This window comes from Arthrobacter horti, from assembly GCF_030731045.1.
In the GTDB taxonomy this organism is placed as follows: domain Bacteria; phylum Actinomycetota; class Actinomycetes; order Actinomycetales; family Micrococcaceae; genus Arthrobacter_E; species Arthrobacter_E nanjingensis.
In genome coordinates, this window is sequence record NZ_JAVALS010000007.1 from 1 (window position 1) to 115343 (window position 115343).

The 115343-nt window shown below is 66.0% G+C and carries 94 protein-coding genes, 1 tRNA gene, 1 pseudogene and 1 riboswitch (1 of these 97 running past the window's edge); of the genes and pseudogenes, 31 read left to right on the forward strand and 65 right to left on the reverse strand.

What is annotated here, in order from left to right; translation table 11 throughout:
- Positions 1–235 precede the first annotated feature (235 nt).
- From Q9R02_RS10870 to Q9R02_RS10885, 4 genes are all read right to left on the reverse strand, one after another.
- Positions 236–2458: an NADP-dependent isocitrate dehydrogenase gene (locus Q9R02_RS10870; protein WP_305996711.1), complete on the reverse strand. Its 2223-nt coding sequence runs from the start codon at positions 2456–2458 to the stop codon at positions 236–238.
- A 186-nt stretch (positions 2459–2644) separates the two neighbouring features.
- The gene (gene purH / locus Q9R02_RS10875; RefSeq protein ID WP_305996712.1) at positions 2645–4315 is read right to left on the reverse strand and encodes a bifunctional phosphoribosylaminoimidazolecarboxamide formyltransferase/IMP cyclohydrolase; all 1671 of its coding nucleotides are present in this window, start codon (positions 4313–4315) and stop codon (positions 2645–2647) included.
- A gap of 110 nt (positions 4316–4425) precedes the next feature.
- Positions 4426–5535 (reverse strand): hypothetical protein, encoded by a 1110-nt coding sequence (locus tag Q9R02_RS10880; RefSeq protein WP_305996713.1) that lies wholly within the window; start codon positions 5533–5535, stop codon positions 4426–4428.
- A 9-nt stretch (positions 5536–5544) separates the two neighbouring features.
- The gene (locus Q9R02_RS10885) at positions 5545–9018 is read right to left on the reverse strand and encodes a VWD domain-containing protein (RefSeq protein WP_305996714.1); all 3474 of its coding nucleotides are present in this window, start codon (positions 9016–9018) and stop codon (positions 5545–5547) included.
- Between the two features lie 159 nt (positions 9019–9177).
- On the opposite strand from Q9R02_RS10885, the gene Q9R02_RS10890 reads away from it, so the two are divergent.
- Genes Q9R02_RS10890 through Q9R02_RS10900 form a run of 3 tightly spaced genes read left to right on the forward strand, consistent with a single transcriptional unit; the run spans position 9178 to position 12244 of the window.
- Positions 9178–10242, forward strand: coding sequence for an N-acetylglucosamine kinase (locus tag Q9R02_RS10890; RefSeq protein WP_305996715.1), 1065 nt, complete (start codon positions 9178–9180; stop codon positions 10240–10242).
- On the forward strand, positions 10226–11176 hold the full coding sequence (murQ, locus tag Q9R02_RS10895; protein ID WP_305996716.1) for an N-acetylmuramic acid 6-phosphate etherase: 951 nt from the start codon (positions 10226–10228) through the stop codon (positions 11174–11176). Before Q9R02_RS10890 ends, murQ begins: the two co-directional genes overlap by 17 nt.
- 6 nt (positions 11177–11182) lie before the next feature.
- Positions 11183–12244: a hypothetical protein gene (locus tag Q9R02_RS10900; RefSeq protein ID WP_305996717.1), complete on the forward strand. Its 1062-nt coding sequence runs from the start codon at positions 11183–11185 to the stop codon at positions 12242–12244.
- A gap of 6 nt (positions 12245–12250) precedes the next feature.
- Here the strand turns inward: Q9R02_RS10900 and Q9R02_RS10905 are convergent, their stop codons facing one another.
- From Q9R02_RS10905 to Q9R02_RS10920, 4 genes are all read right to left on the reverse strand, one after another.
- Positions 12251–14854 carry a bifunctional lysylphosphatidylglycerol flippase/synthetase MprF gene (locus Q9R02_RS10905; protein WP_305996718.1) on the reverse strand — a complete coding sequence of 868 codons (2604 nt, stop codon included), beginning with the start codon at positions 14852–14854 and terminating at the stop codon, positions 12251–12253.
- A gap of 54 nt (positions 14855–14908) precedes the next feature.
- The gene (locus tag Q9R02_RS10910) at positions 14909–16219 is read right to left on the reverse strand and encodes an alpha/beta hydrolase (protein WP_305996719.1); all 1311 of its coding nucleotides are present in this window, start codon (positions 16217–16219) and stop codon (positions 14909–14911) included.
- Positions 16220–16306: 87 nt separating this feature from the next.
- Positions 16307–16879: a phosphoribosylglycinamide formyltransferase gene (purN, locus tag Q9R02_RS10915; protein ID WP_305996720.1), complete on the reverse strand. Its 573-nt coding sequence runs from the start codon at positions 16877–16879 to the stop codon at positions 16307–16309.
- A gap of 80 nt (positions 16880–16959) precedes the next feature.
- Positions 16960–18306 carry a cell division protein PerM gene (locus Q9R02_RS10920; protein WP_305996721.1) on the reverse strand — a complete coding sequence of 449 codons (1347 nt, stop codon included), beginning with the start codon at positions 18304–18306 and terminating at the stop codon, positions 16960–16962.
- Positions 18307–18442: 136 nt separating this feature from the next.
- On the opposite strand from Q9R02_RS10920, the gene Q9R02_RS10925 reads away from it, so the two are divergent.
- Positions 18443–19684 (forward strand): glycosyltransferase family 4 protein, encoded by a 1242-nt coding sequence (locus Q9R02_RS10925; RefSeq protein ID WP_305996722.1) that lies wholly within the window; start codon positions 18443–18445, stop codon positions 19682–19684.
- The gene (locus tag Q9R02_RS10930) at positions 19681–21036 is read left to right on the forward strand and encodes a UDP-glucose dehydrogenase family protein (RefSeq protein ID WP_305996723.1); all 1356 of its coding nucleotides are present in this window, start codon (positions 19681–19683) and stop codon (positions 21034–21036) included. Before Q9R02_RS10925 ends, Q9R02_RS10930 begins: the two co-directional genes overlap by 4 nt.
- Before the next feature lie 199 nt (positions 21037–21235).
- Here Q9R02_RS10930 and cspE read toward each other — a convergent pair whose 3' ends face one another.
- From cspE to speB, 5 genes are all read right to left on the reverse strand, one after another.
- Complete coding sequence (cspE, locus tag Q9R02_RS10935) at positions 21236–21439, reverse strand: transcription antiterminator/RNA stability regulator CspE (protein ID WP_305996724.1); 204 nt, start codon at positions 21437–21439, stop codon at positions 21236–21238.
- Positions 21440–21873: 434 nt separating this feature from the next.
- The gene (locus Q9R02_RS10940; RefSeq protein WP_305996725.1) at positions 21874–22617 is read right to left on the reverse strand and encodes a copper homeostasis protein CutC; all 744 of its coding nucleotides are present in this window, start codon (positions 22615–22617) and stop codon (positions 21874–21876) included.
- 123 nt (positions 22618–22740) lie between these two features.
- Positions 22741–24828: an ABC transporter ATP-binding protein gene (locus Q9R02_RS10945; RefSeq protein ID WP_305996726.1), complete on the reverse strand. Its 2088-nt coding sequence runs from the start codon at positions 24826–24828 to the stop codon at positions 22741–22743.
- Positions 24825–26558 (reverse strand): ABC transporter ATP-binding protein, encoded by a 1734-nt coding sequence (locus tag Q9R02_RS10950; protein ID WP_305996727.1) that lies wholly within the window; start codon positions 26556–26558, stop codon positions 24825–24827. Before Q9R02_RS10950 ends, Q9R02_RS10945 begins: the two co-directional genes overlap by 4 nt.
- 211 nt (positions 26559–26769) lie before the next feature.
- Positions 26770–27822, reverse strand: coding sequence for an agmatinase (gene speB, locus Q9R02_RS10955; RefSeq protein ID WP_305996728.1), 1053 nt, complete (start codon positions 27820–27822; stop codon positions 26770–26772).
- A gap of 239 nt (positions 27823–28061) precedes the next feature.
- On the opposite strand from speB, the gene Q9R02_RS10960 reads away from it, so the two are divergent.
- Positions 28062–30026 (forward strand): APC family permease, encoded by a 1965-nt coding sequence (locus Q9R02_RS10960; RefSeq protein WP_305996729.1) that lies wholly within the window; start codon positions 28062–28064, stop codon positions 30024–30026.
- 150 nt (positions 30027–30176) lie between these two features.
- On the opposite strand, the gene Q9R02_RS10965 is transcribed toward Q9R02_RS10960, so the two are convergent.
- Positions 30177–30752 carry a helix-turn-helix domain-containing protein gene (locus tag Q9R02_RS10965; RefSeq protein ID WP_305996730.1) on the reverse strand — a complete coding sequence of 192 codons (576 nt, stop codon included), beginning with the start codon at positions 30750–30752 and terminating at the stop codon, positions 30177–30179.
- Between the two features lie 213 nt (positions 30753–30965).
- Positions 30966–31074, forward strand: a riboswitch (SAM riboswitch).
- Between the two features lie 13 nt (positions 31075–31087).
- Between Q9R02_RS10965 and Q9R02_RS10970 the strand changes: the two genes are divergently transcribed.
- The 3 genes from Q9R02_RS10970 (at position 31088) to Q9R02_RS10980 (ending at position 33563) form a co-directional block, all read left to right on the forward strand.
- Entirely contained in the window at positions 31088–31396 is a 309-nt protein-coding gene (locus Q9R02_RS10970) for a hypothetical protein (protein WP_305996731.1), read from the forward strand.
- Between the two features lie 52 nt (positions 31397–31448).
- Positions 31449–32540: a VIT1/CCC1 transporter family protein gene (locus Q9R02_RS10975; protein ID WP_305996732.1), complete on the forward strand. Its 1092-nt coding sequence runs from the start codon at positions 31449–31451 to the stop codon at positions 32538–32540.
- A 213-nt stretch (positions 32541–32753) separates the two neighbouring features.
- Entirely contained in the window at positions 32754–33563 is an 810-nt protein-coding gene (locus Q9R02_RS10980; protein ID WP_305996733.1) for an IclR family transcriptional regulator, read from the forward strand.
- Positions 33564–33577: 14 nt separating this feature from the next.
- On the opposite strand, the gene Q9R02_RS10985 is transcribed toward Q9R02_RS10980, so the two are convergent.
- On the reverse strand, positions 33578–34510 hold the full coding sequence (locus Q9R02_RS10985; RefSeq protein WP_305996734.1) for a LysR family transcriptional regulator: 933 nt from the start codon (positions 34508–34510) through the stop codon (positions 33578–33580).
- Between the two features lie 123 nt (positions 34511–34633).
- On the opposite strand from Q9R02_RS10985, the gene Q9R02_RS10990 reads away from it, so the two are divergent.
- From Q9R02_RS10990 to Q9R02_RS11005, 4 genes are all read left to right on the forward strand, one after another.
- Complete coding sequence (locus Q9R02_RS10990; RefSeq protein WP_305996735.1) at positions 34634–35938, forward strand: aromatic ring-hydroxylating oxygenase subunit alpha; 1305 nt, start codon at positions 34634–34636, stop codon at positions 35936–35938.
- The gene (locus Q9R02_RS10995; protein ID WP_305996736.1) at positions 35935–37338 is read left to right on the forward strand and encodes a flavin reductase family protein; all 1404 of its coding nucleotides are present in this window, start codon (positions 35935–35937) and stop codon (positions 37336–37338) included. Before Q9R02_RS10990 ends, Q9R02_RS10995 begins: the two co-directional genes overlap by 4 nt.
- 101 nt (positions 37339–37439) lie before the next feature.
- The gene (purU, locus tag Q9R02_RS11000; RefSeq protein ID WP_305996737.1) at positions 37440–38363 is read left to right on the forward strand and encodes a formyltetrahydrofolate deformylase; all 924 of its coding nucleotides are present in this window, start codon (positions 37440–37442) and stop codon (positions 38361–38363) included.
- 25 nt (positions 38364–38388) lie between these two features.
- A complete protein-coding gene (locus Q9R02_RS11005) occupies positions 38389–40896 on the forward strand; it encodes a GcvT family protein (protein ID WP_305996738.1) in 2508 nt (835 codons plus the stop codon).
- A gap of 430 nt (positions 40897–41326) precedes the next feature.
- Here Q9R02_RS11005 and Q9R02_RS11010 read toward each other — a convergent pair whose 3' ends face one another.
- The 7 genes from Q9R02_RS11010 to Q9R02_RS11040 all read right to left on the reverse strand — a co-directional run bounded on the left by Q9R02_RS11010 (position 41327) and on the right by Q9R02_RS11040 (position 50680).
- Complete coding sequence (locus Q9R02_RS11010; RefSeq protein ID WP_305996739.1) at positions 41327–41947, reverse strand: MBL fold metallo-hydrolase; 621 nt, start codon at positions 41945–41947, stop codon at positions 41327–41329.
- Positions 41947–43065, reverse strand: coding sequence for an S-(hydroxymethyl)mycothiol dehydrogenase (locus Q9R02_RS11015; protein ID WP_305996740.1), 1119 nt, complete (start codon positions 43063–43065; stop codon positions 41947–41949). The genes Q9R02_RS11010 and Q9R02_RS11015 overlap by 1 nt, the downstream gene beginning before the upstream one ends.
- A gap of 18 nt (positions 43066–43083) precedes the next feature.
- Positions 43084–44763, reverse strand: a complete 1680-nt coding sequence (locus Q9R02_RS11020; protein WP_305996741.1) for an APC family permease — start codon at positions 44761–44763, stop codon at positions 43084–43086.
- A 144-nt stretch (positions 44764–44907) separates the two neighbouring features.
- Positions 44908–46434 carry an aldehyde dehydrogenase family protein gene (locus Q9R02_RS11025; RefSeq protein WP_305996742.1) on the reverse strand — a complete coding sequence of 509 codons (1527 nt, stop codon included), beginning with the start codon at positions 46432–46434 and terminating at the stop codon, positions 44908–44910.
- A gap of 4 nt (positions 46435–46438) precedes the next feature.
- Positions 46439–48145: a choline dehydrogenase gene (betA, locus tag Q9R02_RS11030; RefSeq protein WP_305996743.1), complete on the reverse strand. Its 1707-nt coding sequence runs from the start codon at positions 48143–48145 to the stop codon at positions 46439–46441.
- A 300-nt stretch (positions 48146–48445) separates the two neighbouring features.
- Positions 48446–49030 (reverse strand): TetR/AcrR family transcriptional regulator, encoded by a 585-nt coding sequence (locus Q9R02_RS11035; protein WP_305996744.1) that lies wholly within the window; start codon positions 49028–49030, stop codon positions 48446–48448.
- 129 nt (positions 49031–49159) lie between these two features.
- Positions 49160–50680 carry a sodium:solute symporter family protein gene (locus Q9R02_RS11040; protein ID WP_305996745.1) on the reverse strand — a complete coding sequence of 507 codons (1521 nt, stop codon included), beginning with the start codon at positions 50678–50680 and terminating at the stop codon, positions 49160–49162.
- A gap of 182 nt (positions 50681–50862) precedes the next feature.
- Here Q9R02_RS11040 and Q9R02_RS11045 point away from each other — a divergent pair, with 182 nt between their 5' ends.
- Positions 50863–52572, forward strand: coding sequence for a thiamine pyrophosphate-binding protein (locus Q9R02_RS11045; RefSeq protein ID WP_305996746.1), 1710 nt, complete (start codon positions 50863–50865; stop codon positions 52570–52572).
- Positions 52573–52809: 237 nt separating this feature from the next.
- Positions 52810–53661 (forward strand): putative endonuclease domain-containing protein, encoded by an 852-nt coding sequence (locus tag Q9R02_RS11050; protein WP_305996747.1) that lies wholly within the window; start codon positions 52810–52812, stop codon positions 53659–53661.
- Between the two features lie 80 nt (positions 53662–53741).
- Here the strand turns inward: Q9R02_RS11050 and Q9R02_RS11055 are convergent, their stop codons facing one another.
- From Q9R02_RS11055 to Q9R02_RS11095, 9 genes are all read right to left on the reverse strand, one after another.
- The gene (locus Q9R02_RS11055) at positions 53742–53975 is read right to left on the reverse strand and encodes a biotin/lipoyl-containing protein (protein WP_305996748.1); all 234 of its coding nucleotides are present in this window, start codon (positions 53973–53975) and stop codon (positions 53742–53744) included.
- Entirely contained in the window at positions 53972–55072 is a 1101-nt protein-coding gene (locus tag Q9R02_RS11060; protein ID WP_305996749.1) for an alpha-ketoacid dehydrogenase subunit beta, read from the reverse strand. The genes Q9R02_RS11055 and Q9R02_RS11060 overlap by 4 nt, the downstream gene beginning before the upstream one ends.
- A gap of 1 nt (position 55073) precedes the next feature.
- Positions 55074–56093: a thiamine pyrophosphate-dependent dehydrogenase E1 component subunit alpha gene (locus Q9R02_RS11065; RefSeq protein WP_305996750.1), complete on the reverse strand. Its 1020-nt coding sequence runs from the start codon at positions 56091–56093 to the stop codon at positions 55074–55076.
- A 124-nt stretch (positions 56094–56217) separates the two neighbouring features.
- Positions 56218–56964: an IclR family transcriptional regulator gene (locus Q9R02_RS11070; protein WP_305996751.1), complete on the reverse strand. Its 747-nt coding sequence runs from the start codon at positions 56962–56964 to the stop codon at positions 56218–56220.
- 390 nt (positions 56965–57354) lie between these two features.
- A complete protein-coding gene (locus Q9R02_RS11075; protein ID WP_305996752.1) occupies positions 57355–57903 on the reverse strand; it encodes a hypothetical protein in 549 nt (182 codons plus the stop codon).
- A gap of 167 nt (positions 57904–58070) precedes the next feature.
- Positions 58071–58895: an alpha-1,2-fucosyltransferase gene (locus Q9R02_RS11080; protein WP_305996753.1), complete on the reverse strand. Its 825-nt coding sequence runs from the start codon at positions 58893–58895 to the stop codon at positions 58071–58073.
- A 132-nt stretch (positions 58896–59027) separates the two neighbouring features.
- A complete protein-coding gene (gene sucD / locus Q9R02_RS11085; protein WP_305996754.1) occupies positions 59028–59945 on the reverse strand; it encodes a succinate--CoA ligase subunit alpha in 918 nt (305 codons plus the stop codon).
- A gap of 24 nt (positions 59946–59969) precedes the next feature.
- The gene (gene sucC / locus Q9R02_RS11090; protein ID WP_305996755.1) at positions 59970–61136 is read right to left on the reverse strand and encodes an ADP-forming succinate--CoA ligase subunit beta; all 1167 of its coding nucleotides are present in this window, start codon (positions 61134–61136) and stop codon (positions 59970–59972) included.
- Positions 61137–61372: 236 nt separating this feature from the next.
- Complete coding sequence (locus Q9R02_RS11095) at positions 61373–62002, reverse strand: response regulator transcription factor (protein WP_305996756.1); 630 nt, start codon at positions 62000–62002, stop codon at positions 61373–61375.
- A 132-nt stretch (positions 62003–62134) separates the two neighbouring features.
- Here Q9R02_RS11095 and Q9R02_RS11100 point away from each other — a divergent pair, with 132 nt between their 5' ends.
- The 3 genes from Q9R02_RS11100 to Q9R02_RS11110 are packed head-to-tail and all read left to right on the forward strand — an operon-like array spanning position 62135 to position 64919.
- The gene (locus Q9R02_RS11100) at positions 62135–63085 is read left to right on the forward strand and encodes a sensor histidine kinase (protein ID WP_305996757.1); all 951 of its coding nucleotides are present in this window, start codon (positions 62135–62137) and stop codon (positions 63083–63085) included.
- The gene (locus tag Q9R02_RS11105) at positions 63082–64251 is read left to right on the forward strand and encodes a hypothetical protein (protein WP_305996758.1); all 1170 of its coding nucleotides are present in this window, start codon (positions 63082–63084) and stop codon (positions 64249–64251) included. The genes Q9R02_RS11100 and Q9R02_RS11105 overlap by 4 nt, the downstream gene beginning before the upstream one ends.
- Complete coding sequence (locus tag Q9R02_RS11110) at positions 64248–64919, forward strand: LuxR C-terminal-related transcriptional regulator (RefSeq protein ID WP_305996759.1); 672 nt, start codon at positions 64248–64250, stop codon at positions 64917–64919. Before Q9R02_RS11105 ends, Q9R02_RS11110 begins: the two co-directional genes overlap by 4 nt.
- Here Q9R02_RS11110 and wsfD read toward each other — a convergent pair.
- From wsfD to Q9R02_RS11140, 6 genes are all read right to left on the reverse strand, one after another.
- Complete coding sequence (gene wsfD, locus Q9R02_RS11115) at positions 64856–66496, reverse strand: glycan biosynthesis hexose transferase WsfD (protein ID WP_305996760.1); 1641 nt, start codon at positions 66494–66496, stop codon at positions 64856–64858. The genes Q9R02_RS11110 and wsfD overlap by 64 nt on opposite strands.
- Entirely contained in the window at positions 66493–67398 is a 906-nt protein-coding gene (locus tag Q9R02_RS11120; RefSeq protein ID WP_305996761.1) for a septum formation family protein, read from the reverse strand. Before Q9R02_RS11120 ends, wsfD begins: the two co-directional genes overlap by 4 nt.
- Positions 67388–67930, reverse strand: a complete 543-nt coding sequence (xrtS, locus tag Q9R02_RS11125) for an exosortase S (protein WP_305996762.1) — start codon at positions 67928–67930, stop codon at positions 67388–67390. Before xrtS ends, Q9R02_RS11120 begins: the two co-directional genes overlap by 11 nt.
- Positions 67930–69291: an XrtP-associated glycosyltransferase gene (locus tag Q9R02_RS11130; protein WP_305996763.1), complete on the reverse strand. Its 1362-nt coding sequence runs from the start codon at positions 69289–69291 to the stop codon at positions 67930–67932. Before Q9R02_RS11130 ends, xrtS begins: the two co-directional genes overlap by 1 nt.
- A gap of 111 nt (positions 69292–69402) precedes the next feature.
- Positions 69403–69582, reverse strand: a complete 180-nt coding sequence (locus Q9R02_RS11135; protein WP_305996764.1) for a hypothetical protein — start codon at positions 69580–69582, stop codon at positions 69403–69405.
- A gap of 22 nt (positions 69583–69604) precedes the next feature.
- A complete protein-coding gene (locus Q9R02_RS11140; protein ID WP_305996765.1) occupies positions 69605–70879 on the reverse strand; it encodes a PVV-CTERM domain-containing choice-of-anchor G protein in 1275 nt (424 codons plus the stop codon).
- Between the two features lie 334 nt (positions 70880–71213).
- Between Q9R02_RS11140 and Q9R02_RS11145 the strand changes: the two genes are divergently transcribed.
- On the forward strand, positions 71214–72032 hold the full coding sequence (locus Q9R02_RS11145) for a nucleotidyltransferase family protein (protein ID WP_305996766.1): 819 nt from the start codon (positions 71214–71216) through the stop codon (positions 72030–72032).
- A gap of 31 nt (positions 72033–72063) precedes the next feature.
- On the opposite strand, the gene Q9R02_RS11150 is transcribed toward Q9R02_RS11145, so the two are convergent.
- From Q9R02_RS11150 to Q9R02_RS16520, 18 genes and pseudogenes are all read right to left on the reverse strand, one after another.
- The gene (locus Q9R02_RS11150) at positions 72064–73155 is read right to left on the reverse strand and encodes an acyltransferase family protein (RefSeq protein ID WP_305996767.1); all 1092 of its coding nucleotides are present in this window, start codon (positions 73153–73155) and stop codon (positions 72064–72066) included.
- The gene (locus Q9R02_RS11155; RefSeq protein WP_305996768.1) at positions 73142–73936 is read right to left on the reverse strand and encodes a glycosyltransferase family 2 protein; all 795 of its coding nucleotides are present in this window, start codon (positions 73934–73936) and stop codon (positions 73142–73144) included. The genes Q9R02_RS11150 and Q9R02_RS11155 overlap by 14 nt, the downstream gene beginning before the upstream one ends.
- 182 nt (positions 73937–74118) lie before the next feature.
- Complete coding sequence (locus Q9R02_RS11160; RefSeq protein WP_305996769.1) at positions 74119–75267, reverse strand: glycosyltransferase; 1149 nt, start codon at positions 75265–75267, stop codon at positions 74119–74121.
- Positions 75267–76205, reverse strand: coding sequence for a glycosyltransferase family 2 protein (locus Q9R02_RS11165; protein ID WP_305996770.1), 939 nt, complete (start codon positions 76203–76205; stop codon positions 75267–75269). Before Q9R02_RS11165 ends, Q9R02_RS11160 begins: the two co-directional genes overlap by 1 nt.
- Before the next feature lie 18 nt (positions 76206–76223).
- A complete protein-coding gene (locus Q9R02_RS11170) occupies positions 76224–77276 on the reverse strand; it encodes a glycosyltransferase family 4 protein (RefSeq protein ID WP_305996771.1) in 1053 nt (350 codons plus the stop codon).
- On the reverse strand, positions 77266–78456 hold the full coding sequence (locus Q9R02_RS11175; protein ID WP_305996772.1) for an O-antigen ligase family protein: 1191 nt from the start codon (positions 78454–78456) through the stop codon (positions 77266–77268). Before Q9R02_RS11175 ends, Q9R02_RS11170 begins: the two co-directional genes overlap by 11 nt.
- Entirely contained in the window at positions 78453–79538 is a 1086-nt protein-coding gene (locus Q9R02_RS11180; RefSeq protein ID WP_305996773.1) for a glycosyltransferase, read from the reverse strand. Before Q9R02_RS11180 ends, Q9R02_RS11175 begins: the two co-directional genes overlap by 4 nt.
- Entirely contained in the window at positions 79529–81772 is a 2244-nt protein-coding gene (locus Q9R02_RS11185) for an N-acetylneuraminate synthase family protein (protein WP_305996774.1), read from the reverse strand. The genes Q9R02_RS11180 and Q9R02_RS11185 overlap by 10 nt, the downstream gene beginning before the upstream one ends.
- Positions 81773–81863: 91 nt before the next feature.
- Entirely contained in the window at positions 81864–82946 is a 1083-nt protein-coding gene (locus Q9R02_RS11190; protein ID WP_305996775.1) for an acyltransferase family protein, read from the reverse strand.
- The gene (locus Q9R02_RS11195) at positions 82943–83668 is read right to left on the reverse strand and encodes an acylneuraminate cytidylyltransferase family protein (RefSeq protein ID WP_305996776.1); all 726 of its coding nucleotides are present in this window, start codon (positions 83666–83668) and stop codon (positions 82943–82945) included. The genes Q9R02_RS11190 and Q9R02_RS11195 overlap by 4 nt, the downstream gene beginning before the upstream one ends.
- Positions 83665–84624 carry an RNA-binding protein gene (locus Q9R02_RS11200; RefSeq protein ID WP_305996777.1) on the reverse strand — a complete coding sequence of 320 codons (960 nt, stop codon included), beginning with the start codon at positions 84622–84624 and terminating at the stop codon, positions 83665–83667. The genes Q9R02_RS11195 and Q9R02_RS11200 overlap by 4 nt, the downstream gene beginning before the upstream one ends.
- An 86-nt stretch (positions 84625–84710) precedes the next feature.
- Positions 84711–85718: a CgeB family protein gene (locus tag Q9R02_RS11205; RefSeq protein WP_305996778.1), complete on the reverse strand. Its 1008-nt coding sequence runs from the start codon at positions 85716–85718 to the stop codon at positions 84711–84713.
- Entirely contained in the window at positions 85715–86629 is a 915-nt protein-coding gene (locus Q9R02_RS11210) for a glycosyltransferase family 2 protein (protein ID WP_305996779.1), read from the reverse strand. The genes Q9R02_RS11205 and Q9R02_RS11210 overlap by 4 nt, the downstream gene beginning before the upstream one ends.
- Positions 86626–88281 carry an ABC transporter ATP-binding protein gene (locus Q9R02_RS11215; RefSeq protein WP_305996780.1) on the reverse strand — a complete coding sequence of 552 codons (1656 nt, stop codon included), beginning with the start codon at positions 88279–88281 and terminating at the stop codon, positions 86626–86628. The genes Q9R02_RS11210 and Q9R02_RS11215 overlap by 4 nt, the downstream gene beginning before the upstream one ends.
- Before the next feature lie 121 nt (positions 88282–88402).
- On the reverse strand, positions 88403–89251 hold the full coding sequence (locus Q9R02_RS11220; RefSeq protein ID WP_305996781.1) for an alpha-1,2-fucosyltransferase: 849 nt from the start codon (positions 89249–89251) through the stop codon (positions 88403–88405).
- Positions 89248–90183 carry a glycosyltransferase family 2 protein gene (locus Q9R02_RS11225; RefSeq protein ID WP_305996782.1) on the reverse strand — a complete coding sequence of 312 codons (936 nt, stop codon included), beginning with the start codon at positions 90181–90183 and terminating at the stop codon, positions 89248–89250. Before Q9R02_RS11225 ends, Q9R02_RS11220 begins: the two co-directional genes overlap by 4 nt.
- A 73-nt stretch (positions 90184–90256) precedes the next feature.
- Positions 90257–90544: a hypothetical protein gene (locus Q9R02_RS11230; RefSeq protein WP_305996783.1), complete on the reverse strand. Its 288-nt coding sequence runs from the start codon at positions 90542–90544 to the stop codon at positions 90257–90259.
- Positions 90545–90895: 351 nt separating this feature from the next.
- Positions 90896–91195: pseudogene (locus Q9R02_RS16520) on the reverse strand (PIG-L deacetylase family protein); the annotation flags it as partial.
- Between the two features lie 342 nt (positions 91196–91537).
- Here Q9R02_RS16520 and Q9R02_RS11235 point away from each other — a divergent pair.
- Positions 91538–92437, forward strand: coding sequence for a glycosyltransferase family 4 protein (locus Q9R02_RS11235; protein WP_305996784.1), 900 nt, complete (start codon positions 91538–91540; stop codon positions 92435–92437).
- A 10-nt stretch (positions 92438–92447) separates the two neighbouring features.
- On the opposite strand, the gene Q9R02_RS11240 is transcribed toward Q9R02_RS11235, so the two are convergent.
- From Q9R02_RS11240 to pcrA, 3 genes are all read right to left on the reverse strand, one after another.
- Positions 92448–93980, reverse strand: coding sequence for a tyrosine-protein kinase domain-containing protein (locus Q9R02_RS11240; protein WP_305996848.1), 1533 nt, complete (start codon positions 93978–93980; stop codon positions 92448–92450).
- A 117-nt stretch (positions 93981–94097) separates the two neighbouring features.
- On the reverse strand, positions 94098–94415 hold the full coding sequence (locus tag Q9R02_RS11245) for a PqqD family protein (protein WP_305996785.1): 318 nt from the start codon (positions 94413–94415) through the stop codon (positions 94098–94100).
- Positions 94412–96952 carry a DNA helicase PcrA gene (gene pcrA / locus Q9R02_RS11250; protein ID WP_305996786.1) on the reverse strand — a complete coding sequence of 847 codons (2541 nt, stop codon included), beginning with the start codon at positions 96950–96952 and terminating at the stop codon, positions 94412–94414. The genes Q9R02_RS11245 and pcrA overlap by 4 nt, the downstream gene beginning before the upstream one ends.
- A gap of 311 nt (positions 96953–97263) precedes the next feature.
- Here pcrA and Q9R02_RS11255 point away from each other — a divergent pair, with 311 nt between their 5' ends.
- Positions 97264–98757 carry a sugar transferase gene (locus tag Q9R02_RS11255; protein ID WP_305996787.1) on the forward strand — a complete coding sequence of 498 codons (1494 nt, stop codon included), beginning with the start codon at positions 97264–97266 and terminating at the stop codon, positions 98755–98757.
- Positions 98758–98824: 67 nt separating this feature from the next.
- Here the strand turns inward: Q9R02_RS11255 and Q9R02_RS11260 are convergent, their stop codons facing one another.
- The 5 genes from Q9R02_RS11260 to Q9R02_RS11280 form a co-directional block, all read right to left on the reverse strand.
- Positions 98825–99484, reverse strand: a complete 660-nt coding sequence (locus tag Q9R02_RS11260) for an arsenate reductase/protein-tyrosine-phosphatase family protein (RefSeq protein WP_305996788.1) — start codon at positions 99482–99484, stop codon at positions 98825–98827.
- On the reverse strand, positions 99481–101118 hold the full coding sequence (locus Q9R02_RS11265; RefSeq protein ID WP_305996789.1) for a tyrosine-protein kinase domain-containing protein: 1638 nt from the start codon (positions 101116–101118) through the stop codon (positions 99481–99483). Before Q9R02_RS11265 ends, Q9R02_RS11260 begins: the two co-directional genes overlap by 4 nt.
- Positions 101119–101202: 84 nt before the next feature.
- Positions 101203–102195 (reverse strand): TlpA family protein disulfide reductase, encoded by a 993-nt coding sequence (locus Q9R02_RS11270; RefSeq protein WP_305996790.1) that lies wholly within the window; start codon positions 102193–102195, stop codon positions 101203–101205.
- Between the two features lie 21 nt (positions 102196–102216).
- Positions 102217–103116, reverse strand: a complete 900-nt coding sequence (locus Q9R02_RS11275; protein WP_305996791.1) for a hypothetical protein — start codon at positions 103114–103116, stop codon at positions 102217–102219.
- A 198-nt stretch (positions 103117–103314) separates the two neighbouring features.
- Positions 103315–104007, reverse strand: a complete 693-nt coding sequence (locus Q9R02_RS11280) for a helix-turn-helix domain-containing protein (RefSeq protein ID WP_305996792.1) — start codon at positions 104005–104007, stop codon at positions 103315–103317.
- A gap of 280 nt (positions 104008–104287) precedes the next feature.
- On the opposite strand from Q9R02_RS11280, the gene rfbA reads away from it, so the two are divergent.
- Genes rfbA through Q9R02_RS11300 form a run of 4 tightly spaced genes read left to right on the forward strand, consistent with a single transcriptional unit; the run spans position 104288 to position 108775 of the window.
- Positions 104288–105181, forward strand: coding sequence for a glucose-1-phosphate thymidylyltransferase RfbA (rfbA, locus tag Q9R02_RS11285; RefSeq protein WP_305996793.1), 894 nt, complete (start codon positions 104288–104290; stop codon positions 105179–105181).
- Positions 105178–106233 carry a dTDP-glucose 4,6-dehydratase gene (gene rfbB / locus Q9R02_RS11290; protein ID WP_305996794.1) on the forward strand — a complete coding sequence of 352 codons (1056 nt, stop codon included), beginning with the start codon at positions 105178–105180 and terminating at the stop codon, positions 106231–106233. The genes rfbA and rfbB overlap by 4 nt, the downstream gene beginning before the upstream one ends.
- 12 nt (positions 106234–106245) lie before the next feature.
- Positions 106246–107670, forward strand: coding sequence for a sugar nucleotide-binding protein (locus Q9R02_RS11295; RefSeq protein WP_305996795.1), 1425 nt, complete (start codon positions 106246–106248; stop codon positions 107668–107670).
- A complete protein-coding gene (locus Q9R02_RS11300; RefSeq protein ID WP_305996796.1) occupies positions 107654–108775 on the forward strand; it encodes an LCP family protein in 1122 nt (373 codons plus the stop codon). Before Q9R02_RS11295 ends, Q9R02_RS11300 begins: the two co-directional genes overlap by 17 nt.
- Positions 108776–108785: 10 nt before the next feature.
- Here the strand turns inward: Q9R02_RS11300 and Q9R02_RS11305 are convergent, their stop codons facing one another.
- Positions 108786–109619 (reverse strand): inositol monophosphatase family protein, encoded by an 834-nt coding sequence (locus Q9R02_RS11305; protein WP_305996797.1) that lies wholly within the window; start codon positions 109617–109619, stop codon positions 108786–108788.
- 30 nt (positions 109620–109649) lie between these two features.
- Between Q9R02_RS11305 and Q9R02_RS11310 the strand changes: the two genes are divergently transcribed.
- From Q9R02_RS11310 to Q9R02_RS11335, 6 genes are all read left to right on the forward strand, one after another.
- A complete protein-coding gene (locus Q9R02_RS11310) occupies positions 109650–110303 on the forward strand; it encodes a hypothetical protein (RefSeq protein WP_305996798.1) in 654 nt (217 codons plus the stop codon).
- 50 nt (positions 110304–110353) lie between these two features.
- Positions 110354–110429, forward strand: a tRNA-Arg gene (locus Q9R02_RS11315).
- Between the two features lie 14 nt (positions 110430–110443).
- Entirely contained in the window at positions 110444–111574 is a 1131-nt protein-coding gene (locus Q9R02_RS11320) for a P-loop NTPase family protein (RefSeq protein WP_305996799.1), read from the forward strand.
- Positions 111571–112248, forward strand: coding sequence for a signal peptidase I (gene lepB / locus Q9R02_RS11325; RefSeq protein WP_305996800.1), 678 nt, complete (start codon positions 111571–111573; stop codon positions 112246–112248). The genes Q9R02_RS11320 and lepB overlap by 4 nt, the downstream gene beginning before the upstream one ends.
- A 38-nt stretch (positions 112249–112286) precedes the next feature.
- Complete coding sequence (locus tag Q9R02_RS11330; protein WP_305996801.1) at positions 112287–112688, forward strand: NUDIX hydrolase; 402 nt, start codon at positions 112287–112289, stop codon at positions 112686–112688.
- Between the two features lie 556 nt (positions 112689–113244).
- A complete protein-coding gene (locus tag Q9R02_RS11335; RefSeq protein ID WP_305996802.1) occupies positions 113245–113388 on the forward strand; it encodes a hypothetical protein in 144 nt (47 codons plus the stop codon).
- 171 nt (positions 113389–113559) lie between these two features.
- Here Q9R02_RS11335 and Q9R02_RS11340 read toward each other — a convergent pair whose 3' ends face one another.
- Positions 113560–115343, reverse strand: the 3' portion of a protein-coding gene (locus Q9R02_RS11340) for an ABC transporter ATP-binding protein (RefSeq protein WP_305996803.1). 124 nt of this gene lie beyond the right edge of the window; 1784 of the gene's 1908 nt are visible here — the last part of the coding sequence; the start codon falls outside the window, past its right edge — the gene reads right to left on this strand; it ends in the stop codon at positions 113560–113562.

Sequence of the window (115343 nt, forward strand, 5' to 3'; positions counted from 1 at the left end):
AACTCGCCGAGACCGAACGGCTGTTGAACATCCGGCCCCGCAAAACCCTCCACTGGGACACCCCACGTGAAAGACTGACCCAACTGATCGACAGTGTTGCGCTAACCCCTTGAAACCGCCCGAAATTTAGCGGCATCAACTGCACTCTCGCGGGAAAGCGCTGGACGCACGGACAGAACGACGACGGCCGCTCACCTTCCGCGGGGAAGGTGAGCGGCCGTCGTCGGGGCGGAAGCTAGGCGCTGAAGCCGTCAACCAGCGCGTTCAGCGTGGCCGAGGGGCGCATGGCCTCGAAGACCTTGGCCTCCACGGGGCGGTAGTAGCCACCGAGCTCCACGGCCTTGCCCTGCACGGCCAGCAGCTCGGCGACGATGGTCTCCTCCTGCTCGGCCAGCTTGGCGGCCAGCGGGGCGAAGGCGGCGGCCAGCTCGGCGTCGTCGTTCTGGCCGGCCAGCTCCTGCGCCCAGTACAGGCCCAGGTAGAAGTGCGAGCCGCGGTTGTCGATGGTGCCCAGCTTGCGGCCCGGGGACTTGTTCTCCAGCAGGAAGGTGCCGGTGGCGCGGTCCAGGGTGTCGGCCAGGACCTTGGCCCCCGGGGTGCCGGCCTGCTCGGCGTAGAGCTCAAAGGACGGGACCAGGGCGAAGAACTCACCCAGGGAGTCCCAGCGCAGGTAGTCCTCGGACACGAGCTGCTGGACGTGCTTCGGGGCGGAGCCGCCGGCACCGGTCTCGAAGAGGCCGCCACCGTTGATGAGCGGCACCACGGAGAGCATCTTGGCGCTGGTGCCCAGTTCCAGGATGGGGAACAGATCCGTCAGGTAGTCGCGCAGGACGTTGCCGGTCACGGAGATGGTGTCCTCGCCACGGCGCAGGCGCTCCACGGTGAACTTGGTGGCCTCCTCCGGGGAGAGGACGCGCAGGTCCAGGCCGTCGGTGTCGTGCTCAGCCAGGTACTCGGTGACCTTGGCGATGAGCTGGGCGTCGTGCGCGCGGTTCTCGTCCAGCCAGAACACGGCCGGGGTCTGGGAGGCGCGGGCCCGGGTGACGGCGAGCTTGACCCAGTCGCGGACCGGCACATCCTTGGTCTGGCAGGCGCGCCAGATGTCACCGGGCTCCACGGAGTGCTCCATCAGCACGGTGCCGTCCGCGGAGACCACCTGGACGGTGCCGGCCTTGGCGATCTCGAAGGTCTTGTTGTGGCTTCCGTACTCCTCGGCGGCCTGGGCCATGAGGCCCACGTTCGGGACGGTGCCCATGGTGGTGGGGTCGAAGGCGCCGTTGGCGCGGCAGTCCTCGATGACCACCTGGTACACGCCGGCGTAGCTGGAGTCGGGCAGCACGGCCAGGGTGTCGTGCTCCTTGCCGTCCGCGCCCCACATGTGGCCGGAGGTGCGGATCATGGCCGGCATGGAGGCGTCCACGATCACGTCGGAGGGGACGTGCAGATTGGTGATGCCCTTATCCGAGTCCACCATGGCCAGGGCGGGGCCCTCTTCCAGGCCCTTGGTGATCAGACCGCGGACACCCTCGCGGATGTCCTCCGGCAGCTCATCGATGCCGGCCAGGATGGCGGCCAGGCCGTTGTTCGGGCTCAGCTCGGCGGCGGCCAGCTGCTCGCCGTAGGTGGCGAAGAGCTCGTGGAAGTAGGCCTTGACCACGTGGCCGAAGATGATCGGGTCGGAGACCTTCATCATGGTGGCCTTCAGGTGCGCGGAGAAGAGGACACCCTCCTCCTTGGCGCGCTGCACGGCGCCGGCCAGGAACTCATCCAGGGCCGCGGCGCGCAGGACGGTGGAATCCACCACCTCGCCGGCCAGGACCTTCAGATCCTTCAGGAGCACCTTCACGGAACCGTCCGCGAACACCTCCTGGATGGTCAGCACATCGTCCTTGGCCAGGGTCACGGACTTCTCGTTGGAACGGAAGTCATCGACACCCATGGTGGCGACGTTGGTCTTGGAATCCGCGGACCAGGCACCCATGGAGTGCGGGTTCTTGCGGGCGTAGGTCTTCACGGACAGCGGCGCGCGGCGGTCGGAGTTGCCCTCACGCAGGACGGGGTTCACGGCGGAGCCCTTGATCTTGTCGTAACGGGAGCGGATGTCCGTCTCCTCGTCCGAGGCGGGGTTGTCCGGGTAATCCGGGAGGGCGTAGCCCTGGGACTGCAGCTCGGCGATGGCGGCCTTGAGCTGCGGGATGGAGGCCGAGATGTTCGGCAGCTTCACGATGTTCGCCTCGGGCGTCTTGGCCAGCTGGCCGAGCTCGGCCAGGGCATCGCCGATGCGCTGGCCGTCCTCGAGGAAATCGCCGAAGGTGGCGATGATGCGTCCGGCCAGGGAGATGTCCCGGGTTTCGATCTCCACACCCGCGCGGGAGGCGTAGGCCTTCACGATCGGCAGGAACGAGTGCGTCGCCAACATGGGCGCTTCGTCGGTGTGGGTGTAGATGATCTTTGCCATCAGGGCGTCTCCTACTGCTGCTGGTTACCTTCGGGATGCGGAAGGCTCTCCCAGCGTACTCGCTGGGCCGCCGGAAGAGCCGGGTGGTTCGGGGCCGGGCGGACGACGACGGCGGCGCGCGTCGCCGTCGTCCGTCCGGCTCGGTGGCGGGTCCGGAAGCCGGGCCCGCCGATCAGTGGAAACCGATCAGTGGAAGAAGTGGCGGGAACCGGTGAAGTACATGGTCACGCCGGCCGCCTTCGCGGCCTCCACGACTTCCTCATCACGCACGGAGCCGCCCGGCTGGACGACGGCGCGCACGCCGGCGTCGAGCAGGATCTGCAGGCCGTCAGCGAACGGGAAGAAGGCGTCGGAAGCGGCGACGGAACCGCGTGCGCGCTCCGGGGCACCGGAGGCGTCGACGTTGGAGGCGCCGCCTGCGGCGTCGACGTCAGACTCGACGGACACGCCCAGGGTGTTGGCGCGCTCCACGGCCAGGCGGCAGGAGTCCACGCGGTTGACCTGGCCCATGCCGATGCCCACGGTGCCGCCGTCCTTGGCCAGCAGGATGGCGTTGGACTTGGCGGAGCGGATGGCACGCCACGCGAAAGCGAGCTCGGCGAGGGTCTGCTCGTCCGCGGCGTCACCGGTGGCGAGCGTCCAGTTCTCCGGGGCGTCGCCGTCGGCGTCGATGCGGTCGGACATCTGCACGAGCATGCCGCCGGAGACCTGGCGCAGCTCGGCCGGGTAGCGGCCGTAGCCCTCCGGCAGGGCCAGCAGGCGGATGTTCTTCTTCTTGGACAGGATCTCCACGGCCTCCGGCTCGAAGTCCGGGGCGATGACCACCTCGGTGAAGATCCCGGCCACGGACTCGGCCATGCCCTTGGTGACGGTGCGGTTGGCCGCGATCACGCCGCCGAACGCGGAGACGGGGTCGCAGGCGTGCGCCTTGCGGTGCGCGTCCGCGATGGGGTCCTCGACGCCGGGGGTGGCCACCGCGACGCCGCACGGGTTGGCGTGCTTGACGACCGCGACGGCCGGCTCGGCGAAGTCGAACGCGGCGCGCAGGGCGGCATCGGCGTCCACGAAGTTGTTGTAGCTCATGGCCTTGCCGTGCAGCTGATCGGCCTGGGCGATGCCGGCCGGGGCGGCCTTGTCCACGTAGAGTGCGGCCTGCTGGTGCGGGTTCTCGCCGTAGCGGAGGACCTCGGAGCGCTCCAGGGAGACGCCGGCGTAGGCGGGCCAGTCGATGACGCCGTCGCCGTCCTCGTCCAGGAACTGGGTGGCGGTCCAGCTGGCCACGGCGTTGTCGTAGCTGGCGGTGTGGGCGAAGGCCCGGGCGGCCAGGACGCGGCGCTGCTTGAGGCTGAAACCGCCCTCGGTGGCCGCGGCGATCACCTGCGGGTAGTAGTCGGGGTCCGTGACGATGGCGACGGCGGCGTGGTTCTTCGCGGCGGAGCGCACCATGGCGGGGCCTCCGATGTCGATCTGCTCCACCACGTCGTCCAGCGCGGCGCCGGACTTCACGGTCTCCACGAACGGGTAGAGGTTCACGACCACCAGGTCGAAGGTGTCGATGCCCATGTCGGCCAGGGTCTGCATGTGGGCCGGCACGCGGCGGTCGGCGAGGATGCCGCCGTGGATGAACGGGTGCAGCGTCTTGACGCGGCCGTCCAGCATCTCCGGGGAGCCGGTGACCTGCTCCACCTCGGTGACGGGGATGCCCAGGGCGGCGATCTTCTTGGCAGTGGAACCGGTGGACACCAGGGCCACGCCGGCGGCGTGCAGGCCACGGGCCAGCTCCTCCAGGCCGGTCTTGTCGTAGACGGAGATCAGGGCTCGGCGGATGGGGACGCGGTCAAGCTGCGGGACGCTCAAAAGGGCACTCCAAGATGGCACGGATTTCGGCACGCGCGGCCGGGCCGGCCGCGTGAGGCGACATCGAGTGGGCGGGATGCTCCCATTTTACCGTGATTGCCACGCACTGTTCACTCGGCAGCCCAGGGTGATGGCGGCGGATGCCACCGTGCCACCAGCGCCCCGTTGGCTTCGCGGAGTGGGACGAGCAGATCGTGTGGAGGCTGCATATGCGGAAGGAGTGTCTGTGGCGTCAGAGTGTAGATGGCCTTTCCCTCACCGAGGTCCTCGACATCCCATCGCTCCGCCGGCTGCAGCGGTGGATGTCCCGGCCCCAGCAGCTGGATCGGGAAGATGTCCAGGGCGGTGGTCTTCAGGATTTCGTGGTCCGCTTGCAGATTGATCGGAGACAGTAGGAAGTCGCTGGAGTAGGCTCCGGCGACGCTGGCCACCTGGCCGGAACCGATTCCGCTCCGACTGACGAAAGCAGTATCGATGAGATCACTCCACCGTCGCATGCGGTCAAGCAAGACTGCGATATTGGGCTTCTCACCAGGGTTCTGCAACTGTAAGAGTTGCACCCATCCTTCGTCGGTAAATGCCATCTCATATCGGTAATCGTCCGCGTCGAACTCGATGCGACAACCGCCGCCATCTGCGCAGCAGCGAGAGATGATGCCTGGGAGGTGACTGGCAAGGCACTCGCTCATCGCCAAAGCAGGTCCCGCATAGACGTCCCCGACCGATATGCTGAAAATCCAATCTGTCACCCGTTGCGTCAGCTCGACAAACTCGGTGCTCTCCCGGTTCCAGTGCTGAGGCGCAGTGGCCCACGGAGCCGCGACGCCTTGAATCGTGAAGTCCAACGCTGCGTTCACGCAACAGAAAGCAAGATTGGCTGCTTGACGTTGACGTCGGTTCCGAAATAGATGGGCTTCCGAGTGGGCTGTGACCGTCCCGGAAAGACCGATCCATTCCAACGCGGCTGCGATGCTCCTCGCCACCTCAAGCAGTTCCTTCGGTCGGACATGTCGCAGATCGAAGAAGGAGATTCCAAAACCCGTCTCCACACCGTGTATCGGCTGATCTGGCAGGAATTCAAAGCGAATGTGACTGACGGCCATATCGATCCGGTCGACTATCGCCGGCGCTCCGTCGTCAGGCACGAACCGGAGGCCCGGAGTCGCATCGACGCGACGATAGACTCTCCGGATCTGGCCTTCGTCAACGATGACGGTCATGTCGCTTACCTATCCAAGCTTTCCAGCAAAGCTGTAGGTCCCATACGAGTTGTAAGCCAGATCCGACGTGAACTCCAGCCGGTAATCACCCTCAGCCAACGCCACCGTCTTGTTCCCATTCCGGCACGCATCACCAGCAACCTTGACACCCGTAGCCACATTGACCACCTGCCAAAGCAACCCATTAGAGGTGTAAGCCGGCACGTTGCTCAAACACGACCTGAAGTCCAAGAACAACGACTTGCCCCCAGCCGGAACCGTCAACGTATACGTATCCTTCGAGGCCTTCGTCTCCAGCTTCCCAGCACCAACACCAGGAACCCCGTCACTGACCACCACGCCATCCACCGGCAACGCAAACACCTGCGCATCCGGCACGAACACCGCCGTCAGACGATAGGAGCCCCACGAACTCAAATTTCGATCAGAGGTGAGATCCAGGGTGTAGTTTCCTCCCTCGAGTTGAGGGCTAATACTTTGACCCGAACTACACAAGCCTGAGGCCATCAAATGCCTATCGGACGTTCGATAAATTGACCAAAGTGGTCCTGCGGTCCAGCTGTACTGAAAGTTGGATGTGCACGAACCCCACTCTAGAAACAGCCGCTTCCCTTCAGAAGGAACCTCGAATTTGTATACGTCCGAGGCCACCACAGACTCGAGATTTCCAGCACCACGCCCAGGAACGCCATCCGAAATCTGCGCGCCATTCAACGGCAACGAGAAGACATCCGGCAGGGACACTGCCTGAGCATAGAAAGCATACGGCTGACGATAAGACCCAGTCTGATCTTGCTCAACTTCCCAGCGATAGGCGCCCTGTTTCAATACAGGCAACCTCGCAGAACCGTCACGGCACTTTCCCGATGCAATCAGCGACCTATCAGGCGAAACTTTCTGAAGGCGCCAAACTCCAGCGCTTGGACACTGACTCCAACTCAGAATGACAGCCAATCCCTCCTCCGGCGCGGTGAAGGCGTACGAGTCCAGCGAAGCCGGCGTCTCTAGAAACCCCGCCCCTGATACGGGAACTTCACGGGCAACCTTCCCATCTGCTGGCAACTGAAATTGCTGAGGCTGCTCGAGTGTCGCGACGAGCCGAAGATTATCAATCGCTAGTCCGCTGTTGTAAGTTCCAACTACTCCCGTCGCCTCGATAGATGCCTTTATGGCGACTGACGTGTGTGGAAAGGTGGTCGATACCCTGTACTTCGCATAACTTTCACCGGTCGAAAGATGGCCGGTCTCCACGGGACCGGAACTCCATCCATCCGGAAGGATCCTCGACCACACAGATCTCCCATCCACAGTAAGAGCAAGATGAGTATCCCGGCCATTCCAGTCCCCGAGCAAGATCAAATCGAACTCAGCCTTCAGCTCGTAGTGCCGCGGTACGTCCGAAACGGTGAACGAGTACGGTCTTTCTCCCGACAGCGGACCCGCAGCCGACCCGAGTGCTGGATCACGAATCACCTTGAAAGGATCAAGGTTTGACGCCACGGACCCTTCGAAATCTTCCAACAAGGTCCCGTCTAGCGAGAAATGCTTCTCTCCTACGGAGCTAAGATTGCTGTCCTGAATCTGAGCAGCCAGAGCGGCATATGTAGGGGCGTCACCTGTCAACAAAATGTCCAATATGCATCCCTGCAGGGCTGGCCCCTCTGGAACTCCACTTGCCGCGCAGCTGGTCTGGGCAGAGGAAATATTTTGCGCCGGAAAATCACTTATCTTAAGGATGTCATGCGGAAAGGAACGATCCGTGAACGTCGCCGAAGACTGGCCGGGGCCATAGGAGAACAAAGATTCAGAATTGTTCAGACGCCATGAATCACCAAAATCATTGTGAAGTACTTGCGCAGACGGACTCACACCAAGGTCACGCCCGTCTCGGGTCACGAAGTCGTTCCCCTTAAGTCCGTCATTATTTCCCAATAGACCACGCGTCGGCAGCCCTTCGGGAAGGTGAATTTGAACCGTCCAACCGTCGAAGCCGACCATAGGCTTGTCATCCATGCCGGGCCAGATCGCGGTAAACGAATTACCGTCCCGTATAATTGCCGAACCTTGGCCAAGATAAAGATAGCTATTCTCCGGAAAATTGGAGAAGTCAGCGCCATCGACTTTCAGGAAGTATCGGCCCATCTCGACCTTATGATCGTTCAGCCGCATAGCGATGGAATTCAAGAACGAAGCAGTGCCAGAAGGCGTTGCTTGGAAGCGAGCCTGGATGCGGAAGTCATACGGGACTTCCGGCTCCGATGACTCCGTCAGAACAAACTCACCGACCGACATGATATCAAAGGCGGTGCCGTCCAGACTCACGAGATGCGGTTCTCCAAATACGACGCTCTTCGAATGAGCCTTTATGGCTCTGGAAATGTTCGACATCGAGCCAAAATACTCACCCGTATTGAGCTCTAGAAGCCCAGCTCTCACGCAAACGCTCTTAACGCAAACCGTTCGCGGCTTGATGGATCGAAAGAAGTCCCCCCATGATTTGAATGCTTCTGTAACGCCGCCAGCTATCTTATCCCAGATATTCTCGCCGGAATGGCTCGGCTCGCCGTCCTTTGGAGTTGCATAGAACTTCGGCGAATCATCGGTACTTTCGTCCTCATATGGACCAATCTCTTCGGACTTCAGCGGGACTCGCTCGACCTTGTCGCTCACACACCGATCGCGACTGACAGGCGTAACGACAAGCGCTCCGTCCTGTTGGCCTTGACTGTCTGCCGCATATTCTTCATAAAGCGGCTTCTTTGCCACACCTTGCCCACAGTCATCGACATGAATCTTGAAGCTGTCACGATAATTGTAGGCATAAGGACTTCGCCTCGCATTGAACATGTTATTCTTCTGTGACCTATTTATGTCTCCAATATATCGATCCGCCGACTGCAAGGCCGCTGCGACACCTCCGTTCATCACAGTCTTGACTTCGAGCACATTAAGGGGGGCGTCAGATCGACTGTCGTCATATTCAACTACGTCAGCTCGCCCGCCCGTGCCAGAAGATCCAACACCCATTTCCCATTGAATCCCGGGGCTTACGCCGATTGGCGCTTTTGTACCTAGAGGCGAGTTGATGTTTTGGTGAACGACGTACCGAGCTTGGGCGATTGCCTCAACTCCTCTTCCCGACATCCCGCAGGCTCCTTTTTCATAAGTCGCACTGCTGTGCAGCATATATGCCCCAGGAGCTAGTAAGCATTCGGACTTGACGTAATTCTGTCTAGTTTTTCTAGCCGTTCCGCCGATACATTCGATCGAGTCCGTCGCAATAGCCTCTTTGGAGTTCGGCTCACAGAAGTCTCCAATCGTCAACCCAGAAATCTGAGTTGTCGTGTCGATCTGCGAAGCCGAAGCAGCTGCCGGCATCAGCGACATTGTCATTCCGGCCACTATTGCGCAAATGATGATCGTCGCACATTGTGCGCGCTTGAGCTTCAGCACCTCGGAAGCGCGAATGGACAAATTATTCATTCTTCATCCCCCCGATGAAGTAATTCCCCCGATCGAGTCGCTGCAGTGCGACCCGCCTATCGTGATGATGACACTTGTTCGAGAGTTCGTCCATAGTATTCTGAAGAATTCCTGTGCATGACAGTCCGCTCCTGGGCTGTCGCAGCTAGGCTTGGACTCATGACAGCTTCGCCAGATCCCGGACCGGACACGGGGGCCGAGCGTCTCGCCGGCCATCTGCTCTCCGACGGCCCTGCCCTCGCCGCACGGTCCATGCAACCGGACGGCGCCGTGCTGGCTGCGGACATCGGCAAGAGCCGCTGCCGCCTCGAGTTGAGATCTTCCACAAAGCCGGGAGCGGCGGTCCTCGCGTCCATCCTGCTGGATGGCTTCCCCGGCCTGGCCACCGCCAACGGCGTGGAGTCCGCTTTCCACATGATCACGGACGGCTCCCAGCACCTGCGGACATCGGGTGAAGACGGCACCCCGCTCCCTCGGCCCACCGGGGTCGGCGCCGCGATCGCCGGGGTCGCCTCGGATGAGGAGGGCTCCCGTCGTCTGGCCCATCTGCTGGCCGGCCATTTCTCCGTCCCGGCCGCCGTCATCTCGGACGCCACGGCGGCACACCTGGGCGCCTTCGGTTCCTCCCCCGGTTCGGCCGTCATCATCGGCACCGGAGCCGTGGTGTTCCGCTTCGACGACAACGGCACACTGCACCGTGCGGACGGCTGGGGCCCGCTCCTGGGCGACCGCGGCAGTGGCCGCTGGATCGGCCAGGAAGGCCTCTCCGCCGTGCTCCAGGCCTTGGATGGCGGGCCGGCCACGGAACTCTCGGACCCGGGAGGGCTGCCCGTCCCGGTCCTGGACCTGCCGGGCTGGCTGGGTGCGGCCCCCAACCCGTACCGTGCCATGGGCTCCTTCACGCCTCGGGTCCTGGAGGCCGCCGCGGCCGGGGACGCGGTCGCCCTGGACATCGTGGACCGGGCCTGTGCCCACGTCACGCTCTCGGTGTCCCGGGCGCTGGCATCGGGCCCGGCCACCCATGCCGGTGACCCCTCGCGACGCGTGGCGCTGCTGGGAGGCGTCAGCGAGTCCCCGGTGTTCCGTGCACACCTGACCGCTGCCCTCGAGGCTGCGGGCGCCGCCGTCGTCCCCGCCCTCGGTTCGGGCCTGGACGGTGCCGCCATCGCCACCCAGCCGGATCTCCTCCAGGAAAGGTACATCTACCGTGACCAGCCAGCCTGACCCCACCGATACCCTCGCCGAGCTCCGCCGGCAGCTCGCCGGCCTGTCCACGGAGGCCGCCAACCCCGAGCTGAGCGGCATCGACTCCATGAGCACCGCCGAGCTGGTCCGCGCCATGAACGGCCAGGACGTTCTGGTGGCGCCCGCAGTGGGACGCTGCCTGGACGCCGTGGCGGCCGCCGTCGACGGCGTGTACGCCAAGCTCGCCGCGGGAGGCCGCCTGATCTACACCGGCGCAGGCACCGCCGGCCGGGTGGGCGTACTGGACGCCAGCGAGTGCCCGCCCACCTACGGCACCGACCCGGACCTGGTGGTCGGGGTGATCGCCGGCGGTGCACGCGCCATCCGCGAGGCCGTGGAGAACGCCGAGGACGACGCCGTGGCGGGAGCCGCGGACCTGGCCGCGCTGAACATCGGGCCCGGGGACGCCGTGGTGGGCATCTCCGCCTCCGGGCGCACCCCGTATGTGGTGGGTGCCCTGGAGTCGGCCCGTGCGGCGGGTGCCTTCACGGTGGCGCTGGCCTGCAACACCGGCTCCGCGATCGGTGCGGCCGCGGAGGTGGCCATCGAGGTGGAGGTGGGTCCCGAGTTCGTGGCCGGCTCCACCCGGCTCAAGTCCGGCACCGCCCAGAAGCTGGTGATCAACATGATCAGCACGCTCAGCATGGTCAAGCTCGGCAAGACCTACGGGAACATGATGGTGGATCTGCAGGCCACCAACGCCAAACTCCGCGCCCGCTCCCAGCGCACCGTCCAGCAAGCCACGGGCGTCGGGGCCCCGGAGGCCGCCCAGGCCCTGGACGCGGCGGACGGCTCGGTGAAACTCGCCATCCTGATGATCCTCACGGGGCTGGACGCCGCCGCCGGCCGGGCCGCCCTGGACGCGTCCGGCGGGTATCTCCGCCAGGCGGTGCAGCAGGTCTCGGGGTCCTGAGCGCCCGTGAGCGAAGATTTCACCGCACCGGCTCCTCTTCTTGACGGGTTCTCCCAGGATGCGTCCTCCAGTGCGCGGCCTCCCCGCAGGAGGCGCCGCTGGGGCTGGGTCCTGGCGGGAATCCTGGTCCTGGTCCTGGCGGTCGCCGGAGGTCTGACCCTGCTGCCCTCCAGGTCCGGACCGGCGCCCGCGCGACTCGTGGCCATGGCGGAGATTCCCGGCTACCAGGCGGCGGTCAACGCGACCGGCGCGGCCCTGGAGCGGCAGCGGGCGGAGCTGAAGTCCGGCCGGCTGTTCCAGTTCGTGCCCGCGACCCGGACCGGCCAGGATTACATCCAGGAGTTCCTCGCCGACCTCCAGACCCTCCAAGCGTCAGGCACGGTGCTGGCCGGCAGTCTGGACCAGGACCAGGCGGTCCTCCGCCGGCGGCTGACCGCCTATACGGCTTCCGTGCAGGATCTGGAGAAGAAGTTCCGGGAGCTCGCCCCTCTCGGCCTCCAGGGCCGGGCGAAGGACTCCGTGAGCGGACGGACCATCACCTTCACCGGGAAGTCGTCCCCGAAGGGTGAGGTCACCCGCTTGGAGGCCCTCTCCCGCGGCTACGCCGCGGAACCGGACGCTGCAGGGTCCTACATCCCGTCCGCCACCGCGCTGGCCGGCACGTTCGGCCTGTCCGTCGACTGGGACATCGCCAAGCTGTCCGCCGCGTGCCCGTCGTCGAACGCCCCGGACCAGGACCTGGTGGCCGCCTTCTGCTCCGCGACGCCACGGGTCATCTACGCGAACAGGAACACATCCGCCGCCGACTACGTGTTCAACTCCCCCGTCATCGTGAGCGCCATGAAACACGAGCTCTCCCATTACCTCATCACCCTGCGCTGCGGGACACCGGACCCACGACTGGCCGGCACGCGGTTCGAAGCCGTGACGAACTCCTACGCCGTCATCTTCCTGGGCGCCGGATTCGATGATCTGCAGCCGCGTTCGGACGTCCCGCACCAGGAGTACGCGATGACCGCGGACACGGACGCGATCGCCCGGAAGATCCACGCCGGTTCCTGCTCCTGACGGACGTCAGTCCTTGCGCCCCAGCATGCGGGCCAGGGCCACCGTCTCCCTCGTGGAGACGTCCGGCAGGTACGCCCGGGCCAGGGAGACGCCGATCCCCGGCAGGGACAGGGCGTCCGGGTAGGCCATGTACAGGGTCACGTACTCGGGATGGAACTTCGCCTTGAACCGGAACAGCGAGCTGAAACCATAGGCCGGTTCCAGCGTCCGGGACAGCCAGCCGAGGAAGGCGTCGACGCCGGCGCCCGCCGGCTCGGCCTCCTCCCCCGGAGCGAGCGGCTTGGTGGCCAGAGGCGCACCGGACAGGCTCATGTACCGGAAACCCTGCTCCTGCATGTACAGAGCCGAGGATGCGATGAGGAACTCCATGACGCCGTTGGAGGACTCCGGCGAACGGCGCATGAAGTCAAGCGTCCAGCCCACCGTCTCCCCGGCGTCCTGAATGGGCATCCAGGAGGTCACCGCCTCGATCCGGCCGTCCGCATCCAGGGCCAGCATGAGGCGGACGTCCGGGTCCTTGAGCTCGTCCACCCCACCCAAGGTGAAGCCCATCTCCGGCAGCCTGTTCTCCGCCATCCAGGCTTCGGAGATCGCTACGATCTCCGTGGTGGCGGCGAAGGACAGCTCGGCCCACGAGGTCCACACCGTGGTCCGGCCTTCACGCACCGCCTTGTTCAAGGAGGTCCGGATGCTCTGCCAGTGCTTGCCCTTCAGGGAGAAGTCCGGCGTGTGGACCACGGTCTCCTCGCCCACGGACATGGTCCGCCAACCCAGGCCCTCGAAGACCTCCACATAGTCCGGGTGGAAGGAATAGAACGCCGGAGTCCAGTTGTGCTCGTCGCAGAACTCCAGGAACTGATGCACCGTCTCCCGTGCCTCGCCCGGTGCACAGACCGGATCCCCGAGCACGATCGCCGTGTCGCTGACCACGCGGTAGGCCAGCGCGGCGTCGCCATCCCGGCGCAACCAGGGCGTGTTGCCCTCCCAGGTGGTCATGTGCCCGAGCGACCCCCCGCCGAAGCGGTGCAGCAGCTCACGTGAGCGCTCGACGTCGTGCGCCTCATCCAGGCGCGGTGACCGTGTCAGCAGCCACACCATGGTGCCCAGCGTCACGGCCCAGAACACCGGGCCGGACCATTGGTAGGCCCAGCTGACCGGCGAGTGCCGGGGAAGGACCACATGGGTGGGACCCACCACGAAATGGGGCGGCAGGAAGCGGCGGGGCGTGTCTAGCAGAAGCCGGCCTGGGTTCGTCAGCGGAAGGATCGATCTCATGTCCGCCATGGCCGTGATCAGATACACGGCGGAGGTGACCACGAACGCGATGACGACGATCAGCCAGAACCGCCGGATCGCACTCTTCGGGGCGCGGATGCCGAAGTGCCTGCGGGTGATGAACAGCATGACGAGCGAGGCCAGTGGCACCAGGGCCGCGGTGACCACCCACACGATGAGTTCGGTGCCGCTGAACGGCCGGTGGAGGTGGGTGCCGGCATCGGAGATGGCCCGGACCACGCCGAAGGAGCTCGGAGCGAACAGCAGGATTGCGGCGTTGACCGAGACGGCCAGCCACCAGCCGAACCGCCGGCCGCGGTAGAGGCCCCAGGCCGCGACGATCACGAGCACCAGCGGCAGGAACGCCATGACCACCATGCCGGGTCCCTGGGATCCGATCCGGGCCAGCTGGCGTACGCACTGGTGGGTGAGCGGCACCTCGCCCTGGCAGGCGGCCAGGATCGTGGACGGGTCCACGGGATCGTTCAGGAAGAGATAGGAGCCGAAGGCGAACGGGGTGAGGTCGGTGCTGCCCAGGAAGGCCACCAGGGGGCCCAGCCCGGTGACCAGCACGACGGCGGCCACCAGGGTCCGGGTCTCACGGTGGGAGCTGCGGGGCACATGGAGGGGGTGGCTGTGCCGCGCGGCGATCAGCAGGCCGAGCGGCAGGCCCACCAGCACGGCCGTCAGGCGGTAGAGGTCCTCCGGATCCCCCGAGTACAGGAAGAAGATGAGCACGTAGGTGAAGAGGATGACCCGGATGCGGCGCCGCCACAGCAGGCCCATGGCGGCCGTCGCCGTCGAGAGGGCTCCCATGAGGCCCGTCATCGGGTCCACCGTGAGCGCCATCGACGTGCCGGTGGACCACCACTCCCAGGTGAGGGTGCCCACCCATTGCAGCAGCACGCCGAGGACTCCGCCCAGGATGCCCGTGACCAGGAACGCCAGCATGGCCTTCCCTGTGCCGAGCGTCCTTTCGGCCAGGCCCAGCAGGAGGATGGCGCCGCCGACGGCCACCACGGTGGAGAGTGGGTCCTGCGGCAGGAACAGTGCGGTCAGGGGGGTCCACCACCGCCCGGACAGGAAGGTGCTGTCCACACCCAGGCCCCACTGGCCGGTGATCGCGCGGCTGTCCTGGCCGAGAAGGCTTCCGGCGAACACGGATGCGGTGACGATCACCGCGGCCATCAGGAAGGAGAAGGGGATCGTCCGGAAGTAGCTCTGGATCCATTCCCAGGTGTTGCGGGGCCGGACCGGGACAGGGGAATGCGACGGGAGCCCGTTCACGGGGCCACCGGAGGCGGGAGGCACCGGAGCGTGCACCTCGTCAGGCACGGGCGTCCCTCCTTGTTCGTCTCATGTGATCCACCTTGTCCATTCAAACCACCGTCAGGCGGGAGGCGCCAGGCCCCAGTATGGGAACAATACGGTGAACGCCTCCTGGATGCCTCCACCATATGCGGGGCCCACATGGCCCGCGCCCGGCACCGGCAGGAAGTAGGTCTTCATGCCCACCTGACGCGCCGTCGCCGCGGATTCCTTGGCAGCGGCCGTGTACTTCGGGTCCTTGGTGCCGGCGGTGTACACGGCGATCATGTCCGCGTACTTGCCGTGCTTGCGCATGATGTTGCGGGGCATGACCGCGTTGTAGGCGGCCTGATTGCCCTTGAAGAACTGGGCCAGGACCTGCGCCGGCTTCTCCGAGCCCTGGAACTCCTCCCCGGACACCGAGATGAAACTCCCGAAATCCTGGGGGTATTTGGACGCGAAGTAGCTCGCACAGACACCACCGTTGGAGTACCCCAGGAACGACCAGTGCTTGCGGTCCTGCAGGATGGGCAGGCTCGCGCGGGCCCAGGGCAGCACATCCTTCATCACGTAGGTCTCAACGTTGCCCAGCGGCCCGTCCAGGCACAGCGGGTCGTGGGACGGGTCGCCCAGCTGATCGACCACCAGGATCACTGGTGCCAGGCCGTGATTCTTCTTCGCCATGGCATCCGCCACGTCGCCGACGCCGATGGGGCTGGGGAATCCGGGCTGGCCCATCATGAGCAGCACGAACGGCAGCAGCGGAGGGTTCTTCACGCGGGCGGCCGGGGGCAGGTAGAGGCCCGCCCAGCGTGCGTTGAACCCGGAATGGGTCGCGGGGATCGGGGCGGGGGTGCGGCCGCGGAGGCCCACATCGGGCATCCCGTCCGGTGCCTGCCAGCTCTTGTAAAGCGGTTCGTCCGCGTCGAGAGCCCGCCAGGTCCCCTTCGAGGGAACCCTGACGGTGGAGGCGGTGTTGATGTCCAGGAGGGCGCCGATGGTGGGGTTCAGGCCGTAGGCGGCGTTGATCTGGAACGTGGCCGTGGCGAGGAAGACGATGACCGAGAGTGCCGACAAGACGGTGCGCCACCAGCGGCCGCCCCGGAGGTTGACCACCGCGAGGGCGATCCCGGCGACCGCGGCCGGCGCCCAGAACCAGTCCTCGAAGAGCAGAGGCTCGCCGAAGGTGTTGTCCACGTCCTGGATGTACCAGCACACGGCCAGGCCCACCAGGGTGCCCACCACCAGGGAACCGAGGGCCACCAGGAACCAGCGCCCACGGCGCCGCTTCAGGAAGAGGTAGACCACCAGGAGCGCGCTGAGGATCGTCCACGCGAGGAGAAACCGTGGACCCGTGATCGCAATGTCAAGAATCGGTTTCCAGGAATCCATCCCCGCTCCTCATGTCTGGTGTCGACGCTCCATCAGATGTGGCGCACCGAGACCGTACCGGACATCTCCTTGCGGGGGTGCGCTTCTTTATAGCAACCGATTCTGGGCGATGTCTGACAGTGTGCTGACAAGGAGTCGACGTTCCACCTGCTTGATCCGCTCGTGGAGGGAGTCCTCGTCCTCGCCTTCCTGGATGGCCACCGCCTCCTGCGCGATGATGGGTCCGGTATCCACTCCGGCGTCGGCCCAGTGCACGGTGCATCCCGTGACCTTCACGCCGTAAGCCAGGGCATCCCTGACCCCGTGGGCGCCCGGGAAGGCGGGCAGCAGCGCCGGGTGGGTGTTGAGATAGCGCCCGCCGAAAGCATCGATGAACGCCGCGGAGACGATCCGCATGAAGCCGGAGGACACGACGACGTCGGGGGCGTAGGACGCGGTGACACGGGTCAGTTCGGCGTCCCAGGCCGCCCGCTCGGCGTAGTCGCCGAACTCGACGGTGAAGGTGTCGATCCCGGCCGCCCGGGCCCGGACCAGACCGTAGGCGTCGGCACGGTCCGCGCCCACGGCGGCGATCTCCACCCCCAGTTCGCCACCGGCCACGGCATCGATGACTGCTTGGAGATTCGATCCGCTTCCGGACACCAGGACCACAATTCGCATGGTCCAAGACTATCGAGTGCGGATTCCCGCCCGGAACTTGGCAGCTTCAGAGCGCCGAGAAGACGCCCCCGGCCCTGGCCTCAGTCCGCCGACTTGCTGGCGGAGAAGGAGGACCGTGTGGCGCCGGCCGGCTCCGGCAGTTCACTCAGCTGACGGCGCTCCAGCCACGGGGCGGAGGCGTGGCCGAGCACGGTCCCTGCGGCGAGTTCCACGGCCACGAAGACGCCCAGCCGGAGCGGGTCCGGACCGATGTCACTGAGCCGGCCCAGCCCGAGCGAGCCACGGCTCACCCAGGCCAGCAGCAGGGCGAACACGCCGCCCACCGCTCCGATGGCGGCGGCCAGCACCACGGTGGACACCGTGGCCGTGAACCACCGTGTCCGGATCCGGATGGAGAGCCATTCATCGAAGTGATTCTCGCCTTCTCGCAGGAACCACCACCCCGCCAGGACGCCACCGATCACCGGTACCAGGACGCCCACGGGCCCGAACATCGCAGGCCCGGCCGGAACGGCGGCCAGCACCGGAATGGCCGGGACGGGGCCGACCGCGGTCCCGAAGGCCCCTGCCGCGGACCCGGTGCCCAGACTGAATCCGGCCCCGCTCAGCCAGGAGAGCGTGTACACCACCAGGTGCGGGAGATAGCCGGCCTGGGCCAGGGTGAGGACCGCGGCGCCGGAGACGTCAGCGCCCAGTCCCTGGTAGACGCTGACGATTCCGGCCCAATGGACCGCCAGCGAGACCACCAGGAGCAGCGCGGACAGCGACAGTGCCGCCATGATCGCGAGGAACGCCGCACGGACCACGGTCCACATATACGAGCCCGCCCAGCGGGAATGCTGGCTGGTGCGGGAGATCCAGTCCACCGCTTCGACGCCGATCAGCCGGCTCCAGGAGCGGGACTCGCGCCGCGCACCGCAGGTCAGCCCCGCCAGGACCGGCACCAGAGGCAGCAGGGCGGCGGTCACGAGATTGATCTTCACGTCCTCCGTGCCGCACACGAACGCCGTCGCGAAGCCGAATCCTCCATAGATGAGGAGCGCGCCGAGCGCGGCCTGCCAGAGCTGGTCGCTGTAGGACGCGCGGGCCAGCCGCTTCCCTGCCCGCCACGAGAGCAGGAACGGGATGAGCGCGAGTCCCCACGGAAGCAGCGTCAGCGGGCCTCCGAGGTCCTGGGCGCTGGAGGAACCGGAATACAGGTGGACCGTGAGCGGCACCCCGTGGATCAGGAGCCAGGCCTGACCGGCCAGGCGGGCCATGAAATCCGCACCCGTGGAACCCAGTCCGCCGGACGCCCAGACCCACACGGTGAACAGCAGCACCAGCAGCGCCGACAGGATGGCCGACTGCGCGGATTCCAGGGCTCCCTGAAGCCACAGGGGCATGGGAAGGCCTCGGTTGCCGCTCTGGTCTGCACGCAGTTTCATCCCTTCCATCCTGCCACGCGGGCGGGCCGGGAACGGCCAGGAGCCGCGGGCGGCACGCCTGGCCGTTAACCCAAGCTTTCCTTCCAGGACAGCTCGGGGATGCGAGCCCGTCAGGCTCGGCCCGCACCGTTGAAGGGTGAGGATCGCAATCGTGGCAGAGTCCTTCCTGCCCCTGATGAACGGTGTGACGCACTCGATTCTGAGGGTTCTGGACCATCTCCAGGAGCGCGGCGACGAGGTCCTGGTGATCGCGCCGTCTCCCGGGCCGGGCAGCGCCCCGGTGAGCGTGGCCGGTGCCACCGTGCGGCATCTGCCGGCGGTCCCGCTGGCCGGCTATACGAACGTCCGGGTGGCCCTGGGAGGTGTGAGCCGGGTCAAGCGCATCCTTGCCGGCTTCGCACCCGACGTCGTGCACCTGGCCTCTCCGTTCATCCTGGGCTGGAGGGCCGTCCAGGCAGCCCATGAGCTGGGGATCCCCACCGTGGCGGTCTACCAGACCGAGGTGCCCGGGTATGCCGCCCGCTATGGCGTCCCGTATCTGGAGAACTGGGCCTGGCAGCGAGTGGAGAACATCCATCTGCTCGCGGACCGCACCCTGGCCCCGTCCCGCTTCGCCCGCGATCAGCTGCAGGGACGCGGCATCCCCCGGGTCCACATGTGGAGGCGAGGGGTGGACACCTCACGGTTCCATCCGTCCAAGCGCGACGACGCGTGGCGGAGTGCCGTCGCCCCGCACGGCGAGCGGCTGATCGGCTATGTGGGCCGGCTGGCGGTGGAGAAGCAGGTGGAGGATCTGCGCGCGCTGGCCGGGATCCCCGGCGCCCGCCTGGTGGTGGTGGGTGAAGGCCCCCAGCGGGAGAGCCTTCAGAGACTCCTTCCGGACGCCGTCTTCACAGGCTTCCTGGGCGGCGAGGACCTGGCCCGCACCGTCGCGTCCTTCGACCTGTTCGTCCATCCGGGCGAATTCGAAACGTTCTGCCAGACCATCCAGGAGGCCATGGCATCCGGAGTGCCGGTGGTGGCCACGGGCCGAGGGGGTCCTCTGGACCTGGTGGACAACTCGCGCACCGGCTGGCTGTACCCGCCGGGCGATCTGGAGCGGTTCCGCCGGCATGCGGAGGACTTGATCGGCGACGAGGTGAAGCGCCGGGCATTCGCCGATGCGGCCCTCGAGAGCGTCCAGGGGCGCACCTGGCAGGCGATCGGCCACGAACTCGTGGAGCACTACCGGCAGGTCATGAGCGCCGGGCCCCGGGCCCACGGAGCCACCGTGACCGCTTCGCTCCCCCGCCGGCGGGTGTTCCAGCCGGCTCTCCGGCCGGTGGGCGTCCGCTTCCGGTCCTCCTTCAACACTCGACGAAACGGAGCAGCATCATGAGGATTTCCGTCATCGGCTGTGGCTACCTGGGCGCGGTGCACGCCGCCACCCTCGCCTCGATGGGTCACGACGTGGTGGGCATCGACACGGACGAGAGCAAGGTCCGTCTCCTCTCCCGTGGTGTGGCGCCGTTCTACGAGCCCGGGCTCGAGGAACTCCTCGCCCACACCACCGCTCAGGGCACGCTCCGCTTCTCCAGGGACTTCTCCGAGACGTCCGGAGCGGACGTCCACTTCCTCTGTGTGGGGACACCGCAGTCCAAGACCGGCGACGGCGCCGACCTGGGCTATCTTCTGGCAGCCACCCAGGAACTCCGCCGGCATGCCCGGGCCGGCTCGCTCGTGGTGGGCAAGTCGACCGTACCGGTGGGCACCGTCGATGTCCTCGGCGACCTCCTGGCCGAGCGCGGCGATCTGCTCCTGGCCTGGAACCCCGAGTTCCTCCGGCAGGGCACCGCGGTGAAAGACTCCCTGGTCCCGGACCGCCTCGTCTACGGCGCCGAAGGCCCGCAGGAGAAGCGCGCAGTCGAGATGCTCGACGCCGTGTACGCGCCTCTGCTGGGCGCGGGCGTTCCGAGGATCGTCTGCAATTTCGCCACGGCCGAACTGATCAAGTCGGCCGCGAACGCCTACCTGGCCACGAAGCTCTCCTTCATCAACGCCATGGGCGAGCTGTGCGACGCGGCGGGCGCCGACGTCGTCGCGCTGTCCGAGGCCATGGGGCTCGACCCGCGCATCGGCGCCCGCTATCTGCACGCCGGGCTCGGCTTCGGCGGCGGATGCCTGCCCAAGGACATCAGGAGTCTCCGGACGCAGGCCGGCAGCCTCGGCGTGACGGCCCTGGAGGACTGGATGGGATCGGTGGACACGATCAACCGGGAGCAGCGGGCCCGCAGCGTGTCCCTGGCCGCGGATCTCCTGGGCGGATCGGTGGCGGGCCGCCAGGTGACCGTGCTGGGTGCGGCCTTCAAGCCGGACACGGACGACATCCGCGACTCACCCGCCATGGATGTGGCGATGCGACTGGTGGAGGCCGGGGCCCATGTGACGGTCACCGATCCGAAGGCCATCAACAACGCGTGGCTGCGCTTCCCGCAGATGCGTTTCGAGACCAAACCGCTCGCCGCCCTCGACGGGGCGGAACTGGTGGTCCTGGCCACTGAGTGGGACGAGTTCTGCCGCCTGGACCCCGCCGTGGCCGGGAAGCTGGTGCGCCGCCGTCTGCTGCTGGACACCCGGAACGCTCTGGATGCCGACAGCTGGGCCGCGGAAGGCTGGACGGTGGCAGGTCTGGGGGTTCCCGGGCGCAGGCCCCGTGCCCGTGCGGCCGCGGGACAGCCCACGTCCGTCTGAGCGGGGCATTCCAGGCTGTTCCAGGCTGGGCTGTGCCTCCGAAACGAGCGGCCCGGCACTGGGAAGACATCAAAAAACCGGAGAGCCGGCCTTCATGGCCGGCTCCCCGGTGAAGCCTGTGGTCCGTTCCTGCCGTTCAGTGGCACCGGGACGGGATCCTCACAGCTTGCGAGGTGGCTTCCTCATTCCGAGGAAGTCGTCACAGAGCGGTGATGTTGACCGCCTGCGGGCCCTTGGGGCCCTGCTCGATGTCGAACGATACGCGCTGGTTCTCCTCAAGGGAGCGGTATCCCTTGCCCTGGATGGCGGAGTAGTGCGCGAAAACGTCCTGAGAGCCGTCCTCGGGAGCGATGAAGCCGAAGCCCTTTTCCGCGTTGAACCACTTGACGTTGCCAGTTGCCATGTCTATTGCTGTCCTGTCTGAAGATTTCCGGACCGCCGGATTGCGCCCCGTCGTTGTAGATGCTTCAACCGTGCTTCAGAAAGACGGGCGAGTTGCCTCGGTACTGCCTGAACTGCTGTGTGCCAAACATCGACCCACTCAGTTTACAGGGAATGACCGAGTTTTCCATAGGGTTTTGTGAAAATGTCGAACACGGAGTTGTGCGGGATATTTTCCAGTCCCTCGACCCGTTTCTCCCGGATTCTCGCGGATTTCCCGGGTCCCGTGCGCACAATCGCATTCCCGGATCATCAACCCGGAGGATGATCTTCCGGCTGATCACAGCCCAAAGCCGTCCCGAAAACTTGAGAGATCAAGCATTGGGTGTCATACGGTGTGACTCTGTGACGACTGGAGAAATTATTCGTCACACCCCGTCGTGGGGGGCTTTCTGTTCAGGCGTCGAGCGCGGCGCGTGCGGCACGGACGACGCCGGCATCGGTCACCATGTACGCGGTGGGATCCGCTCCGTCGGCCGCACCGAGGGAGACGGAGCCGGCCGAGGCGGTGGACACGGTCTTCTTGGCGGACAGATGAATCGCGTCCAGGCCCGCCTCACGGACCGCAGGGATGTCCGCGAGGGCCAGTCCACCGCCCGCCATCACCTGCAGCCGGTCTCCAACGTGCCGCCGCATCGTCCGCAGCTGCGCCAGTCCGGCGGCCACGGTGGGCCGCTGGCCGGACGAAAGGATGCGGGTGAATCCCAGGGCGATGACCGTGTCCAGCGCGGCGAGCGGCTCCCGCACCTGGTCGATGGCCCGGTGGAAGGTGAGCTCGGCGTCCTCACGGGCCTCCCGTGCCGACTCCGCCAGGCGGGCCATCGCTTCCCGGTCCACCGAACCGTCAGGCCGCAAGGCGCCGAGCACCACGCCCCGGGCGCCCTGCGCCAGCAAGCCTCGGATCTCCCGTTCCATGACATCCAGTTCATCCCGGGAGTACAGGAAGTCACCCGGGCGGCACCGGATGAGGGGATGCACCTCGAGTCCGTCCCCGGCGGCCTCCATCCCCGCCTCCATGAGGCCCTGGGATGGCGTGAGGCCGCCCAGTTCCAGGCCGGTGGTCAGTTCCACACGGTGTGCTCCGCCGGCGGCCGCGATGGCGGTCCCCGTGGCAGACGTGACGGCGATCTCGAGCAGCATGACTATCCCTTGAGTTCGAACAGGCCCCGGAGGCGATCCGGCACGGGGCGGATGACGATGGTCCGCAGCCGGGTGCCCGGCTGCGGACCATGGTACCGGTGCGGCGAACGCTCCGGCATGGCGTTATTCAGCGGCGCCCACGGCTGCGGGCTCCTCCTCGTCTTCGGCGCCCCCGGCGAACTGCGACATGTAGAGGCGGTGATACGCCCCTTCACGGCCCAGGAGCTCCACATGGCTGCCCTGCTCCACGATCCGGCCGTCCTCCATCACCAGGATGGTGTCCGCGTCGCGGATGGTGGAGAGGCGGTGTGCGATCACGAAGCTGGTCCTGTCGGTGCGCAGAGCTGCCATCGCCTTTTGCAAGAGCAGCTCGGTGCGGGTGTCCACGGAGCTGGTGGCCTCATCCAGGATCAGCAAGGACGGGTTGGAGACAAAGGCCCGCGCGATCGTGATGAGCTGCTTCTCACCGGCAGAGACGTTGTTTCCATCCTCATCGATCACGGTGTCATAGCCGTCCGGAAGTGCGCGCACGAAGCGGTCCACGAACGTGGCCCGTGCCGCCGTCATGATCTCCTCCTCGGTGGCGTCGAGCTTGCCGTACCGGATGTTGTCGTAGATGGTCCCGCCGAACAGCCAGGCGTCCTGAAGCACCATGCCCACCTTGGAGCGGAGCTCTGCCCGGCTGAGCTGCGTCACGTCCACCCCGTCCAAGGTGATCCGGCCGCCGTTGAGCTCGTAGAACCGCATGACCAGGTTGACCAAGGTGGTCTTGCCGGCCCCGGTGGGGCCGACGATCGCCACAGTGTGGCCCGGCTCCGCCGTGAAGGACAGGTCCTCGATGAGTGGCTTGTCCGGCGTGTAGCTGAAGGTCACGTGCCGGAACTCGACATGGCCGTCGGTCTTGGCCGGGAGGTGTTCGGTGGCCGTCTCCGGATCCTGCTCATCCGCGTCCAAGAACTCGAAGACGCGCTCCGCGGACGCCACTCCGGACTGCAGCATATTGGCCATGCCGGCGATCTGGCCGAGCGGCTGGCTGAACTCGCGCGAGTACTGGATGAACGCGGTGGCGTCGCCCAGCGACATCTGACCGGCCGCGACGCGGAGACCACCGACGACGGCGATACCCACATAGCTGAGGTAGGAGACGAATTGCATGACCGGGAAGATCATGCCGGAGACGAACTGGGCCCCGAAGGCGGCCTTGTTCAGTGCCTCGTTCTTGGCCTCGAAACGCTCCATCATGTCGTCCTCGCGGCCGAAGATACGCATCAGATCATGGCCGGAGAACGACTCTTCGATCTGACCGTTGAGCTCACCGGTGTTCTTCCACTGAGCAGCGAAGAGCTTCTGGCTCCGGCTGCCGATCACTCCGGCCGCGACCGCGGACAGCGGCAGGGCGATGAGGGCGATCAGGGCCAGCTGCCAGGACACCACGAACATCATGACGGCGATGCCCAGCACCGTCAGCACGGAGGAGACCAGCTGCGAGAAGGCCTGCTGGAGTCCCTGCTGGACGTTGTCGACGTCGTTGGTCACGCGGGAGAGCATGTCACCGCGCTGGCGGGTGTCGAAGTAATTCAGCGGCAGCCGGTTCAGCTTGGCTTCCGTCTCGTCACGCAGGCGGCGGACCACCTTCATGACGATGCGGTTCAGCACATAGCCCTGAGCCCAGAGGAACAGGTTGGCCGCGAAGTACATCAGGAGCACCGAGGCGATCAGGAAGCTGAGCTGCTGGAAGTCGATGCCCTGCCCGGGGATCAGGTTCATCTTGGCCAGCATGTCCGCCAGATTGTCCTGGCCCTGCGACTTGAGCCCGGCCACCAGCTGGTCCTTGGTCACGTTGGCGGGCAGGTTCTTGCCGATGACGCCGGCGAAGATGACGTCCATCGCCTTGCCCAGGATCTTCGGGGCGATGACGTTCAGGACCACGGAGACCACCACGAGGGCCACCACGAACCAGACCCCGGCGGCCTCCGGCTTCAGAAGCCCGAAGAGCCTCTTGGCGCTGGGCCAGAAATTCTTGGCCTTCTTGCCCGGAGTACTCCCCCACGCGCCGCCGTCGGCTTCGGTGGGCTTGTACTCCTCGTCCTCGATCCCGTCCTCCAGGACCGCGACAGACGTCTGGTCCAGGGCGTCCTCGGCCGGGGCCTCCGGCGCGGCGCCCTGCTTGCCGCGCTTCCCGCGGCCGGCGAATCTGTTCTCGCCGCTCATGCTGCCTCCTCGGCACTCAGCTGGGACTCGACGATCTCCTGGTAAGTGGGGCTGCTGACCAGCAGCTCCTGGTGCGTGCCCCGGTCCACGATCCTGCCGTTGTCCAGAACCAGGATCTGGTCCGCATCCGTGATGGTGGAGACCCGCTGGGCCACGATGATGACCGTGGCGTCCGACGTGGTCTTCTTCAGGGCGCTCCGCAGGCGGGCATCCGTCGCCACGTCCAGGGCGGAGAAGGAGTCATCGAAGACGAAGACCTTGGGCCGGCTCACGAGGGCCCGGGCGATGCACAGCCTCTGGCGCTGGCCGCCGGAGACGTTGGTGCCGCCCTGGGCGATGCGGGACTCAAGACCGTTCGCCTTGGCGCGGACGAAGTCCTCGCCCTGAGAGACGGCCAGGGCGTCCCAGAGCTCGTGGTCCTCCGCCGCGGTCCGGCCGAACCGGAGGTTGTCCGCGATGGTCCCGGAGAACAGGTACGGCTTCTGCGGCACCATGCTGACACGTTTGGTGATCTCCGGACGCGCGAGCTCCTGCACCGGGACGCCGTCCAGGAGCACCGCACCGCCGGCCACGTCGTACAGCCGGGACAGGAGGGAGACCATCGTGGTCTTGCCGGAACCCGTGGAACCGATGATGGCCACGGTCTGACCCGGCGCCGCGGTGAAGGAGATGCCGCTCAGCACGGGCTCCTCAGCCCCGGGATAGGCGAAAGTGACGTCGCGGAACTCCACATGACCGCGCAGCTCGGTGGGCTCGGTCGGGTTGGCGGGTTCCTGCATGGACGGCTCCACGTCCAGGACCTCTCCGATGCGGTCCGCGCAGACGGTGGCGCGCGGGATCATCATGGCCATGAAGGTGCCCATCATGACGGCGATGAGGATCTGGAGCAGGTAGGAGAGGAACGCCGTCAGCGAGCCGACCTGCATCTGCCCCTCATCCACACGGTGCCCGCCGAACCAGAGGACGGCCGCGGTGGAGAGGTGCAGGATCATGCCGATGGCCGGGAACATGAGGACGAAGAGCGAACCGATCTTCAGGGACACATCCGTCAGATCCTTGTTCGCGACGCCGAACCGGTCCTTCTCGTAGGGCTCGCGAACGAAGGCCCGGACCACGCGGATGCCGATGATCTGTTCGCGCAGCACCGCGTTGATGCGGTCGATCTTGCCCTGCATGCCACGGAAGAGCGGGATCAGGCGGACCACCAGGTAGCCCACCACGGCCACCAGGATGGGAACGGCCACCCAGACCAGCCAGGACAGACTGACATCCTCCTTCAGTGCCATGATGATGCCGCCCACGCACATGATCGGCGTGGAGACCATGAAGTTCAGGCCCATCAGAATGACCATCTGGACCTGCTGGACGTCGTTGGTCCCGCGGGTGATCAGGGACGGGGCCCCGAACTTGTTGACGTCCTTGGCGGAGAAGCTGGTGACCTTGTGGAACACGGCACCGCGAAGGTCCCGGCCGATGGCCATGGCGGTCTTGGAACCGAAGTAGACGCCGAGGATGGCGCAGATCACCTGGGCGAAGGCGACGGCGAGCATGACTCCGCCGGTCCGCCAGATGTAATCGGTGTCCCCCTTGGTGACGCCCTGGTCGATGATCTGGGCGTTCAGGCTGGGGAGATAGAGGGCTGCGATGGTGGAGCCCAACTGGAAGATGAGCACAGCTGCGATGTAGCCGAGGTACGGCTTCGAGTAGCGCTTGATGAGCGTCAGGAGCATGGAATCCAGCCTAATGAACAGGGTCTGACAATTTAGCGGGAACGGTGCGAGATCATCCTTCAGGAGGACGGTTTTTCCGGCCTACCGGCCAACAATCCGCCTAGAGGATATCCCCGTGCGCACCTCGCAGGACAGGCCCTGAGGCGATGCTCCTTAAACGGCGACGGCGCCCCGGTGTCCCGGGGCGCCGTCGTCGGCGGTGCGAAGTGGGTCAGGCGCCGAAGCCGGCCGGCCGGCGGTTCTCCTGGCCAAGAGCCTGGGCGGCGTAGCCATTGGGGGCGCCGAAGCGGTCGCCGGGGACGGCGGAGTCCGCCATCAGCGTCACCAGCTCATAGGCGACGTGGCCGCCGGCGACGCCCGTGATCTCGGCGTGGTCGTAGGCCGGGGAGACCTCGACGACGTCGGCGCCCACCAGGTTCATGCCACGGAAGCCGCGGATGATCTCGAGGAGCTCACGGCTGGTGATGCCGCCGGCCTCCGGGGTGCCGGTGCCGGGGGCGTGGGCCGGGTCCAGGACATCGATGTCGATGGAGATGTAGAGCGGGCGGCTGCCGATACGCTCGCGGATCTTCTCCACGGTCTCCAGCACACCCTGGTAGTAGACATCCGCGGAGGTGACGATGCCGAAGCCGAAGCGGTGGTCGTCGTCGAGGTCCTTCTTGCCGTAGAGCGGGCCGCGGGTGCCCACGTGGCTGATGGCCTCAGTGTCGAGGATGCCCTCCTCGACGGCGCGGCGGAAGGGGGTGCCGTGGGTGTACTCGGCGCCGAAGTATGTGTCCCAGGTGTCCAGGTGTGCGTCGAAGTGCAGCATGGCGATGGGCTCGCCGGCACGCTCGGCGGCGGCACGCAGCAACGGCAGGGCGATCGTGTGGTCACCGCCGAGGGTCACGAGCTTGCTGCCGTTGGCGGTGAGGTCCAGGGCGTTCTGCTGGATGGTCTCGATGGCCTCGTTGATGTTGAACGGGTTGACGGCCATGTCGCCGGCGTCGGCCACCTGGACGTTCTCGAACGGGCTGACGTCCCAGGCCGGGTTGTACGGACGGAGCAGGCGGCTGGCCTCACGCACGTGGTTGGCGCCGAAGCGGGCACCCGGGCGGTAGGAGACGCCTGAGTCGAAGGGGACACCGACGACGGTCACGTCCGCCTTCTCCACCTGGTCCAGGCGGGGCAGGCGGGCGAAGGTCGCCGCCCCCGCGTAGCGCGGGATCCGGGAGGAATCGATGGGGCCGAGGTTGCCGTTGGCCTCGATGCGGAGCTCTTCCATGTGCGCGTCCTTCACTCGTCAGCTGAACGCCCCCGGACGGGGCAGGTCTTGTGATCACCATCATAGGACCTTTGTTTCCCGTCATGCAACGTCTGTTTACCGAATTGATTGTCCATCGTTTCTCCGCCGTTGCTGAAAGAACACATAAAGGATGCATAAAGATCCCTCGCCAGGCCGGTCCAGGCGTCCTAGCGTGAAACTGTCCACAGCGATCGTTTCCAGCATCAACAGGAGAACTCGTGACCACGCTCACCCGCGTACCGGCGGATCCATCCGAGCCGCCCAGGCGCACCACTCTGCGCGAATGGCTCCTGGCGGACACCGCCGAACGCGCCGGAAAGCAGACCGGGCCCCACGGCCTGGCCGACCAGCACCACCGGAAGCCCTGGTGGCAGGTCATGTGCCTCACCGGCGTCGACTACTTCTCCACCCTGGGCTACCAGCCGGCCATCGCCGCGCTCGCCGCAGGGCTGCTCTCCCCGCTGGCCACCATCATCCTGGTACTGGTCACTCTCTGCGGCGCACTGCCCGTGTACCGCCGCGTGGCGAAGGAGAGCCCACGTGGCGAAGGCTCCATCGCCATGCTGGAGCGCCTCCTGCCCCGCTGGGGCGGCAAGCTCGTGGTCCTGGTGCTGCTGGGCTTCGCAGCCACGGACTTCATGATCACCATGACGCTCTCCGCGGCCGACGCCTCGGCCCACTTGACGCACAACCCGTACGCTCCGGACTTCCTGCACGGTCAGGAGATGGTCATCACCCTGGCACTTCTGGCGGGGCTGGGAGTGGTGTTCCTGCGCGGATTCTCCGAGGCCATCCGCGTTGCGGTGGTCCTGGTGGCGGTCTTCCTGGCACTGAACCTGGTGGTGGTCCTGGTGGCGCTGCTCCACGTGTTCGCCTCCCCCGTCATGGTGGGCGACTGGTGGACCGCGCTGAACCAGCAGCACGGCAACCCGATCATGATGGTGGCACTCGCCGTCCTGGTGTTCCCGAAACTCGCCCTGGGCCTGTCCGGATTCGAGACCGGCGTGGCCGTCATGCCGCAGATCCGCGGCGCGCACGGTGACACCGAACAGAACCCTGCCGGCCGCATCCGAGGCGCCCACAAGCTCCTGACCACCAGCGCCATCATCATGTCCGCCTTCCTGGTCTCCAGCTCACTGGCGACCGTCATCCTCATCCCCGCCAAGGAGTTCGAGGACGGTGGCCAGGCCAACGGCCGCGCCCTGGCGTACCTGGCCCACGAGTACCTGGGCAACGGATTCGGCACGGTCTATGACGTCTCCACCATCGCCATCCTCTGGTTCGCCGGCGCCTCCGCCATGGCCGGCCTGCTGAACCTGGTGCCCCGCTACCTCCCCCGCTACGGCATGGCCCCGGCCTGGGCCCGCGCCATCCGCCCGCTCGTGCTGGTGTTCACCCTGATCGGCTTCATCATCACGGTGATCTTCGACGCCAATGTGGACGCCCAGGGCGGCGCGTACGCCACCGGCGTGCTGGTGCTCATCACCTCCGCCTCCGTGGCCGTGACCCTCGCCGCCCGGACCGCCAAACAGCGGAAGACCATGATGGCCTTCGGCCTGGTGGCGGCGGTGTTCGTCTACACGACCATCGCGAACATGGTGGAGCGCCCGGACGGCCTCAAGATCGCCATCGTCTTCATCGCCGCCATCCTGGTGGTCAGCTTCGCCTCCCGCGTCCGCCGTTCCTTCGAGCTGCGCGCCACCACCATCAAGCTCGATGAGACCGCGCTGCAGTTCCTGGCTTCGGAGGACGAGGGCCCCATCCGGCTCATCGCCCACGAGCCGAAGTCCACGGACGCACAGCGCTACATCACCAAGTTCAAGCACGCCCAGCTGGCCAGCCACCTGCCCGGCACGGACGTCATGTTCGTCGAAGTGGTCGTGGAGGACAGCTCCGACTTCGAAGAGGAACTGCTGGTCCAGGGCAAGATCCGGCACGGCTACCGCGTCCTGGAGGTGCACAGCGGCAATGTGCCCAACACCCTGGCCGCCGTGCTGCTGCACCTGCGCGATGTCACCGGCCTCATGCCGCACATCTACTTCCGCTGGACTGAGGGCAATCCGATCACCAATCTGACCAAGTACCTCTTCTTCGGCGAAGGCGAGATCGCACCGGTCACTCGCGAAGTCCTGCGCGAAGCCGAACCGGACGTGACCCGCCGCCCCTGGGTGCACGTCGGCTAGAGCCGCCCACCTCGGTCCGGCCCACTACCATCCGGCTGTCCGCCGCCGGCGTCTCCTTCCGCTGAGCTCGCTATGGACCGTCTGAGATCGCTACGGTTCGTAGCGATCTCAGGCGGCGGACAGCGAGGTCACGCGAGGACCGGGACACTCCTACGCCGCGGCCGCCGGGACCAGGACCCAGAGGACCTCCACCTCGTCGTCCGTGGGGTTGAGCCAGCTGTGCGGCTCACGGCCCGGGAAGCTGAGGGTGTCCCCCTCGGAGAGCTCATAGCGTTCGTTGGACATGATCAGGATGAGCCGGCCCTTGACGATGTGCAGCACGTCCACATCGCAGTCCACGGAGTACAGCTCCGACTCACCCTTGCCGCGCGGTTCGATGACGCCCTTCAGGAGCTGGAGCCGGCGTTCGGAGCGGCCGGTCAGGAGCGTCTCCACGATTCCTTCGCCGCCCAGGGAGATCCGTGGAGCCTCGGCGGCGCGTGTCAGGGTCACGTCGGTGGCCGCGAACAGGTCCCCGATGCCCACGGACAGCACCTGGCACAGGGTCACCAGGGAGGACACCGACGGCGAGGTCAAGTCGCGCTCCACACGAGACAGGAAGCCCTTGGTGAGGCCTGTGACCTCGGCGACCTGCTCGATCGTCATCCGCTGGGCCTTGCGTGCGGCCCTGATCCGGGACCCGATGTTGATCGGCGCATTGCTCGGCTCGATGGGGAGGGCTTTCATGGTGCTTTCCTTAGCTGACCTGCTGCGCGGGCCCTTGGCTGGAACGTGGCCTGACTCACACGCGACTGTTGCAAGCGAGTTTAGTACCAGTGATCAAGATATGCCTGCTCCGCAACTCTGAGACCCGCCCCCGCCCGGCGCAAGACGTCATATGACTTGGCGAGGGCGTCACGGGGAGCCGCCGCGCGCCGTCGTGCCCTATGGTGAAGGAAGCTTCACGAGAGGTGGCGCCAAGCTCCGACTGGCCACCCGCCAACCCCATGTTCACGGGTGGCTCGGATGCAGAAGCGGCCCCGTTCCACCGGCGGGGCAAGAGCAAGCCGAAAGGCCCGTCCATGGACGTCCTCCCCTCCGTCGAGCCGCAGAGCGGCCGCGTCACCCTCTTCCTGCCCGACGGCGAGCGCCACTTCTTCTGTCCCCAGCCGCATCAGCTGCTGGACGCCCTCGCGCGCGCCGTCCGCCGGCCTCGCTGGAGCGGCCACGGGAACGACGCCGGCACGCTGTCGGTGCGCGTCGCGGCCACCGGGCGGCGTGATGGCCGGGAGCTTCTCTTCACGCTGCAGGCCCTGCCGGAGTTGCGGTCCACCGAAACCGGATTCGCCGGTGAACCGGCCGAAAAACCGCGGAAATTCGCGCTACAGTAAGGGCTGCGCAATGGGGCGCCACCACCATTTACGACCCCAGGAGCCCACCTTCATGAACGCCACCCAGGCCACTCCGGCCGATATCAAACGCTGGCAGCAGTACCTGGCCGATGAACGCGCCGAGGCGTCCGTCTATCGCGATCTGGCGGCCCGCCGTGACGGCGAGGAGAAGTCCATCCTCCTGGCCCTCGCTGAGGCGGAAGGCCGGCACGAGGCCCACTGGCTGAACCTGCTCGGCGAGAACGCGGACAGCGGCCGCAAGGCCTCCCTGAACAGCCGCTTCCTCGGCCTTCTGGCCCGGAACTTCGGATCCGTCTTCGTCCTGGCCCTGGCACAGCGCGCCGAGGGCCGCTCCCCCTACGCCACCGACCCCCACGCCACCCCGGCGATGGCCGCCGACGAGCAGATCCACGAGGAGGTGGTCCGCGGCCTGGCCACCCGTGGCCGCAACCGGCTCTCCGGCACCTTCCGTGCCGCCGTCTTCGGCGCCAATGACGGCCTGGTCAGCAACCTCTCCCTGGTGATGGGCATGGCCGCCACGGGCGTGAACAGCCACGTGGTCCTCTTCAGCGGCGTCGCCGGCCTTCTGGCGGGTGCACTGTCCATGGGCGCCGGCGAGTTCGTCTCCGTCCGGTCCCAGCGGGAACTCCTGGAAGCCAGCCGTCCCACCCAGGTCACCCTGGCCGCGGCCCCGCGCCTGGACCTGGAACACAACGAGCTGGTTCTGGTCTACCTGGCCCGCGGCATGAGCCGGGAGGCCGCCGAGCACCGTGCCGCCGAGCGGCTGGGGCAGTTCAGCTGCGATTGCGATCCGAGCCTCTCACTCCATCCGGAGCTTCCCGAACCGGAAGATGAACACGAGACCATCGGCACCGCCTGGGGCGCCGCGACATCGAGCTTCTGCTTCTTCGCCTCCGGCGCGCTGATCCCCATCCTGCCCTTCCTGTTCGGCATGAGTGGCGTGGCCGGCCTGATCCTCGCCGTGATCCTGGTGGGCATCATGCTCCTCGGCACGGGCGCCATCGTGGGCCTGCTCTCCGGCACTTCGCCCATGACCCGGGGGCTGCGCCAGCTGCTCATCGGCCTGGGCGCCGCAGCGGCCACCTACCTCCTGGGCCTGGCCTTCGGCGCCACGCTCGGCTGATCCATTCGCGGACCAGGACCCTCCCCGCCTCCGGGCGGGGAGGGTCCTGCCGTTTCCCGGGCATCTCCCCTGGTCATCACTGGACACCGGGTCACAGCCTCTCGCACGTCCGCCCCGGCCGCCGTCGGCTAAGGTGGGAAACCGGGGGCAAGGAGCCGGCAACCCCGCGGCATCCACCGATCACCGCGGGACCAAGGGAGAGTAAGGGGACGCATGGCGGAGAGCACCGGCCGTGACCCTGACACCGACGGCGAATCCAGCCAGCACGGCGGCATCCAGTCAGTGGACCGCGCCCTCACCATCCTGGGCATCCTCTCCCGGGACGGCCAGGCCGGCGTCAGCGAGATCGCCGAGGAGATGGGGATTCACAAGTCCACGGCGTCCCGGCTGCTGGGTTCCCTGGTGGCCCGTGAAATGGTCCACCAGAACAGCGAGCGGGGGAAGTACCGGCTGGGATTCGGGATCCTGCGGCTGGCCAATTCGATCCCCGGCCGGCTCAGCCTGGTCAGGGAGGCCCGGCCGGTCCTGGAGGCCCTCGCCGACGAGTTCAAGGAGACCGTCAACCTGGCCGTGCTGCGCTCCAATTTCGCCGTGAACCTGGACCAGGCCATGGGTCCCTCCACCCTCGCCACCTACGACTGGGTGGGCAGCCTGACACCCCTGCACGCCACCTCCAGTGGCAAGGTGCTCCTTGCCGGGCTCTCCGCGGACGAGTGCGCACGCATCCTGGACGAAACGGGGCTGCCGGCCCGCACACCGCACACCATCACGGACCGGGCGGCACTCGAAACCCAGCTGCTCGACGTCGCACGCCAGGGTTACGGCATCGTCCGGCAGGAGTTCGAAATCGGGATCACCTCCATATCGGTGCCGGTCTGCAATCACGTGGGCGCCGTCATCGGGGCCATCAGCATCTCCGGGCCCGCTTTCCGTTTCGATCCGGAACAGGAGCCGGGACTCCTGGAGGGGCTGAAGGAAGCGGGTCTGAAGGTCAGCGCACGGATGGGCTACGCGCGCCGCTGAGGCGATACCGACACTCAGGCGTCCTCTTCGAGCCGTGCGGTGAGGATCTGGTGGGCCGTGGCCTGCAAGATGCCGAGCGATTCCTGGATCAGGGGTGAGGTGATGCTGCCCCGGCGCACGGCCGCGATGATGCGGCGCGATGGCCGCCCGTCGCCGGTGAGGCGCAGCCGGACGACATTCTCGGCACCATTGAGGGGCGCGAGCCGTGGCAGCAGCCCGACACCGAGCCCCGCTCCCACGAACGCGATCAAGGTCTCCCATTCAACGGCCTCGTGCGCGATCCGGGGCGTCACACCGACCGCGGTGAACGCGGCGGTGAAGAGGGCGTGATACGTCGAGCCCGCGGCCTCCGTGATCCACGGCTCCGCGGCCAGTTCGTCAAGAGTCACGGCCTCATGTGACGCGAGGGGATGGTCGGCGGGGATGATCACATCGAGGGGATCATCGAGGAGCACCCTCTGCTCGAAGCGGGGATCGTCCTCACGATGGGGGTCGGCCTGCATCGCGACGATGACCGCAAGGTCGATCCGCTCCGCAACCAGCAGGTCGAAGCAGCGGGCCGGATCGGCCTCCAGGACCTGCACCTCCAGCTGAGGTCGCGCCGAACGCAGCGTGGCCGCCAGGGGCGCCAGAAGCTGGGCGGCCGCGGTGGAGAATCCACCGATGCCGAAATGGGGCTGCACCTGGTCGCCCGCCTCCAAGGCGGCGGCACGCAGCCGCTCCCATTCGGCGATGAGGGAGTCCGATCCGGCCACCAGGAAGCGGCCCGTGGCGGTCAGCCGCACTCCCCGCCCGTCCTTCGTCAGCAGCTGCATTCCGAGCGCCTTCTGGAGCTCGCGCAGCTGCGCTGAGACGGCGGACGGGGAGTACCCGGTGAGCTCAGCGGTCGCACCGATCGTGCCGCATTGGGAGAACACGCGGAGGGTGATGAGCCTGACATCGATCATGCAGCTATTTTGCATGGTTATCTTCACAATCTTGCGCTTTTACTGCGGCGATTGTGATCCTAATCTCATCAGTACAAGTCCTTCGCGCACCGCGCACCATCCTTGCTCTCCGGGAGGAACCTCATGACCGCTCCAGCGAACGCGCCCCTCAGCTCGCGCGGAAAACTCGCCGCTTCCCTTCCGGTGGAGCAATTGGCCGAAATCAGCGCGCTGTTCGAGTTCCGGCGCACCGGTTACTCCCTCGACGCCCCGTTCTACACGGACCCCACCGTCTTCAAGCTGGACATGGAGGCCATCTTCGGCCAGCACTGGGTCTTCGCCGCGAGCACGGCCGAGCTGCCGGAACCCGGCGACTATGTGACGGTCGATTACGGCCCCTACTCCCTGATCGTGCTGCGCAATGACGAGGGCGGCGTGAACGTCCTGCACAACGTCTGTCGCCACCGCGGTGCCCGTGTCCTGACGGACGCCACGGGCTCCACCGGCAACCTGGTCTGCGGCTACCACTCCTGGACCTACTCCCCCGAGGGCAATCTGATCCACGCCTCGGCGCCGGGCGAGACCAAGTTCGACAAGAACTGCTTCGCGCTCAAGAAGGCCCACGGCCTCGAAGTCGCCGGCCTGATCTTCGTCTGCCTCGCGGCCGAAGCGCCCACCGACTTCTACGAGACCGCCAAGATCTTCGAGCCCTACCTCGCCCCTCACGAGCTGGGCAAGACCAAGATCGCCTACCAGCAGAACATCATCGAAGAGGGCAACTGGAAGCTCGTCATGGAGAACAACCGTGAGTGCTACCACTGCGATGGTCACCCGGAACTCGCCTGCTCCCTCTTCCCCACCTGGGGCCTGACCGAAGGCCTCATCCCCACCCACCTCGAAGAGGTCTGGGAACGCAACAAGCTCGCCCAGTCCGACCTCGAGGCACGCTGCGAGCGTTACGGACTGCCGCACCAGGTGGTCGAAGAACTCGACACCCGCGTCGCCGGCATCCGCATCTCCCGTGAAGCGCTCGACGGCGACGGCGAATCGTTCTCCGCCGACGGCCGCCGCCTGTCCAAGAAGCTCCTCGGCGACCTGCGCGACTTCCGCCTGGGCCGTTGCTCCATGCACCTGCAGCCCAACTGCTGGTTCCACTTCATGAGCGACCACGTGATCACCTTCGCCGTGTTCCCCATCAACGAGCACCAGAGCCTGGTCCGCACCACCTGGCTCGTGGCCGATGACGCGGTGGAAGGCGTCGACTACGACCTGGACAAGCTGACCTACACCTGGAAGCAGACGAACATCCAGGACAAGGCATTCGTGGAGCTCTGCCAGCAGGGTGCCGCCAGCCCGGCCTACGAGCCCGGCCCGTACATGAAGAGCGAGTACCAGGTCGAGGCGTTCATCAACTGGTACGTGCAGCGCGTGCAGGAGCACTTGGCATGACCGACGTTCTCACGGAGACGGTCGTCCAGGAACCGCAGCGCATCCGCGGCCTGGAAATGCCGTGGAACCGGGTCATGGGCAGCACGGAGACGCCCGCCCGGGCGGCCCGTGCCCTGGGGCCCTGGCACCCGCAGGAGTTCCTGGCCGAGTGCGTCGAGACCATTCCCGAGGCCGGCGGCCTGATGACGTTCGTGTTCCGCCGTGGCGACGGGGCGCCCCTGGCGTTCCGTGCCGGCCAGTACGTGAACATCGCGTTCCCGCTCCACGGCGAGGATCAGGAACCGGTGGACCGCAGCTACTCGCTGTCCAGCTCCCCCACCCAGCCCTGGACCTTCAGCATCTCGGTCAAGTGCGACGCCGCCGGCTTGGTGTCCCCCTGGGCGCACCAGAACGTCCGGCCCGGCACCGTCCTGGAGATGCTCGGCCCGGTCGGTGCGTTCCACCTGCCGGACGCCGACCGGCGCGCACGCTACCTCCTGCTGGCCGCCGGTGCGGGCATCACCCCGATCATGTCCATGGTCCGCACCATCCACTCCCTGCCCGGGCACGCCGACGTCGTCGTGCTCTACCACGGTTCGGACGCGGACGGCTTCGCCTTCCAGCGGGAACTGGACCACATCGCGTCGATCGACTCACGCATCACGGTCCACTACTCGCTGGGTGACCGGGGTGTCCCCGACGGCTGGGAAGGCCGCACCGGGCGCCTCTCTGCGGCCATGATCGAGGAGGTCGCTCCCGACGCCAACGGCCGCCAGGTGTACGCCTGCGGCCCCGAGGGCTACCTCAACACTGCCACCGAGCTGCTCCGCCGGGTGGGCGTGGACGACACCTCCATCTACATGGAGTTCTTCTCCGGCGACCGCCAGACGCTCCTGGAATACCAGACGGAGATCGCGTTAGCGACCGACATCGCGGAAGAGATCGCCGAGGAGATCGCGGAATCGGCCGAGGACTACTACGGCAGCCAGCCCGCGGCCTTCGGCCTCTACGAGCCGGGCCTGGACGCCGACGGGACACCGCACGCGTCCGGCCTGCCGCTGGAGACGGCCGACGCCGACGCGGAGGCCCCTGTGACCGCCGGCACCGCCGCGAAGGCCGGGACACCCGACGCCTCGTCCTTCAACACGGTCGGGACCGGCAGCCTCACGATGTCCTTCCTCCGCACCGGCATCAATGTCCGGATCGACCCGTCCGAGCACATCCTCGGGGTGGCTCAGCGAGCCGGTGTCAGGATCGGCGCCAATTGCCAGGAAGGCATGTGTGGCTCCTGCAAGGTCGTCAAGCTCTCCGGCGAGGTGGACATGAACCACCAGGGCGGGATCCGGGCACGTGAGATCTCCGCAGGCAAGTTCCTGCCGTGCTGCTCCACCGCGCAGACGGACCTGGTGATCGACGCCTGAGCCCGTGGGCCGGGCACCGGCCTTCCTCCCGGCAGGGGCGGCACCGCCGCCCCTGCCGCTCCCCCTCTCACCACGTCCATCTCAAGATCCAGGAGTAGACCGTGACCATTGTTCTTGAAAACCGCCCCACCGGGGGCACCACCGCCGATGCCCTCGCCTCGGCGCGCAAGACCGGCACCGTCCAGTACGTCCTCACGCTCGCGTGCCCCGAACGCCCCGGGATCGTCCGGGCCATCACGGGCTTCCTGGCCGATCGCGGCTTCGACATCATCGAACACCAGCAGTTCGACGATCACGTCAGCGGCAAACTTTTCCTGCGTACGGCCTTCACCCCCGGAGACGAGGAAGTCTCCGTGGACGGTCTCAGTGCCGAGTTCGCAGCGGTCGCCGACGAGTTCGGCATGGAGTTCACCATCCACGACGGGCGGCCCCAGCGCGTCCTCGTCATGGTCTCCAAAGCCGGCCACTGCCTCAACGACCTCATCTTCCGGTGGCGCGCAGGCAGCCTCGGCGCCGAACTCGCCGTCGTGGTGTCCAATCACGAGGACCTCCGTCCGATGGCCGAGGCCGCCGGCCTGCCGTTCATCCACGTCCCGATCACCGCTGACACCAAGCCCGAGGCGGAGGCCCGCCTGCTGGAACTGATCGAGGAGTACCAGGCCGACCTGGTGGTCCTGGCCCGCTACATGCAGGTCCTCTCGGACGGTCTCACCAAGACCCTCCGCGGTCGCGCCATCAACATCCACCACTCGTTCCTGCCCGGGTTCAAGGGCGCCAAGCCCTACCACCAGGCCTATGACCGCGGCGTGAAGCTCATCGGAGCCACCGCCCATTACGTCACCGCGGACCTGGACGAGGGCCCGATCATCGAGCAGGAGGTCTTCCGGGTGGACCACAGCCTCGACGCGAACACCCTGGCCACCGTGGGCCGGGACGCCGAATCCCAGGCCCTGTCCCGGGCCGTGCAGTGGCACTGCCAGCACCGGGTCCTGCTGAACAACACCCGAACCGTCGTTTTCCGCTGACGCGAACCAGGAGAAACACAAGAAGATGAGCACATCACCACGAGTCGTCATCATCGGCGCCGGCATCGTCGGCACCAATCTCGCGGACGAACTGTCCCTTCGCGGGTGGAACAACGTCACCGTCGTGGAGCAGGGCCCCCTGGAGCTGGCGGGCGGTTCGACGTCCCACGCTCCGGGCCTGGTGTTCCAGAACAACGGGTCCCGGACCATGACGCACTTCGCCACCTACACCGTGGAGAAGCTCCTGAGCCTCAGCAAGGACGGCCAGTCCTGCTTCAACCAGGTGGGCGGCCTTGAACTGGCCACGACGCCCGAGCGCCTGAAGGACCTCCACCGCAAGATGGGCCTCATGACGTCCTGGGGCGTGGAGAGCCGGATCATCGACGCGGACGAGTGCGAGAAGCACTATCCTCTGCTGACCACGGGCGCGCTCACCGACGGCCGCGAGATCCTGGGCGGCCTGCTCATTCCGACTGACGGCCTCGCCCTGGCGGCCCGTGCCGTCCAGCTGCTCATCGAACGCTCCGGCGAACGCGGCGTCACGTTCCTGGGCTCCACCACCGTCACCGGCATCGCCCAGGAGGGCGGCAAGGTCACGGGCGTGGAGACGGACAACGGCCTGATCCCGGCGGACATCGTGGTCTCCTGTGCCGGCTTCTGGGGCCGTGAGCTCGGCAAGCTCGTGGGCCTGGAGGTCCCACTCCTGCCGCTCGGGCACCAGTACGCCGTCACCACCCCGCTGCCGGAACTCGAAGGCGTCAACGAGCTCCCCAAGGGTGCCACCAAGCCCATCCTGCGTTACCAGGACAAGGACCTCTACTACCGTGAGTGGGGCAACCGCATCGGCATCGGCAGCTACGCCCATCGCCCCATGCCGGTGGACATGTCCAAGCTGCCGGAGGTCTCCGCCGAGGAGATGTCCGACCACAAGATGCCCTCCCGCCTGGACTTCACCCTGGAGGACTTCCTCCCGGCCTGGGAGGACAGCAAGGACCTGCTCCCGGCCCTGCGGAACGCGGAGATCGAGGACGGCTTCAACGGCATCTTCTCCTTCACCCCGGACGGCGGCCCGCTCATCGGCGAGCACCCGGACCTGACCGGCTTCTTCGTGGCCGAAGCCGTGTGGGTCACCCACTCCGCCGGTGTGGCGAAGGCCGTCGCCGAGCTCCTCATCGAGGGCCGCTCCACCACGGATCTGCACGGCACGGAGCTGACCCGCTTCGAGAAGGTCCAGACCTCGGACGACTACGTCTCGGAGACCTCGCAGCAGAACTTCGTGGAGATCTACGACATCCTGCACCCGCTGCAGCCCAAGGAATCGCCCCGCGATCTGCGCGTGAGCCCGTTCAACGTCCGCCAGAAGGAGCTCGGGGCGTTCTTCCTGGAATCTGCAGCCTGGGAGCGCCCGCACTGGTTCGAGGCCAACCGGGCCCTCCTGGAGGAGCTCCCGGCCGAGTGGCAGGCTCCGGAGCGCGACTCCTGGTCCGCCATGTTCCACTCCCCCATCTCCGCCGCCGAGGCGTGGAAGACGCGCACCGCCGTCGCGCTCTATGACATGACGCCGCTCAAGCGCCTTGAGGTGGTCGGCCCGGGCGCCGAGGCGCTCCTGCACCGCCTGAGCACGGGCAACATCACCAAGAAGCCGGGCGCTGTCACCTACTGCCTGCTGCTGGAGCACGACGGCGGCATCCGCAGTGACGTGACGGTGGCACGCCTCGAGGAAGAGCGCTTCCAGCTGGGCGTCAACAGCAACGTCGACTTCGACTACCTGCGCGTCGAGGCGCGCAAGCAGTCGGCGGAGGACCCGTCGCAGTGGGCCCACGTCTCCGACATCACCGGCAGCACCTGCTGCATCGGCCTCTGGGGGCCTCTGGCCCGCGAGGTCATCGGCAAGGTCACCGGCGACGACCTGAGCAACGACGGCCTGAAGTACTTCCGCGCCAAGGAGATCTCCGTGGGCGGCATCCCGGTCACCGCGATGCGCCTGTCCTACGTCGGTGAACTCGGCTGGGAGCTCTACACGAGCGCCGAGTACGGCCTGAAGCTCTGGGACCTGCTCTTCGAAGCCGGCCAGGAGCACGGCATCATCGCCGCCGGCCGTGGCGCGTTCAACAGCCTGCGCCTGGAGAAGGGCTACCGGCTCTGGGGCACGGACATGAACACCGAGCACCACCCCTACCAGTCCGGCCTGGGCTTCTCCGTGGCCAAGGACAAGGTGGGCTTCGTCGGCGCGGAGGCTCTCGCGGAGCGCAAGGAGCAGCCGGCGGGCAAGGTGCTGCGGTGCCTGACGCTCGACGACGGCACGTCCGTGGTGCTGGGCAAGGAACCGGTGTACGTCGACGGCGAAGCCGCCGGTTACGTCACCAGTGCGGCGTACGGCTTCTCCATCCACCGCCCGATCGCCTACGCCTGGCTGCCGGACTCCCTCGGCGTCGGTGACGCCGTGGAGATCGAATACTTCGGCCGCCGCCTGCCGGCGACGGTCACGGCGGAGCCGCTGTACGACCCGGCCATGGAGCGCATCCGCGGCTGATACCCGCAGGGCCTCAAGCCCGCCCCGTCACGGGATTCCGTGACGGGGCGGGCTTTTGCGTGTCCAAGGGCTTCTCAGTGTCCGGGTGCTTTTCCGTGTCCGTGCCTTCCGCGTGCCACGGGCTTGCCTGTGGCCGGGCTTGGACGGGCCTTCCGGGTCGTGGACCTCCTCCTGGCCGTCGTGGCCCAGGGCACCGCGAGGCCGGCCGCAGGACGCACCGCAGACGAGTGAGGCGCCCCGAAGTGGGGTCTGCCGCCCAAGGGCTCCAGACGTCCGCCGTGGAGCATGCCGGCAGCGGCCTCAAGCGGTCCGTCACAGCGCTCCCGCGGCCTGGACGCCGCTCCCCGGAGCCCCCGGGGCCTTCAGCTGGGCACACGGAAATGCCCGGCTGGAACATCCAGCCGGGCATTTCCGGTCATACCAGTGGGGGTCAGGCTGTCACGGCCGCGAGGGCCTCCGCCTCCGCGCCGATCGTCGTGTCAGGGCCGTGGCCCGTGCGGACCACGGTCTCGGGAGGCAAGGTCAGCAGACGCTCCCGGATCGAGGCCAGGATGGTGGGCCGGCTGCTGAAGGACCGCCCTGTGGCACCGGGGCCTCCCTGGAACAGCGTGTCACCGGTGAAGACGGTTCCTTCGCTCTCCAGGTGGAAGCACGTGGAGCCGGGCGAATGACCCGGGGTGTGGATCGCCTTCAGGACGGTCCCGGCCACCGTGAACTCCTGGCCGTCGGCCAGGAAACGGTCGGGTTCCGTGCCGGGATGCGTGAGCTGCCACAGCTCCAGATCGGCCGGGTGCAAGTGCACCAAGGAACCCACACGGGCCGCAAGCTCCCGCGCCACCGTGATGTGGTCGTCGTGGGCGTGCGTGAGGAGCACCGCCAGAACCTTCCGGTCCCCGACCTGCTCCACGATCGTGGCGACGTCGTGCGGGGCGTCGATGATGACGCACTCGCTCTCGTCCCCCACGATCCAGACGTTGTTGTCCACGTCCCACGTGCCGCCGTCCAGTGAGAACGTCCCGGACGTCACGCGGTTCTCAATGATGACCGGCATCAGGCGCCGGCCTCCACGAGCTCGTCCGCGGACACGAGTTCCACGACGGAGCGCAGCACGGTCCCCTGGTGCATCTTGTGGAACGCCTCCTCGATCTGCTCGAGGGAGATCCGCTCGGAGACGAAGGCATCCAGGTCCAGCCGGCCCTGCTTGTAGAGGTCCACCAGCATGGGGAAGTCGCGGCTCGGCAGGCAGTCGCCGTACCAGGAGGACTTCAGGGAACCACCACGGCCGAACACGTCCAGCAACGGCAGCTCCAGCGTCATCTCCGGAGTCGGGACACCGACCAGAACCACGCGTCCGGCCAGGTCACGGGCGTAGAAGGCCTGCTTGTAGGTCTCCGGGCGGCCCACGGCGTCGATCACGACGTCGGCGCCGAAGCCTCCGGTCAGCGCACGGATCGCCTCCACGGCGTCCTCTGCGGAGGAGTCGACGCCGTGCGTGGCGCCCAGCGAGAGCGCCATTGCGACCTTCCGAGGGTCGATGTCGACGGCAATGACCGTCGTCGCGCCCGCCAGCTTCGCGCCGGCGATCGCGGCGATGCCGACGCCGCCGCAGCCGATCACGGCCACGGACTCGCCGCGCTTGACCTCACCCGTGTTGATGGCGGCACCGAGGCCGGCCATCACGCCGCAGCCGAGGAGACCGACGGCGGCCGGGTCGGCGTCGTCGTCGATCACGGTGCACTGCCCGGCGGCGACGAGGGTCTTCTCCGCAAACGCGCCGATACCCAGCGCGGGCGTGAGCACCGTGCCGTCCTCGAGCGTCATCTTCTGCGTGGCGTTGTGCGTGGCGAAGCAGTACTGCGGCTGGCCCTTCTTGCAGGCGCGGCAGTTGCCGCACACGGCACGCCAGTTCAGGATCACCCGGTCGCCCGGCGCCACCTCGGTGACGCCCGGGCCGACCGCGCTGACCACGCCGGTGGCCTCATGGCCCAGCAGGATCGGGAAGTCGTCCGTGATACCGCCCAGCTTGTAGTGCAGATCCGTGTGGCAGACTCCGCAGGTGAGGATGTCGACCAGTGCCTCCCCCGGTCCCGGATCCGGCACCAGGATCGTCTCCACGGACACCGGGGCGTTCTTCTCCCGGGCGACGACCGCCCGAACCTTGTGAACCATGTGTGCTGAATTCCTTTCCTAGGAGACGGGGACGCCCTGCTGTTCGGCGGCCTCATGAGGGCACCGGACCTGCGTGGCGCCGTTCAGTGCAGGGACGCCGTGGTGGCGGCGATCGTGGATAGGGCACGGAGGCAGTTCCGCCTCCGATTCGTCCTCCACCGGCTCCGCGGTGGCCGAGACCGCCGCGTGCTCGGCCAGGACGCCCGTCTGGTGACGGATCTTGGTGCGGTAGAGCACGGCACCGGCCACCACGACAGCGCCGACGAACATGACGCCGCCCCATTGCAGGTACCACTCGAAGGGCGGGACGGAGTTGTAGATCTCCTGGCGCGGCCAGATGAGGTTCAGGGTCATCGCACCGCCCCAGAGGACGGCCATGATGTTCACCGGCAGTCCCCACTTGCCGAGGCTGAAGCCCACCTCGGAGCCGTCGTCCTTCAGCGGCCACTTCTTCAGGAAGCGGCGCCGCAGCATCGGCACGGTGACCAGCAGATAGGAGAGGTAGATCAGCACGATGCTGATGCTGGAGAGAATGGTGAAGATGGCCGGCTGGGTGATGTTGACCAGCAGCGGGATGATGGCCAGCACACCGATGACGATCGCCGCCACGGTGGGCGTCTTGCGGCCGGGGTGGACCTTGCTGAGCTGCCGGCTGAAGGGCAGGTTGTTGTCACGGGCCATGGCGAACATCATGCGGATGGCTGCGGCGTGCACGGCGAGCGTGCAGACGACGACGGCCACCACGATGCAGGCCAGGAACGCCTTGCCGAACGGGCCGCCCAGGACGGAGAGCACGATGTACTGGAGGCCGCCGTCGGCCTCGCCGATCTTGGGGTCGTTCAGGTTCGGTGCCGCGAGGATGCCGCCGAAGAGCAGCAGGCCGCCGAGCAGGAAGGACGCGGTGACGGCACGCAGAATGGCCTTGGGCGCCGTCTTCTTGGGGTCCTTGGTCTCCTCGCCCAGGGAGGACGCGGTGTCGAAGCCGTACATGACGTAACCGGAAGCCATCGCGGCGATCAGGAACACGCCCAGGAAGCCACCGGGCTTGTCCTGGCCGAATCCGGAGATGTTGAAGAGGACCTGGGGAGGGTTGGTCATGTTCCAGAACAGGGCCAGCACCAGCAGTGCGGCCGCGATGAGTTCGACGAACACACCGATGCTGTTGATCTTGGTCATGAGTTTCACGCCGAACGCGTTGATCAGCGTGGAGATGGTGATCATGATGGCCGCCAGGACCACGCCGTTGATGGCGAAGTCATACGGGCCTGAACCGTCACCGACGAATTGGAAGCCGCTCCAGAGCTGCGGCAGCGTGATCTGCAGGGCGAGCGCCACGGATCCCAGCGCCATGATAGAGGAGATCAGCAGGAGCCAGCCGGCCAGCCAGGCCGGGGTTCCCGAACTGAGCCGCTTGGCCCAGTTGTAGACCGACCCGGCCACCGGATACCGGCCGGCCAGTTCGGCGAAGCAGAGTGCCACCATGAACTGGCCCACGAAGACGATGGGCCAGGACCAGGCGTAGGCCGGTCCGGCGGTGGAGAAGCCGAAGTAGAACAATTGGAAGACGCCGGTGAGGATGGAGATGTAGCTGACGCCGGCGGCGAAACTTGCAAACTTTCCGATGCTGCGGTCGAGAGTCTGGGCATAGCCGAACTCATCCATTCCGCTGGCATCGGTGGTCTTTCGGGTTTCTGACATCCGAAACTCCTCTGTCGAATAGCACGATGGTGAGCGCCTGGCCCCCGGAGGATGTCCGTGGAGAGGGCCGGCGAGACCGTCCGGGCGTGCCGCGTTGCACGCCCGGACGGTGTCCCTCTGTGAATGGTGCTTGCCTGGGCCGGCCTAGCCTTCGGAGGGCAGGCCGGAGGCGGGCTGACCGAACCAGCCGCTGGGAGCGGGCTGGATGTTCTGCCAGATGTGCTTGGCCTCACGGTATTCATTGAGGCCGGCGCTGCCGAGTTCACGGCCGATGCCGGACTTGCCGAAACCGCCCCACTCCGCCTGCGGAACATACGGGTGGTAGTCGTTGATCCACACCGTTCCGTGCCGGAGGCCGCCGGCGACGCGCTGTGCCTTCGATGCGTCCGAGGTCCAGACCGCACCCGCCAGGCCGTACTCGGTGTCGTTGGCGATGGCGATGGCCTCTTCCTCGGTCCGGAAGGTCTCCACCGTCAGCACGGGGCCGAAGGACTCCTCCTTCAGCACGCTCATGCCGGAGCGGCAATTGCCGAGCACTGTGGGCGGGTAGAAGAAACCGTCGGCGAGCAGTCCGTCGTCGGGGATGTAGCCACCGCACAGCAGCTCGGCGCCCTCCGCGATGCCGGCCTGCACGTAGGCGTGGACCTGCTCGCGGTGCTTTGCAGAGATGAGAGGACCCGTTTCCGCATCGGAATCGAAGGGGCCACCCATGCGGATCTTCTGCGCCCGCTCCACGACTTCGGCGACGAAGCGCTCAGCGATGGTCTCCTCGACAACCAGCCGGGCACCGGCGGAGCAGACCTGACCGGAGTGCAGGAAGACCGCGGTCAGCGCATTGTCGACGGCGCTGTCCCAGTCGGCGTCGGCGAAGACGACGTTCGGGTTCTTTCCTCCGAGTTCGAAGGCGACGCGCTTCACGGTCTCCGAGGCGGCGGCCATGATGGTCTGGCCGGTGGCCAGGCTACCGGTCATGGAGACCAGATCCACCCGCGGGTCCGAGCTCAGCGTCGGGCCCACCTTCGATCCGCGTCCCGTGACCAGGTTGGCGACGCCGGCCGGGACACCGGCCTCGGCGAGCGTCTCCATGAGCAGGATGGACGTCGACGGCGTGAGCTCGCTGGGCTTGAGCACGAAGGAGTTGCCCGCGACGAGTGCCGGCGCAACCTTCCAGGCGGCCTGGAGGAGCGGGTAGTTCCACGGTGCGATGAGGGAGCACACGCCGAGCGGTTCGTAGACCACGCGGCTGATGGCGTTCGGCCGGCCGGTGTCGATGACCCGGCCCGCGTCGAGGCCCGCGACCTTGCCGTAGTAGCGGAAGCATGCGGCGATGTCGTCGATGTCGTATTCGGACTCGACGAGCCGCTTGCCGGTGTCGAGCGACTCGGCCCGGGCGTAGATCGCCTTGTCCCGTTCGAGGAGCTCCGCGACGCGCAGCATGACCGCGCCTCGCTCGAGGTCCGTCAGCCGGCGCCAAGGGCCGTCGTCGAACGCGGCCCGGGCGCTGGCGATCGCCCGCTCCGCGTCCTCGACGGTGGAGGAGGCGACGACGGCCACCTCGCGGCCGTCCGCCGGACAGCGCACCACGGTGGTGCCGCCGTCGGAGGCCTCCTGCCAGGCGCCGTCGATGAAGATGCCGCGCACGGTCTTGGTCTCGGATTCAGTGACGGTCATCGTCTCAGCCCTTCAATGCCTGGCCGTTGGCGGACGTGTCGCGCTCGAGCGGGGAGATGCCGTGGCGGTAGAACTCGGTGTGCTGCGCGGCGAGCGTGCCCTTACCCATGATGAGGTCGGAGGCCCGCTCGGCCAGCATCATGACCGGGGCGTAGATGTTGCCGTTGGTCACGTACGGCATGGCGGAGGCATCCACCACGCGCAGGCCCTTGGTGCCGTGCACGCCCATGGTGAGCGGGTCGACGACGGCCATCGGGTCCGAAGCCGGGCCCATCTTGGCGGTGCAGGAGGGGTGCAGGGCCGTCTCGGCGTCCTTGGCCACCCAGTCCAGGATCTCCTGATCCGTCTGGACGCGGGCACCGGGAGAGATCTCGCCGCCGTTGTACGGCGCCATGGCGGACTGGCCCAGGATGTCCCGGGAGATCCGCACGGCCTCGACCCACTCGCGGCGGTCCTGGTCCGTGGAAAGGTAGTTGAAGACCATGGACGGGTGCACGGTGGGGTCCGAGGACTTGATCTTGAGGCTGCCGCGGGCGTCGGAGTACATCGGGCCGATGTGGACCTGGTAACCGTGCTTGGCGTCCGCCTTCTGGCCGTCGTAGCGGACGGCAACGGGCAGGAAGTGGAACATGAGGTTCGGGTAGGCCACGTCCTCGTTGGAGCGGACGAAGCCGCCGCCTTCGAAGTGGTTGGTCGCGGCGGGGCCCTTGCGGCCGAACAGCCACTGCATGCCGATGAACGGCATACGCCACACGTCGAGGGCCGGCTGCATGGAGACCGGCTGGGTGCAGGCGTGCTGGATGTAGACCTCCAGGTGGTCCTGCAGGTTCTCGCCGACGCCGGGCAGGTTGACCACGGACTTGATGCCGAAGTTGCGCAGGTGCTGCGCGTCGCCCACACCGGAGAGCTGGAGCAGCTGCGGGGTGTTGATGGCGCCGCCGCACAGGATGACCTCGCCTGCGTTGACCGTGTGGGTCTGGCCATTGCGGCGGTAGGTGACGCCCGTGGCCGTCTCTCCGGAGAAGTTGACCTTGGTCACGAAGGCGCGGGTCAGGACGGTGAGGTTGCTGCGGCTCTTGTTCGGGCGGAGATAGGCACGGGAGGCGGAGAGGCGCTGGCCCTTGTGGACGTTGCGGTCGAAGGGGGCGAAACCCTCCTGGCGGTAGCCGTTGACGTCATCCGTGAGCGGGAAGCCGGCCTGCTGCGCGGCCTGGAAGAAGGCGCCGAAGAGCGGGTTGGTTGCCGGGCCACGCTCCAGGACCAGGGGGCCGTCGTGGCCGCGGAACTCATCGTCCGGGTCCGCGGCCAGGGTGTTCTCCATGCGGCGGAAGTACGGGAGGCAGTGGGCGAAGTCCCAGCTCTCCATGCCGGCGTCGGCGCCCCAGCGCTCGTAGTCCATGGGGTTGCCGCGCTGGAAGATCATGCCGTTGATGGAGCTCGAGCCGCCCAGGACCTTGCCACGGGCGTGGGCCACACGGCGGCCGTCCATGTACGGCTCCGGGTCCGACTCGTAGCGCCAGTCGTAGAACGGGTTGCCGCTGGGGAAGGTCAGCGCCGCGGGCATCTGGATGAACAGATCCCAGGGGAAGTCGCTGCGGCCCGCCTCGAGGACCAGCACGCTGCGAGTGCCGCCCTGGCTCAGACGATTGGCCAGCACGGAGCCGGCGCTTCCCCCGCCTACGATGACGTAGTCGTAGCTGCTGTTGCTCATGAAGTCTCCTTGTACCTCGGTCGGATGCGGCCTGGAACAGACACCGCGGACCATGCCATGGCATAGGCCGCAGGTCCAGGCGCCGCATCTCCGCGGGACCCCACCGGTGTGGCGCAGGTCATATTTTCGAGGTTAGCGGAGCTTGAACAAACGTTCAAGACCTAGTTTGGACATTTGTTCAAACGTGAGCCCGCTCTCAGCCACTGAGTCCCGGGCTGACGGCGGACGGGACTGTTTCCGGGCGCGCTGAAACCAGGCCGTCACAATGCCGTCATGTGGAACAGCAGCCGGCCGGGACCGCTACGTGGCGAAGGCGATCTCCTCGGTGCGGAGGATGCTCCGTTCGATGGATGACTTGTCGATGCCCAGAAGGGAGGTCAGCCACATGCCGTTCTGCACCACCACGATGTCCGCGGCACGGTTCTTGCACTCTTCAGGAGAGAGCTCCGGCCGGGCGTTGGAGATCAGTGCCGCCACCCCGTCGAGGTACTGGTCGAACGCCTCATCGTTGATCGCGGCGAATTCCGCGTCCGCCTGCGCGAGCGCCCAGAGGTGGAGACGCAGGGACAAGTACTGGGTGGTCAGGATCTCCGGCGCCGCCACCCGCCTCAGCGCATCACGGAGCTGCTGATCAGGGAGGGCGTCCGGGTCAGGGGCGACGAGCCGCAGGTCGCTCTCACCGATCCGGCTCAGGACGGCCCGGATGAGGCTCGGCTTGTCCGCGTAGTAGTAGTTGACGAGTCCGAGCGCGACGCCGGCCTCACTCGCCACCGCCCGCATGTTGACGCCCGAGATGCCGCGGCGCGACAGGAGTTCCAGCACCGCATCCAAGATGCGGGACTGCCTGTCCACCTGATGCCCGGCGTTCACTGTCCTGGTTTCCACTCCGTCAGACTATGGCGAAAGCGCCGCAAGCCGCATCCGCCCTGCGCGAACACGCCTCCACCTGCGACGACGGCGCGGCCGCCTTCCGTACGGAAGGCGGCCGCGCCGTCGTCGTTGATTCAGTCCGCGTCAGTGGGCGGGGACGTCCACCTCATCCTCGGCGTGGGCGCCGGCCAGGCGCTCGGTCCAAGCGGCCATGACCTTGGCGTCCGTGGCCGGGGTCAAGAGGGAGACCACCAGGTAGACCACGGCGGAGGAGATCAGGCCGTAGTAGATGGGTTCGTTGGCGTAGACGCCGTCCAGCGGGACTTTGGCGTTGATCTCCAGGACGATCATGGTGCCGAGGGTGACCACGGTGCCCACCGCCATGGAGGCCGCGGCGCCGAGGCCCGTACCGCGCTTCCAGATCAGACCGCCCAGGATGGCGACCAGCAGGCCGCCCACCAGGATGTCGTAGGCGATGGTCAGGGCGGCGACCACGTCCTTGACCAGGATGGCCAGGATGATGGCGACGACGCCCAGGCCCAGGACCCAGAGGCGGTTCTCCTTGACGTCCTCTTCCGGGTTGCGGTCGTGCTGGATCGCCACGTTCTTGCCGAACCAGCCCGCCACGAACGGAACCACGTCGGTGCGGGCCACCGTGGCGGCAGCGATCAGGGCGCCGGAGGCGGTGGACATCATGGCGGCCACGGCCGCGGCGAGCACCAGGCCGCCGATGGCGACCGGCAGGATGTGGGTGGCGACCTCCGCGTAGACGACGTCCTTGCCGAGGTTCTTCACGTCGATGTTCGGGAGGGCCACGTGGGCGGCCATGCCGATCACGGCGCCGGCCAGGCCGTAGAGCACGCAGTACACGCCGGCGGTGGTGCCGCCCCAGCGGGCGACGGTGGGGGTCTTGGCGGTGAAGACGCGCTGCCAGATGTCCTGGCCGATCAGCAGGCCGAGGGTGTACACGACGAAGTAGGTGATGATCGTCTGGACACCGATGCCGTCCCACTGGAAGAAGGAGGCGTCCACGCGCTGCTTGATGCCGTCCAAACCACCCGCGGCATTGAGGGCGAAGGGCAGCATGAGGAAGAAGACACCGATGGTCTTGATGAAGAACTGGACCTGGTCGGCCAGGGTGATGGACCACATGCCGCCGATGGTCGAGTAGATCAGCACGATCGCACCGCCGATGGCGATGGCGACCCAGCGCTCCCAGCCGAAGAGGACCACGAAGATGGTGGCGTAGGCGCTGGTGGAGGTGGCGCAGAGCATGAGCGTGTAGGCCAGCATGACGATGCCGGAGGTCTGCGTGGCACGGGTGCCGTAGCGCAGCGTGAGCATCTGGGAGACCGTGTAGATCCGCAGCTTCTGGATCATGCCGGCGAAGAGGAGGCTGAGCAGCAGCACGCCGATGCCGATGGCCACCACGAGCCACATGCCGGAGATGCCGAACTTGTAGCCCAGGCCCACTCCGCCCACCGTGGAGGCGCCGCCGAGGACCACGGCCGCCATGGTGCCCGTGTAGAGCATGGGGCCGAGGCGGCGGCCGGCCACCAGGAAGTCGCTATTGTTCTTGGTCCGCGATTTGCCCCAGAACCCGAAGGCCAGCATGGCCACGAGGTAGAGGATCACGATCCCCGAATTGATGATGTTTCCGTCCATGGTGTCCCCTGATCGACTCCGGTAATGCATGTCACGACCGCGCGTGACGACTGACACAAGGTTAGGTTTCCTACGCTTGAAAAGTCAACAAATAAGCAATATCGGGTGCATATTGGAAAACTCCTGGGTAGCATGGATGTTGCTCAGGTCACGGTGACGGAGCGCGGCACGAAGGGGAGAACATGAGCGTGGAACAGGACATCGCAGCAGTTCAGACGGCAGTTCGCAATGGTGGCGACCTGGTCGTGGAGACCCTGCAGGCGCTCGGTGCGCGCACGGTGTTCGGCATCCCCGGCCAGCACGCCCTGGGACTCTTCGACGCCATGGGCCGCGGCCGTCTGCACTTCGTCTCCAGCCGCATCGAGAACAACTCCGCGTTCGCCGCGGACGGCTACTCCCGCGCCACCGGAGCGCCCGGCGTCCTCTTCCTCTCCACCGGTCCCGGAGCCCTGACCTCGCTGTCCGGGCTGCAGGAGGCCTACGCCACCGGCGTGCCCGTGGTGGTGGTCGCCAGCCAGATCCCGGCCGCGGGTCTGGGCGCGCGGCGCCGGGGCATGCTGCACCAGCTCGACGAGCAGCGGCTGGCCGCCTCCCAGGTCACCAAGTCCCAGCGCACCATCCAGCACGCCGCAGCCATCCCTTCGGCCTTGCGCGAGGCCTGGACCGAAGCTATCACCGCCCCGCAGGGCCCCGTCTGGGTGGAGGTCCCGCAGGACATCCTTCTGGCGCCGGTCGACGTCCCGCCGGTTCAGGACGTGACGGCCGCGATCCCCGCCGTGCCCGCCCGCGCCGAGCTCGTGGAGGAGGCCGCCCGGCTCCTGGCCGGATCGAAGCGGCCCCTCGTGATCGCGGGCGGCGGGGTGCGCCGCGGAGGTGCCGAGGAGGCGCTCCTCAGCCTCGCCGAGGCGCTGGACGCGCCCGTGATCTGCACCCCGGGCGGCAACGGCGCCTTCCCCTGGGAGCACACCCTGTCCCTGCAGTCCTGGATCGAAGACGTGCACATGAGTGAACTCGCCGAGGACGCGGACGTGCTCCTGGCCGTGGGCACTTCGCTCGGCGAGGTCACCTCCAACTACTTCACGCTCGCTCCGCGCGGCCGCCTCATCCAGGTGGACGCGGAAGCCCGCGTCCTGGAGTCCAACCACCCCGCGCTCGGCATTCACGCCGACGCCGGCCTCGCCCTCCCGGCGCTGCACGCCGCCGTCGTACGCCGCCTTGAGGAGAACGACGGCGCGGCCCGCGACTGGCACGGCGCCTCGCCGCGCGAAGTGGTCGCCACCGCCCTTCAGACGGTCCGCGAGCGCCTGGCCGGGCAGGGTCTGGAGCACGAACTCGGCTTCATGGCGGCGATCCGCTCGGCCGTGCCGGATGGCATGCAGACCTTCTGGGACATGACCATCTCCGCGTACTGGGGCTGGAGCTGCTGGGATTCCCGGTCAGGGCAGTTCCACTCGGCCCAGGGCGCGGGCGGGATCGGCTGGGCGTTCGGGGCGGCGATCGGCGGGGCGCAGGGGCTCGGGACGGACGGCTCCGGCGAGCGCGTCCTGGCCGTGTCCGGCGACGGCTGCTCGATGTACTCGATCTCCGAGCTCGCCACGGCGCGGCAGCACGGCACGCCGGTCACCTGGCTGATCGTGGACGACGGCGGCTACGGCATCCTGCGTGAGTACATGGAGGGCTCCTTCGGCAAAGCCACGGCCACCGAACTGACCCGGCCGGACTTCGTGAAGCTGGCGGAGTCCTTCGGGGTCCCGGCCCGTCGCGTCTCCGCGGACGACGTGGAGGGCGCCCTCCGGGACGCGTTCGCCGCGGAGGGGCCGAACGTCGTCGTCGTGGAGACGAAGCTGCGCATGTTCGCCCCGACCCACCTGGACCGCCCTGTCACTCTCTGACCCCCGCGTTGCCTGTGCAGACGTGGTCGTTTTTCGGCCGTCAGATCGACAATGTCTGCACAGGCAACGACAGGGAACCGACAAGCCTGAGGACGGCTGAACCTGCGGCTCCTCCACATGGCGCCGGTTGTTCCGGTACATGCAAGCTGGCTCTGGTGTCGTGGGTGTATGAAGACTCTACTGACCGGACAGTTCTCCATGAGGTCATTCACCACCAGGGAAGCCATGGACGCCGGAATGACACGAGGACGGCTCCGTGGCGGGGATCTGGAGAAGGTCTCCCGCGGTATCCGACGTCCCCTGGGCAAGGAGCTGGAGCGTGTGCTGGCGCTGCGGGGCTATACGGACCTCGATGACCAATCCGTGATCTCAGACGTGACCGCCGCGTCCGTGGGCGGGATCCCGCTTCCTGCGGACGTTGACGAACTCATTCACGTGTCGAGGGACAGCGACAGGCCTCAGGCCCGACGCGCAGGGGTGGTGGGTCATCGGACGGTCCTGTTTCCTGATGAGGTGGTCATGCTCCACGGGCTGCGGATCACCAGCCCTGCCCGGACCTGGCTGGACTTGGCCCGGACTTTGACACTCTGGGATCTGGTGGTGGCAGGAGACCATCTGGTCAATGAACACGGTCCGGATCATCCATTTCCGAAAGTGCCCATCTGCACCGTGGATGACCTGCAGTCCGTCCTTCGGAGACACGGAAAGAAGCAAGGGATCGTCAAGGCCCGCGCCGCCCTTGAACTCATCAGGGTCGGAGCCGATTCGCCCCGTGAAACCAAAGCGAGGCTTCTTCTCAGGCGTCATGGACTGCCGGAACCCGAACTCAACATCGTGCTCTATGACCGGAACGGGCGCGCTGTGGTCTGGCCTGACCTCGGGTATCGAAATGCGCGGATCAGCATCCAGTACGACGGCGAGGTCCACGGGGAGGGCAAAAAGTACCTTCGGGACATCGAACGGGAGGTACGGACCAGGGAACTCGGCTGGGAACAGGTCAGGGTCGGGTCCAGGGATCTGGAGGGCCGTCAGCCTCGGATCGTCCAGCGAGTGGAGGCTGCCTTGCGCCGGGCCGACGCCCTGCTCTGACGCCCGCTGCCTGTGCAGATGTGGTCGCTATTCCAGCCGAAACGCAACCACGTCTGCACAGGCAACGGGGAGGAGGTGAGTCAGCCGATGGTGGCGATCACGCTGCCCTCAGCGGCCTCCGCCTCCTCGGCGACCAGCTGGGTCAGGATGCCGGAGGCGGGAGCCAGCACTTCGGCGTCGACCTTCTCCACCGCGACGTCGGCGATCAGCTGACCTGCCGTGACCGGCTCGCCCGTGCCGACGTACCAGGTGGCGACGACGCCGGCCGCCCCGCCGTCGCCGCTCAGCTGCGGGAAGAGGACCTCGGCGCTCATGCGCCCACCGCCGCGCGGACGGCCGCCTCGATGCGGGCGTGCGTGGGCAGGACCGCGTATTCGAGTTCCCGCGCGTACGGGATGGGGACGTCCGGGACGCAGACCCGGGAGAACGCGGCACCGCGGGCGTCCGGGGATTCCAGCAGCGTGGCCGCGATCTCGCCGGAGAGGCCGAAGGACTGGTAGTCCTCATCCACCACGATCACGCGCCCGGTCTTCGCCGCGGAGGCCACGATCGCCTCACGGTCCAGCGGGACCACGCTGCGCAGGTCCAGGACCTCCACGCTGATCCCCTCCCCCGCCAGCTGTTCGGCGACGTCCAGGCTGTGGTGCACGGACAGGGACAGCGTGACGATGGTGACGTCGGTGCCAGCCCGGGCCACACGGGCCTTGCCGATCGGGACCAGGTAGTCTTCCTCCGGCACGGCACCGATGGACCGCTTGTTCTTGGCCATCCACGGCAGGCCCATGACGCCCTTGTGGAACATGTATACCACGGGGTCATCCGAGGCGATGGCGGCGGTCATGAGACCCTTCGCGTCGTATGGGTTGGACGGGACCACCACCTTCATTCCGGGCAGGTGTGCGAACGTCCCCCACAGTGACTGCGAGTGCTGCGCACCGTCCGAGTAGCCGCCACCGGTGGCCGTCATGAGCACCATGGGGACGCGGACGTTGCCGCCGGATTCGTAATGGATCTTGGCCATGTGGTTGTAGATCTGGTCCATGCAGACGCCGAAGAAGTCCACGAACATCAGCTCCACCACGGGCCGCATGCCCTCCACGGCGGCGCCGATGCCCATGCCGATGAACGCCGTCTCGGAGATGGGGGTGTCGATCACGCGCTGGGCGCCGAAACGGTCCAGCAGGCCCGTGGTGGAGGAGAAGATGCCGCCGTAGGCCCCCACGTCCTCCCCCATCACGAAGACCTCCGGGTTCTGCTCCATCTGGGAGCCGATGGCCTCCTGGATGGCCTTGGCGGTGTTCAGTCGGCGGGTTCCGGGGTCCGGTTCCACGGGAAACGACGACGGCGCGGCGGCCGCGCGCTGCTCCTCGGCAGGCGTCTGTCCACTGGGGTTCACTGCGGTGGCGGTCATGTCAGGCACCTTCCACGAAGACGTAACGGAGGGCTTCCTCCGGCTGGGGTGTGGGTGAGTTCTTGGCGAAGCCGATGGCGGCGTCCACCCGCGCGACGGCTTCCTCCTTCAGTGCTGCGGCGTCCTCGTCGCTGAGGACACCGTCCGCCACCAAGCGAGCCTGGTAGGCGGGGATGGGGTCGTGCTCGTTCACGGTGGAGAGTTCCGGCCGGTACCCCTGAGCGTCCCCCTCGAAATGGCCCCAGAGGCGAAGAGTGTGGATCTCCAGCAGCGTGGGCCCGTCGCCCGACCGGGCCCGTGCGACGGCTTCCGCGGCGGCGGCGTGGATCGCTTCGACGTCGTTCCCCTCCACCCTGATTCCCGGCATGCCGTAGGCGGCGGCGCGGTCGGCGTTGGAGGCGATCGCCGTGGACGCGGCGCGTGGCACGGAGATGCCCCAGTCGTTGTCCTCGACCACGAACACCACGGGGAGCTTCCAGAGGGCGGCGAGGTTGAGGGATTCGTGGAAGGCGCCCTGATTCGCGGCGCCCTCACCGGTCACCGCGACGGCGATCCGGTCGGTCTGCCGCCGCTGGAAGGCGAAGGCCTGGCCCAGGGCCGGTGGGTAGCCTTCGGCGATGATTCCGGAGCAGGAGAAATGGGTGTCCGGGTCGAAGAGGTGCATGTGCCCGCCGCGGCCCTTGCCGAGGCCCGTCTCCCGGCCGAAGATCTCCGCTGCCAGCCTGTCCAGGTCCATGCCGTGGGCGATGGCCATGTGGTGCGGGCGGTGCGTGGCGGTGACGGCGTCGTCCCGGGTCAGGTGGGCGCAGATTCCGGCCGCCACGGGCTCCTGACCTGCGGAAAGGTGCATCTCGCCGGGGATCAGGCCCGCCCCGATGTCCCAGGCCGGGGCCTTGTCCGCGTGGTAGTCGCGGAGGATGGCCTCCTCGAAGGAGCGGATCAGATGCATGGTGCGCAGGAGCTCGCGGCGCTCCTGCACGGTGAGGCTCGAAGCGCTCACCGCGGTGTCCTGAACGGTCATGGTTCCTCCAACACTCTCCCCGGGCGACGGTGCCCGGGCTGCTGATGGACCCACTGTAGGAACGGAGGCCCCCGTGTCGGCAGGGCCGGTATTTCAGATGGTGAACTCGTGCGGCGAGCGCCGCTCAGGCGCCCAGGTGCAGGGCGAGACTCTGGGCGTGACGGGTCAGGCTCCCGGCCAGCACAGCCGGGGAGGTGCGGGAATCGGCCGGGATGGAGACGGCCAGGGATCCGGTGAAGCCACGGGCCAGGACGGGCACGGCGATGCAGCGGTGGCCCAGGGAGTACTCCTGCTCTTCGACACTCACGGCCGGGGACAGGGAGGCCCGCCGTTCCAGTTCCCGGGTGGTGTGGACCGTGAACGGGGTGAGCTGCACGGGCGGGTGCCGGTCCAGGTAGTCCTTGCGGCCCGACAGCGGCAGGGCGGCCAGGATCTGCTTGCCGAATGCGGTGGCGTGGGCGCTTTCCTGTACGCCCACCCAGAGGTCGACGCGCGGGGCGCGGGGACCGTCCACGATGTCCAGGATGTCGATCTCGCCGTCCTCGAAGCAGCTGAGATAGGCGGCGGCGTTGAGCTCGTTGCGCAGGCCGGTCAGTGCGGCGCGGACGCGTGCCAGCCGGGCGCCGGGCTGCGCGGCGGACTGGCTCGGGTGGCCGGCTCCCAGGACGAATCCGTCCGGCTCCTGGGCCACGTAACCTTCGTGGACCAGGGTCCGCAGCAGGTTGTAGGTGGTCCCGAGGGAGAGGCCCAGGGCGCGGGCCAGGTGCTTGGCGGGCAGTGGGCGGGAGGACGCCCCGATGGCGTCCACGAGTTCCAGGGCGCGCACTACCGAGCCGATCAGCGTGGGCTTGGCGGCGCCGTCGTTCTCCATGAATCCCCCTCAGTGCTGCCCGGAGGCCGGCGCGTGAGCCGCGTCACATCCATGGTAGCCCGGCGGCTGCCGGCCCGGCCCTCCCCCGCCCGTTAACGCCGTCGGCCCCGGGGATGGGCGGCGACTGTTTGTGACCACAGCAGGCCGCGTCCGGGGCTGACGACGGGGTTTGGGTAGTAAAGGGAAGGGCTGGCTCGATCGGCATCACGCTCCTGGTGCGGAATCCTTCCGGGCCGGGTGGCCCGATACATTCCACTCTCCCCCGCCAAGTTGGGATCTGGCTTGCGGAGCGCTGGGCTGCAGCTGTGAATCGCCGGCTCAAAGGAACGACGGCGGGGCGCCGGCCCCCCCGGGCACCCCGCCGTCGTCGTCGATGGAAGAGAGACGCTGTCAGTCTCGGTGGCCCGCGCCGCCCAGCAGGCCGAGGCCGTCGGCCTTGAGGACGGCGTCCTCCTCGGCCTGGGTCAGCTTCCCGCTTGCGACGGCGGCGTCCAGCTCCTTCTTCAGTGCGGCGGTCCGTTGCGCCTGATGATCGCTCCGGATGGACGCGAAGGCGTCGTTCACCTTCGATTCGCTCACGCCCAGGCTGGACGCGAGCGACTTCACGAGGGCGTCCTGGCGGGCCGTCCGCTCGGCCTTGCGGGCGGCGGCGTTCTCCGCTTTCTCCTCGGCACCCTTGTCACGGGGATTCGCCTGGCGGAAGGACTTCAGTGCCGCTTCCACCTTGTTTTGCTCGATGCCCAGCTTGGCGGCCAGCTCCTGGGCCAGGTTCTCCTGGCCGTGCTTGCCCGTCGGCTGGGCGGTCACGGCAGCGGCCGGCGTCGCGCGCTGAGCGACGGCGGCCGTGCTCGCAATGGCCGTTCCGGCCAGGCCGGTGACGGCTCCGAGCGCGAGCGCTCCGCCGGTGACTCCGAGAATGAGTTTCTTCGTGATGGCCATAGATGATCCTCCTAGCGTCGGCCGTCACTGCGGGCGTCCCCGTACGACGGCGGGTGGCCGGTCGGACTGACCGGTCACCCTCTACAGTGAGCCTCAGCTTTGGGTGAGTGCTGTCTCGTGGCTGACGGGACCCTGGGAGTCCGTGAGGGCCGCTTCAGCGCCCGGACTCACTCAGAGATCAGGCCCCAGCCGCCGGGAATGTCCCTGATGATCGTCCACTCCGGCTTGTACTCCTGTCCTTCGCCTCCGTTAATGCCTCGCGCAAAAATCCATGGGGCGTATACCTGCCGTCCGGGATGCAATTCGTCACCGATGTACCCACCCCACATGGAGAACGTGGAATTTGGGATTATCAGACGCTCCGCATGAATCAGGGCCTGGAGATCCCCGATCGGGTCCTTCGGCGGACGATATGAAACCGGCGCAGTCGCCCCGAGAATTCCGTGGAGATTCTCGCGACACCATCCAGGATCGTCTGACACCACCAGAATAGAGGAGGGCAGCCAGCCATCGTCCATTGCCGTCGCGACCGCAGTAGAAACGTAGGCCGGAATATTGATGCCAAAAGTCTGACGATTCTGCTCTACCGAGTAGTAGTCGCCCCGGCGCACATTGACGACAAGCTGACCTTGGCGCCCACTGCCGCCATCATGGAGGGGTGACCCTGGCAACAGTTGTTCGCGCACAAACACCGACAGTTGAGACCAGTCGATTTCCCTGCTCCCTCCCCCGGACCACGGCATGACCCGCTGATCCATGAAACGAACCCGGCTCTCGGCCAGCAGATACCGTTCGCTGAACAATGGAAACAAATCGAGCAGGTCATGGCCAGGATGGCGCAGTACTTTCCGGCCAGCAGACTTATGCGCCCACAACCCCAGCATCAGATAATTTCCAAGGTTCATCCATGGCGCGGTCCACGCAATCTCCCGGCCATTCCTTCGAATTGCTTCGAGCGTCACTGACTTCAAATCGCGCATGCTACGGAACACGCGATGATTGTATCGAGGTTCCGCCCCCGGGAGAACCACCTGTCGGTCAGGCCGGGCCAAATTGGGATGACTTTAATGCAGACTGCCCGCCGGGAAAAATCCCGGCGGGCAGTCTGCGTGAAAGAGACGAACTCAGAGCGCCGCGAAGACCTCGCGCAGCAGCTTGGCGGTCTCGGACGGGGTCTTGCCGACCTTCACGCCCGCGGCCTCGAGGGCCTCCTTCTTAGCCTGGGCCGTGCCCGCGGAGCCGGAGACGATGGCGCCTGCGTGGCCCATGGTCTTGCCCTCGGGAGCGGTGAAGCCGGCCACGTAGCCGACAACCGGCTTGGTGACGTTGGCCTTGATGAAGTCCGCGGCACGCTCCTCGGCGTCGCCACCGATCTCACCGATCATGACGATCGCCTTGGTCTCCGGGTCAGCCTCGAAGGCAGCCAGAGCATCGATGTGGGTGGTGCCGATGACCGGGTCGCCGCCGATGCCGATGGCCGTGGAGAAGCCCAGGTCACGCAGTTCGAACATCATCTGGTAGGTCAGGGTGCCGGACTTGGAAACCAGGCCGATCGGGCCCTTGCCCGTGATGTTGGCGGGGGTGATGCCCACCAGCGCCTCGCCCGGGGTGATGATGCCGGGGCAGTTCGGGCCGATGATGCGGCTGATCTGCTGCCCGTTGGCGTCCACCTTCGACTGGGCCAGGGCCCAGAACTCTGCGGAGTCCTGCACGGGCACACCTTCGGTGATGACCACGATCAGGCCGATCTCGGCCTCGATGGCCTCGACCACGGCGTCCTTGGTGAATGCCGGCGGCACGAAGACGATCGAAACGTCGGCGCCGGTCTCCGCCATGGCTTCCTTGACGGTGCCGTAGACGGGGAGCTCGACGGCGGAACCGTCATTCGCGTGGTGGCGCACGGTGGTGCCGGCCTTGCGGGCGTTCACACCGCCGACCACGTTGGTGCCGGCCTTGAGCATCAGGGCGGTGTGCTTGGTGCCTTCGCCGCCGGTGATGCCCTGGACGATGACCTTGGAGTCCTTGTTCAGGTAGATAGACATGTTTTTACCTCTGTTATCCGTCGCTTAGCGGGCGTTGGCGAGCTCGGCGGCCTTGTCGGCGCCCTCGTCCATGGTGGCGGCGAGGGTCACCAGCGGGTGGTTGGCCTCGTTGAGGATGCGGCGGCCTTCCTCCACGTTGTTGCCGTCCAGGCGCACCACGAGGGGCTTGTTGGCGGAGGAGCCGAGCTCTGCGAGAGCGCCGACGATGCCCTTGGCCACGGCGTCACAGGCGGTGATGCCGCCGAAGACGTTCACGAACACGCTCTTGACCTGCTCGTCACCCAGGATGACGTCCAGACCGGCCGCCATGACCTCGGCGGAGGCGCCGCCTCCGATGTCCAGGAAGTTGGCAGGCTTGACGCCGCCGTGGTTCTCACCGGCGTAGGCGACCACGTCCAGGGTGGACATGACCAGGCCGGCGCCGTTACCGATCACGCCGACCTCGCCGTCGAGCTTGACGTAGTTGAGGTCCGAGGCCTTCGCCTTGGCCTCGAGCGGGTCAGCGGCGTCCTTGTCCTCGAGATCCTCGTGGGCCGTGTGGCGGAAGCCCGCGTTCTCGTCCAGGGAGACCTTGCCGTCCAGGGCGACGATGTCGCCGGCGCCGGTGCGGACCAGCGGGTTGACCTCTACCAGGGTGGCGTCCTCGCCCTTGAAGACATCCCACAGTTTGATGAGGACGGCGGCGACCTTAGCGCGGAGTTCCTCCGGGAAGCCGGCTTCGGCCACGATCTCATCGGCCTTGTCCTGGTCGATGCCGATGGCCGGGTCGACGGCCACCTTGGCGAGGGCCTCGGGGCGTTCGACGGCGAGCTGCTCGATCTCCATGCCGCCCTCCACCGAGCACATGGCCAGGTAGTTGCGGTTGGCGCGGTCCAGCAGGATGGAGAAGTAGAACTCCTCGGCGATGTCCGCGCCCTGCGCGATCATGACCTTCTTGACGGTGTGGCCCTTGATGTCCATGCCCAGAATGTCGGTGGCGTACTGGAACGCCTCATCGGCGGTCTTGGCGACCTTCACGCCGCCGGCCTTGCCGCGGCCTCCCACCTTGACCTGTGCCTTGACGACGGTGACGCCGCCGATCTTCTCAGCAGCAGCCTTCGCTTCTTCGGGGGTGGTCGCAACAATGCCGGCCAGCACGGGTACGCCGTGTGCCTCAAACATGTCGCGAGCCTGGTATTCAAACAGGTCCACGGTTCGGTGTCCTTCTACGTCGAGGTAGGTTTGCAGGCGCCTCCCCCGACGGATGTTGCCACCCATCCGCAGGAGGTGCTCCACTGAGGAACTTTAGCCCTGCCCGGGGCGGCGCCCCTCTCAGACTACCCGTTTCGTGACTAAGGGCACATTTCTATGATTTGTAGAACTCTGCTCATTTTTGTTATGCGCGCACGAGGTGAACGCAACGCCCCAGTTCAGCCCCGTGGACACGATCAGCGGTTCTCCTCGAACCCGTTCTCCGGCGGCAGCCAGCCTTCCTGGCTGAGCATCTCGCGCAGCGCGAGCTTACCCGTGCGGCTGCCCCGGATCCCCAGCTTCCGGCGGACCGACGCCAGATGCTTCTTGACACTGTCCACCGAGATCCTCAGCTCACGGCCCGTGCGCTCCATACTCTGGCCTTCCCCTACGAGATAGAGGGAGATCACCTGGTGCTCTCTCGGCGTCAGCCGCACACCGCCTGCCGAAAGCGCCTGTTCCATCTCCGCGGTCATGTAGCGCCGGCCCTGTGCGGCCAGGCGGACGGCGGCGGCCACGTCCCGTGCGCTGGAGGTCTTGGGCAGGAAGGAAAGGGCTCCGGCGTCGATGGCCTCACGGATCAGAGGGCCCCCCGAGAGGGAGCTGAAAATGACCACCTGCGATCCGCTGTCCAGAACGCTGCGGATCTTCTCCCGCAGGGGCACGTCGTCGCCCAGCAGGACGTCCAGGAGAACGACGTCGGCCAGGGCGCCGCGGTGCGCCGCCAGCTCGTCCCAGGAGCCATATCTCCCCATCACCCGGATGCCGTGTCCGCCGCCGTTGAGCCAAGCCGCCAGGCCCTCTCTCAGCACGGCATGGTCTTCCACGATGTCCACCTCGATCGAGGGAATGAAATCGTTACTTGAACCGGTCAAAAGGACGTGTCTTTCGGGAGAAAAATGTCTGGCTTCAGGGCTTATCCTAGTGGAAGCTACCGGGGGGTAAGACAGGAATTAACCATGCCTTCCCCCGTCCGGTCAAGGACGCTGGATGCGCTGAGGATCACCGGCATTTACGCCGGTCTGGCACTCAGCCTCCCGGCGCTCTTCTCGGTCGATTTTGCAGCCCCGGATCGGACCCCCATCCAGGCCCTGCTTCCGCTTTTATGCGCCAGTTCTCTTCTGGCTTTCGCGCGGATCAAGCATCGGGCATGGATTTTGACCCAGGCATTCGTATTCTGCGCGGCTCTCGGAACGGCATTCACGCTGACCGGCGAGCCTTTCGAGAGGTCCGTTCTGGCCGGATCGATCATCGTCTCCTGGTTGATCTGTCTCCTGGCGCGGTGGCTCATCCCGCGGCGCAGCACGCTCGAGTGGGAGCGCCACTCCACTGCTCAGACGGCCGCGCTGGCGCTGCGTCTGGCCGAACTGCACCGGAGGGAGACCCAGGAAGAGGCCCGAGTGGTCCATGACACCGTGCTCCGGGGCCTGACGGCGTTGTCATTCCAGGGTCTCGGATCCTCCCGCCAGGATCTCCTCGCGTTCCTGGATCCTCAGGCCGCCTGGACCGAGCCACTGGACCGTGAACCCCGGAACCTCCGCGGGTTGCTGGAGGCGACGGCGGCCCGCCACCACGCCGACGGCTTCACCGTGTCCGTTCACGGACCGGAGTGCAGTCTGAGCCCGGCGCAGGCCGCGGCAGTCTCCTTGGCCGTGGATGAGGCGCTCCTCAATGTCCGCAAGCACACCGAAAGCCCCGGAGCCGAAATCGCCATCCACACCACCCCGTCCCACATCGCCATCACCGTGTCCGATACCGGGTCCGGATTCGTTCCCGGCAACGTCTCACCGGACCGCCTGGGTCTGAGAAGCTCCATTCTCGGCCGGATGCGATCCGCCGGAGGGAACGCACGGGTCACGTCCCGGCCTGGCTCCGGCACCACCGTGACGCTCGAACTGACGCGGCCATGATGCGGTTCCTTCACAGACACCTCCGATGGAAGCCCGAACCGTTCGCCGTCACCACCCTCGTTCTGGCCGTCGGCCTCTGGGCCTTATCCGCCGTCCAGGCGGCGCTGTTGCCCTTGTCCGGCACCCACGGTCTTGCGCCCATGGGAGCCGTGATCGTCGACGCCGTCGGGATCGCGCTCATCAGCTGGGGGACGCGCCGGTCATTCCCCCGCACGGCGGCCTTCACCATCCGGATCCTGGCGATCGGAGGCCCGCTCGCTGCGACGGTGGCCGTCAGCCTGGGAGCGCCCCATCTCGCGTTCTTCGACATGGTTCGTGCACAGGTGCTCATGACGATCGTCCTGATCGGGTCCCGTGCAGTACCGCTGATTCGGACCATCGGTGCAGGTGCTCTCGCCTGCGGGGCCGCCACCTGGGGTTACGCGAACAACCACGGCGTGACCTGGTCCGGGGCGGCAGCGTTCGCCATGACCTCCTCGGTCCTCCTGGTGGCCGGTCTGCTCAGCGACGCCCTGATCCGGCGCGGCATCCGGGAATTGCTGGAGAACGACCGGGGCCACACGATCAACACCGCCACCGGCAGGGTCACAGCCCTGATCCGTCACGAGGCCTCCGAATCGGCTCCGGTGCGGCAGGAGGCCGATGCTTTGTTCCGCGAAGCCACGGATCTGGCCGAGCACCCTGTCCCCGAAAGCGTCGCGGTGCGTGCCCGGGACATCGCTCAGCGGCTCCGCTCCCAGCTGACCGGCCGCCTGGAGGATGACTGGTTCTTCATGGCACTGGATCTGGCCTCCAGAAGGAATGACGTGACCGTCCATGATCCCGAGGGCTGCCTCCCGCTCGTGCCGGAAGGCTTCCGGCTGCCATTGCTGGTCACCACCCTGCGGCTCCTCCAGGGCCCTGCCATGCCCGAGGCCCCGGCGTCCGGTGACGGCGGTGAGTCGCGGCAACGGGTGCTGGTCTCGGTGCACGACGGCGGCGCCGGACCGGCGTGCATCATCTGGTCCGCAGGAGCCCAGCCGGTTCGCCATGCCCGCACGATCGTCCGCGACACGCTCGCTGTCGTCGACCCGTTCGCCGACGCTCACCGGGCCGCCGGTGAGACGGTGATCCGCGCCGTCGTGCCGCTGGACCGGCACGGTTTCCCCGATGGGCCGCTTCCATGATCCGGGTGGCCCTCATCGACGACCACCGGCTGATGCTGGACGGACTGCTCGGACTGTTCGGGACCGCCCCGGGCGAGTTCCAGGTGACCGGCGCCTTCACGTCATGGCAGGACCCCGCTGCATGGCCTGACGGAGCATCCGCCGACGTCGTGGTCATGGACCTGTACCTCAACATGCCGGTACCCCTCAGCACCAGGCTGTCGGCCGTCCAGGCCGTGGGCGCGAAGGCGGTGGTGCTGAGCAATTCCCTGCTGCCCATGGACGTGCGGCTCGCCTATGCGTCCGGGGCCCACGCCTTCGTCCCCAAGAGCAGCGAGCCCGCCGTCCTGTTCGACGCGGTCCGGGCCGCATCCACCAGCCGGATCCATGTTCCGGATGCCGTGAAGGACGCCTTTCCCGCGCGTCTGCCGCAGTGGAGAACCGACCGGCCACCGCGGGACCGGACCCGGAAGGTGAACTTGAGCGCCCGCGAGCAGGAACTGCTCAGGCTGTACCTGGGTGGGCACGGTCTCAGCGCCAAGGGAGTGGCCCTCGCTGTGGGCCTGAGCGAGCACACGGTCAAGGCGCATGTGCGCCGGGTCCGCCAGCGCTACGCCGGCGCCGGCTACGACGTGACGTCGCTGTTCAACCTGCGGCGACGGCTCCGGGAGGACGGCTGGCTGGACTGATCGCCGCCCGGGCCGGCGGTCCTGGCCCGCGAACCGAGGAGACAGGCCGAGGCGAAGAACAGTGGCACGGTGAGAGCCGACATGTACCCGGTGACGATCAGGTCCTTGTAGATCTCCGCCTGCCCGCCGCTGAGCATGACGGCCCAGAACTGCGCCCAGGAGGCCAGCGTCAGCAGCACCGCCACGCGGCCGACGGCCGAGCCATGGCGGCTGGCGAGCGCCAGGCCCACCAGGATCACCGCGAGGTTCAGCGCCAGATACAGCACCGGGAATGCCCTCAGCGCCGTGAAGAAGAACAGCACAGGAGGGAACCGCCGGTCCTTCTCCGACGGCTGGTGCCCGCTGTCCTGAGGGTAGGACCCCAGGTACCCGAGTTCCGGGGTCAGGACTCCTTCGATGCCCCGTTCGGCCATGCCGATCAGACGTTCCGGATGTGTGAGGTAGAAGGCAGCGATCTTTCCGGGGCTCACCGTGTCCCGGAACTCCTGATACCGGGGGCTGTAGACCGCCGAATTGGCCGAGACCACCGTGCTCCCCGTTGCCGAGGCGAGCGCGGGGTCGGCCCCCAGCCAGCGCAGGTCGTCCTCCGGCGTGGGGCTGTGCGGCAGCATCTCCGCGAAGACCGCGTTGTACGTGGTGAGTTCGGTCGTTCGCGGCGATTGCGTCGCCAGGACCCCCACGGTGAAGGCGCCGAGTAGCAGCGAGGCGGTCAACGGCAGGGCGAACCGCCGCAGACGCCCGCGGGCCGGCCGCGGGGACCCGCCGTCGTCGCGCCCCGCGGCCGGCGTCCAGAAGAGCGCAAGCACGACGACGGGCAGCCACGACGCCGCCTGGGGCGCGGTCCCGATCGTGAAGGACGCCGCCAGAAGCACCCACAGCACGGCCAGCGGACGCAGGCCGCGGCCGTTCCAGTAGTGGAGGAGCGCCACCACGAGGGCCAGCGCGCCCAGGAACGCACCCGATTCGCTGTACGGGGCGATGAAGAAGTCCGCGAAGACCCCGTCCGCACTGACCACCGTCACCAGGCCGGCGATCAGGATCCTGAAGTTCCGCCGCCCCGGCAGGACCGCCATGAGCGCGGTGATCAGCAGACCGAACGCCAGGCAGCAGACGGCTCCCAGCACGCGGGTGTCCAGGCCCGGCGCCACCAGGAATCCTGTCAGCCACTTCGCCGGCCACAGCAGAAGCCACTGGCTCGAGACATCCGTGCCCAGTGGGCCACCGGCCGCGCAGCCTTCCCCGTAGTACTGGTGAGGGACCCACTGGGGGTGGATGAACCGGGTGAAGTTCTCGTAGTCCCAGGGACGGACATTCATCACGCCCAGGGAACAGAGGAGCCGCTGGCCGTCGCCCTGGTCCGCCATCCCCACTGGCCCCGGGACGAACAGCCTGACCACCATGAAAAGGGCGGACAGGAACCCCATCAGCGGCGCCACCGCCGTGAAGCCTGCGGGGCGGAGGGTCCCCGGGCCGAAGGTCCGCGACAGTCCGGTGGTGATCCGGCGGAGCCGGGACTGCTGGGCCCGCCGACGCGTCCGGATCCCGTTTGACGTCCTGGTCTCCTCGACGATGCTCACGGCTGTCCCCCTCCGACGCGGCCCGCCAGCTCCAGAGGCGGCTCCGCGGCCTTGGCGTTGAGTGGTGCGAGCGTGCCCACGCTGAGGGCTGCGCCCTCCCCGGTCCGTCCAACGGCGCAGCGCAGGGTGGACGCACCGTTGTCGGTGCTCAGCAGGGGGACCACACGGACCCCCTGAGGGAGGGCCTTCACCTCGAGGAACTCCAGGACGTACGGAAGGCATTTCGCTGTGCGGAGTTCCGGTTCGGCCAGTGTGCGGTCCATGGTGAACCAGGCGTTGACGTCTTCGGCGAGATGAGGCTCGCTGCAGGGGGCGTGCCGGCCGGTGACCCCGGCCTTGCCCGGCTCTTCAGACGCCAGGTAGCAGAGCCGGAGTTTCGCCGAATCCGGCCGCCCCATGATGCCCTGCAGAGAGCCGTCCAGCGCGTAGGGGGCGTCCGAACCGGTCCCGTCCACGCCGCGGTAGCTGATGTCACAGCGATAGGCCCGGGCCCCCTGGGACCAATCCTGAGGGCTGGGGAAGAAGCTGACGGTGGCGAAGCCGTTGACCGAGTCCCTGGGCCGTGCGGCCAGGTAGGCCCGCAGGGAGCCGTCCGCGCAGAGGGAGGACTGCCGGACGCGCAGCTGCTGCTGGTTGGGCCGCACGCTCTGTTGTGCCACCGGCCCGGGCAACTGTGCCACGCGGTACGTCTCCACAGTGTGCTCCGTGGTGCACGCGACCGGCGGGCTCGGATCACTGACCGCGTCGGCCTCATCCGGGGACTGCAGCAGACGGCACTGTCCCAGTGCCGGATTCGCGGTCCCGACCCCGGCCTCCGGTGCGGCGCAGGAGGTCAGCAGGAGGACGGCGAAAAAGGCCGCCGACGCTGACCCCAGGACGTGGCGCTTCACCTTACGCGGCACGGCTGTGAGTCTGACGGCCGCTCCGGACCAGGAGCAGGACGGCCAGGACGAACGCCAGGATCACCAGGAAGGACCCCACGAAGTGATGAACGACGTCAAACCCGGCCTGGCCCCAGCTGACCTCGGCAAGGGCGATCATGAAGTACCGCAGGAGATTGCTGAACACCACCAGGGCCGCGGCCAGCACCGCGGCCCTGAAGAGCCGTCCGACCGGGATGCGCCGCAGCAGGAAGAGGACACCGGAGATGGCCAGGATGGGCGCCATGAGAACAGCGCTGGAACACAGGGGCGAGACTTGTATCCCGTAGGCGTGCCCGGTCCCCAGGTTGAAGAACACGATGTCGCGCACCGCATAGCTGCCACCGGGAAGGGCTACGGCGAAGATCGCGGACATGAGGCGCGCTTCGCCCGCCCGGATGGCTTCCTGCTGGTACAGCACGACGCCGGCGAGTGCGAAACAGATCAGTGCCGGCAGGAGGCCTGCGGGGCGGGACTCCGCGCGGCGGCGTGCGGACGTGACAGTGCTGCTCATCAGGCTTCCTTCGCCAAGAGTTTGTCCCCGGTCGTCTCGGCATTGCGGCGGGTCTTGGCCCAGCCGGTCTTGCCCGTGATGAGGCGGTATGCCGCGCGGACCACGCATACATAGGTCTGGTACATGTACAGCCAGTACCCGAGCCCCCACCACAGGCCCAGCAGACGGTTCCTACCGGGCGTGACCTGCCGATGGTACACGACCCCCCACAGGGCGAAGGGCAGGATGCCCGTCAACACGATGAGTGGCAGCACGAACCATGCGGCGGAGAACCAGGAGAGCAAGCTTCCGTAATTGAGGACACCTTGCGCGATCATGACGATGAACAGGGTGGGCCAGAGAATCAGGCCCGCCATCTGGATGAAGGGCTGGATCAGGAAGTAGCTCGCCTCGATGGCACCGAGATTGCTGAAGTTCGGGGAGTCGAAGATCTTCTTGAGGTAGACGCTGCACTGCATGCCCCCGTGGCACCAGCGGGTGCGCTGGGTGAGCAGGCGCCGGACACCCGGGAGCGCCTCCTGAGAGACGTGGGTGTCATGCATGTACACGGTCCGGTAGCCCTCCAGCATGATGTGGATGGCCAGTTCGTAGTCTTCCAGAAGTGCACCGTGCCACGGCTGGCCCGCGCTGGCCGCCACCGCGTCGAGGGTGGACAGCCGGGAGAACTGGCCGTTGCCGCCCAGGCCGACCGTCAGGGTGTGGCGGCGGAGCGACTGCATGGCCGCGATGGTGGTGCGGAATTCGATGTCCTGCATGAGGATCAGGTACCGGGAGAATCCGGCCTTGAGCCTGCCCCAGCCTTTCTCCTCGCCCCGCGGCTCGTCCACATTGGACATCCACACGGCGCTCTGGGCCGCACCGACCAGTGGATCGCCGAACACGCCCGGGCCGGAGGCCTGGCGCAGTGCGTTCTCCTCCATCCGGCCGTCGGCGTCGACCACCATGACGATGACCTTGCTGCGGTCGGTGTCCGCAGGAAGCCAGGCGCCCAGGCGCCGGTACGCGGCGTTCAGTGCGTCCCCCTTGCCGGTGCGTGCATGCGGCCGCACGCGGCGTACCAGGTGGATCATCCCGTCGTCGTGCATGGCCGATTCGACGACGGCGGCCGTGCCGTCGTCGCTGTCATCGTCCACCACCCAGACGTGGGCCTGCGGGAAAGTTCTCCGGAGCCGGGCGAGGGTGTCCCCGATGACGGTCTCCTCATCCCGGCATGGGACGAAGACGTGCCATTCGAATGCCGAGGGGTCGCCGCTCTCCTCCTTGGTGCGCCGCAGGAACGGGACCAGGATGAGCGCCACATAGGACAGGAAGAGCACCAGGAGCACGAAGGCGAGCGCCTGGGCAGATTCGAATACTGACATCGTGACCTCTGTCCACACTGGATGATCCGGCCTGCCGCGACCGGAAACTGCGAATGCAAGACGTGGTGGGACGGCCTATGCCGGCCGCCCCACCACGCTCACATGTTCAACTCATCGACCGGGCGAGCGGCGGTTCGCCGTCTTGAGCCGGTTGTTCCTCAGCAGGACGAAGCCCGTGACGAGCAGCGCCACGCCCAGGAGGATCACCCAGCCCAGGGTCGGAGCGCCGGTGGCGGCCAGTACGCCGCCACCGGCGACGGTGCCGCCCGTGGTCCAGTTGTTGCCGTACATATCGGTGTGTTCCTTCCGGATTTCAGATGGCAGCCGCAACCGTCTGGCGACGCTTGCGGATCACCAGCCAGCCCAGAGCCAGCAGGAGTGCGATTCCGCCGGAGATGGCGAGGGAATCGCCATTGACGGCGGGGATGGCGGCCGGGTCCAGGTTGGGGCCGACCGTGGCGTTGGCGAGCTTGACGCTCGCCAGGCCGGAGCCGATGCCCGCGGTCAGGGCGTTCTGGGTCCAGGAACCATCAGCGTTGGCCGTCTGGTTGTTGACCTTCAGCGACAGCAGAGCGGTCAGTGCGTTGCCCAGCGGAGTGACCACCGTGGTGGTCAGGCCGTTGAGGATGCCGGTCACGGCCGTGTTGAGCGTGCCGAGTGCCAGGACAGCGGCGGCCTTGAGCGGGTTGAGGTTGCTCACGGCGTTCAGCTGGGTCTGGACCGATGCCAGCGAGGCGTTGACGATCGTGGTGATCTTGTTGGCCACGGCCTGCGGCAGGTAGGACACCAGGTCCGTGCCGGCGGGCAGAGCGTTGATGTTCGCCACACCGGCGACATCCAGGAGATCCTGCTGGGTGATGCTCACCTTGCCGCTGGCCAGCGGGTTGGTCAGGGTGATGCCGACGGCGCCGAGGGCGGCACTGGCGGTGTTCAGGACCGGGTTGAGCGCGGTGGCGACGCCGGCCACGATGGTGCCGTCGACGTCAGCACTGATGCCTTCCACCACGTAGGCGCCCTGCGGGGCGGAGCCCACGGTCTCCTTCGCGGCGGCGGACAGCGTCTGGGTGGTGAAGTCGACGCCGACCAGGTTGGTTCCGCCCAGGATCTGAGCGGTGCTGACCTTCACCTCGGCGGCCGGCAGTGCGCTGTTGCCCGACGTCGGGAGCCCACCCGGCAGAGTCACAAGGCTAGGAGCCCCTGTGACCGTGCCGGAGAAGGCCTGGGAGCTGCCGTCGTTGACGGCCTGGCCGTACTGACCCACCGCACCGAGGGTGATGACGCCATTGTTGCCCAGCAGCGGGATGTTGCCGCTGCCGACGTTCAGGGCGCTCAGGACCGTGAGGTCGAGCGGGGTGGAACTCTCCGCGGAAGTACCGGGAGTGGTGTCCGTAAACACGGCACTGGCCCCGCCGTTGCCGGCGATCAGGCCCAGATCCGTCGCGGCGAGCGTGCCGGTGAGGAGCTGGCCATTGCCCTGCGAAATGGTGCTTGCCGCCTGAGCCGCAGGAGCTCCGGCAAAGCCAAGGCCGATCGCCACCGCCGCACTTGCGGCGACCGCGGTCGGCCACGCTTTCTTCTTCAGATTCAAGTTATCCCCCTGGATAGCTGGACCGGCACCGAATCCCGGCACCGGAAAACCTGCCGGGCGCCGGAAATTCGACACCCAATCTCGCACGCTAGCAACCGGCTTATGACCTGTTTTCCGGGGGTACCCGAAAGAATTAACCGGGGGTACCCAGAAGAACTAATCAGGGGTACCCGGGGGAATGCACCGGATGGTCATCGCCCGTAACGGTGGCATTCCCGGTTTCACAGGTGGTGGACGCCCGACGGGAGCCGTGGTTTCGCCGCTCCCGGCCGCTATGATGACTTTCATCCATTGGCGTACAGGGGGAACAGTGCCGGACTCTGCCGTTGAAGGGGTGAAGATCACCCACGGAGAGCGCATCCGGCTGGCCCATGCCGTCTTCCAGGCCCTCGCCGACAGGCACGGCGTGGACGTCCTCCACATCAAGGGCTACGCCACCCAGCGCCGGCTCTACACACCGAACCGCGTCAGCTCGGATGTGGACCTCCTGGTCCGTCCGGCCCATGTCCCGATTCTGATCGGCGCCCTGAAAGACGCTGGATGGGACACGATTGCGAGTTTCGAGAGCGGATCCGTGTTCCGCCATGCCATGACGTTCTGGCACCCCGACTTCGGCCACATGGACCTCCACCGCCTCTTCCCCGGCGTGGGGCTGCCGCCGGAGGAGTTCTTCGAACTTCTCTGGGCCTCGAGGGCCACGACGACGATCGCGGGCTGGCCGTGCCAGGTGCCGTCCGCGCGGTATCAGGCTCTAATCGTCCTGCTGCATGCAGGGCGGGACGAAGGACGCGGATCCTCCGACATCGAGCACCTCCGGGGTGAGCTGTCACCGGAGGAATGGGAGGACGTTCACACGCTCGCAGTTCAGACGCGCTCTGAGCTCGGCTGGGCATCCGCCGCCGGCCAGCTCGAGGCCTGGGCCAGGCATCCCGAGCATGACCTCTGGATGATCATGTCGCAGGGCGGCTCATCACTGTCCCTTCTGCGGGCACGTGTCAAAGCCGCGCAAGGACCCGCCAGGAAAGCTGCCGTGCTGAAGGCCCTGTTCGTGGTGAACAAGGATCATCTGCGCAACCGGCTCCTCCGTGAGCCCACCCGTCAGGATGTCCGGGAGGAGTGGAAACGCCGGTTCCGCTCGCTGCGACGGCGATGATGAACCGCGCCACACACCCGGTGTGGCAAGGCTACTGAGATCTCAATGTGTGACGAAGGATCCATCGCTGTACTGGCTTTTCAAGGAACAAGTGCAGGACCGATGCCAGCACCATGGATGTTCCCAACGCACACAGGATCAGGAATACCCCACGCGGGCCCGAAGCGCCGTGTCCGAAGATCCTCACATAGAAGTTCAGCACCTGTTCGTGCACCAAATAGAAGGCAAAGCTTGCATTGCCCGCGAAGACCAGAAGCTTCGAGGTGAGGATCGTGCGGACCCCACTGAGGTCCCTATCAGCGCTGACGACGATGACACCAAGCACGGGAAGAGTGACCGCGACATCCGCGATCGTCTGCGGAGTCGAGAGGCGCGTCAGTGCCACCAGGGTGGCGGCCACGACCAGTCCGTAGACCCAGAGCGGCCCCTTCGGTCTCCACCTGCGAGAGTGCAGTTCTGCGGCAAGCACACCGAGGCCGAACTCACCAGAGCGGAGCAACGGGTTCGTATAGGCCCCCACATCGAAGGCTGAGCCTGAAACGCCAAAGCAGATTGAGACCGCGGAACACGCCGCCCACCACACGAGAACAGCCAGAACTGCATTCCGTGTCGAAGTCCGTCTCAGGTAAGCGAAAACGAACGGCGCCCCGAGGTAAAAGAAAGCTTCGCAGCTGAGAGACCAGCTGACACTGTTCACGCCAAACGCGATCTCATCAACGGGCACCCAGGCTTGGAGCAGAAGAAAGTTCGGAATCACAGCCGGCCACACCAGGTGGAGGCTGTTGAGCCCGAACACCAGAGCGGCTATTCCCGTCACGAAATGCAGCGGGTAGACCTTTGCGAAGCGCCGAGCATAGAACGTCCGGGCGCCCTCTGTGTTTCGCCACGTGTAGCGGAGCACATACCCGGAGAGACAGAAAAAGAACGCGACACCGACAAATCCGTAGGAGGCGACCCACGACTTACTGGACCACCCGGTGACGTGGTACACGTGATAGGCGAAGACCATGAGCGCCGCCAAACCTCGAAAAACAGTGAGGCGGTCGAGTTGCTTCGCCCGAGCGGCACCGACGACCGGCGCGGTCTTCACCTGAGGCTGCTCCATCGGTTCAAAGAACAACATCATCATCGCCTTCCAGTTGCCCTTTAGGGTCCCAGTTTTCCCAGGCCAATGGCGACACGATCCGCATCGGCCCCTTGGCCAGGTAATCAATCTGAGGTGCGGGGAAACCATGGGTGATGAGCTCCCAGACAGTATCGAGTTCGCGATCCGACACCACTGCGCCCTTCACCCAGTGACTCCCCGGATGAATTCCGTCAGCAGCGGCCAAGCCTTGGCGAAACTTCCTGGCCATCTGTGCTGGAGATCGGTAGATGGCGTGCGCCACCGCGACACCGGACCTCCGGCCGCCGACGCGTGACGCATCATGATTCCCCTCGATGATCTCGAGAAGCGGATGAGTTCTCACACAGATCTTTCCGGGGAACGACGCGGAACCATCCATCATGAACTTGGTCGATGGACCCACGTCGCCGTCACCCGCTATGGGGACCATATGGTGGAAGTCTGCGTGGACGACAGTGACCTCATCCGGCATCCGTCGGAGAAAATCTCCGAGCAGTTCACCTTCCGCAAAGAAAAATTCATCCCCGTCAAAGGGGACGACCCACTTGGCCCCGTTCCGCCAGGCTGCCCATGCCAGATAGGTGATCTTTTCAGACTGGAAATGACGAGGCTCAGAATCCTTGGCCACAAGAATCCGATGGTCGGCGCGCGCCATTTTCTCAAGGATTTCCAGCGTTCCATCGGCACTGCCATTGTCTGCAACCAGCACGAAATCGAGCCCCTGGGCCAGTTGATGCCTGACAACTTCAGCAATGATGTCAGCCTCATCGCGTACCACCGAGACCCCCCATACCTGGCCATCCCGCGGCGAATGCGGCAGCGGCGGGAGCGCTGTTGTCCTCGCAATCTTCAACTGCCGAAGCCACCGGCCACCCCGAAGGTAGCGTTTCGCCACCCATCGGACTTGAGCCAGGAACTCCTGAGTCGCGTAGAGAGGGTTACCCGGTTGCAGACGAAACTTCAATCAGCTCTCCATCCGACTCGAAGATCGTACTTGTTCACGGAATTAAGTAACCTCTGAACATGGCTTTTAATTCTCCTGCCAAAGTTCTGCTCCGAGAACTGATTGCAGTATTCCACCATGAACTCCTGGTTCCATTCGATCGCCCCACTGGACCGAACTGAAGCCCGGATTGAGGCCGCCGTCGGTTCCTCGAAGAACACTCCGTTGACACCTTCCACGATCGAATCGAGGTAACCCCCAGCGCGAAGCGCAATGGTGGGTTTCCCGTGAGCACCGGCTTCCAAAGGCGTCAGCCCAAAGTCCTCATACGAAGCAGCGATGAGCGCGGTGCAGTGTTCGTACGTCCAGGCCAGCTCGGCGTCGCTGAGGTTTGCGACGATCCGGACATTGTCCGGGCTCTGCTGGCGAAGCGTCTGCAGAAGGGGCCCGTTGCCCACGATGAGAAGACGCTCATCAAGCCCCTTGAAGGCTTCGATCACCTGGTCGACGTTCTTGTACGGCATCAGCCTGGAGACCACCAGGTAGTGCCCCCCATCGCCGATGAAATGCTCAAGGCCACCGATCGGTTTCGACTCCTGGGTGATGTCCACACTGTGCGGAGGGAACAGCAGATCGGCTTCGATCCCGTACACCTTTCGGATCCGTTCCTTGACGATGCTTGAATTAGCCAGGTAAGCATCGGCTTCCGCCGCCTTCTTTCGGTCCCAGCGCAGCAGGCCCGGCTTCAAAGCACCAAGCACGGCGCCTTTGAGCCCTGCGTCTGAACCTCCCCCGAGGTATTCGTCGGTCAGATACAGCCAGCGGGCCGGGGTGTGGCAGTAGACGAGCCGCTTCCCCGTCGTCGGGAAGCCATGGGCCCATCCGCTGCTGGACGCGATCACCACATCGGCGTCGATGCGGATCGACGAGGCCGCAGCCGCGAGGAGCGGCAGCGCCGCGCGGTGGTTGCGGCGGAACGCACCGATGCGGTTCAGCGGCGAGGTGATGACCTCCGCATCCCGGAACTCCGGATAGGTCAGGTCCGGATCGTAGAGAGTCGTATGGATCGGCGCTTCGGGGAACGCACGATGGAGCGCCAGGACCACGCGTTCGGCACCGCCGCGCTGAGTCAGATAGTCATGGGCTATCGCGATTCTGGGTGTCATCAGAAGGTTGACCTCGCACGCTCAGGGAACCTGATTCCCGCCAGACCAGCCGATTCCACCGCCAGCGCGACCAGCTTCTCCCCCACCCGCCGGGGCAAGTAGGGACTCACCGCATCGGCAGCCGCCCCATAGGCCCGCAGAAGCCGTTCATTCACGGCCCGGCTCGTCAGCCAAGTCAGGCCGCCCCACACTCCAGAAGGCCTCTGCACGCTCCCAAGAGCCTCTTCTCCATGGATCTGGGTGAAGGACTCCCGGGCAGCGCCGGAATGCAACGCCCGGACGGCCCGTGCTGCCGTGCTCAATGAAGCGCCGTGGTGCCGGGCCATCAACTCGGGCGCAATGAGTATGGGCACCCCGGACTGTGCGAGGCGGTATCCGAAGTCCACGTCCTCCCAGCCATACTTCCGGAAGCGCAGGTCGTAGCCCCCTATCCGACGATGGTCCTCGCGGGTCACGGAGACATTACCCGCCCAATAGCGCCAGGCGTGGCTGGCGTCCACGTCCAGAGCACCAGCGATGAAGCGCTTGTCCGCGCGGACACCATACGCGCGGGCATAGGCGTTGTCCGGGTACACATTGGTGGACAATCCGATGACTCCACAGGAACGTGATTCGTGAAGCAGCACATGACCGGCCACGAAATCGGGGCCAACCTCGAGATCGTCGTCAGCCCGGATGAGCACTTCTGCCCGCGCAGCGTCCGCTCCGGCATTCAAGGCCGCCGCTCGGCCTCGGTTCTCAGGGAAAACGACGGAACGCACGTTCAGCGTCGATCGCCAGGTTTCCACGAACGTCTGCGAATCGTCGATGTCACCGTCAAGAACCACGATCACTTCAAAATCGGCCCGGTCCTGTCGCGCGAGAGACTCCAGGAGGCGCGGAAGTCTGTCACGCCCTCCTCTGGACGGGACAACCACCGTCGCAGCAACGTCATTCACCTGTTTCCCCCGATCCCGTCATACCCGGGCCGCCGGCCCGACGAGCCGGTCCATCAGATTCCTGACGTTCACCAGGGCCTCTTCCCGGGAGTATTCGGCCCTCCAGCGTTCATAGGCAGCCCGGACCACTTCATCCGCAGGAAGAGACCGGGCTACGTCACGAATGGTTCCAGCCAGTGCTTCCGCATCACCCGACGGGAAGATCCACGGGTGGCCCCTCCCAACAACCTCCGGGAGCGCCCCTGCGTCGCTGACGACAACGGGAACCCTCGCCGCCATGGCTTCCGCTGCCACCAGCCCGAAACTCTCCTGGACCACCGATGGGACCACCAGGACATCGATATTGGCCAGGAACTCCGTAGGGACCACCCACTCCAGACGACTGACCGATGGCCCCCCACCTTGAATGGCCTTTTCGATGTCATCAGCTTCGCCGGCTTCGACGAACGCGGTCTTACCTGCGATGGTCAGGCGGTACCGTCCTGGTTCCTGTCTTTCCAAGGCGGAAAAGGCCTCCAGAAGAGTGTCCACTCCCTTCAGGAGCGACGGCCGGCCAAGGAAACCGACGTGGACACTGAAGGCCTGAGCTTCTCGGGCTTCCGTACCCTGGGGCGCACCGGCCAGCGACACCCAGTTCGGCAGAACCTCGCTTCCCGGAACGTGCCGTGCGATGAACCGCGAAGGTACCAGGGTCTTGTCGGCTCGCAGCCGGGCCACAGCGGTCATAAGTCGACGGACCCCCAGCGGAAGCTGGTGCAAATGCACGACCCGGTGTTTCATGCCTGCCGTGACGAAGGCCGGGTAGAGACCGTTGCACCAGAGAAGAGCACCGTGCTGCCGAGAGAGCCGCCTAAGACGAAGCCCGTAGGACAGACGCCCGGAACCCAGCGGAATCACGTCGAAGCCTCTCCGCTCAGCCGCTGCAATCACGTCCCCGGGTTGCCCGGGCGCAACAACAATGGGCCGTACTCCCAGCTCGCGGAGAACCTCGGCAAGGCTGAGAAGCATCACCTCGCCGCCACCGATCTCCCCTTGGTTGGCTGCGATCAGAATCGGCACTTCAGCGCTCATGAATGCGGGGTTCCGACTCCGGGGCGTCGGAAGAAGACGCCCTCAATCTGATGCTGTCAGCCAACACGGATGAGTTCCTGGACATGAAGAGGCAACCTAGCAGGATGAATGTCGGCATTGCGAGAAACACCTCGCCAAGCTTGGAGGCACAGATCAGGGTGATCACGGCGCCAGCCTCGAAGGCAACCGGAACAAGTGCACGGCCGCCACCGAACAGGCGCAAGCCGATAACGAGAAGGAATCCAGCGACGCCAATGAGCGCGATCCAGCCTCCTTCACGGTAAAGCGCCAGATACGAATCGTGAAAGAACCAGGTCTTGCCGATCACCTGCACGGTGGCCTGCCCGAGGCCACCGCCATACCAAGGGGTCTGATGGACCAAGTTCCAGGAAGCATCCGCGATCCAGCCGCGGAGCTGGTCGGTTCCGGCCCTGTCCCCGAGCAGGCCCGAGCTTGCGAAGCGCTCTTCAATGAACTGCTCACTGAAATAGAGCAGAAGCAGAAAAGGCAGCTGCAGACTCGGCCCAAGCCGCTTGGTCACCACAACCCAGACGAGCGCGAGAAGAAGCGCCGCCAACGCAGTCCGAGAACCCGTGAGAAACGTTGCACCCACACCGATCGCGATCAGGAGCAGACGAGAGTTTCGCTTCTTCACGAGTACCGTCAAAAGGATCGGGATCAATGCATAGTAGAGGCCTGCAACGTTCTTGTCATTCAAAAATCCTGTCAAATACCCATCGTATTGATCTTGCGTCAGGTGCAAGTAGAACAGGGGTATGTTCAGGATCATGCCTGTCATGAGTCCCCAGAGCACGGACCGGATATCAAGTCGCCCTGTACCCAGCTGCGCCGCAAGTGCCACCATGAGCACCAATCGGATGGCGCGCCGCGTCCAGTCGACCTCATTGATCATCGACTCGACCACCAGGTATACGATGAGCGCTGCCCAATAGGGAACGAAGCTACGGAAGCGGCTGATCCGCCATCCAGGACGCCGGAACAGCCCCATCAAGACCAGCGCTGCAGCCGCAAAGTTCTGCCCAGGGATGTTTCCGGGCACTCCGGGAAACGGCGCTTCAAAGATGAGGACCGCTCCCAAGATGAACTGAAGAGTCAGGATTCTCGGCCCCGTAGCCTTCGCGCGCCGGCCCGTCTGAACTGTCGTGTCGTGGAAGCTCATCGGCAGGCCTCGTATTCCTCGGTAATCCTCTGTGCCATCTGTGCTCGGCTGATCCACCTGAACTGGCCCGCGGAACCGTCGGCCTCCGCGCGCAGCACGGCTCTAGCGATCGTCTCCGGATCCCACCCGAGGACCAGTGCCTCCGGGGGCAGAATCTCCCGGTTTCCGCCGGCATCGCTCGCCACGGCCGGGATCCCGGCCGCCGTTGCGTCGAGGAGCGTGTAGGAGCAGTTCTCCCACCCCGACAGCTGAACCATCACATCAGCGTGCGCCATGGCGTCCCCCGAATCAAGGAACCCGGGAAAGGTGACGGATTCCCGGACCCGGAGCCGCTCCATTTGTCGCTCCAGCGCGTGGCGCTCCGGTCCTTCCCCGGCCACCGTGAGGGTCGCGCCCGGGCGCTCCGGAAGGAGCCGAGCGAACGCGTCCAGAAGGACATCGATGCGCTTCTCCGGCGCCAGCCGGGACAAGGAGAGGATCCGCGGTCCCTCCCCTGCCTGCGGGGGCGGGCGATCCCCGATCCGCGCCGCCACTTCCTCGGGATCCACCCCGTTGGGGATCACCACGATCTCCCGACGCGGCTTCCACTTCCTCCGCATCACGGCGGCGGTGGCCTCTGCGACGGCGATGACCGAGTCGGCCCGCTTCAGCCGCCAGTGATGCATGACCGCCTTCACCCGGGACTTCCACACCGAGCCGTGGTAGACCGCGTCGTCGTCGGCGATCCCGTGCTCGGTGGTGACCACGCGGACCGGCAGGCCGAGCGACGCCACAGCCGTCACCACGTCCGCGAAGGCCAGGTGCGAATGCACCACGGCGGGACGGAGGCGCTTCAGCTGGGACCGCAGGAAACGCACCGAGGCGAGTGCCCCGGCGTCGGGCCCGAACGGCCCGGTCAGCACCGCGACGTTCCGCTCGCGCAGACGCTCGGCCAGTGGACCGTCAGGGCAGAGGACCACCAGATGCCAGCCCGGCAGCCCGACGTCGGCCACATCCAGGACGTGACGTGCCACCCCGCCCAGCGCGGCCACGGGCACCACCCACAGTGCGGTGGGCGTTACGGACTGCGGGCTCAGAACCACTGTTCCAGCCTGTCCAGGGCCGTCCAGAAACCCTCGCCGTTGTTCACGTGCCCCTGCCAGATCTCCGGGATGAAGCTCACGCCCGGTGCCAGGCGGTCCAGCTGGCCGGCGAGCGCGGCCCAGTCCACCTCACCTTCGGCCACCTGAACACCTTCGCCATCCACCCCGGTGGCGTCGACCAGGTGCAGGTGGATGGTGTGCGGCGCCAGGAGCTCCACGGCTTCGGAGAACGGCATGTTGAGGAAGTTCGCCGCCAGTTTGGAGTGGCTGACGTCCAGGCACAGCGCCGTCCCGGTGGACGCAGCGAAATCGGCCGTGTCACGAGGGTCCAGGAACAAATTGTGGAACTGCTGGCCACCCATGAGCCACGGGTACGGCGGGAGGGTCTGTGCGGCGATCCGGACACCGGAGGTGTCCAGGCGTTTGAGTGCCTCGGCGATCCGCTGGTACTTGTCGGCCCGGGCCGGCGGGTCCAGGTGCCGGTCCTTGGTGAATCCGCCCATGGTCACCACCATGATGGGCTCATCCTCGCGGGTGAACCACCGTCCCAGGGAACGCGTGATGTCCACGGTGCGCTGCACCTCGGAGATGGACCGTTCCCAGACGTCCTTCTCGAAGGAGGACAGATCCACCAGGAAGTCACCGGCGAACAGATCCGGGAGGTGCGTGGTGAAGCCCATGTCCAGCGGCTTGCTGAACACGGACTCAGTGTCGATGTCCAGGTCCTTGTAGGAGAAGTGGAACTCGAGGAAGTCGGGCGTGCAGTCGGCGATCAGCTTCGCGTGGTCGTGGTAGCGGACGGGCAGGCCCCACGGCCGGCGGAAGGTGAAGTCCCGGCCGGAGGGCACGACGTCGGCCAGGTCGCCATGGAAGAAGAAGTCGCCTTCCTCCATGTCCCGCCGGATGGTCCGGCCCAGCAGCTGCGGCAGGACGTTCGGCTGGAGGCCGCGGCCGGGACTCTTGACGGCGACGTCCTCCGCCGTCAAGAGCGTGCCGGCGGCCAGCGGCCGCGATGCGACGAGGGACTTGGCCAGGGTGACCCGGTTCATCATCTCGCCGGTGGACACCTGCCGCGGGGCGCTGCTGCCCATGGCGGACTCGACGTCGCGGATCTGCCGCATCATCTCGGCAAACTCGTCCGGGAGGAGCGAGACCTTGTGGTCGTTGCCTTCCATGTCCCGGTCCACGGTGAAATGCTTCTCGATGATGCGGGCACCGCGGGCGACCGCGGCGACAGGCACGTGGAAGCCGCGCTCGTGCCCGGAGTACCCGACGATGGTCTCCGTGATCTTCCCGAGCCGGTCCATGTACGCCAGGTTCACGTCCTTGAACGGCGCCGGATAGGTCGACTGGCAGTGCAGCATGGCGAAGTTGGTCCCGAGGTTCCTCAGAAGATGCGTGGTCTCGCGGATCTCGTCTTCCCGGGACATGCCGGTGCTGAGGATGAGCGGGATCCCGCGGGAGCCGGCGTCCCGCAGGAGTTCGTGGTTGGTCAGGTCCGCGGAGGCGATCTTGAGCCCGTGGACCCCATAGTCCACCAGGGCCTGCACGCTGGGGGAATCCCACGGGGTGCACATGACCTCGATGCCACGAGAGCGTGCGTGGTCGAAGGCCTCGAACAGCTTCTCCGCCGGGAGGGAGAACCTGGACAGGAGATCAAGGGTGTACTGGGCCCCGAGGTCTTCTCCTGCGGTGGCGGCGCCCGACTGCCGGTACAGGGCGTCCATGTCACGGAGCTGGAACTTCACGGCGTCCGCGCCGGCCTCTGCGGCCAGGTCCACGAGTTCCTTCGCCAGTTCCACGGAGCCGTTGTGGTTGTTGCCGATCTCGGCGATGACGAAGGCCGGCTGGCCTTCACCGATCCGGTGTTTGCCGATGCTCATGACATCGCTCCGGTCGATGGCGATGGCCACCAGGTGGCCGCGTGCATCCACGAGTGGAAGGTGTGTCACCGCACCGGAGAACAGCGGTTTCCAGTCCTGCGGGGTCCCGGTGATCCGGCCGCTGCGGACCTGCCGGTTGGAGGCCTGCACTGCGGACGCTTCGAGGTCGATGTCCGGATTGTCGACGATCCAGCGCCGGAAGTCCCCGTCGGAAAAGGAGCCTTCCAGCACGCCGTGGGCGTTGACGCAGAAGACGATCCGTTCCTTGTTCGCCGTGATCTTGTGGAGTGCGTTGAGGACCGAGTCCTCCGAATGCACGATGTACGGCGTGATGCTCCGCTCGATGATCATGGTTTACTGCTCCCCCAAGTCCCAGGTAATTTCGGGTGCTCGATTGCCACTACGTCCCGGACACGCAAGCCTGTTCAGGATATCGCCAGGGTCACGGGCGGGTATGAACGGAGTGCTTCCCGGAAGGTGCCAGTTTGCGCTTCAGCACGGATTTCAACGCACCGGAAAGCCGGACTTCACCCACCCTGTTCAAGATGACTGCTGCCGCAACCACCACAATGAGCGCCACAGACTCAGCCGGAACCCTCCCGATGCCCTGAACAAACAAGTGTATGAGGGCATAGCCCACCACAACGTGAATCACATAGAGCGAATAGCTTATTTTTCCGAAGAACTGAATGGGATGCCACCTGAGAAGTGGCACACTCCGGAACGCGACCACCACTGAAAATGCGATGCACACGGCAAGCACCCCAAGCCCGTATCTCCAGCCCCAGACCGCCGCTCCCGTAGCAACCGCGAGCACTTGCGCTGCCGGGACGAGCCAGAACCGCCCCCTTCCCTGACGGAATCGATAGGCAAGGATCCCCACGCAAAAAAGAGGGCCGTATTCTGCGAGCGTCCCGTTGAGGATGAGCTTGTCCAGTCTGGGAAGTCCGTTGCCGACCCCAATGCCGTGCCTGAGAACTATCCATCCAGTCACCAACGTGGCAACAACCAGCCATATGCTCAGGACGAGCGTCACGGCCTTGTCCCGCAGCCGGCTCTTCATGAACACAAGCAGCAGGAAGACCAAGACATAGAACTGCATCTCGACGGCAAGTGTCCAAAACGCATCGTTGACGTCCTTGACCAGAAACCACCGCTGGACCATTGAGAGATTGACCAGGATCGTTACCGGGTCGAGTGGTACTCCCGGAATCTTGACGAACCAGGCCACCACTACACTCACCGCGAGCGCGATCCAATAGGTGGGGTAGAGCCGCGATACTCGAGACACTGCGAAGTCGGCGGCTCGACTGACATTGTCGGCAGTCATGAGGATGACATACCCGCTGATCATGAAGAACAGTTCAACCCCAAAATTTCCCCACGTGAATTGAAGGTTTGAAGACGGATCGCCCGGGTAGACCGTGTCGTACGTATACGTGAAGTGTCCCACCACCACCGCCAGAGCGGCGATTCCACGCAGACCGTCAAGTTCCAGATAGCGCCCCCGGCCGCGCGTATTCACTTCATGACCTGACCGGATGATGGGCTGATGGAATGGAGCATCGCCGCCGCGTTCAACCAGTCGACTTCCGTATCCACGTCCGTGCCTTCAACCTCATCCATGATGAACAGCCCAATCCGTCCACCGAGACGATTCGCCTTGGCCAGGTACACTTCGGTCTTCGTCAAATAAAGTGACCCGGTCTCCCGATAGAAAAAGTCCTTCCCGTCAAGATCCTGCCGTCTGGGACGGGCGTCGACGGGATACTCGGGCACAGGATTCATGGATCCTGGATCGGCGCTCGCCGCTATTCTCCACAGAAACGGAGTCTGGGGCACAACGCCGACCATGGAATCCACCAATGACGCTTCGAACTCTTTGATCGCCCGATCCACCGTCCCAGGAAGTCTCAACGGCGAGGTCGCCTGGAGCAGCATGACGGCATCAGGACGCCGCCCTTGTCCTGTTCGGAAATCAATCGCATGAAGAATGACCGGCTCCGTTGCAGTCGTGTCTTCGGCAAGCATCGACGGACGGAGGAATGGAACGGCCGCACCACAATCCCGGGCAACCTCGGCGATTTCCGGATCGTCTGTGGACACGAGGACGTCCATCGCCGGTCTCGCGGCGAGTGCCTGTTCAATCGTCCACGCAACCAGCGGCTTTCCAGCGATTTCTCGGACATTCTTCCGGTGGATCCCCTTGGATCCACCCCGCACCGGGATGACGCAGAGAATATTCATCGACGGCTCCTGAGAAGATGATCAGCAATGGCTTGGGCAGGCTCCCGGCTCGGCGTCTGCGGAGCCAGCGTGGGGGTATCCCCCCAGCGGTGGATGCCGTAGCGGTCCCAGAACGCTTCGAGCCAGGCGGGCGGGCGGGCGTAGTGCGACCAGGCGGGGAGACCGCGGACGGCCGCCTCGAGTATTCCAGTGGAGAAGATTGACACCACGGGACGGTCGAGGTCCTTCAACGGGATGGAGCCGTCATCGATGGTGATGCCTCTCCGCCGCCACCGCTCGTGCTGGAGACGGGACAGGATGTCGTTCTCGGAAGGGTGAGGACGATAGCTGGCGCCGGTGTCACGCAAGAATTCCGATGCCGACGCGGCTTTGCGGCTTCTTCCCATCTCAGCGCCATGGAGTTGTCCGAGATAGACAGGCGGCGCCTCCGCATCGGTGTCCCTGGCGGTGCTGGTCTGAAGCGCGTTCCAGAGCAACTGAGAGCCGACGACATACCCACGTAGATCGTTCCGTCCGGCCCGGAGGAATTCCAGATCGGCGTCTCCGAAAGCCAGCACGGTGGCACCGTGTGGCAGCGGAGGGGCATACGGCGTCAGCAAGCCGTGCTGGACCACGACGACGTCGGCCCGGAGATCGCCCGCCCAGCGCACCGCGAGCGAACCGGCAGGCAGATAGTGCCCTACCACCAGAACAACGTGAAGAGAGCGAAGGGCTGAAGGAAGCTCACGGTCCGCGGGCTGCCAGGTCCAGGGCCCACCAGGCAGGGGAATACGCTGCGGAGCCAGCACCGCCAGCGGTTCGTCCGATGGCAGCCGCTCGGCCGGATCCAGGAGCGCGGCCTGTTGGGCCGGTGTGGACGCCTCCACCGCGATCAGCGTGCCCGGTTCCCGGCCGCGCACCGCCAGCATGAGGACCGGTTCGGGCCTGTCTTGACGGCGGAGAACACGGTCCTTCACGTAGCGGAGTGAATTCTGCCGGCGGTGCCAGGCGGACCAGTCCGCCAGATCTGATGGGAACATGAGCCCGTTCGCTGGAAGGTCCTTCATGCGGACCACATTCCGTCCAGGATGCACATCCGGTGGGCGAAGGTGTGCTCGGCGAGCGATCTCCGGCGTCCCGCCTCACGAATCCCCTGACCCCAGCCGGGCTCACGGACCACCTTCGCAGCCAGTTCAACGAGTTCATCCTGGGAGCGGAACACCAGCACTTCCTTGCCCGGTTCGTAGAACTCCGCAACATCCTCGCGGTCGATGAGCTGAAGGCCGCCCATCCCGGGCACTTCGAAAGTCCGCATCGCGAGGCCTTCCTGCAATCCGTGAATGTTGATCGCCGCGGCCGCCTCCGCCTGCACCCGGTAGGCTTCCGACAGAGGGATATCCCGCTCAGAGGGAAGTTGGGGGCGCGACAACTCCCAGGTGCGCAGCCGGTCCACCCAGTGGTGCGACCATTGCCGCCCGTATACCCGCAGAGGAACTCCCGCCTCCATCAGCGCCTCCATCAGCGCCACCCGGTTGGGGTACCGGGATCCGACAAAGACCACCTCACCGCTGCGGCGATCCGTCGGCTGGGCCAGGTCGGGATCGAAGCCGTTGGGCAGCCATGTGGCGTTCACGCCGTGTTCCGCAAGGACTTGGACCTCTGACTTGGCGTAGCTTGCGACAGGGCCGATCTCCCGAAGGAACTCGAACGAGTAGTCATGCCGTTTGAGGTCGTCATAGAGCCATAGCACTCGCGGAATGTTCCGTGAATTCACGGCATCCCAGAATCGGGAGTCCAGAGAGTCGCCTTTGATCACCACGACTCGGTCAGGATTGGTCTTTCTCAACACGGAGAGGACTCGGTCAGTGGCCCAGCGCCGGGCCTCCTCACCGCTGCCGGCGCCAAGCCTCGCCGGCAGCTCAAAGCGGATCTTGTTACGCAGCTTGTCAGGGAAAGATCCCAGAAAGTCGTAGGCGTACGCGATCACCTCATGACCTTGCTGTTCAAGGGCCGCGGCGATCGAACGGTAGTATCCGTGGAACGCCGGACTGATGAGAAGGACCCTGCTCATCGGTTTGCCCTGCCCTGCATCGCGGCCTCCACGCCGTGGGAGAGCAGCGCACGCTCCAAGTTCAGCGTGCCAATCGCGTCCACCTTGTGCCTGGCTGCCTGACGAATCATGTTGACCAGGAAGTTGATATGGCTGGCCACGGTGAGTGCCACCCTCAAAGGCCTGGCACCTCCCCATTTTCCGGCATAGACGAACCGCGCATCAACCAACCACTGCCGGCGTCGGCCGGACTCGGATGATCCTCCGCCTTCGTGCACGGCGATCGCATCACAAATCACGACGGCATGAACCCCTCGAGCCGCAAGCCGACGCTGCAGATCCACCTCTTCGCAATTCATGAAGAATCGCTCATCGAAACCTCCCACGGCTCGCACAGCCTCCATCGGCAGGACCATGGCAGCGCCCATGACCCAATCGACTGGGACATCGCCCGTGGAGACACGCGTGTCATGGCCGACCGCCTCATGAAGCAACCGGAGATGCCGAAAACGTGCCAAAGGAGTCAGCCATTCAACGAACTGGTGCACCACCCGAGGGAAATGGCGGCCGACCCACTGAGGGCAGCCATCGTGCCCGAGAATCTGAGGGCTGAGAACGGCTTCCGGCCAGCGTTCGACGGCGCGCTGAAGGGCTCCGATGAAACCCTCGCCGAAGGTGAGATCACTGTTGAGCACCACGGCGTGGGTGGTGCTCACACCGGCAAGCCCAGAGTTGACAGACGAACCGAACCCCCCATTTGAGTCCCTGCGCACCAGGATCTCACTATCCCCGGTCTCGTAGGGCTCGGGATAAGCGTCGTCGACCACCACGATGGGGCCATGGAATTGCTGCCGCAGCGAACGGACCAGACTCCGAGTCTGCTCAGCGGGGCCGTAGTGCGGAATCACAATTGTCACGTCGTATGCATTCACGCCAGACCGCCCAGTCTCGCGAGGCGAGCAAACTCGGGGCTTCTCTGGACCAGGTCTTCAAATCCTCCGCGCGCCGCGACCCTGCCTGCTTCAAGGAAGTAGATCGTCTCTGCGTTCCTGACCGTTGAGAGTCTGTGCGCCACGATCACCACCGTCATCCGGCCGGCAAGCGCTGTGACTGTATCGGAAATCTTCCTTTCGGTCAGATTGTCCAGAGCCGAAGTCGCCTCGTCCAGAATCAATATTTGCGGACGTCTGTAAAGGGCCCGCGCAATACCGACACGCTGCTTCTGCCCTCCGGAAAGACGTGCGCCCCATTCACCAATGCGAGTGCTCAGCCCCTGCGGCAATGAATCGATGACATCCTCGAGCTGAGCATCTCGAATTACTTCTGACAACAGCTCTCGGTCAATTTCGTCGTCATCGACGCCGAAAGCGATGTTCCGTTCCACTGAATCGTTGACGAGGTAGATGTCTTGAGGGACGAGCGAAACTCTGGAGAACCAGCCCCGCGGATCAACGTCGATCGACGTTCCACCATACTCAATCGTTCCCGTGTCGGGCCGTATCACTCCGAGCAAGAGGTCAAGTATCGTACTCTTCCCCGCTCCGCTCCCCCCGACGAGCGCTGTCGTCTTCCCATCAGGAAAATCAAGGTCAAGATTCTGAACGACCGGAAATTCAGAATCCGGGTACCGGTAGGAGACTCCGCTGAACTCCAGATCGTGCCGGCCCTGGGGAATCCGGCCAGAACTCGCATACACTTCCTGAGTCGAGTCGAGGTCCCTCACACACTTACCGATCAGCTCCAGCCCGACCTGCCCTGAACGGATCATGGCGCTCGTTGCCTGAAGCCTGTTCAGGGTTGGCAAGATCCGGGTCGACGCCGCAGCGAAGACGCCCAGGGTCGCTGTGGCTGCGTTGGATGGCTCGAATGAGAACAGCAGGAGAGCGAGCAGACCGAGCCCTACAACGAACCCGACTTCGAGCACGTACTTCGGCATCTCAGCGAACATGGACAGTCTCCGGGCTGCAGATGCCCTTGAGTTTTTCGCTTCCGCGAATCGTCCTATGAAATGTTCTTCCTTCATGCTCACGCGGGTCTCCCTGAAGCTGCTGAGAGCAGGAATCATCGCCGCCCAGGAATTAACATCACTCTCCGCGAGTTCCAAGCCGACAGCCCGGTACTTTCGCCTGAATACAGACTGAATAGAAAGCAACGCCGCACCGAAGAAGATCACCGTGAACGTGGTTGCGAGAGGAGATACTGCCAAAAGCACGATGAAAATACCGATAATCGTCAGCGCGTCAGCCAGCCCTGCAATGAACCCCATGGCCACCTGACCAAAGGCTTGAGGGACTGCCGCAGAAATATCACGATTGATCTCCCCCAGGTTTCTGGCTTTATGCGACAGGTAGGTGGTCGACATAAATAGCCTGAAGAGCTCAATAGAAGCCTCCGACTCGAGCTTGGTGGATTTCTTAAGCATCCACCAACGAAACCCGATTCCTAACAAGCTCTTAACAACAAGAACTCCGATGACAGTGCAGGCCATGATGAGAATGGTTGACTTGATCTCGAGCGAGCCGAAGAGCGTGCCGAGAAGTGCTTGCAGAGCCGGCGCCATGCTGCCGGTCACGATGAGCTGCATGAGCGGAAGCGTGGCCGCGATACCCACCATGTCCAACACTGCGATGCCAGCAGATCCGAGTGCGGCCAAGATCATCCAGCCTCGGTAAGGCGTTGTAACAAGACTGAAAGCGCTCTTGAGATCACCAATCATTTCGGCGGCTCCGGTACATCTCAGAAGCGGCGTTCCGAATGATTGTCCACCGCGGGTCGAGGTGCCACGATTTGCCCTCGTTGATGTTGCGGGAGTGGAACTCGGGCGCCGCGATCCGGCCGGGCTGGAGCCGGACTTGAGTGTTGATATAGCCTCCCCAGTACGAAAATGTGGAGTTCGCCAAAACGAGTCTCTGGGCCACCGCCAAAGCTGCGAAGTCCGACATCATCCCTGAGCGTGGGATGAGCACCACACGCGTCCCTTCCCAGAGCCCGGGCAGCTCCCTATAGCACCAATCAAGGTCGTCAGAGACGAAGGCGACAGATTCCGGACCGCCAGGAAGCAGACTCGCAACCGCAGCTTGGGCATAGGCCCGGATGTCGAAGCCATAGTTGCGACGGTTACCCTCCACTGAGTAGTAGTCTCCTCGTCGGACATTGACGACTACATCGATGTCCCCGATTTGTTCCTCGGCGTCGTCTCTGGCAGCTCTGAACGTTACAGACTGAAGGAGCACATCGGAGATGAACTCTTGCAGTTCGCTCTGGCTGAAGTCATCGCCATAGCCTTGGTGCCATCCCAGAAGACGCTGATCACGGAACCGGACGTCTTCCGCAGGAAGGGTCAAAGGAGCAAGTGCCGGAAACTCCTTTAGCCAGGGACCCATGTTCGGCCGGTGCCGAACTCGAGCGTCCAAACCGCGACGTTGGAAGCACCAAGCCCTGAGCCAGAGATAGAGGTAATTGCCTCCGTTGATTCCTTCAGCCGGCCAGATGATCGGGCGCCCGTGGCGGCGCAAGCGCTCGAGGACGACTGTACGCGCTCCTGCCAGAATCATCGGTCGTCCACCGTCCGCTGGCTCAGCGTCACAAGGTCGATTTCCGTGAACGGACCCTGAGCTTCAATTCCGAACTCTTTCCATGGCTTCATCTCAACCAAAGACCTCCAGGCGGCTTCAACGGCACTTTCATCAACCTTGGCCATCTCGCGCCACTGAGAACCGATCCCTGCCTCGTGCCCTGCCCGCTCAAGGGCCAACCGACCTGTCTGTGATTTTGCGCGAATCTGAGATCGGGACCGCCATGGGAAATGCAGAACCGTGATGCCGCCTGCTTCGCGCCCGGGTCGGTCGACGAAGTGATTACCGGTCTCAATATGGAAGCCTGGATAAGGACGAAAGGCGGACTTGGGAAGAATTTCTTCGGCACCATTGACCATCCCTCGAAGGCTCCCTTCCTCCACCGGGAACACATTACGGACGGTAGCGCGCGCCTTCGGCTCCTGAAGTCCAAGGAGCGTGCTCTTCAAATCCCCGGATGGGACGGACCAGAACTCATCGGCGTCGAACGGCACCACCCACGCCGCCCCGGCTTTGGCGGCCGCCTCAGCAAGCAAGGTCATCTTCTCAGCCTGAAAGTAAGCAGGTTCGATATCATGCGCGACGTACACCGGGTATTCTCCTGCGAGACGCCGGAGAACCGCGGACGTTTCATCCGTGGAGAGATTGTCCGCTATCAGAACCGCGTCGACGCCTTGCCGGAGCAGATTCATCACGCTGAACTTGATCACATCGGCTTCGTTGCGAACCATTGATACCGCCCAGACTGAACGCCTGATGTACGGCAGTCGCGGAATGTCCATTCCGGCGCTCACCGCCCGCCGCCGGCAACGGGAATCAGGGTCAAACAGACGATCCACGACCCTGCGCCAGTAACCAACGTGCGTCCGAAATCGCAAATTCGCTTCGGCCATCAAACCGTCTGCGAACATCAGCCAATCCCCCAGATACACCCAACGCTGTTGGTCGATTCTATGGTGTCATCCATGCGTCCGCCACTGACGATCACATGCCGGAGCCGTCCATGGTCCGGGGCCACCGCACCCACCAGCCACGCTCGAAGATCGGCAAGGTCTCCTTCGACTCGAGACGCCGGGATTGGGGGTCGAGATGCTTGAGCTGGCTTGAATACTTCCCCACAGCCTCCGTCTTAAAAGTGCTGTCCACCCCCCAGCTGATCTCGCTCGCAGTAAACCCGATCTCGTCGGCCAGACGTGAGGCTTCCGCATCGCCCTGTTGATGCCATAGATAGGGGAGCTCCTCGTAGAGCAACAGGTCCACGTCGTCACGCAAGAAAAGATGCTCTAGAAGTACATCCCTGACGAAAGCATGGTCGGAGTGGGCCAGAAGTCCTCTGGCTTGCAACGTCCGCTTCCGTCGGACATACGCCCGATGCTTGATCCTCCTGAGAGGCGCAAGGATCAGCTGCAGCCCACGAGACCAAGGACTTACCCCTGCGGAAGCAGCCTGGGTCGTCTCCGGCGCGTCCTTCCTGCCTCGTGCACGGACCGGCCGTGTCATTCGGAGACCCGCGCCGACAGGGATAGCCACCACTGGACGCCACCGACGGGTGCCGCGATCCAGATACTCTGCTTGTATCCAAGCATCGACTGCGGTCCTCAGCGCCGCTCGATCCGCCTCGTCGTGCGCTCTGCCCAAGTATGAGGCATCGATCAATCGGAGCCGCTCGAGAGCGCAACCCAGTGTCTCAGCTGCTGCTCGATCTTCCTGCTCACGGGTCTGAGCGGCTTCCCTGGGATGAGTGAAACCACAAGCGGCGTCCCACGCGCTGGGAGCATCTCCGTTGGCTACCCCACCCATGACTGTCAAGATCGTTGAATCGGCCAAAGCAAGCAGACCCGCGCAGGAAAGAGCCGCATCGTCCGCATGTGGCGAGACGACCAAGATTCTTCGGTTCTCGAAAGCCGTCATAGCGTCTCCCATGTATCCAAAAGGTACCAGCACGTTTGAAGCCCGACTATTGCTCTTCTACCAGCCACTCGAGTACGTGTATGCTGAAGCCGCTTTTCGGGGAGATTGAGGCATTGGGTGAGAATTGCAATCCTGTTCACTGGTGACCCCGACGACAAATCTTTGTGGTCCGGGACCCCTGCGAATCTCGTAGCCGGGTTCAGGGATGCGGGTGACGATGTGGTCCCCATCTCCGTCCTGCCTTCCCCCATGGCTGCGATACTCCTTCGTGACTGCATAGCCGCTACACAGCTGTGGCGATTTCGGAACCTGGGTTTGAGGACGGCAGTGGACCGCGCAAGGAAGGTCGCCCTCATGAGCGCCGCATACGGATCGATCGCGACTGTCATCGGGCGATGGCGGTTGCGGCGCGCCGGCCGGGTGGATGGCGTGCTGCAAGTAGGGACTTCCTACAGGGTCCGACACGACAACCTGGTGTCATTCGAAGACATGACGATTCCTCAGGCAATGCTTTCTGAACAGACCAACTGGCACCTGATGACCTTCCCGCAGTACCGGCGGCGGGCTTCCCGCCAACGGGCCGTATACCGAACAGTTTCGGGCGCGGCGTTCACTACGTCGTGGGCTTCAACGTCCGCTGTTCAGGAATGCGGGCTGGATCCGCGTCGGGCCTATGAAGTCGGCATCGGTGTGAACTTCCCAGGCGTCCCAGCTGAAGACCGCGATTGGACAGTGCCGAAGTTCCTTTTTCTGGCTCGAGTGTGGGAGACGAAAGGAGTCCCCACGGTGGTGGAAGCGTTCAGAAAGATCCGGGAGAAGCATCCGAAGAGCGAGTTGCATCTCGTCGGCGGCCACCCTGAAATCACAGAGCCCGGCGTGTATGGCCACGGACCAGTGTCGATCTCCGATCCAGAGTCGGCGCGAACCGTCAGCCGGATCTGGTCGACGGTGACATGCCTCGTGGTGCCTTCCGTGTTCGAAGCAGCCGGGATCGTGTTCGCTGAAGCCAAACACGCAGGCGTCCCAAGTATCGGCGGCAATCTCGGGGGGGCATCCGACGTCATCGGTTCGGCCGGTCTCACAGTCGATCCGGGGGACGTCGACGGGCTTGCCGATGCAATGCTCAGAATGTGCGACCCGGACGTGGCCAAGAAATTCGCAACGAATGCCCTGGCAAGCGCTCCTGAATACACTTGGACGAGCGTCGTGTCCAAGATCCGGGACATCTACACGGATGCATCTGGGCCGCGCTGACCTGCAAAATCTACACCCGTGCCTTGTCATCCGCCTGAGTCCCAGAGGAACGCCTGGCCGACTGGGCGGACTTCCCGTTCTCAGGGGATTTGTCCGATTTCGCAGCCTTCCGCCCGAGATGCCGCCGGACGCCGTGGCGCTTGCTCTTGTAGGAACCGTAGTACCGGTAGTTGTACCCTTCAGGGCCGAGGGTCGCCACACAGTTGATGATCACACCCAGGACGTGGCCTTTCACACGCTCAATGTTGCCCAGGGCACGTCCCAGACTGTCGGTGGTGGTCCGGCCGGCCCGTGCCACCAGCAAGGTGCCGTCCACGATCCGGGAGAGTACTGCGGCATCGGTGACGGGCAGCAGCGGCGGCGTGTCCACGAGCACGTAACCGTGCTGGGAGAGCTCTCTCAGCAGGGACCGCATGGCGTTGGAGCCCAGGAGCTCTGAGGGATTCGGCGGAACGCGCCCGGCCGCCAGGATCTTCAGATTGGGCAGCTGGCCCCAGTCTTGCAGCACTTCCTCGACCGCCGTCCGACCAGCGAGCACGTCGGTGACCCCCACATCCCCGATCACTCCGAACACCGTGTGAAGGCTGGGACGCCGGAGATCGGCGTCGAGCACCACCACGTTCTCACCTGCGGCGGCGAGCGTGGCGGCGAGGTTGCTGATCACGGTCGACTTGCCCTCGCCCGGCAGCGAACTGGTGACCGCCAGTACCCGCGGCGGGTTGTCCACATCAATGAAGCGGAAGTTCGTGCGGAGTTCACGGAACGCCTCCGCCATGGCATGCCCGGCGGATGCCCGGCCAAATCCCGCCACGTCATCCAGAACCTGGGAATGATCCTGGAGTCGTCTGTCGCGCGGAAGCGTCCCGATGACCGGTTGGTGGAATTTCCTCTCCACAATCGCGGCGGTCCGGATGCGCCGGTCCAGCTGATTCCGGACCAGGACCACCACCAGCCCGATCAGCAGGCCTGCTCCGCCGCCGATCAGGAGTGTCACGTTCAGGACCGGATACACCGGAACCCTGGGGATGTCGGCGGAGGTGAGGGCTTCCAGACGTACCACCGGGGTCTGGCCCTTGGGAGTGTTCTGCGACTCCAGATCCCGCACCTGATTGGCCAGGGCCGTGACCCAGCCGTCTGCCACCCGCTTGGCCTCCTTGGCGTCGCCGGATTCGGCGGTGATGGTCACTTCAGGCGATCCCGGTGCCACCGTGGCTTTGATGGTGGCATTGATTCCCGTGTCATAGTTGCCCAGGAGCAGGGCCGCCCGGTCGAACACGAGCTTCGACTCGGCCAACGCCTTGTACCGCAGCGCCTTGGCCTGGGCCAGAGTATCACCGGCCATGGCCGTGCCCATGTCGCCGCCACCACCGGTCACCACCAGGCCGACGGCGGAGGCCTGGTAGATGCGCGGCTGGATCGCATACCAGCCCACGGCCAGGGCCAAGGCCAAGGCGGTGATCCCCACGATCGTCAGCCAGTAGGTCCGCAGGACCACCACGAGATCCGACAGAGAGAAACCCTGCGGCTCACCTTGCTCCATCATGCTCACGTGCAGCAGTCCCCCATCGCATTCATCCGGACCGGGCCAGAAAGAACCTTCAGCTTCTAACGATGATCGGGCGGTGAGCCATCACGACTCAAACCCTGCACGAATTGTCCTTCATGACTGCGTTTTTTGCACTAATCCGGCCGAAGCCAGATTCCCCAGGAATGCGTTCACCTGGTCTTCGATGTCGGTGGCGTGGCCTTCGCCGTACCGGTCGACCAGAATCCGCACCATGTCCGCCACGGACCGGCTGTTCTCCGTCAGCTCCCAGATCTCCAGTCCAGTGCCCTCCACCACCAGGGGAACCCGGCTGTCGACGTTCAGCAACACCAGCCGCTCCGGGACGTCTCCTCCGGCCGATTCGTCCGCCACGCTCGCGACGCGCGGACTACGGATCCACCGGGTTTCCTCAACGGACAATTCGGCGCTCACCCTTCCACCTTCACCACGGGCGCGTACCGGAGCAGGAGGCGCTTCTCCCCCACGGCGAACCGCACCTTGGCCACACTCTTATCCCCGACGCCCTCTACGCTCAGGACCACACCCTCGCCGAAGGCGTTGTGGCTGACCTTGTCTCCCGGGGAAACGCTGACGACCTCCTTCTGCGGCTGCACCCGTCCGCGGACCACGGAGGCAGGGACGTCGGCGTCAAACCCGGCCGTGCTGCTGGCCGGCGCGAAGCCGGCATTGCGGGAGGCCCCGGCGCCCCAGAAGGAGCCTCCGTACCGGCTGTTTCCACCACCCGTGGATCCCCAGCCGGCGGCCACCTGCCGGGTGGTCCCTTCACGTTCCCAGTGGATGAGCTCGGCGGGGATCTCCTCCAGGAACTGGCTGGCCGGGTTGTACTGGCTCTGGCCCCAGAGGCTTCGCACCTCGGATCGGGTCACGTACAGCCGTTGCCGTGCCCGGGTGAGGCCCACGTACGCCAGACGCCGCTCCTCAGCGAGTTCCTTGGGATCGGTGGCGGAGCGGGCGTGCGGGAAGATGCCGTGCTCCATGCCGGTCAGGAACACCACCGGGAATTCCAGGCCCTTGGCGGTGTGCAGGGTCATCAGGGTGACCACGCCGAGCCGGCGAGCCTCCGCCACGGCCTCATCCACGCCCTCCGGGCTGTCCGGGATCTGGTCGGCGTCCGCCACCAGGGAGACCTGCTCCAGGAAGTCGCCCAGGGTGCCATCCGGATTCTCATTCTGGAACTCGCGGATCACGGCCACAAGCTCGGCCAGGTTCTCCACGCGGGACTCGTCCTGGGGATCATTGCTCAACCGCAGCGCTTCCAGGTACCCGGTCTGTTCCAGCACGGCCTCCAGCGCCGCCACAGCGCCGGAGCCGGACGCCACCTCGGCCAGATCGTCCATGAGCTTCACGAAACCCAGCACGGCGTTCACGGACCGGGTGGCCATCGCCGGCGCCTCCTGAGCGCGCCGGGCAGCGGACATGAAGGAGATCCGCTCGCGTTCAGCGAGGTTCGCGACGGCGGCCTCCGCCCGGTCCCCGATCCCCCGCTTCGGCTCATTGAGCACGCGGCGGAGGTTGACGTCGTCGTCGGGGTTCACCAGCACGCGCAGATAGGCGAGCGCGTCCTTGATCTCCTTGCGCTCGTAGAAACGCGTGCCGCCCACCACCTTGTACGGCAGGCCCATGCGCACCAGGACGTCCTCCAGGGAGCGGGACTGGGCGTTGGTGCGGTAGAAGACCGCCACATCGCCGGGACGCAGGTTCTCCTCATCCTGGAGCCTGTCGATCTCCCGGGCGATGAACGCGGCCTCCTCATGCTCGTTCTCGCCGACATAGCCGATGATCTTGGGCCCGTCCCCGGAGGCGGTCCAGAGCCGCTTCTCCTGCCGGTTCGGGTTGCGCGAGATCACGGCGTTGGCCGCCGTGAGGATGTTCTGCGTGGACCGGTAGTTCTGCTCGAGCTTGATGACCTCGGCGTCCGGGTAGTCCTTCTCGAACTCCACGATGTTGCGGATGTCCGCGCCGCGGAAGGCGTAGATGGACTGGTCCGAGTCGCCCACCACGGTCAATTCGCCGGGCGGGACGGTGCCGCCGTCCCGCGTGCCGACGATCTCCTTCACCAGCGCGTACTGGGCATGGTTGGTGTCCTGGTACTCGTCCACCAGGACGTGCCGGAAGCGGCGGCGGTAGGACTCCGCGAGAGCCGGGAACGCGCGGAACATGAAGACCACCTGGGCGATCAGGTCGTCAAAGTCCATGGCGTTGGCCTGGCGCAGGCGCTGCGTGTAGCCCAGGTAGACGTCCGCGACGGCGCGGTCCATCGGATTGCTGTCACTCGCGGTGGAAGAGAACTCTTCGGCGTCGATCAGCTCGTTCTTCAGGGCGGAGATCTTGTGCGCGATCGCCTTGGGGGCGAAGCGCTTGGGATCCAGGTCCAAGTTCTTCGCCACGAGCGTGATGAGCCGCAGCGAATCGGCCGAGTCGTAGATGGAGAAGTTGGAGTTGAGGCCCACGTTCGCTGCCTCACGGCGCAGGATGCGCACGCAGGAGGAGTGGAAGGTGGAGATCCACATGTTCTTGGCACGCGGACCGATGAGCGCCTCGATGCGCTCCCGCATTTCCGCCGCGGCCTTGTTGGTGAAGGTGATCGCCAAAATCTCGCCATGGTGGGCGCGGCCCGTGGCCAGGAGGTAGGCGATGCGGTGCGTCAGCACGCGCGTCTTGCCGGAACCGGCGCCGGCGATGATGAGCAGCGGAGTGCCGGAATGCACGACGGCGGCGTGCTGCTCCGGATTGAGGCCTTCGGTCAGCTGCTCGGCGGTCGGCGCCGGAGCACTGAGCGACCCGGCAGGAACGTCGCCGGCCGCTTCCGGACCCGACGGCGCACCCTCTCGCGGTCCGGCCGCCCGGCGGCCGTCCGGCTCGCCCGAGGGGTTCTTGCGCTGATGGTCCGGAAAGGGATCGAAGAGCATCTCCATGATGCCCTTAAGTCTAGGCGCGGCACCTGACATCCATGGCTCCGGCCCAAGCGACGACGTCTCAGCTTTCCATTGCCTCCCAATAGGAGGTGTTCTAGACTGACCCTAACCATGGCGGCTATAGGAGGTAGTCGCCCTTCAGGGGGACATCCCAGCAACCCTAGGAAAGTTGCCGTGATGCCGCAGCGGACTTCCATATCCGCCCTCTGACGGGTCTCTCACTTCCCGGATCATCCTTGATCAAGCCGCCGAATATGTGCGAAATCAGGGCGTCCGGGGGGATGTAGCTTGACTATTTGGGAGAAGTGGGTCGCCTCACGCGGCCCGTCGGCGGGTGGTCGTCCATGACGTCGCTGGCCGACCTCGTCGTACGTACCCGTACCACCACCGCCGTCGCGGGCGTCCGAGCGGCCAAGCCGCTTTCGTGGCACGTGGCCCAGGTCCGCATCGCGGACGCGATATCCGTTCTGATGGCCACGGTTCTGGCCCAGTTCATCCGGTTCGGCGACCTCCAGGAAAACGTCAAGGGCGCCGGTGACGTCCTGAATTACACCTTGCTCAGCGTGACCATCGCCGTGGCCTGGTGGTTCCTGCTCGGGGCCAGTGGATCCCGCGAACCGCGGATCCTGGGTGTCGGCTTCGAAGAGTACAAGCGCCTGATCACCACGAGTCTGGGCCTCTTCGGAAGCATCGCGATCTTCTCCTACGTCTTCCAGATCAGCACCGCCCGGGGCTATGTGGCCATCGCTGCGCCCCTTGGCGTGTTCGGCCTGATGGTCGGCCGGAAGATCCTCCGCTCCCGGCTCCACCGCATCCGGACGGGCGGGGCCCTTCTGGAGTCGGTGCTGGTCCTCGGGCAGGCTGCGGATGCCCGGCACCTGGCCAAGCAGCTGCTGCGGGAACCACAGGCGGGCTATGCCCCCACGGCCTACTACATCACGGACCGGGACCTCAATCTGGGGCCCGACTGGCAGGAGAGCATTCCGATCATCGGCAGCTCCCGGACCCTGACGGACATCCTGCGTGCCGTGACCGATTCGGGGGCCAAGACCGTGGCGGTGGCCGGAGGCTCCTCCCTGCACCCCATGGTGCTGCGCCAGCTGGGCTGGGAGCTCTCGGCCAAGAACATCGGCCTGGTCATTGCACCGTCCCTGACCGATGTGACGGGTCCCCGGATTCACATGCAGCCCGTGGGGGGTCTCCCCCTGCTGCACGTGAGCACCCCGCAGCTGACCGGTCTGAAGGCGTTCGTGAAGCGCGTGTTCGACATCGCCGGCGCCTGCGGCCTTATCGCTCTCTTCTCGGTGCCGATGGCCATCACGGCATTGCTGGTGCACCTGGACAGCACGGGGCCTGTGTTCTTCCACCAGAAGCGGATCGGGCGGGAGGGGCAGTCGTTCACGATGCACAAGTTCCGGTCCATGCAGGTGAATGCCGAGAACGCCTTACCTGACTTGCAAGAGCAGAGCACAGGCAACGGCATGCTGTTCAAGATGAAGGATGATCCGCGGGTGACCCGGGTGGGTAAGTTCATCCGCCGGTACTCCATCGACGAGCTCCCCCAGCTGTTCAACGTCGTGACCGGCACGATGAGTCTGGTGGGACCGCGTCCGCCGCTGCCATGCGAGGTGGAGCAGTACGATGAGTCAGCCCATCGGCGGCTCCTGGTCAAGCCTGGCATCACAGGCCCCTGGCAGACCAGCGGCAGAAGTGATCTGAGCTGGGATGACTCGATTGCGCTCGATCTGTCCTACGTGGAGAACTGGTCCATGATCCAGGACATTATGTACCTACTGAAGACACTCCGCGCGGTGGTCAGCAAGGACGGGGCCTACTAGCGGTCGCACACCTGAAGGGCCGGAAAGGCACAGTTTCTCTGCCCGGAATCTGTGCCGTTCCGGCCCCTCAGTCTTCCTGGAGCCGCCTCTGGAGTCCCAGCACCAGCCGGGTGCTCAGCCCGTCGATCTGAGCGGCCACAGCCTCGTGGAACGCCTCCGATCTCCCCATGGGATCCTTGACGTCATCCTGAACACCCGCCACCAGGGATCTCCGCTGGCCCGCGGCACGGACCAGCTCACGGAACCGCCCGGCCTGAGAGTAGTCTCTCTCGTCGTCCTGGTGCGCTTCGAAGAACGAGCGTGGCGCGGGAGCATTCAAGGAGCCTGCCAGCTCCAGGAGGGCCACGAACTCACCGAGGCTGAACGTCCGGGAGAGCGCGCGGGGGTATTCCCTCACCAGCTGATCCCGCAATTCCCGCGTCAGTGTCAGGATGACATCAGCCGCCTGTACATAGTTTTCGCAGATCTGCTTCCCCACCGCCCCACGGGGATCTCCGCCATAGTGCTGGGACCACCGCGCCGGCAGCGGCTGCATGGGCTCACCGACCATGGCGCCCAGGCCGGCGCTCGCCAGTTCCACATGATCCAGCCGGTACTCCGCGAGCCGGGCACGGATCAGCTGTTCAGCCAGCGGGGAGCGGCACACATTGCCCACGCACACCGTCAGGATGGTGACGACCTCATCTTCCGGATGAGGCTCCTCTTCCCTCCTGAGGCGCCTGCTCATCGGACCGGGCGCTTTCCACGCCGCATCTGTGCCTTCGCGGCCTGCCGCACCCGATCATCCAGAGCGCTCCCCGAGCGGGCCGTTTCCGTGAACACGGCCTGCGGGAACTCTCCGTGATACTCCTGGGCCGCGGCTTCGGAAGGAACCGGAACAGCAGCCGGGGCCTGGACCTCAGAGGCCGGCTGGGCGGTCTCAGCGGCAGCGGGCGCCGCGCCCCGCTGCTTCCTGCCGTAGTAGTTGCTGTAGGCGTAACGGTCGGCGTTGACGCCTCTCACGGCGGCCCCGTTCAGCACGATGCCGAGCGCACGTCCGGAGACCCGCTTGAGATTGTCCAGCGCGGCGTCCAGCGCGTCATAGGTGGACCGGCCGGCGCGGGTGACGATCAAAGCGCCGTCAGTGCGGGCTGTCAGGATGGCGGCGTCCGTCACCGGCAGAAGCGGAGGCGCATCCACCAGGATCATGGCGGTCTCCTGCAGGCGGTCCAGCAGCGTCCTCATCGCCTTGGAGGCCAGGAGCTCGCTCGGGTTGGGCGGGATCTCCCCGGAACTCAACACGAAGAGGTTCCCGGTCTCTCCCCACGGCTGCAGGACGTCCTCCAGCCGGGCGCGGCCCACCAGAACATCGGTGAGCCCCACCGTCCCCGGCAGACCGAAGATCTCCGCCTGCGTCGGCTTACGGAGGTCCGCATCGATGACCACCACACGCTGACCGGAGGCGGCCAGCGTCTGGGCCAGGTTGGCGGTGATGGTGGACTTGCCTTCACCAGGCATGGGGCTGGTCACCACAATGACTCGAGGCGGCTGATCGACGTCCATGAACTGGAGGTTCGTCCGCAGTTTCCGGAGCGCCTCAGCAATCCGGTAGGAGGCGTCACTGCCGGAGGCGTTGTAGTCCAGGATGGTGCGCTTGGCCGCCATCTCCTTGTCCGCCGGCACGGTGGCCACCACCGGCACACCGGTCTTGTTGTTCAGGTCCGAAGAGGACTTGATGCGGCGGTCGAACGGGTTCCTCACGAAGGCGTACGCCACGCCGAGAATCATGCCGACGGCCAAGCCCATCAACAGTGCCATCTTGAGGTTGGGCGAGCTGGGAGCAGACGGCAGGCTCGCGGAGTCCATGGACCGGAAGTCGATGACGGACTTCTTGGTGACCTGTTTCTGCCCGTCAGGAAGGGTGGTGGTCTGGGCGGCGCCCGTGGAACTCTCCAGGGCCGTCACCTGGGCGCCGATGCCCTGAACCCAGGCCTCGGCGAGGTCCCTGGCCTGCTCCGGGGTGGAGCCGGTGGCCGTGACTTTCATAGTGGGGGTGTCTTCCGGATTCACCACGGTGACGCGCCCGATGAGTTCCTCCGGGGAGTCCTGCAGCTTGAGCTTCTTGGCAACGTCCTCGGCCACCACACGGGACTTGGCCAGGTACATATACGACTTGATCCGGGACTTGGCATAGGAATCACTGGTCATCGCGGATCCCAGATCCGAAGTGTCGCCAGCGCTCAGGATGCCGCTGGCGTCCGAGGAGTACACCTTGGGCTGCACAGCGGTCCACCCCCAGGCCCCGAGAACCCCCGAGACAGTGAGAATCAGAACCGCCACCCAATGGGTGCGGAGAACCTTCAGAGCATCGGTCAATTCCATGCTTCGAACTACCCCCACGTCAGCACAACAGCTATCGGTCCATCGTACCGTCAGGGGCTGATCAGAGGGCCTTTGTTCCCGGCATTAACCGGCCTGTTGTGCCTCTTCAATCCCGCGGACCAGAGCGTCGATGCCTTCCACCCCGTAAACCACCGGAGAACCGACTTTTCCGTCACTGCCCAGCAGGACCGCGGCGGGGGCGGCCGACATGCCGAGCACTGCAATCGCCTTCCTGACGCCGAAGAGCATGTCCTGACGGTTCACACCTGGAAAAGCATCTTGCACGTGATCGATCCGGGCCTGCGCGGCCACCTTGATGGCCACGGTTGATCCGATCCGGTCTTTCCAGCCGACCATTCTCTCTGGCACCGTTGAACAGGAACCGCAGTTCATGGCAGTGAAAACCAGAAGCGTTGCCCACCCGCCGGACAATCGTTCAAGGGAAAGCACGTCACCATGACCGGTCACCATGTCCATGGCAGGCACGGCGTCACCTGGAGCAAGGACCGCAGGACCTGCCGCTGCTTCAGCGACCGACGCCGCTCTTAAGCGTCGGTTCTCCACGAACAACATCACAGCCGCCACGGCCGCCAACGAAAAGAGCGTTCCCAGGAACAATTGTCCGTAGTCGCTCAGCGCTCGTTCCAGCCATGAACTCGAATTCAAGTCTGCCGCGAACGAAACAATGGCGACTCCGGTCAACACGGCGTTCCGCCACGCGGTCCGCGATGACATGGGCTCGGTGGAGAAGTTCCCGAAGCATCCGCAGCTCGACGTGGTCCCGAAACGCACCGTTCGGCCGACGAACACAGTGAACGCCCCGAAAAGGACAACTGCGGCCAGCCGGGCCAGCGCGGCCGGAACCGCCGTCGTGAAAATGAGGGCTAGTCCGATCAAGATCTCGACTGTCGGTATCGCCCACGTCAGGACACTCGGCAGGAGCCCCCGGAACTTGAGACTCGTCAGGCTCGATTCAAACGTCGAGGGAGCCGCAAACTTCGAAGCACCGGAGAAAACCAGGAGGAACGCGATGAACCCCACCGCCACCAGCGCAAGCGCTTGGACAATGGGGTTCATCAGCCAATATGGCAGGGACACCTAATTGACGCCACCCGTGGTGCCACCGCAGATCTGGACATCGAGCTTCTTGCCGACCAGCTGATTGACAATGCCAGAAACCGCCTGTCCGGCAGTCAGACCGGTAAGAGCCACGATGGTGCTGACCAAAGTTCCGAGGAGACCGGTGATTGAAGTCGTCAGCGCCGATCCAAGCTGCGTGCCGAGGTCGACCGTAGCTCCTGCAACTGCCGAAACGGAGCCCCAGTCCCATTGGTCAGTGGACGTCGGGTTGTCATTGGGCGGCGTCGTGAGCTGGAGCTTCCATGTCTCGAGCACCTTGATATCGACCAACGCGTGGAAGAGATCCACATTGACCGTATTGCCCTGGGGAAGGTCGGGATTGATGGCGATGCTGACAAACCCATCGGTGTTGACAGTGGCAACATTCGCAACGCCCGCACCTGCCAGCGGGCTCAGTGCCGGCACGTTGAGGTTGAGGATGCCGCCAGGGTTCGTGAGCTTGAAGATCGTGCCCGCCAGGATCGTTCCCTCAGCGGCCTTGATGGTGAACCCACGTGTGGCACCCGGCGTGAATCCGAGCACCGACTGCAGTGCGCCCTCCACTGCACTCTCAAGTTGAGCTGCGGTGATCAATTGGAGCACACCGCCGCCTACGATCGGGAGCTTCGCGACCGTAAGGTCCACACCAGTAAGAAGACCCTGCAGGACCGAAAGATCGTAGTTGTTAGCACAGAACGGAATCACCTGGGCATCCCACTTGGCCGAACCATAGTTCGGGCCCCCGCCGCCGCCCGTTGTCGGTGAGGCCGCCATGGCCGGTGCCGCGACAGCCGCGGCAACCACCGGAACCGACCATGCGGCGCCCTTGACGATGGCACGGCGGTCGATGCCGGAACCGCCCTTTTCTTCGATGCTCATTGAAGATTCCTCTCCGAGTGATCCTGGAAACCGTTCCGGCTTCCCCCATGACTTGGAGCCTAGGACCCGTGTTCTCCGGTCACAGCGTTTCATCAGGAAGTCGGCGCTTTTGGTTCTTTTTCTGCGCGGAATGTCGTTCCGCAAGAATGGCATCGCTCTGTGACGGAACCGTAGCGCCGCACCACGGCCCTTCAGCCCTCAGCTCGCGCGGTGAGATCGGAAATCCCGTGGCTTGGTCCCGTGGAATTCCAGGAACGCCCTGCGCATGCTGACCAGGGTCTTGAAACCGGACTTCTCCGCCACTTCCTGCATGGACAGCACGTCAAAGCGGCCGTCCTGAAGCAGGGACAGGGCCAGCCGGCTCCGCTGTTTCCTGATCTCCAGGGCAATGGTGGTCCCCTCTTCGGAGAAGATCGCCTGCAGCCTCCTCAGCGACGTCCGCACCGCGAACGCGACCTCCAGAGGCGACAGTTCGGCGTCGGCGCACCGCTGGCTGATGATCGCCAGCGCCTTGTTCCGCAGCGCGTCGGCGGGCGACTCCAGACTCGCCGAACCGAACTTGTCCAGGATGACGCTGCACGCCATCTCGGTCAGGAGCTGTTCCGTGGCATATCCCGGGATCCCCTCATGCGAACTGCGTTCGTGGAAGATGCGCACCGCGAAGTCCCTGATCGCCCGGTCCAGGCTGCTGGTCTGCTCGAAGATGCCGAAACCGTAGAAGTGCGGCGGAGCCATGCCGGAGATCGCCTCCGCGCTGACCCTGATGCATGTGGACGTCCATCGCTCGAGTGGTTCGATCTCGCCGAAATGGCGTTCCACTTCTTCGGGCGCCCTGCCGGGGACCACCAAGACCGCCCCCGCCGCGAGAGTGTTCCCCACGCCCAGTTTCATGGCCCCTTGATCCATGAAACAGATGTCCACGGAATCGTGACAGAAACCCTCTGCCACGTCATCGGCGAACAACCCGCCGGAAAAGCGTGCCACGGATACTGATCCGAAATGCTTACGCTGATAGTGCCCCACATGGTTCACCCCTGAGCTCCTAACCTCAGACTTCCCCCGAGCCTTTAACCTCAGGCTCCCCCTGAGCGATCATTCTACGACCAGGCCCCCGTACTCTCACCCCCCTTGATGACGAACGGAAATGACCCGATGTGGGACCATGGTGCTCATGAGGGGAATCATCCTGGCGGGGGGCACGGGAACGCGCCTGCACCCCATCACTTTGGGCATTTCAAAACAGCTGGCACCGGTCTATGACAAACCGATGATCTACTACCCATTGTCGACCTTGATGCTGGCCGGAATCCGGGACATCCTGGTCATCTCCACGCCCCACGATTTGCCACAGTTCCGGCGCCTTCTGGGCGACGGAAGCCAGTTCGGGGTGTCCATCTCCTTCGCCGAGCAGCCCTCGCCTGACGGCCTCGCCCAGGCATTCACCATCGGTGCCGATTTCATCGGGGACGACTCCGTGGCCCTCATCCTGGGCGACAACCTCCTCTACGGCCCGGGCCTGGGCACGCAGCTGCGCCGCTTCACGGCCGGTGAAGGCGCCACGATCTTCGCCTACTGGGTGGCGGACCCGCAGGCGTACGGCGTGGTGGAATTCAACGACGACGGCCACGCCGTCTCGCTCGAGGAGAAGCCGGACCGCCCGCGCAGCAACTACGCGGTGCCCGGCCTCTACTTTTACGACAACCGGGTGGTGGAGATCGCCCGGGGCCTCACCCCGAGCGCCCGCGGGGAGCTGGAGATCACCGACGTCAACCGCAGCTACCTGGACGCGGGCACGCTCTCCGTGGAGGTCCTCCCCCGTGGCACCGCCTGGCTGGACACCGGCACCTTCGAACACATGATGGACGCCTCGGAGTTCGTCCGCACCATGGAACGACGCACCGCCCTGAAGATCGGCGTGCCGGAAGAAGTGGCCTGGCGCCAGGGATACCTTGATGATGACGCGCTCCGCCGCCGAGCCGAGACCCTGGTGAAGTCCGGCTACGGCAACTACCTCCTGGACCTCCTGGACCGGGCGGCCGTGGACGCCCACGAAAGACTGCAATGACCCTCCCGGACGGCACCGCGGAACTGGGCGGCACCGCGCATCCGAGCGGCTCTGGGCAGCGCATCCTCGTCACCGGCGGGGCCGGTTTCATCGGTTCCGCCTTCGTCCACCACCTGGTGGAGCACACGGACGCCCAGGTGACCGTCCTGGACAAGTTCACCTACGCGGCCAACGAGGCTTCCCTCGCCGGGCTGCCGGCCGGACGCGTGACGGTCCTCCGCGGCGACGTCGCGGACGCCGCCGCGGCGGACGCCGCCGTCGCCGGCCACACCGCCGTCGTGCACTATGCGGCCGAATCGCACAATGACAACTCCCTGCACGGCCCGCGGCCCTTCGTGGACACCAATCTGGTGGGCACCTACACCCTGCTGGAAGCGGTCCGGAAGCACGAGGTCCGGTACCACCACATCTCCACGGATGAGGTGTACGGGGACCTGGAGCTGGATGACCCCCGGCGCTTCACCGAGACCACCCCGTACAACCCCTCCAGCCCGTATTCGTCCACCAAGGCAGGCTCCGATCTGCTGGTCCGGGCCTGGGTGAGATCGTTCGGCATCCGTGCCACCATCAGCAACTGCTCCAACAACTACGGCCCCCGCCAGCATGTGGAGAAGTTCATCCCCCGCCAGATCACCAACATCCTGGACGGCGTCCGTCCCCGCCTGTATGGCACGGGACGGAACGTCCGGGACTGGATCCACGCCGAGGACCACTCCTCCGCCGTGTGGACCATCCTGAACCGGGGACGCCTCGGCGAGACGTACCTGATCGGCGCCGACGGCGAACGGGACAATCTGACCGTCATCCAGGACCTTCTGGAGCTCATGGGCCGCCCCCGGGACGCCTTCGACCAGGTCACCGACCGCCCCGGGCACGACCTCCGCTACGCCATCGACTCCACCAAGCTGCGCACCGAACTCGGCTGGCTCCCGAAGTTCACGGACTTCCAGGCCGGGCTTCAGGAGACCATCGGCTGGTACCGGGACAATGAGCCGTGGTGGCGCCCCCAGAAGGCCGCCACCGAGGCGCGGTACCGGCAGCAGGGGCAGTAGCAGGAGCGGGACATGGAATTCTCAAAGACTCTCGGCGCGCGGCGCACCGCCATCCCCGGTCTGCTGGTCCTGGACCTTCCCGTGCATGGCGACAACCGCGGGTGGTTCAAGGAGAACTGGCAGCGGGAGAAGATGCTGGCACTCGGCCTGCCGGACTTCGGGCCGGTCCAGAACAACATCTCCTTCAACGAGGACCGCGGCACCACCCGTGGCATCCATGCCGAGCCCTGGGACAAGTACGTCTCCGTGGCCACCGGCGAGATCTTCGGCGCCTGGGTGGACCTGCGCCGTGGTCCCACCTTCGGCACGGTCCACACCGAACGCCTGGACCCCTCCCGGGCCGTGTTCGTCCCACGGGGCGTGGGCAATGCCTTCCAGACGCTCCAGGACGGCACCGCCTACACGTACCTGGTCAACGAGCACTGGTCGCCGGACGCCGAGTACACCTTCCTCAACCTGGCCGACCCCACCGCCGCCATCCGCTGGCCCGTACCGCTCGCCGAGGCGGAGCTGTCCGCCAAGGACCGCGCCCATCCGCTCCTGGACGGCGTCACGCCCATGGACGCCTCCCCGGGTCGCGTCCTGGTGCTGGGCGGCAACGGCCAGCTGGGCCGGGCCCTCCGCGCCGAGTATGCGGACCACGACGACGTGGACGTCCTGACCCGCCAGGACTGCGAGCTGAGCGACCCGGCCGCCGTCGCTGCTCTCCCGTTCGGGCGCTACCGCACCGTCATCAACGCGGCCGCCTACACGGCCGTGGACGCCGCCGAGACGCCGGAAGGCCGCCGTCTCGCGTGGGCGGTGAACAGCCGCGCCGTCGCGCAGCTGGCCGCGGCCGCCGTCGCGCACGGCTTCACCCTGGTGCACGTCTCCACCGACTACGTGTACGACGGCGCCCGCTCGCCGCACACGGAGGACGAACCTCCCAGCCCGCTGGGCGTCTATGGGCAGAGCAAGGCGGCCGGCGACGCCGCCGTGGCGGTGGTCCCGCGCCACTACCTGATCCGCACCTCCTGGGTGGTGGGCGATGGCGGAAATTTCGTGGACACCATGGCCTCCCTCGCCGCGCGGGGTGCCGCACCCAGCGTGGTGGCGGACCAGACCGGACGTGTCAGCTTCGCCCGGGACATCGCCCGCGGAATCCGGCACCTGGTGGATACAGGAGCCCCGTACGGCACTTACAATCTGAGCAACACGGGGCCGGTGCAGAGCTGGGCGGACGTCGCGCGCGACGTCTTCAGACTGACCGGAGCCGATCCGTCAGCGGTCCGGGACACCAGCACCGCGGAGTACTTCGCAGGGCGGGACGCCGCTCCGCGGCCGGCTGCGAGCGCACTGGATCTTTCACGCTTGCAGGCCACGGGGTTCATCCCCCGTACGGCCGCGGAGGCTCTCGAGGAACATCTGGAAAGGAGGGGCCTTGAGCGAGCAGAATGACGCCCCGGGCGTCGACGACGAGGGGACGGACACCTCAGCCCCAGCAGCCGACCCCGACGCGAGCAGGCACCGCCGCGAGCGCAAGCGGCGGAAGCGGGCGGGCCTCATCGTGCTCCTGAGCTGCCTGTGCCTGGTGCTCGTGGCCGGCGTGGCCGCGGGCGGGTACGTCTGGTATCTGTTCCACAGCTTCGACACCAAGACCACCAAGGTGGAGAACGCCTTCCCCAAAGAGGCCACGCGCCCCAAGGCGGTCACCAACGCCGAGGGCAAGGCCGCGTACAACCTGCTCCTGGTCGGTTCGGACAGCCGTACCGCGTCCTCCGCCGTAGCGGAGGAGGGCGGCGCCTCAGACCAGCGTTCCGACACCATGATGCTGGTCCACATCCCGGCCGACCGTTCGAACGTCTACGTCATCTCCATCATGCGGGACACCTGGGTGGACATCCCCGGCCACGGACAGGCGAAGATCAACGCGGCGTTCGCCTACGGCGGCACCCCGCTCATGGTCCAGACGGTCGAATCGGTGCTGCACCAGCGCATCGACCACGTGGCGTTCGTGAACTTCGACGGGTTCCAGAGCCTCACGGACGCCGTGGGCGGGGTGGACGTGAACATCCCCATCTCCTTCAAGTCCACCTTCAAGGAGGAGCTGGGCTTCCAGTACACCCAGGGGCCCATGCACCTCAACGGCGAGCAGGCCATGTGGTTCGTCCGTGAACGGCACGCGTTCCCCGACGGCGATTACCAGCGTGTCCGGGACCAGCAGATCTTCCTCAAGGCCCTGCTCGGCAAGATCGCCACGCCCTCCACGCTGGCCAACCCGGTCACCCTGGCCAAGGCCGTGGACCAGTTCTCCCCCTACGTGACCATCGACTCCACCTTCACGGCGGACAAGATCGTCGCGCTGGCCCTGGAAGTGAAGGGCATCAAACCGTCGCAGGCGGTCACCTTCACCCTGCCCACGCTGGGCACCGGGTGGAGTCCGGACGGTCAGCAGTCCATCGTCATCCTGGACACGGCGAAGGCGGACTCCCTGTCCAAGGCCATGACCGCCGGCACCATGGCGCAGTGGGTCGACACGAACAAGGTCCGCTTCGGCAATTGAGGTCCGGGCGTCAGGACACCCGCGCGGAATCCATGGCCCGCTTGAGCTCCCCCACGGCACCGGCCGGCCCGGCCAGGAACCAGCTCAGGCCGTTGATCCGCAGCGTGGTGGCGACGCCCCCGGCCGCCCGGACCAGAGCCGCCCCGGGGAGCCAGTCCCAGTCGGGGCAGGAGTGCTGGAACCAGACGTCCAGTTCGCCCTGGGCCACCCGGGAGAGGTCGCAGGAGCCGGAACCGAGCATCCGCAGGGACGCGGCCCCCACGGCCGCGGCGTGCCACGGCATGGCGCACATCGGGTCCTGGAGCCAGTCCGGGTGGATGTAGGTGGCCGCGCTCGACTCGTTCAGCGGCCTGTCCTTCAGCGACGGCAGGGCCGCGCCGTTGAGCGTGAGCGGCACGTCCGTGCCACCCAGCCACAGCTTGTCCTCCTCGGGCTGGAACACGGCGCCCAGCAGCGGCGCCAGGACGCCGTCGTAGTCCGTGGCGAGTGCCAGCGCCGAGCACCAGTAGCTGGAGCCCCGCAGGAAGTTGTACGTGCCGTCCACCGGATCGATCACCCAGGTGCGGCCGCTCTCGGACGGCTTGGAGGAGCCTTCCTCCCCCAGGACGCCGTCCAGCGGACGGCAGCGGCGCAGCTGCGCCAGCACATAGGCTTCGGCCGCCCGGTCCGCCGCGGTGACGACGTCGGCCACGTTGGTCTTCCGTTCGCCGCTCAGCCCGCCCTGGCGCATCCTCCAGGCCAGGGTGCCGGCCTCCCGGACCAGGGCGGAGGCCAGCTCGGCATCGCTCAGCGAGGCCTCCAGGTCCCGGGGTTCGTACGCGGAGGGGGTGAGCTGTGGCGTCATGCGTCCAGCGTATCGGGCGATAATGGAGCCATGTCCAAATCCGCGAACCAGCGCATCCGCAAGCACGGCTCCAAGGCGGTGGTCCCGGACACGAAGCTCCCTCCGGTGGTCGGCGCGCCCAGGACGGCCGGCCCCACCGGGCCGTTCGCGGGACGCGCACCGCGGAAGGCGGAGGGCAATGCCACGCTCATCGTCATCGCCGCCGTGGTCGCCGCGCTGTTCCTGTTCTGGTACGTCCACCTGATGACGCTGCAGCAGATGACGGATCTCTCCGGCGGCCTGGCCATGCCGGACTCCCGGGTCTTCGGATTCGGCCCGGCCGATGTGGAGCACCTTCGCGCCGCCATGAACACGGACGCCCGCGGCCAGCTGCAGTGGATCCACAAAACCGCCGCCACCCTCTTCCCGCTGATCTTCGGCCTGGCGTGGCTGCTGCTCATCGGAACCAGGGTGCGCCGCACGTGGCTCCGCTGGACGCTCTGGGCCCCGCCCGTGCTGTTCGCGCTGGTCCGGCTCCTGCAGAACTTCGCCGTGGACGGCCTGTTCGCGGCCTCCGCCCCGTCCGCCGGCGCCGTCGCGTGGGCCTCGTTCCTGGTGGTCTCCGGCTGGGTGCTGTTCGTTCTCAGCCTGGCCGCGGCGCTCGTGGCGCTCACTCCCTGGGGCAGGCGCAGAACCGCGGTCTGACGCGCCTGCCGACGCGGTATGCTTGATCCCGTTGTGCGTGACGCACCCCCGCCCTCGTAGCTCAGGGGATAGAGCACGGCTCTCCTAAAGCCGGTGTCGTTGGTTCGAATCCAATCGAGGGCACCACGTAGGATTCACCCATGGGGACCCCTTTTTTCCGCGTCGATTCCATCGGTGTGAACGTCACGGTCACGTGCACCGACGCAGCCTTCCTTGCTTCGCTCCAGAGCGCTTGGGAACCGGCAACCCTTCCGGACACGGCACCGGCCGCCGCACGCACGGTGGATCCCCTGATGAGCGAGGAGGAGGCCGCGCAGCTGCTCACCACCGAGGTGACGCTCTCGGCCCTTCAAGCGCAGCGGGGGAACCTCCTGATGCTCCACGCCGCCGGCCTCGCCGACGATCACGGCAGGGTCGCCGCACTGATCGGCCCGTCCGGGCGGGGGAAGACGACGGCGGCGCGCACCTTGGCCGCCCACTTCGGCTATGTGACGGATGAGACGGTCGCCATCACCGCCGAGGATCGCGTCCTCCCCTACCGCAAGCCGCTGTCCGTGATCGTGCCGGGGAGCCCGTACAAGGTGCAGCTCAGCCCGGTCTCACTGGGGCTCAAGCCGCTCCCGGACGCACCCCTGACCCTGTCCCACCTGGTGCTCCTGGACCGCCGGGAGTCCCATGAAGGCACGGCCCGCATCGAGGCCGTCCCCCTCGTGGAGGCGCTGACGGAGATCATCCCCCAGACCAGCTACCTCCGCGAGCTCGAGCGGCCCCTGCAGTGGCTCGCCGCCCTGGCGGAACGCACGGGGGGCGTGGTCCGCATCGTGTACGCCGAGAGCCACAGCCTGCCGGACGCCCTGCAGGCCGTACTGGACGGTGCCGGACGGCACGACGGCGAGTGGGCCGCCGTCGTGCCCGACGCCGAGCTGGGCGTCGCGGCTGAGGGTGACGGAGAATCACTCGTTCCCCTGACCGTTCTGGACGCCGTCGAGGCCGAGGGCCAGACGGCCGTGCTCCAGAGTGACGGCATGCTGCAGCACCTCCAGGGCGTGGGCCCGGTCCTGTGGCGTGGTCTGTGCCGTGGCGAGTCCCCGGATCAGCTGACGGCCCGCGTGGAAGAGGCCTTCGGACCCGCGCCTGACGGTGACACGGCAGCCGCGCTGCGGGATGTGCTCGAGGCGTTCTGGCAGTCCGGGCTCCTGTCCCGGGTGTCCCCGGCGGAGGGAGTCCAGGAGGATCCCGCCGCCGGGCAATCCGTGGCGGCGGGCCGGTGAAACGCCTCCGCAGGATCCTGAAGTCGCCGTGGATGAGCTTCGTCTACGCCCTCCTGGCCGTGTCCCTGTGCAACGCCTTCCTGGTCAAGACCTTCCAGATCCCGTCCGCATCCATGCAGAACACGCTCGCCGAAGGTGACAGGATCCTGGTCAGCCGTCTCGCCTACACCTCGGACGGTCCGCAGCGGGGCGACGTGGTGGTGTTCAACCAGCCGGCTTCCTGGGGTGCGGAGCCGCAGCTGTCCCCGTTGCGTGCCGCGGCCGGCTGGATGGGCGATCTGATCGGTTTCGGGCCCAGCAATCAGCACGCACTGGTCAAGCGGGTCATCGGCCTGCCCGGGGACACCGTGGAATGCTGCGACGCGTCAGGCAAGGTGACCGTCAACGGTGTCGCGTTGAACGAGCCGTACATCTTTGAGGATCTGCCCTTCCCTCCCGGTGCCGGCTGCACTGATCCGAAGAAACGTTCTGCGCGGTGTTTCGGGCCCATTCACGTGCCCGCGGGCCAGTACCTGGTCCTGGGCGACCACCGTTCGGACTCACGGGACTCCGTGGTCTCCTGCCGTGGTCCGGCCGCCGGGAGCGACTGCGCGGTCTTCGTGCCGCGTTCCCAGGTGGTGGGGAAGGTGTTCGGGATCCTCTACCCGTTCAGCAAATGGGGCCAGGGATTCTGAGCCCGGTCCCTCCGGAGGACCCCGGTAGGGTGGAGCGCGTGGAACATCGCATCATCGTCTCGGCCGTCTGCGTGTACGACGCCCAGGGCCGCCTTCTGACCGTCCGCAAGCGTGGGACGGAGAAGTTCATGCACCCCGGAGGCAAGCCGGAGCCCGGCGAGGGCGCCGCAGAGGCCGCCAGCCGTGAGCTTCTCGAGGAGGTGGGCATCGTGGTGGCGCCGGCCGAGCTGGTGCCGATGGGCGTCTTCGAGGCCGCCGCCGCCAATGAAGCGGACACCGTGATCGAGGCGAGTGTCTTCACCGCACCTGGAGTGTGGACCGCGGTTGCGAGCGCCGAAATCGCGGAGCTGCGGTGGATGGACCTGTCAGCGCCGTGGCCAGGGGATTTGGCGCCGCTGCTGACCGATTTCGTGCTGCCGGCGCTGAGACCGGTCGTTTAAGTGGCAAACGCCCGGCCGATTCGCCGGGCGTTTTCGCAAACGATCTTAGCCAGTCGTGCAGAGCAAAGTGAGTCCAACCGGACTCAAGCTGATGTTGACCGAAGCGCTTACGGTCGACTGCCCATTCGACGCAAAGACATAGCCACTCGGAAGCCCTAGGCCTGCCGTGTAATTGCCGCCAGGGAGCGACACGCTGGAGCCGGCTGCCAAGGCGATCCGGAAGTCCGTTCCGCCGGTCATTGTGTTGGAGTGGGTGAACGTGAACCCGATCGAATTCGCGCTTGGGCTCTTCGTCGGCTTGTACTGCGGCACCGTACTCGTCGAGCCCAGAGCGTCCGGGCTCATCAGCAACCCCGTGGGGACAGTATTAGGAATCCCAGTCCCCGTATCCTCATACCACCAGAAGTCGGTCTTCGTGTTTCCAGCGTTACCGCTCGCATTCGCCGAGGGGCCTGAGATAGTCAAGGTGGTCCCGGAAGGAAAATCACTCGCAGTAGCCCCTTGAATCCTGAACCGCGGGCTCGGAAGCCCCGCGATGCTCGGACAAATTCCAGTGATGGACAGATTCACTTTCGTCGCCGACGCGCTCGCCATCGGCGCCGCCACCGCCGCAGCCAGCACAGGCACGGTCCAGGCAGCACCTCGAACCAAGGCCCTGCGGTCAATTGGTTCCAAAGGCATCTGCGAGTCCTCCCCCTGATCGGCACATGACATCGATCCCGTTCCAGGACTCCCCCATGGGCCTGAAACGGTCTCCCATGCAGTCTTGCACCGTTGCCGGGGGCACTGCTCCGGAACGACAAAGTGCGATATCGCAAAGGAACTATTCGCGCACGCCCCGGGAATGTTTCGTGGTGCTACAACGGCGGGACTACTCGGCCGCGTCCTCCAGCACCTCACGCGCCTGGGCGAATTGGGTGGTGTACAGCTCGGCGTAGCGCGCGCCGGCGGCCAGCAGTTCCTCATGCGTGCCGCGTTCCACGATCCGCCCGTCCTCCACCACCAGGATCTGGTCCGCGTCGCGGATGGTGGAGAGCCTGTGAGCGATGACGACGGCGGTGCGGCCTTCCAGCGCCGCGGTGAGGGCTTCCTGCACCGCGGCCTCGTTGCTGGAGTCCAGCGCGGCCGTCGCCTCATCCAGAATGACGACGCGCGGTGCCGCCACCAGAAGCCGCGCGATGGTCAGCCGCTGCCGTTCGCCGCCGGAAAGCCGGTACCCGCGCTCACCCACCACGGTGTCCAGACCGTCCGGCAAGGAGCGCACCATGTCCTCCAGCCGGGCCTGCCGCAGCGCCGCCCAGAGCTCGCCGTCGCTCGCCTCCGGCCGCGGCAGCCGCAGGTTGGAGCCGATCGTCTCGTGGAAGAGGTGACCGTCCTGCGTGACCATGCCGACCGCGTCGCGCAGGGAAGCGAAGCTCAGCTCCCGCACATCCAGCCCGTCCCCCGCGGCGCTCCCACCGATCCGGACAGCGCCGGAGTCCGTGTCGTACAGCCGCGCCAGCAGCTGCGCCACCGTGGACTTGCCCGCGCCGGAGGAACCGACCAGGGCCACCGTCTGCCCCGGCTCCGCCCGGAAACTGATGCCGTGCAGCACCTCTTCCCCACCGCGGGAGTCCAGGACCGCGACGTCCTCCAGCGACGCCAGAGACACCTGATCAGCGGAGGGATAAGAGAAGCGGACGTCCTGGAACTCCACGGCCAGTGGCCCGGCCGGCAGCGCCGCCGGCTTCGCGGGCTCCTTGATCAGGGGGTCCAGGTCCAGCACCTCGAAGACCCGCTCAAAGCTCACCAGTGCGCTCATGATCTCCACGCGGGCGTTGCTGAGCCCGGTGAGCGGCACATAGAGGCGCGTGAGCAGCAGAGCCAGCACGACGACGTCGCCGGCTCCCAGCGTCCCGTGCAGCGCCAGCCAACCGCCGACGCCGTACACGAGCGCGAGTGCCAGCGAGGACACCAGCGTGAGGGTGGTGAGGAAGACGAACTGGAGCATGGCGGTACGCACGCCGATGTCGCGGACGCGGTGCGCCCGGGTTTCGAACTCGCGGGATTCGTCCGCGGGACGGCCGAACAGCTTGATCAGGGTGGCGCCCGGCGCGGAGAAGCGTTCGGTCATCTGCGTCCCCATGGAGGCGTTCTGTTCGGCGGCCTCGCGGCGCAGCGCCGCGAGCCGTCCGCCCATGAGACGCGCCGGCACCAGGAAGAGGGGAAGCAGCACGACCGCCAGGAGCGTGACCAGCCAGGACTTGTCGATCATCACCACGAGCGTGAGGATCAGAGACACCAGGTTGCTGACCACGGAGGAGAGCGTCCCGGCGAAGGCCGCCTGGGCGCCCACCACGTCGTTGTTGAGACGGCTGACCAGGGCGCCCGTGCGGGTCCGCGTGAAGAACGCCACCGGCATCTTCTGCACGTGATCGAACACCGCCGTCCGCAAGTCCAGGATCACACCTTCGCCGATCGTGGCGGAGAACCAGCGCACCACCAGTCCCACGCCGGCCTCCCCGACGGCGACGACGGCGATCAGCACCGCGAGACGGACCACCAGTCCCGCGTCCTTGCCTCCGACGATGGCGTCCACCACCTGGCCGGCGAGCAGCGGGGTGGCCACCGCGAGGATGGCGGCGACGATGGAGAGCAGCACGAACGCCACGAGCT

Excerpts from the sequence above, each read along its gene's own strand:
- Q9R02_RS10870 (WP_305996711.1), bottom strand. The coding sequence starts at position 2,458 with ATGGCAAAGATCATCTACACCCACACCGACGAAGCGCCCATGTTGGCG.
- Q9R02_RS10880 (WP_305996713.1), bottom strand. The coding sequence starts at position 5,535 with ATGACCGTCATCGTTGACGAAGGCCAGATCCGGAGAGTCTATCGTCGC.
- Q9R02_RS10885 (WP_305996714.1), bottom strand. The coding sequence starts at position 9,018 with ATGAATAATTTGTCCATTCGCGCTTCCGAGGTGCTGAAGCTCAAGCGC.
- Q9R02_RS10890 (WP_305996715.1), top strand. The coding sequence starts at position 9,178 with ATGACAGCTTCGCCAGATCCCGGACCGGACACGGGGGCCGAGCGTCTC.
- Q9R02_RS10910 (WP_305996719.1), bottom strand. The coding sequence starts at position 16,219 with ATGGATTCCTGGAAACCGATTCTTGACATTGCGATCACGGGTCCACGG.
- purN (WP_305996720.1), bottom strand. The coding sequence starts at position 16,879 with ATGCGAATTGTGGTCCTGGTGTCCGGAAGCGGATCGAATCTCCAAGCA.
- Q9R02_RS10920 (WP_305996721.1), bottom strand. The coding sequence starts at position 18,306 with ATGAAACTGCGTGCAGACCAGAGCGGCAACCGAGGCCTTCCCATGCCC.
- Q9R02_RS10930 (WP_305996723.1), top strand. The coding sequence starts at position 19,681 with ATGAGGATTTCCGTCATCGGCTGTGGCTACCTGGGCGCGGTGCACGCC.
- cspE (WP_305996724.1), bottom strand. The coding sequence starts at position 21,439 with ATGGCAACTGGCAACGTCAAGTGGTTCAACGCGGAAAAGGGCTTCGGC.
- Q9R02_RS10940 (WP_305996725.1), bottom strand. The coding sequence starts at position 22,617 with ATGCTGCTCGAGATCGCCGTCACGTCTGCCACGGGGACCGCCATCGCG.
- Q9R02_RS10945 (WP_305996726.1), bottom strand. The coding sequence starts at position 24,828 with ATGAGCGGCGAGAACAGATTCGCCGGCCGCGGGAAGCGCGGCAAGCAG.
- Q9R02_RS10950 (WP_305996727.1), bottom strand. The coding sequence starts at position 26,558 with ATGCTCCTGACGCTCATCAAGCGCTACTCGAAGCCGTACCTCGGCTAC.
- speB (WP_305996728.1), bottom strand. The coding sequence starts at position 27,822 with ATGGAAGAGCTCCGCATCGAGGCCAACGGCAACCTCGGCCCCATCGAT.
- Q9R02_RS10965 (WP_305996730.1), bottom strand. The coding sequence starts at position 30,752 with ATGAAAGCCCTCCCCATCGAGCCGAGCAATGCGCCGATCAACATCGGG.
- Q9R02_RS10970 (WP_305996731.1), top strand. The coding sequence starts at position 31,088 with ATGGACGTCCTCCCCTCCGTCGAGCCGCAGAGCGGCCGCGTCACCCTC.
- Q9R02_RS10975 (WP_305996732.1), top strand. The coding sequence starts at position 31,449 with ATGAACGCCACCCAGGCCACTCCGGCCGATATCAAACGCTGGCAGCAG.
- Q9R02_RS10980 (WP_305996733.1), top strand. The coding sequence starts at position 32,754 with ATGGCGGAGAGCACCGGCCGTGACCCTGACACCGACGGCGAATCCAGC.
- Q9R02_RS10985 (WP_305996734.1), bottom strand. The coding sequence starts at position 34,510 with ATGATCGATGTCAGGCTCATCACCCTCCGCGTGTTCTCCCAATGCGGC.
- Q9R02_RS10990 (WP_305996735.1), top strand. The coding sequence starts at position 34,634 with ATGACCGCTCCAGCGAACGCGCCCCTCAGCTCGCGCGGAAAACTCGCC.
- Q9R02_RS10995 (WP_305996736.1), top strand. The coding sequence starts at position 35,935 with ATGACCGACGTTCTCACGGAGACGGTCGTCCAGGAACCGCAGCGCATC.
- Q9R02_RS11005 (WP_305996738.1), top strand. The coding sequence starts at position 38,389 with ATGAGCACATCACCACGAGTCGTCATCATCGGCGCCGGCATCGTCGGC.
- Q9R02_RS11010 (WP_305996739.1), bottom strand. The coding sequence starts at position 41,947 with ATGCCGGTCATCATTGAGAACCGCGTGACGTCCGGGACGTTCTCACTG.
- Q9R02_RS11015 (WP_305996740.1), bottom strand. The coding sequence starts at position 43,065 with ATGGTTCACAAGGTTCGGGCGGTCGTCGCCCGGGAGAAGAACGCCCCG.
- Q9R02_RS11020 (WP_305996741.1), bottom strand. The coding sequence starts at position 44,763 with ATGTCAGAAACCCGAAAGACCACCGATGCCAGCGGAATGGATGAGTTC.
- Q9R02_RS11025 (WP_305996742.1), bottom strand. The coding sequence starts at position 46,434 with ATGACCGTCACTGAATCCGAGACCAAGACCGTGCGCGGCATCTTCATC.
- betA (WP_305996743.1), bottom strand. The coding sequence starts at position 48,145 with ATGAGCAACAGCAGCTACGACTACGTCATCGTAGGCGGGGGAAGCGCC.
- Q9R02_RS11040 (WP_305996745.1), bottom strand. The coding sequence starts at position 50,680 with ATGGACGGAAACATCATCAATTCGGGGATCGTGATCCTCTACCTCGTG.
- Q9R02_RS11045 (WP_305996746.1), top strand. The coding sequence starts at position 50,863 with ATGAGCGTGGAACAGGACATCGCAGCAGTTCAGACGGCAGTTCGCAAT.
- Q9R02_RS11050 (WP_305996747.1), top strand. The coding sequence starts at position 52,810 with ATGACACGAGGACGGCTCCGTGGCGGGGATCTGGAGAAGGTCTCCCGC.
- Q9R02_RS11055 (WP_305996748.1), bottom strand. The coding sequence starts at position 53,975 with ATGAGCGCCGAGGTCCTCTTCCCGCAGCTGAGCGGCGACGGCGGGGCG.
- Q9R02_RS11060 (WP_305996749.1), bottom strand. The coding sequence starts at position 55,072 with ATGACCGCCACCGCAGTGAACCCCAGTGGACAGACGCCTGCCGAGGAG.
- Q9R02_RS11065 (WP_305996750.1), bottom strand. The coding sequence starts at position 56,093 with ATGACCGTTCAGGACACCGCGGTGAGCGCTTCGAGCCTCACCGTGCAG.
- Q9R02_RS11070 (WP_305996751.1), bottom strand. The coding sequence starts at position 56,964 with ATGGAGAACGACGGCGCCGCCAAGCCCACGCTGATCGGCTCGGTAGTG.
- Q9R02_RS11075 (WP_305996752.1), bottom strand. The coding sequence starts at position 57,903 with ATGGCCATCACGAAGAAACTCATTCTCGGAGTCACCGGCGGAGCGCTC.
- sucD (WP_305996754.1), bottom strand. The coding sequence starts at position 59,945 with ATGTCTATCTACCTGAACAAGGACTCCAAGGTCATCGTCCAGGGCATC.
- Q9R02_RS11100 (WP_305996757.1), top strand. The coding sequence starts at position 62,135 with ATGCCTTCCCCCGTCCGGTCAAGGACGCTGGATGCGCTGAGGATCACC.
- Q9R02_RS11105 (WP_305996758.1), top strand. The coding sequence starts at position 63,082 with ATGATGCGGTTCCTTCACAGACACCTCCGATGGAAGCCCGAACCGTTC.
- Q9R02_RS11110 (WP_305996759.1), top strand. The coding sequence starts at position 64,248 with ATGATCCGGGTGGCCCTCATCGACGACCACCGGCTGATGCTGGACGGA.
- xrtS (WP_305996762.1), bottom strand. The coding sequence starts at position 67,930 with ATGAGCAGCACTGTCACGTCCGCACGCCGCCGCGCGGAGTCCCGCCCC.
- Q9R02_RS11130 (WP_305996763.1), bottom strand. The coding sequence starts at position 69,291 with ATGTCAGTATTCGAATCTGCCCAGGCGCTCGCCTTCGTGCTCCTGGTG.
- Q9R02_RS11135 (WP_305996764.1), bottom strand. The coding sequence starts at position 69,582 with ATGTACGGCAACAACTGGACCACGGGCGGCACCGTCGCCGGTGGCGGC.
- Q9R02_RS11150 (WP_305996767.1), bottom strand. The coding sequence starts at position 73,155 with ATGTTGTTCTTTGAACCGATGGAGCAGCCTCAGGTGAAGACCGCGCCG.
- Q9R02_RS11160 (WP_305996769.1), bottom strand. The coding sequence starts at position 75,267 with ATGACACCCAGAATCGCGATAGCCCATGACTATCTGACTCAGCGCGGC.
- Q9R02_RS11170 (WP_305996771.1), bottom strand. The coding sequence starts at position 77,276 with ATGAGCGCTGAAGTGCCGATTCTGATCGCAGCCAACCAAGGGGAGATC.
- Q9R02_RS11175 (WP_305996772.1), bottom strand. The coding sequence starts at position 78,456 with ATGAGCTTCCACGACACGACAGTTCAGACGGGCCGGCGCGCGAAGGCT.
- Q9R02_RS11185 (WP_305996774.1), bottom strand. The coding sequence starts at position 81,772 with ATGATCATCGAGCGGAGCATCACGCCGTACATCGTGCATTCGGAGGAC.
- Q9R02_RS11195 (WP_305996776.1), bottom strand. The coding sequence starts at position 83,668 with ATGAATATTCTCTGCGTCATCCCGGTGCGGGGTGGATCCAAGGGGATC.
- Q9R02_RS11205 (WP_305996778.1), bottom strand. The coding sequence starts at position 85,718 with ATGAGCAGGGTCCTTCTCATCAGTCCGGCGTTCCACGGATACTACCGT.
- Q9R02_RS11215 (WP_305996780.1), bottom strand. The coding sequence starts at position 88,281 with ATGCAGCTCATCGTGACCGGCAGCATGGCGCCGGCTCTGCAAGCACTT.
- Q9R02_RS11220 (WP_305996781.1), bottom strand. The coding sequence starts at position 89,251 with ATGATTCTGGCAGGAGCGCGTACAGTCGTCCTCGAGCGCTTGCGCCGC.
- Q9R02_RS11225 (WP_305996782.1), bottom strand. The coding sequence starts at position 90,183 with ATGTTCGCAGACGGTTTGATGGCCGAAGCGAATTTGCGATTTCGGACG.
- Q9R02_RS11235 (WP_305996784.1), top strand. The coding sequence starts at position 91,538 with ATGAGCGCCGCATACGGATCGATCGCGACTGTCATCGGGCGATGGCGG.
- Q9R02_RS11240 (WP_305996848.1), bottom strand. The coding sequence starts at position 93,980 with ATGATGGAGCAAGGTGAGCCGCAGGGTTTCTCTCTGTCGGATCTCGTG.
- pcrA (WP_305996786.1), bottom strand. The coding sequence starts at position 96,952 with ATGTCAGGTGCCGCGCCTAGACTTAAGGGCATCATGGAGATGCTCTTC.
- Q9R02_RS11255 (WP_305996787.1), top strand. The coding sequence starts at position 97,264 with ATGACGTCGCTGGCCGACCTCGTCGTACGTACCCGTACCACCACCGCC.
- Q9R02_RS11260 (WP_305996788.1), bottom strand. The coding sequence starts at position 99,484 with ATGAGCAGGCGCCTCAGGAGGGAAGAGGAGCCTCATCCGGAAGATGAG.
- Q9R02_RS11265 (WP_305996789.1), bottom strand. The coding sequence starts at position 101,118 with ATGGAATTGACCGATGCTCTGAAGGTTCTCCGCACCCATTGGGTGGCG.
- Q9R02_RS11270 (WP_305996790.1), bottom strand. The coding sequence starts at position 102,195 with ATGAACCCCATTGTCCAAGCGCTTGCGCTGGTGGCGGTGGGGTTCATC.
- Q9R02_RS11275 (WP_305996791.1), bottom strand. The coding sequence starts at position 103,116 with ATGAGCATCGAAGAAAAGGGCGGTTCCGGCATCGACCGCCGTGCCATC.
- Q9R02_RS11280 (WP_305996792.1), bottom strand. The coding sequence starts at position 104,007 with ATGAAACTGGGCGTGGGGAACACTCTCGCGGCGGGGGCGGTCTTGGTG.
- rfbA (WP_305996793.1), top strand. The coding sequence starts at position 104,288 with ATGAGGGGAATCATCCTGGCGGGGGGCACGGGAACGCGCCTGCACCCC.
- rfbB (WP_305996794.1), top strand. The coding sequence starts at position 105,178 with ATGACCCTCCCGGACGGCACCGCGGAACTGGGCGGCACCGCGCATCCG.
- Q9R02_RS11295 (WP_305996795.1), top strand. The coding sequence starts at position 106,246 with ATGGAATTCTCAAAGACTCTCGGCGCGCGGCGCACCGCCATCCCCGGT.
- Q9R02_RS11305 (WP_305996797.1), bottom strand. The coding sequence starts at position 109,619 with ATGACGCCACAGCTCACCCCCTCCGCGTACGAACCCCGGGACCTGGAG.
- Q9R02_RS11310 (WP_305996798.1), top strand. The coding sequence starts at position 109,650 with ATGTCCAAATCCGCGAACCAGCGCATCCGCAAGCACGGCTCCAAGGCG.
- Q9R02_RS11320 (WP_305996799.1), top strand. The coding sequence starts at position 110,444 with ATGGGGACCCCTTTTTTCCGCGTCGATTCCATCGGTGTGAACGTCACG.
- Q9R02_RS11335 (WP_305996802.1), top strand. The coding sequence starts at position 113,245 with ATGGACAGATTCACTTTCGTCGCCGACGCGCTCGCCATCGGCGCCGCC.